The following is a 115,343-nucleotide window of genomic DNA, read 5'->3' as shown; positions in this document are numbered from 1 at the left end:
CTCGAACGCCGCCAGCGGTGTGAGGACCAGTACGGCGAGCACAACGCCTGCGAGCCGCCCGTCGCGGACCGCGGGGACACCGACCAGGATCTCGCCCGTCACGGTACACGCGAGTGCGGCGTTCGCGATCGCCGCGCCGACTCCGGTGGACGACGCCGAGCGCTGCAGGATCCCGGTCAGCCGGGCGTCATGCTGCCGGATCCGTTGCAGCCGCTGGTCGATCGCGCCGTACGCGGTCAGGTCTGCCAGGCCGGTGAGCAGTTCGTGTACGTCGGTGGCGAGAGTGGACCTGACTGGCGCGAATCGGCGTTCGGCCCGGGCGGACAGCAGCAGCGAGGCTGCTGGAGCGCCGATTCCCGCGACAGCCAGCCCGATCAGCAGGACGGCCCCGGCAGCGGGCAGGAGCGCGGTCAACAGCGCGACGGTGGCGATGCCGGTGAGCAGGCTGACCGCGATCGGGAGCAGGGCGCGGACGAGCAGGTCCTGGATGGCGTCGACATCACGGGTGACCCGGGTGAGGAGATCGCCGGCGCGGGTTCCGCCGAGGCCGGCGGGTGCGGCTCGATCGAGCTCGATCCAGGCCTGGACGCGGGTGCGGCCGAGGACCCGGAACGCGGCATCGTGACCGACGAGCCGTTCGGCGTACCGAAGAACGCCGCGCCCGATACCGAAGGCGCGGACCGCGACGATCGCGACGGTCAGATACAGCACCGGCGGATGCTCCGCGGCTCGCGAGATCAGCCACGCAGAGGTTGCCATCAGCCCGATCGAGCAGCTCATCGCCAGTACGCCGAGCACCGCGGCGGCGGTCAGGCGTTTGAGTTCTGGTCTGATGAGTCCTGCCAGCCAACGCATCGTCATGCCTTCATCGCCGTACGGTCGAGGTGGACGATGTGGTCGCAGAGGTCGAGCAGGGCCGGGCGGTGGGTGACGAGGACGACGGTGCGGCCCGCGAAGGCGGCTGGGAGCGACTCGAGCAGGGCCCGCTCGGTGTCGGGGTCGACACTTTCGGTCGGTTCGTCGAGGAGCAGCAGGGGAGCGTCGCGGAGGATCGCCCGGGCGAGCGCGATCCGGCGCCGCTGGCCGGCCGAGACTCCGTCGCCCCGTTCACCGAGCACAAGGTCGAGCGGTACGTCGACCCGCGCGGTGCCAGCCGCCCGCCGTACGGCGAGTTCGTCGGCGCGGGTGCCGAGGCTGATGTTGTCCGCCACCGTCCCGGCGAACAGGACCGGGGCCTGGCCCATCCAGGCGACGTCACGCCGCCAGCGCTCCAGATCGGCCTTGGCGAGGTCGACCCCGCCGGCAAGGACCTGACCGCGGTCGGGGCTGATCGTGCCGAGCAGCAACCCGAGCAGTGTGGACTTCCCGCAGCCACTGGGACCGACAACTCCGGTGACCCGCCCAGGTGGGATGACTACTGAGACATCGTCGAGGGGGCGCGCTTCCCGACTCCGTACGGTGACGTCTCGTAGGACAATCTCGCCGATGGGGTCGGCGACCTGGTTGCCCTTCGCCGGCGTGTCCTGCTCGATGACCTCGAACAGCTCGTCGGCTGCGGCGAGGCCCTCGGCGCTGGCGTGGTAATGCGTGCCGAGCAGACGCAGTGGCAGGTATGCCTCCGGCGCCAGGATCAGGACCAGCAGCGCGGTCTTCAGATCGAGGCGGCCCTCGACCAGCCGGAGGCCTACGGACACGGCGACGAGCGCGACCGACAGCGTGGCGACCAGTTCGAGGACGAGCGACGAGAGGAAGGCGATCCGCAGCGTGGCGAGCGTCGTACGCCGTTGGCGGTCAGCGAGCCGCCGGATTGTCTCGACCTGCGCGCGGGAACGGCCGAACACCTTGAGCGTTCCGATCCCCGCGAGTACATCCAGGAAGTGATGGGCCAGAGCCTGCAAGGTCGCCCATTGACGTGCGGTAGCTGCCTTGGTCGTGAGCCCGACGAGAACCATGAAGATCGGAATCAGCGGCAGGGTGACGACGACGATCACGGCACTGAGCCAGTCCGCGGTGAGCATCCGGGCGGCCACCACGAGGGGTACGACGCCGACCAGAACGAGCTGCGGCAGGTACTTGGAGAAGTAGTCGTCGAGGGCGTCGATCCCGCGGGTCGCCAACGTCGTGAGCTCGCCGCTGCGCTCACCGGTCAGCCAGCGCGGGCCCAGGGCAACGATCTTGTCCAGGAACCGCATCCGCAGCTCGGACTTGACCGCGGCGGAGCACCGCTGCGCGACGATCTCGGCAACCCAGAAGAGCGCCGCCCGTCCGATCAACGTGGTTGCTAGCGCTGCTAGCGGACCGCGGAGCCGGGTCAGATCGAGTCCGCCGAGGAAGGCGTCGGCGATGAGCCCCGCGAGCAGCCAGGCCTGGAGCAGGATGAGCACGGCCTGCGCGGTGCCGATCACGGCCGACAGCACCAGAAAGGTCCTGGTGCTGCGGGTGTGGCGGAGCAGTCGCCGGTCGACGGCCGGCATCAGGCCACCTTGACCTGACTGATGTCGTCCCGCGTGAGCCGCTTGCGGAAGACCCAGTAGGTGTAGGTCTGATAAGCCAGCACGATCGGTGTGAAGATCACCGCGACCCAGGTCATGATCTTGAGCGTGTACGGCGTCGATGCCGCATTCGTCGTGGTGAGGCTGAAGGCCGCGTCGGTCGTCGAGGGCAGCACGTTCGGGTACAGCGTGACGAACAGCGTCGCCGCGGCGAGCACGATCGTGGCCGCCGTACCGAGGAATCCGAGACCGTCGCGGCCGGCCCGTGAGGCGAGGATCCCGCCGACCAGGCACACCACCGCTAGCAGTGCTAGCACCCAGGTGAGCCACGAGCCGTCGTACGCCTGGGTCCAGATCAGGAACGCGGCCGCCAACGGGACGGTTGTGGCACCCAGCGGCAGGACGAGCGCGCGGGCACGGTCGCGAACCGCGCCGTGCGTCTTCAGCGCGAGGAAGATCGCTCCGTGCAGTGCGAAGAGGACCAGCGTGGTCAGACCGCCGAGCAGGGCGTACGGGTTCAGGAGGGTGAAGAAGTTGCCGGTGAAGTCGTGGTTGGCGTCCAGCGGTACGCCGCGGACGATGTTGGCCAGTGCGACGCCCCAGAGGAGAGCCGGTACGGCGCTGCCGATGACGATCGCGAGGTCCCAGCGCCGGTGCCAGGCCGCGTCCTGCAGCTTGTTGCGGTACTCCAGGGCGAGACCGCGCACGATCAGGGCGACCAGGATCACCAGCAGTGCCAGGTAGAAGCCGGAGAACAGGCTGGCGTACCAGAACGGGAACGCTGCGAACGTCGCACCGCCGGCGACCAGGAGCCAGACCTCGTTGCCGTCCCAGACCGGCCCGATGGTGCGGAGCGTGACCTGGCGGTCGACGGCGTCCTTGGCGACCGCGGGCAGCAGCATGCCGACGCCGAAGTCGAAACCTTCGAGGACGAGGTAGCCGGTCCACAGGACCGCGATCAGCAGGAACCAGATGTCGGTGAGTTCCATCGAGACTCCTCAGTACAAGAAGGCGGCGTCGGGCACATCGGTGTCCGGCGCGGCTGGGTCGGGTTCGGCCGGCACGGTCCGGGCGAACCGGAGCAGCAGGAGTACCTCGATCACGGCGAGTACGCCGTACAGCACTGTGAAGGTGATCATCGAGGCGAGGACCGATCCGGCGCCGACGGTCGGCGAGACGCCGTCCCGGGTCTGCATCAGGCCGAAGACGATCCAGGGCTGCCGGCCCATCTCGGTGAAGATCCAGCCGAAGCTGTTCGCGGCGAGCGGCAGTAGCGGCAGCGCGATCGCGGCTCGGACGAGCCACTTCGACGGGGATGGATCCCGCCGGCGGATGTACCACAGCGCCAGCAGCGCTATCAGGGCCGAGAGGGCGCCGAACAGGATCATCAGCCGGAACGTCCAGTAGGTGACCGGGATGTTCGGCTTGTAGCTGCCCGGTCCGAAGCGCTGTTCGTAGGCCTGCTGGAGGTCGTTGATGCCTTGGACCTTGCCGTTCCACGTACCGGTGGCCAGGAACGACAGGCCGTGCGGCACGGTCACCGACCACACCTCGCGCTGGCCGTCGAGCGACCCGATCGTGAGCAGTGAGAAGCCGGCCGGTTCCGAGGTCTCGTAGAGGGCTTCGGCCGCGGCCATCTTCATCGGCTGCGTCTCGGTCATGATCTTGCCCTGGATGTCGCCGGTCACGAAGACCGCGACGGCGGCGACGAGGACAGTGATCGCGCCGAGCTTGACCGAGGGACGGAACAACTCGGTCCGTCCCTTGCCTCCGCGCAGCAGGTGCCACAGGGCGATACCGAGCATGAAGGCGCCGCCGGTCAGGAAGCAGGCGGCGATCGTGTGCGGGAAGGTCGCCAATGCGACCTTGTTGGTCAGGACCGCGCCGAAGTCGTGCAGCTCTGCCCGTCCGCTCGCCTGGTTGTAGGTGTAGCCGACCGGCCACTGCATCCAGGAGTTCGCGGCCAGGATGAAGTACGCCGACAGCTGGGTGCCGATGGCAACCAGCCAGATCGAGGCCAGGTGCACCTTCTTCGGGAGCCGGTCCCAGCCGAAGATCCACAGTCCGAGGAAGGTGGACTCGAGGAAGAAGGCGAGCAGGCCCTCGATCGCCAGCGGAGCGCCGAAGATGTCGCCGACGAACTTCGAGTAGTCGCTCCAGTTCATCCCGAACTGGAACTCCTGGACGATGCCGGTGACGACACCGATCGCGAAGTTGATCAGGAACAGCTTGCCCCAGAACTGGGTGAGCTGCCGATACTTCTGCTTCCCGGTCCGGTACCAGGCCGTGTGCAGGCCGGCGACGAGCGCCGACAGGCCGATGGTGATCGGCACGAACAAGAAGTGGTACACGGTGGTGATCCCGAACTGCCACCGTGCAAGGTCGATCGCATCCATGGTCCTCAGCGTCGCGGTTGCCGCCGCTGACGTCCTAGGGGCAAAGGTCCCGATGGCCCGGGACCCAACGGCACTGGCCCGGACGGGCCTCGCCGCGGTGAGCTGGTGGGGTGTCGGAAGGAGCTGTCATGACCGCGATCGAGCAGCCGGACGCCCGGCCGGGAGCAGGCTGGGACGTGCTGGCAGCGGACGGGTCCGTCGTACGGATCCGTCCGGTGCGTGAGGACGACGAGCAGGCGCTTGAGGCCATGAACCAACGGGTGTCCGACGAATCGATCTATCTGCGCTTCTTCGGGATCAGCCGGCACATGGCCGACGAGTACACCCATCACTTGGCCGCTGACCACGGCGATCACGTGGCGCTGGTCGCGGAGTACGGCGACGACGTGGTCGGCATCGCGAGCTACGAGACTCTGCGGGCCGGCGAGGCCGAGATGGCCTTCCTGCTGCAAGACTCGGTCCACGGCCGGGGAATCGGGACATTGCTGCTCGAGCAGCTGGCTGCCACCGCCCGCGAGAACGGCATCGAGCGGTTGCGGGCCGACACGCTCGGCGAGAACGCCAAGATGCTGCGGGTGCTCGTCGACTCGGGGTTCGAGCAGGTCCGCAAGCTCGGTGGCGGCGTGGTGGAGCTGGTGCTCGACACGGCGTACCACCCGATGACGCTGGAGAAGATGGCCAATCGTGAGCGGGCGGCCGAGAACCGCTCGTTACAACGACTTTTCTCGCCGCGGACGGTCGCGGTGATCGGCGCCGGCCGCCGGCCTGGCGGCATCGGCCATGAGCTCCTGCACAACATCGTCAGGGGCGGCTTCACCGGTTCTGTGTACGCCGTGAATCCGCACGCCGCCGAGGTTGCCGACGTACCGGCGTACCCCTCGATCTCGGCAGTGCCGTCCGCAGTCGATCTCGCGGTCATCGCTGTTCCGGCGGAGCAGGTGCTGGACGTGCTCACGGAGTGTGGCAAGTGCGGGGTCGGTGGCGCGGTCGTGCTGACGTCAGGGTTCTCGGAGCTCGGAGCGACCGGCCGCGAGCTGCAGCGCGAGCTGCTGGAGATCGCCCGGCGACACAGCATCCGGCTGATCGGGCCGAACTGTCTCGGCCTGGTGAACACGTCACCGGACGTGCGCCTGAACGCGACCTTCGCCGAGGTCTCGCCGACGCCCGGAGCGCTTGCCATCGCGGCACAGTCCGGTGCTGTCGGCATCGCCGTACTGGAGCATGCCGGCCGGACCGGACTGGGGATCTCCGAGTTCGTTTCCCTCGGCAACAAGGTCGATGTCAGCGGCAACGACGTACTGCTGCACTGGTGGGACGACCCGCGGACCGCGGTGATCGGGCTGTATCTGGAGTCGTTCGGGAACCCGCGCAAGTTCGGCGGCCTGGCCCGGATGATCGGCCGGACGAAGCCGATCCTGGTCGTCAAGGGTGGCCGGTCGACCGGTGGCCGCCGCGCCGGTGCGTCGCACACGGCGGCCGCCGCGACTCCGGAGACCGCCGTCGACGCGCTGTTCGCGCAGTCCGGCGTACTGCGGATGGACACCGTCGAGGAACTGGTGGAAACCGCTCGCGTACTCGCTGTGCCGCCGTTGCCGCGTGGTCGGCGGGTCGCGGTCGTGGGCAACGCAGGTGGCGCGGGAATCCTCGCGGCCGATGCTGCCGCGCGTCTCGGTCTCGAACTACCGGAGCTGAGCACGGCCGTCCAGGAGCAGCTCGCAGCGGTCGGGGCCGTGGGTACGGCGAACCCCGTCGACCTCGGCGCGGCGGCATCACCCTCCAGCCTGCAGCAGGCATTGCGGGCGCTGCTGGGAAGCGGGGAGATCGACTGCATGGTGGTGAACTACGCCGTGACCCGGGCCGGTAACGTCGACGAGATCTACGAGGCAATCGCCGCGGCCGGTGCGGCGGCCGAGTTGCCGATCGTGGTGAACTGCGTCGGATCGGTGCACGCTGCTCCGGAGATCGCGCTGGCGGACGGACGGCGGCTGCCGGTGTTCCCGTTCCCGGAGAGTGCGGTCCGCGCCTTGGCCCATGCCGTTCGGTACGCCGAGTGGCGCGCGCGGCCGCAGGGCGTCGTACCAGAGCTGGCTCGCGTGGACGCGGCAGGAGCTCGCGGAGTGGTCGAGCGGTTCTTCCGGCGGTCGCCCGAGGGCGGATGGCTGGACCCGCTGCAGGCGAGTCAGCTGCTGCGCCGCGCCGGGGTCTCCGTGATTCCGGTCGTGACAGCGGCATCCCGCGCGGAGGCGATCGCGGCGGCCGGTTATCCGGTCGTGCTGAAGACCGCTGCGCCCGGCGTACTGCACAAGACCGACATCGGTGGCGTGCGGGTCGGGCTGGCGAACGCGATCGAGCTCGGCAAGGCCTACGAAGAGATCACGTCGGCTGCCGGGGATCCACGGGTCCTGGTTCAGGCAATGGCGCCGAAGGGGACCGAGTTGGCGATCGGTGTCGTGCGGGATCGGCTGTTCGGGCCGCTGCTGATGGCCGGCAGCGGTGGGGTGCTGACCGACGTACTGGCTGATCGGCAGTGGCGTGGTTTGCCTCTGACCGATCTGGATGCGCTCGACATGCTGCACTCGCTGCGCTGCGCTCCGGTGCTGGCCGGGTACCGCGGAGCGCAAGCCGCTGACCAGGAGGCCGTGCTCAGTGTCATCCACCGGATCGCGTGGCTGGCGACTGTGGTGCCCGAGCTCGCCGAACTGGACATCAACCCGCTGGTAGCCGCTCCGTCCGGAGCCTTCGCTGTCGACGTGCGGATCCGCCTGACACCGTCCGCACCCGAGCCCGACTGGTACGGCCGACACCTGCGTGGTGACGATTCCTGATCAGAACCGGACCCGCTCGAGGTGGCTCGGCGTGACCGCGGTCCACTCGAGCTCGTCCTGGATCCGCCGGGCCAGCTCGGCGCGGGCGTGGTCCTCGCCGTGGACGACGTACACGGTCTCCGGCGCGCTCGGCGCCGCTGAAAGCCAGTCGATCAGTTCGTCGGAGTCGGCGTGAGCGGAGAACTCGGACAGTCCGACGACCTGCGCGCGGACCGGGATGTAGCGGCCATGGATCTTGATCGAACGAGCGCCGTCCAGCAGCGCTCGGCCACGAGTGCCGGGAACCTGGAAGCCGGGGAGGATCACGGTGTTGCGCTTGCCCGGCAGGAGCCGGGCCAGGTGGTAGAGGACGCGTCCGCCGGTTGCCATGCCGGACGCCGAGATGACGATCGCCGGGCGTCCGGGATCGCTGATCCGCATCGATTCCTCGACGGAGTGGACCAGGCGCAGGGTGCCGGGGTCGAACGGGTCCGGCCCGCCGAGGATCTCAGGACGGAGCTCGGGCGACTTGTTCGTGACGGCCGCGCGGTAGACGTTCAGGGCGGCCAGGGCCATCGGGCTGTTCACGTAGACGGGCAGCCGCGGGATCAGATCGGTGCGCATCAGTCCGGCGAGCTCGTGCAGCAGGACCGCCGTACGGTCGATCGCGAAGGCCGGCATCAGGACGACTCCGCCTCGCTCCGCGGTCGTGCTGATCAGGCGGCCGAGCTGGGCGTGGTCGAGCGGCTGGTGGTGCCGGTCGCCGTACGTCGACTCGACCAGGACCGTGTCGACGGCCGGCGGAGGCTCCGGCGGACGGAGCAAGGGGTGCTCCTGCCGCCCGAGGTCACCGCTGACCAGGAGGCGTCGCCCGTCGATCTCCAGTTCGGCGAACGCCGAGCCGAGGATGTGGCCGGCGCGGTGCAGAGTCACCGCCGCGGCACCCAGCTCGGTGCGGCCGTCGGCCGGGCGGAACAGCCTGATGGCCCGTTCCGCGTCCTCGGTGTCGAAGAGCGGTTGCGGGGGATCGTGCCGGGAGTAGCCGCCGGCGCGGGCGTGCTGGGCGTCCTCCATCTGGAGGTGGGCGGCGTCGCGGAGCACGATCGCCGCGACGTCCGCCGTACCGGGGGTGCAGATCACCGGGCCGTGGAACCCTTGCCGGACCAGGCTGGGCAGATAGCCGCAGTGGTCGAGGTGCGCGTGCGTGAGGACGACGGCGTCCAGTGACGCCGGGTCGACCGGGAACGGGTCCCAGTTGCGGCGGCGCCACCGTGCCTCGCCCTGGAACAGACCGCAGTCGAGCAGGATCCGCTGCTGGTCGTGCTCCAGCAGGAACTTGCTGCCGGTCACCGTTCCGGCCGCGCCGAGAAAGGTGAGCACTCTCATGAGGCGCTTTCGAGAGTCTGCTCGAAGCGGAGGGCCACCCGGGTGAGGGCGCGGAGCGCGGCGACCGTCTCGGCGATCTCCCGATGGGAACTCGTCGGGTGGACCGTCCGGAAGAGGTCGTTGCGGAGATCCTCGAGACCGTCGAGGAGATGCTCGATCTCGTCGACGACGATCACGTCGTACGGCCGCTGGGCGGCGAGCAACGGAAGGATGCGACCGCGGAAGGCGACGAGCGTGTGCTGCGCCTCGGCCAGCCGGCGCTCTTCGAGGAACCAGTTGCCGGACACACTGGTCTCGGCGAGTTCGTCGAGGTCGGCCTCCCAGCGATCGATCTCCTGACGCAAGGTACTCATGACTGCTCCTCCCACGGGTGTCACTTTCAGGTTCGCCCTCGGGAGGCAGACGGCGCTGCGGGCAACAGTCCCGACCTGGCAGGCCGTTCGGCCGTCAGCCGATCGCGGCGAGTAGTGGCGACGGGGGAGCGGCTCGGGTACGGGCCGGTGGTGTACCTGTTGAGCTCGACGACGTTGCCGTCGACGTCGCGGATGATGTGGCACAGGCCGTTCCAGCGGGCGACCTCGACGCCGATGGCGATCAGTCGGACCCGGCTGGGGCCGGAGGCGAACGGCTCGGGGGAGTCGCAACGGCGCGTGTGCCACGCCCCGTCCTGGTAATAGGTTTCGATGTCGGCGTGCAGTGAGACGTCGTCGTCACCCAGGCCGGTGTCGTCACGCGTTGTCATCGAGGCCGCCTCCCATCGTCCGCGGCGGCTAGCCCCAGAATCTGGCCACACGAAATCGGCAAGTTCTTGTCCAGACTGTGCCCGACGCCGGGGCCGAGCGGTCGTGCCAAAGGTCCCGAGTTCGCCGGGACATCCGTCCTTACGCCGCCTGTCCCTGCCCGCCGTGGAGTGGTAGCGTTCAGGCATCGAGGTGGCCCGGGACCCTGGCACCCAGCGATCGCGCTTGGGGGCTTGTGGTGGTGGTTTCGGATGGTTGTTCTTCCTTCGGCGGGATGTCCGCGTGCGTGTTGTCATCGCCTGATCCCAGCCCCGGCCACGGGGCGGGCCTGAGGTCGCGACGATGATCACCGGGTATCTGGATCGTCTGGCACATTCCTCGCACTTCGACTCCTGGCAGACCGAAGAGCTGAAGGACGCCCTGGTGACCGTCGACGACGCGATCCTGGACAGTGCGCGGCCGACCGGTCACGGACCCGGAGCGGTCAGCATTCGGTTCGAGATCTACCGGCAACGGCTGCAGCGCGAATTGGACCACCGCGCTGCGGCAAGTGACCTGTAGGAACGCTGACCTGAGATCTACACTCGAGGTGGAGTGTGAGGTCCCATGTCCGGCGTCAGCAATTGGGAACCGTTCACCCCGCCGGCCGCGCTGCGACGCCGCGAGGTGCTCGGCTGGCTCGGCTACGTCCAGGCAGTCGGGCCGCGAGTTCCGGCCGTGGATGCTCGCCGGTCCCGGCCCGTGCCCGTGCTGACGGTTCCCGGGTTCCTCACCGGGGACTGGTCGATGATCCCGCTGGCGCGATACCTGCGACGCTCCGGGCACGCGACCTTCACAAGCGGGATGGCGCTGAACTCCGGCTGCACGGAGATGCACCTCGAAGGGCTCGAACGACGCCTTCAACAGGTCGCCGACGAGGCGGGCAGGCCGGTGGCGCTGGTGGGGCAGAGCCGTGGCGGCACGCTGTGCCGGATGCTGGCTGTACGACGACCTGACCTGATCGCCGGCGTGGTGACCCTGGCCTCCCCACTGCTGCACCAGCTCCCCACCACCCCGGCCATCGTCGCGCAGGTCAAGTTCATGGCCGGCCTGAACGTCGCTGCCTGGCCGTGGTTGCTGACCACGGACTGCCTGACCGGCGCGTGCGCGGAGCGGACGAGTGCCTTGCTCGAGTCGCCGTGGCCACCCGGCATGCCGTTCGTATCGGTGTACTCGCGGCTGGACGGCGTGGTCGACTGGCGCGCGTGCCTCGACCCCGCCGCCGAGCAGGTGGAGGTCGGCAGCACGCACAACGGGATGGGCACGGACAGGCACGTTCAGCGCCTGGTCGCCACCAAGCTCGAGACGTTCAGCGAGCACCGAAGCTGACCAGCAAGGTCAGTTCCGCGACCATCCAGTCGGCGATGCGCTGCACGTCGGGCACCTGGCCGCGGTCGGCGACGATGCCGATCGAGAGGTTGTCGCGGTAGCTCATCACGGTGAGGTTCAGCCCGAGCCCATCGGTGATGCCGGCCAGCGGCACCATGGACTCCACCGCTGCGCCGGCGAGGTACAGCGTCTGCTGCGGTCCACGGACGTTCGAGATGTTCACGTTCATCGCCGGTGTCAACGGTGCCCAGGCGTTGAGGCGGGTGAGCAACTGGACGGTCCGGACGAGGAACGGAGCCGGAACCATGCGGATCGTGTCGGTCAACGCGTCGGGCGCGGTCGTGCCGAGGTCACGCAGGGCCGACAGCATCGCGCGGTGCGCGACGCCCAGCCGGGCAGCCGGATCGTCGACATCGGTCGGGATCGGTACGACGACGGCGCTGAGCTGGTTGCCGACGGACGTGGAGCTGGGGTCGCGGAGGGAAACGGGAACCACTGCGGTGAGGGCCCGTTCCGGCAGCTCGGCATGATCGAGCAGCCAGCGACGCAGTGCACCGGCCGCGATCGCCAGCACCACGTCGTTGACGCTCACCGCGAAGTGCCGTTTCACCGCCCTGACGTCGTCGAGAGCCACACTGGCGAAGCCGATCCGGCGATGCGGGGAGATCTGCCGGTTGAACGAGGTTCGCGGCGCGCGTGCGATCGGTGTGTGCCGGCGACGGCGTGCCAGGAGCGCGGTGGTGGCACCGATCAGTCGCGCCCCGGGCATGCTGCCGAAGACCGGCAGCTCGTCAACTCCGGACAACGCCGCGGGCAAGCGGGTCATTGCACGGACCGGTTGGCGCACGACGCCACCCAAGCTGCGCAGGAACATCGACGCGGCGGCCGGCGGCGGCGCGAACGGATCTGGCGACGGTACCGGACGACCGCGCGGGTTCGCTTCGGCGTCGGTCAACGCGGTCAGGATCTGCAGTCCCGCCTGGGCGTCGGCGATCGCGTGGTGGACCTTGGTCAGCACGGCGGCCCGGCCTCCGGTCAGACCTTGAACCAGGTACATCTCCCAGAGCGGGCGCGACCGATCCAGCGGGCGCGAGAAGATCCGTGCCACCTGCTCCCGGAGCAGCTCGGCGTCACCTGGTTCGGGAAGCGCCACCTCCCGGATGTGGTAGTCCAGGTCGACATCGCCCTCGACCCAGTACGGCCGGTCCAGCCCGAACGGAACGCCTGCCAGTCGTCGGCGGAACGCCGGTACCAGATCCAGGCGCTCGCGCAGGAGTTCCCGCAGCCGCTGGACCGTGAGCCTGCCCCCGCCAAGTGCGGCCGGATCGACCGTGAGCAGCACTGCTGTGTGCGTCCGGACGCGGTCGTTCTCCGCGGCGAGATAGACCGCACCGAGGTCGTCGACCTGTTGGATCGTCATGTCGCCTGCCGCGTCCCGGTACGGCCGCACTCACGCCGTACGGCGTCCTCCGGCAGTCCGAAGGACCGGACCGGTTCCTCCAACCGGCTGCGGAGCAGCTCCGCGGACCGCGCGGCGTACAAGCCGTCCTCGATCCTTTCGTCGAACGTCCAGCGCAGCGGCAGCATCGGCCGCACCAGGATCTGGCCGTCGTCGTCGGCGACCGGAGTCGGCCGAACTCTCCCGACGACCAGGAACAGCGGGCAGTTGCCGTGCTCGTACAGATGGTGGAAGGCCGCGTCGGTCTTGAGGCTGCCCAGATTCGACACGACGGCCGACGAGTACAGCGGATCCGAGCGGGTCAGGGCGGACGGCAGCACGCCGCGTGCGTCGAGCCAGTGGAACAGCGAGACCGCGACGTCGAGCAGCGGCGCGGGCAGGGCAAGAAAGAGTTTCAGTTCCTTGTCGACCTCGGCCACGCCGCCGGCGCGTGCTTCGTGGATCGCGGTGTCGAGGTCCCGAATGACCGTGGCCAGGCTCTCGCCCGGCTCGAAGCGTCGCTTGATCATCTCCAACGGCGCGTTGTCGGCGAATTCCTTCATGGCGCCGAAGGAGAGGTGGACGCCGTCCCGCTGGTACAGCCGGCGGCCGCTGACGAACCGGTTCATCCGCGGCCGGGTGTGCAGCATCCCGGCGAGTTCGTGCAGCACCAGGACGAACAGGCTCAGCCGCGGTCCACCCGCTGCGTTCCAGCGCCCGACCCAGTCCTGCGCCGCGCCGACGTCGACGAGTTGCTCGAAGTAGACCGTCGACTCGGTCCGACGGCGCATGATGAACGGCATGACGGCCCGTTCGTCAGGACTGTCGGTGACAAGCTGGCCGTCGTTGCGTCGCGGTCTGGTCCGCATGGCGTCCTCCCTCACTCTCGATGGTGAACACCCGCGAGGTTCCCGAGTAGGGTCGAAGTACCCGGTGAGCCGTCCCGTGGCAACGGATCCGATACGTACCGGCCGCGTCCTGCGGCACTGTCCAGGTCACGACGGCGATCTGCGCGAAACGCGTTCGGCGCCAGCGGAACGTCGTGGACCAGTCGCCGTCGTCAGCCACGGTCAGCCAGTCGTCGGCAGCCCGGCGCTGGATCTCCAGGTAGGTCCGGTTGCGCTGCAGATCGTTGTTCGGGTACGCCGCCGCGAAGATCGCGGTAACCGTTTCACCAGGTCGATAGGTGCGGCGCGGCTCGAGCAGGACGTCGCCGAAGTCGAGACCGGCCGGCGCCTCGTCCCGTGGGATCCGCAGGCGGGCCGGGCGTAGCCGATCGGAGAAGTCCGGTTCCGCGTCGCCGTACCGCACCGGTACGCCGTCGCGCATTGCCGAGGCGAGCTCGCTCGCGACCTGTTGCAGAGCGGGTAACGTCCATCGGCCGAACAAGGTGCTGCCACCTTCGTATTGCTGGGTGTCGTACTCCTCCGGTGTCGTGACGTAGTGGAGATAGCCGTTGCTGTAGCCGGCGACCAGGACGTTCGCCAGTTCCGCGCCTGTGATCGAGGCTACGGTGCGACGCAGCCGGAGGCCGGCGACGATCGTGACTTCGGCGGGAACACCGAGGAGGTACAGCTGCCCGATGCGCAGCAGTTGCACGGGCGCGCGCCGCGCCACGTAGTGCCCACGCAGGCCGCCGACGACCAGCGCCTTCGGTGCCTGAACGTCGCGCAGTCCGGGGCGCAGGCGGTAGATCAGGCGGGAGATCCGGTCCCAGAAGGGGTTCCGGCCCTCGTGGAAACCGCGGAACGCCGGACCGTCCTCCTCGCTGCCGGCGAGGGCGGAAGCGCCGCCGACCGGCGGTCCGGTCCGATGGTCCCGGCCGTCACCGCTGAACTCGGGCCGGACGACGACGCCGCTCAGATCCACGTGCGTCAGCCGATGGTCGATGCCGCCGTGCAGCACCGAACCCGGCGCGGTCAGCAGCCGTGCAGCAGCCTCGTACTGGCGCAGCCCGATGATGCGGGTGTTCTCGACCTCGTCGGCTGTCGGACCGTGGCCGGGCCGCAGGTCGAGATTCGGCGTGAGATCGCCGGCATTCGTCTGTGCGAAGGCTCCGACGAAGTCACCCGCCCGGTGCGCCCGATAGTCGACGCCGGCTACCAGACGTTCCCAGTGGTAGGCGGCGTACCCCTTGTTGTCCCCGCTGATCAAGGTGTTCCTGTTCGTCATGCTGGTGTTGTGCACTCCGAACCAGTTGATCGCGCCGACCGGTGTGCCGCCGCGCTCGATCCGCAGCAACGTCGTCTGTGCGTCGACGGCGTCCGGGAAGCACCGCCGGTCCGACGGCGGATTGTTGTCGAAGGCCACTTTCGATCGATTGGCACTCGCGTCGCGCAGCTCACCGTGCGACAGCGTGAGTACGGCGGGTGCGAGGTCGGCGTGCGCCCGCGCGGCGGCCTCGGTCATTCCGTCGACGATCGCCGCGAACGTCTTCGGCCGGAAGCCACCGGTGTTCGAGTGATAGAGGCGGTGGTGCGAGTAGCCACCCGGCCCGCAGTGCGTGTGCGTCGCGGTGACCATCGTGTTGTTCTCGTTGTACAGCGTTCCGTAAGAGGCCTGCAGCCGGTCGAGCAGTGCGCGGCAGACGCTGTCGAACACCATGGGCAGGTCGTTCACGACGATCAGCACTCGTCGTCCGTCGGCGTCCGCGAACACGAAGGCACGGGATCGCAGTCGCAGGTGGATGCCGTCGCTGCGTTGCCTGGACTTGCCGTAGCCGAGCATGCCGGTGTCCGCGGGTTCGCCGGTGATGTCGGCGATCCCGCGACCACAAAGATACTCGGTGGACATCAGCGGGCGACCCCGTCGTCAATCACCCTTCCACCGTCAGGCCTCGTCCGCGGTCAGGGTTTTCAGGCTCTGCCAGAGGAGTTCTTCGCGGTCGGCGATCTCGTACATGGGCCTGGTGGCGGGGCCCAGAAGGTCGGCAGGGTTGTCGAGTTCGGCGGCCGCGGAGAAGGTAGCGGCGACGTCTTCCCAGAGATCGCCGATCGCGTTCAGTTCACTGCCGAGTTCGTCGAGCCGGGCCTCGCCGGTGATGCTGGCGGCTTCGCCTAGGAAGCGTGCGTACATGTAGCGGAAGATGCCACCGCCGGTGCCACCGCGGGCGTCGATGAACAGCGCGGTGTTGAAACAGGTACGGCGGAGCGCGTCGGTGCCGAGCGCATCGGGCCAGCGCAGCGTCTCCTGGATCGCTTTGCGTATCCCGCGTACACCGAGGTTGCCGATCGGTGGCGTCAGCATGCCGTCGCACACCTCGGTGATCGCGGCGCGAACGTCGGACGGGCGTGGCTCGCGCGCGTTGCTGAAATCGAAGGTGTACCAGCTGTGCCGGGGCGGGAACGGCCGGAAAGCGGATCCGCGCGCCTGCTCCAGCACGTCCCAGTCGACCGAATGAAGTTGCTGATCCCGGTCCGCGATCAGCACCTGCCCGGTCTGAGGGTCGTAGCCTGCCACGACGACGACGTGTCCCCCGAAGTGATAGCCGGCCGGCAGGTCGAAGTACGGCAGGAATCCCATGTCGACGTACACGAGTGTGGGCTCGCCGGCCTCCAGGAGCTGCCGCAGTTCCGCTTGAGCGACGCGGGCACTGGACGTGGCGTGAGACGCGACGGCGACGCCCGTACGTCGGCCCGCTGTCTTCTCCAGGCCTTCCGCCCTCGGACTCGCGTGGTTGGCGCGGCCACCGTAGAAGGGATCAGTGCCCTTGAAGTGGAAGTACACGAAACCGAGCCCTGAACCGAGGCCCAGCAGGAGCTCTTCGCTGATCGGGTACCCGTGGAAGTCGTACACGTGCTTCAGCGACCCAGTCACGCAATGGTGCGTCGGACTGCTGCTGAACCCAGGGAAGGGCCGAAACACTGCAGGCCCGCTGACCGTGGTTGCCATCTCACTGCCTCCTGATCACCCGACTTCGTGCCCAGCCTGCTGCGGCCCGACGCACGGCCACAGTGCCGAAAGTCCCGTCGTCGGATCCGCTCAAGACTCCTTCGGCCGACGCAGGGACGTCGTACCCCCAATTGATGGGTCTTCAGGCCCTGGCCGCGGCCAGAGGTTTCTGCCGAAGGTGGAAGATGACGCGACCGGTCGTCCGGTCAGCGGGGGGATCAGCGTGGGGTGGGGGTCGGCTATGGGAGCAGATTGCTTCTCGTTCGGCCCCAAGGGGGAGATAGGGCCGCGACTGACGGTCTACCGAGCCATTTGGCGGGCGTTCTGCGGTGCTTCTGTCGCGCTCGGCGTCGTTGCCGCCGTGCTGGTACTGCCGACAGAAATCGTGGGACTGGCACTCCTGGCCATTCTCCTGGCCGGCGCGACCGCTTTGGGCCTGTACGGCGGCGTTGGCACGCCCCGTTGGACGAGACGACAAGTCGTGACCGGCGCCGCGGTAGCGGCTGCGGTGACAACCCTCGTCCTCGGCCTCACCATCGTGCTCGGTCCGAGCGTGTTCTGGCTGACCGTACTCTTGGCGGCCGCTTCGCCTCCCGCGGTGCATTGGTGCGGCGTGAGACTAGGCCTCGGTACGGCGATCACGCAGGTCGAGGTACCGAAACGCAGTACCGCGGACCTTTGCCGGCAATGGCGTGAGAGTTGCGAAGCACTGCGGCACGCGAGGACCGACAACCAGCGACTCCGCATCGTCATGGAGCGCCAGCGATGCCTCGACGAACTCGACCGGCGCGACCCTGAGGGCCTACAGGCCTGGCTGGCGTCCGCGGCCAGCGCCGCCGGCGATCCAGCCAGATTCCTCAAGAGCCAGTAGTCACCGAGTCAGGGTCGGGATTCGGCGTCTGTGATGGGGGAGGGTTTGAGGCCTTTGATCGCGAGACAGAGGCCCAGCGAGAGCACCCACACGGCGATCCATTGTGACCGGACCGCCGCCTACCGAACAGCCTGCGCGGGACCCGACCCGTTTTCGAGGCCGACGACGCGGGCACCCGGCAAAGACGGGCGAAACGCTGATCGGAACCGGGACCGGAGGGGCGAAAGTGAAAGCGCTGACCTGGCAAGGCAAGCGGGACGTCGCGTACGGCGAGGTGCCCGACCCGATCATCCAGCAGCCGACCGATGCGATCATCAAGGTCACGTCGACCGGGATCTGCGGGTCCGATCTGCACCTGTACGAGGTGATGGCGCCGTACCTGGACGAAGGCGATGTGCTCGGCCACGAGCCGATCGGGATCGTCGCCGAGGTCGGTGCGGAAGTGACCGGCCTCGCGCCGGGGGACCGCGTCGTCGTACCGTTCCAGATCGCCTGCGGGCACTGCTTCATGTGTGATCAAGGCCTGCAGACGCAGTGCGAGACCACTCAGGTCCGCGATCAGGGGATGGGCGCGGCGCTCTTCGGCTACACCAAGCTCTACGGGCAGGTCCCGGGCGCGCAGGCGGAGTACCTACGCGTCCCGCAGGCGCAGTACGGGCCGATCAAGGTGCCGGAGGGGCCGCCGGACGACCGGTTCGTCTACCTGTCCGACGTACTGCCGACGGCCTGGCAGGCGGTCGAGTACGCCGACGTGGCGCCGGGCGGGACCGTCGTGGTGATCGGGCTCGGTCCGATCGGCGACATGGCTGCCCGGATCGCGATGCACCGCAGCTGTCGGGTGATCGGCATCGACCTGGTCGCGGAGCGGCTCGAACGCGCCCGGCGGAGCGGCGTCGAGACACTGGAGTACGCCGACGACGTGGCCGAGGTGGTCCGCGAGCTGACCGGCGGGCGCGGGGCCGACTCGGTGATCGATGCGGTGGGGATGGAGGCGCACGGATCGCCGGTCGCGAAATTCGGGCAGCAGTTGGCCGGGTTGCTGCCTGACAAGGTCCAGCAGAGGTTCATGGAGACGGCGGGAGTGGACCGGCTGGCAGCGCTGTACCTGGCGATCGACGTGGTCCGTCGCGGCGGCACGATCTCGTTGATCGGTGTCTACGGCGGGATGGCGGATCCGCTGCCGATGCTGACGATCTTCGACAAGCAGATCCAGTTGCGGATGGGGCAGGCCAACGTTCGCCGCTGGGTGGACCAGATTCTTCCGCTCCTCGGGAACGACGATCCGCTCGGCGTCGACGACTTCGCCACCCATCGCCTGCCGTTGTCGGACGGACCTGCGGCGTACGAGATGTTCCAGAAGAAGCAGGACGGCGCGGTCAAGATCCTTTTGGCTCCGTAGCCGGGTGGGTACCGGTAGCGGGATGTTGGCAGCAGGACGATACAGACTGGGCTCCGTCATCGGGCGGGGCGGAATGGGCGAGGTCTTCCGCGCGACCGATGAACAGCTGGGACGTCCGGTTGCGGTCAAGGTGCTGTTACCGTCCGATCGGGATCCGTGCGCGGCGGAGAGGTTCCACCGCGAGGCGCGCGCCGCGGCGAGGCTGAACGATCCGCATGTCGTGTCCGTGTACGACTTCGGCCATCACGACGACGGCTTCTTCCTGGTGATGGAACTGGTCGAAGGTCGTACGGTCGCCGACGAGTTGGCCGAGCACGGAGCGCTGCCGAAGGAGCGGGCGATCGACATCGTCGAGCAGGCGGCCGCGGGACTGGCCGCGGCACATCGTGAGTCCGTCGTGCATCGCGACGTGAAGCCGGGCAATCTTCTGCTGGCGGCGGACGGGACCGTCAAGGTCGCGGACTTCGGTATCGCTCAGCTTCCAGGAGATGGCGCGGCGACGCTGACGGCGTCCGGGCAGATCATCGGTAGCGCGCCGTACCTCGCGCCCGAGCGAGCCAGCGGCGGTCAGGCCGGCGAGCCGTCCGATGTGTACGCCTTGGGCTGTGTGCTTTACCAGTTGGTCACGGGGCAGCCACCGTTCACAGGGGAACATCCAGCGGCGATCCTCTACCAGCACGTCGACGCCGATCCCGAGCCGCCGAGTCTGCTCCGCCCCGAACTCGACGGACAGTTCGAGAACGTTCTGCTCGGCATGCTCGCCAAGGATCCCGGCGGCCGTCCGTCCGCTTCCGAGATCGCCGCCGGCGCGCTGCGTGCCGCGCCAGTCAGTACGTCAGTCGCCACACCTGTTGGTGCGCCTGTCGGCTCGCGGCTGAAGGTCTTGCTGGCCGCGGGAATCGCGGTCCTCGCCACCACCGGTGCCGTGCTCGCCGGACTCGTCCTGGACGACAGCGAGAAGAGATTGCCTCCGACAACCGACGTCGGTCCGCAACCGATCGTGACATCTGGTACGCCGGGAGCGCGCCCGACCGTGACCAGAACGTCAACCTCCACGACGCGACGTACCCCGTCAGGGGCGACGGGATCAGCTCCGGTGAGACAACAGGTGTCGCCGAGCACGTCTGCGGCCGCCACGACCTCGACCGAGCAGTCGCCGTCGAGCGCACCCACTCAAAGCAGCACGACACGAACGCCGCAAACGCCTGCGACCAGCGCATCCTCCTCGGCCCCGCCGACGACATCCGAGAGCCCGACACCTGACAGCCCGACATCTGGAAGCCCGACATCCGGCGGCCCGACATCTGGCTCCCCGACATCCGGCACACCGTCGCCGAGCTCCCAGGCCAACGCCACGCCATCGCCGACCGCAGCTGCTCAAGACTGAGCCCGCGGGAAATTCGCTCGATCGCACCGAACCAACTGCCTGCTGACGCGTAGCGTGGGTACCTGGCTTACCGAGAGACGATGCCGGACGGAGGAAATCGACGCCATGGCTGAGGCGGAGGCCGCAGACGAGGCCGTGACGATCGCGGACCGGGTAGCTCGTGCCGCTCGGGACCAGGGGCTGACGATCGCGGTCGCGGAGTCGTTGACGAGTGGTGCCATCGCCAGCCGTCTCGGAGCGGCGCCCGACGCCAGTTCCTGGTTCGCCGGCGGTGTTGTGGCGTACGCGTCGGAGGTCAAGTTCAAGGTGCTGGACGTCGTCCCAGGGCCCGTCGTGTCCGCGCGGTGCGCTGCGCAGATGGCGCGTGGTGCCGCACGGTTGATGGCTGCGGATCTTGCCGTCGCGGTGACGGGAGTCGGTGGCCCGGGGCCGGAGGAGGGCCGTCCTGCCGGGACAGTCTTTCTCGCCGTCAGCTCCGGCTCGGAAGAGCAAGTCCTCGAGCATCGTTTCGACGGCAGTCCGCGACGCGTGGTGGAGCTCGCGACGCTTGCCGCCCTACAGGCCCTGCTGACCGCACTGGAAGACGCCGGCTGACGCCCGCGAGCGGGTTTGCAGCTGGCCAAGGCTGGCTACCGGCCGGGAATGATGAAGCTGGGTTTCAAGTTGATCGCCGAGGCGTACGGACCGCGGGAGATCGTCGCGCAGGCGGTGCGGGCCGAGGAGGCCGGGTTCGACTTCGTCGAGGTGAGTGATCACTTTCATCCGTGGGTGAGCGAGCACGAGCATTCGGGTTTCGCGTTCTCGATGCTGGCGGCGATCGCTGCCCGTACGTCGTCTCTCGGTCTGGCGACCGGTGTGACGTGTCCGTTCATCCGGTATCACCCGGCGATCGTCGCGCAGGCCGCGGCGACCATCGCGATCCTGTCCGACGGGCGCTTCACGTTGGGAGTCGGCGCGGGAGAGCGGCTCAACGAGCACGTCGTCGGCGCCGGTTGGCCGGCGGCCGCCACGCGGCACGAGATGCTGCGTGAGTCGCTCGAGATCATCCGGCTGCTGTGGAGCGGCGGATATCACTCGTACGACGGGAAGCATCTGCGACTGGAGGACGCGCGTGTCTTCGACCTCCCCGATGAGCGGCCGGATATCGCGGTTGCGGCGGGTGGCCCGGAGGCGGCTCGGCTTGCCGGTGAGCTCGGTGACGCGTTGTTCGTGACCGAACCGCGTGCGGACCTGGTTGCGGCGTACGAAGAAGTCGGTGGGCGCGGCGCTCGTTATGCCGAGGTCCCGTTGGCGTGGGCGGAGTCGGACGATGACGCGGCGGAGTCGGCGCGGCGGTTGTTCCGGTTCGGTGTGACGGGCTGGAAGGTGCAGGCCGAGCTGCCGAATCCGGTGAACTTCGATGCCGCGACGGAGCTCGTTACCGCGGATCACATGCGTGACCAGTTCGGCTGCGGGCCTGACGTGGAGCGCCACCTGGAGATCGCGCGTCCGTTCGCCGACGCGGGTTATGACCGTCTGGCGCTGATCAACGCCGGACCGGACATGGACGGCTTCTTCGACTTCTTCACCAAGGAGCTCGGCCCCGCACTCCGCGCCCTCTGACAGCGCCCTCTGACAGCGCCCTCTGACACGGCCCGACGGACGGCATGGATCGGCGGGTCGGAGGGTACCGGTAGGGGACCGTCCAGCAGCGGGCGGGTGCTGACGGATCGCAGCGCTGGAGGCGGTTGTGATCACAGTTGGTGACGTGGACACGTACTACGACTACGACGAGCGTCAATGGAAGTATCGCCGCTTGGGCGGCGGCCCCGTTCGTTCGAAGCCGGTGTGTCCGCAGGCGAGAGAACAGATGACGGGAGAGATCGATGGGTCTCGGAGACAAGGCGAAGCACACCGCGGAAGCGGCGAAGGGCAAGATGAAGGAGAAGACCGGCGACGCGACTGACAATCGCGATCTGCAGGCCGAAGGGCAGGCGGAGAAGACCAAAGCCGACCTGAAGCAGGCCGGCGAGAAGGCAAAGGACGCCTTCAAGGACTGACCCCCGCAAGAACCCCCGGATCCCCACTCCCACGAGTGGGGATCCGCCGTGTGGCGTTCGACGTCCCCGAGCGTTCGTTGTCAGGGTCAGCGCGTGTCGCTGACGACCGAGTCCGTAGCCGCGGCGGCCCGGCCGGCTTCCAGCCGGGCGACGGGGATGCGGAACGGGGAGCAGGAGACGTAGTCCAGACCGGCTGCCGCGAAGAAGCCGATCGAGTCGGGATCTCCGCCGTGCTCACCGCAGACCCCGATCACCAGGTCCGGGTTCGCCGCCCGGCCTTCTGCCACGGCGAGCTCGACGAGCCGGCCGACGCCGATCCGGTCGATCGACTCGAACGGCGACACCGCGAACACGCCGGCGTCGAGGTAGCGGGGAAAGAACGATGCCTCGACGTCGTCGCGGCTGAACGCCCACGTGAGCTGAGTGAGGTCGTTCGTGCCGAACGAGAAGAAGTCGGCGGCCCGGGCGATCGGCCCGGCGTCGAGGGCAGCCCGCGGCACTTCGATCATCGTTCCGATCCGGGCCGCGACCGCGCTGCCGGTCTCGGCGGCCACCTCGGCCAGTACCTGCTCGAGCTCACGCCGTACGAGCGTCATCTCCTGCTCGCTCGCGACCAGAGGAACCATGATCTCGGGCCGCACCGTCAGGCCCTCCGCCGCCACCAGAGCCGCCGCCTCGGCGATCGCACGAGTCTGCAGGGCGAACAGGCCGGGAATGACGATGCCCAGCCGGACCCCGCGCAGCCCGAGCATCGGGTTGCTCTCGTGCATCCGCCGTACCGCGCCCAGGAGCCGCGCCGTGTCCTCCGCGACCCGGCCTCCCGCCTCGTCGAGGGCTACGCGGACGGACAACTCGGTCAGGTCCGGCAGGAACTCGTGCAGCGGCGGGTCGATCAGCCGGATGGTGACCGGCTGCCCGTCCATGGCCCGGAAGATGCCGGCGAAGTCGTCGCGTTGCAAGGGCAGCAGTCGGTCGAGCGCTGCTTGCTGGGCCTCCGGACCCTCGGCCAGGATCAACTGCTCGATCAGCGCACGCCGCTCACCGAGGAACATGTGCTCGGTGCGGCACAGGCCGATGCCCTCGGCACCGAACCGGCGAGCTCTCGCGGCGTCGTCCGGGGTGTCCGCGTTGGCGTGTACGCCGAGCGCACGGCGCTTGTCGGCGTGGCGCAGCAGTCGGTCCACGGCGTGCACCAGGTCGTCGGCTCCCGCCGGCACGGCGTCGCTTTCGAAGTACTCGACCACCGGGGACGGGACGACCGGGACCTCACCGCGGTAGACGAGGCCGGCCAGGCCGTCGAGGGACAACAGATCGCCTTCCTCGATGACCGTGCCGTCCGGCGCCACCGCGCGCCGTGCGACCGGGTCCACCTCCAGTGCGTCCACGCCACACACGCAGGTCTTACCCATGCCACGGGCCACCACCGCCGCGTGCGAGGTCTTTCCACCGCGAGTGGTGAGGATGCCGATCGAAGCGACCATGCCGGGCAGATCGTCGGGATTGGTCTCGCGTCGGACCAGGATCACCCGCTGACCCGAGCTCGCGAGCCGCTCGGCGGCCACGGAGTCGAAGGCGGCGACACCGACTGCCGCACCGGGCGAGGCAGCCACACCGCGAGCGAGGACCGGTACGTCGTGTCCGCGGTCGAAGCGTGGAAACATCAACTGGCCCAACTGGCTGCCGGTGACCCGCATCAGCGCCTCGTCGAGAGTGATCAGGCCCTCGTCGACAAGTTGGGCGGCGATGGTGAACGCGGCCGCAGGTGTCCGTTTGCCGACGCGAGTCTGGAGGATCCACAGCCGGCCACGTTCGATGGTGAACTCGATGTCGCACAGGTCGCGGTAATGACGTTCGAGCGTGGTCATCGCCGACAGCAGCCCGGCGTAGCTGTCCGGGTCGATCGACTCCAGGGCGGCCAGTGGGAACGTGTTGCGAACCCCTGCCACCACGTCTTCGCCCTGTGCGTCTTGCAGGTAGTCGCCATAGACGCCGACCGCCCCGGACGCGGGGTCACGGGTGAAAGCCACCCCGGTTCCGCTGTCCGCTCCGCGGTTGCCGAACACCATGGCCATCACGTTCACCGCGGTGCCGAGGTCGTCGGGGATGTGCTCCTGGCGCCGGTAGAGCGTGGCGCGAGGCGTCGACCAGGAGCGGAAGACGGCGCGGATCGCGAGGTCGAGCTGTTCACGCGGATCCTGCGGGAACGGGCGGCCGGAGTGCTCGGCGATGACGCCCTGGAGTGCGCCGCAGGCCTGCTCGATCGCGGCGGCCGGCAGTTCTTCGGGTGTGCGGACGTCCCATTCGGCGTACTGCGGCGCGAGTGCGGCCTGCAGCAGTTCGTCCGGGACGTCGAGCACCGTCCGCGCGTACATCTGCAACAGCCGGCGGTAGGAGTCCCACGCGAAATGCTCGTCGCCGGAGTGCTTCGCCAGGCCGTGCACCGACCGGTCGTTCAGGCCGATGTCGAGAATCGTCTCCATCATCCCCGGCATCGAGAACTTCCCACCGGACCGGACCGAGACCAGCAGCGGGTCGTCCGGGTCGCCCAGCGTCCGGCCCATCACCCGTTCGAGCCGGTTCAGGTGTTGGCTGACCTCGTCGTCGAGCCCGGCCGGGACGTCCTCGGTGGCCAGGTACTCGCGACACGCCGTGGTCGCGATCGTGAAGCCGGGCGGAACCGGCAGTGACATCCGGGTCATCTCGGCGAGGTTCGCGCCCTTGCCTCCCAGCAGGTCCTTCAGCTCCTTGTTGCCCTCAGCAAAGTCGAAGACATAGCGGGTGTTATGCGGCATGTCGGTCATGAGCCACCTCCGCTACCACACTCGCGGAGCCCCTGCGCGTCGGGCAGGGCCGAAAGCCTCTGATCAGCCGAGTCCGTTCGTCCCCTGTGCAGCCCGGGACCCGGTTCGGTGTGGCTGCTCAGCGGGGCACAGCGCCGGTTGAGTTACCGGTGAAGTTGGGGGCCCGGCGCTGAGCCGGAGCGCCTAGGGCCGTTGGACCGGCTCGGCGGGACTTTGGCCTGTGCCCGCGCTGAGCACCGGTCGCGACGATCGAGATATGAGAATTGGCCACTGGTTCGCGAGCCGTCGAGGGCGGCTCGTGTCGGGCGCCGTACTCGTCGTCGCCTTGATTGCCGCCGCCGTCGGGTTCGTCGCCTGGCGGGGGGACGGGGAGCCGGGTACGCCGGCCGCGCCGACGCCTACGTCGAAGGGTCCGGCGAGCCGGGGCGGGAGAGCTCCGCTCACGGGCCTGCCGGCCGCAGCGTCGCTGGATCACCCGGCGATCACCGTGAAGGTGTCGAATACACCGGATGCGCATCCGCAGCGTGGGATCGGCGATGCCGACATCGTCTTCGTCGAGCCGATCACCGCAGGGACCACCCGGCTCGCGGCGATCTTCCATTCCAAGCTGCCGGCCCAGGTCGGCCCGGTGCGATCGCTCCGTCCCATGGACGCGGCGTTGATCGGACCGACCAAGGGCATCATCGCCGACACGATGGCGGATCGGTGGGTGATGGAGTACGTCGATCGGGTCGCCGATCTCGACAATCTCGGCACCCTGCGCGTGCCCGCCGGGACCTATCGCCTCGATGACACCAGACCCGCGCCGAACCACGTCTTCGCTCGCCCCGGCAAGCTTCTGGAGCTGAGTGACCGGAAGACTGCGCCGACGCCGTACTTCAGTTATTCGGCAGACCTGGAGCAGTCGACAGCGCAGCGCGCCGGCAGCCCTGCGTCCTCGGTGACGATCGGGTACGGCGGTTCCGCGACCGCGACCTGGACCTACGTCCAGGGGTCGCATCGCTGGGCCCGGGCGGAGAAGTGGTCGCCGCACCTCATGGAGAACGGTACTCAGGTGACGGCCGACAACGTCGTCGTACTGACCGCCGGCCGTGACACCAGCTTCCCGAAAGCCAAGCCCACGATGACGATTCTGGATGTGTTCGACGCCTCCGGAACCCTGAGGCTGTTCACCGGCGACAAGGTCGTGAGCGGACGTTGGGTCAAGGGCGCGGTGAACGAGCCCTTCAAGTTCACCACCTTGGACGGAAGACGGCTCGAGCTCACGCCGGGTACTACCTGGGTGGAGTGCGCCCTCACCAGCATGCCCGTCCAGACGAGGTAGTTCTGTCGTTCCACAGCGGAACGTTCGTCGTATCGAAAGGATCCTTGGATGGCGGAGCGCCGCGGTCCGGCGCAGGCGAAGTGCCCGATCCGGCCCGGAGATCCATGTTCGCTGTGTGTGCCGGGCGCCAGCGGGCCACAGGACTGTCCGCTGGTCTACCTGGTGATGTCCGACCCAGCACTGCGGGCCGAACTCCACGCTTGGAGCAGCAAGCGCCCCCGCTGATCTCGGGCGAGCACAACATGATCTTGCTCGGGCTGGTGAGTATGTTTCAGTTGTTAACGTGTCCATTGATGGGTGAAGATTTTCCCCGGTCCGGTATGAGGGTCTCGGGGATCGGCTGTAATGCCTCCGAGGATCGCGCTGTGCGCGGAATGCCCTTTCCAGGAACGATGTTCGTCGATGCGTCGCCAAGGTCCGGTTGATCGCCGTTACGAGACCGTGACGCGCGGATGTCTGGTTGATGTCTTGACCAACCGGAATGTGAGCGCAAACATGTGAGCGCTAACAATCCGATCGGGCACTGGAGGGGAAGAGTTGTGAAGAAGAGGTTTGTGGCCACTCTGAGCGGGGCCTTGCTGGTGCTCGGTCTCGCGGCGTGCGGCGGACAAGGAGCAGGCGGGACCACCGACACCGCGAGTCAGCAGCCCAAGGACCTGACCATCGGGGTGTCGATGCCGACGCAGACGTCGGAGCGCTGGATCGCCGACGGCAAGGCGGTGAAGGAGAAGCTCGAGGCGAAGGGATACAAGGTCGATCTGCAGTACGCCAACGACGACATCCCGACCCAGTCGCAGCAGGTGGACCAGATGATCACCCAGGGCGCCGACGTGCTGGTGATCGCCGCCATCGACGGCACCGCGCTCAGCAGCCAGTTGCAGGCAGCGGCCGACAAGAAGATCCCGGTGATCGCGTACGACCGGCTCATCCGCGGCAGCCAGAACGTCGACTTCTACGTCAGTTTCGACAACTACAAGGTCGGCGTCGCCCAGGCCAAGTCACTTCTTCGCGGGCTGGGCCTGGAGAACGCGGACGGCTCGAAGGGCACCAAGACCGGGCCGCTCAACATCGAGGTCTTCGCCGGTTCGCTGGACGACAACAACACGCACTTCTTCTTCCAGGGCGCCATGGACACCCTGAAGCCGTACATCGACAACGGCACGCTGGTGGTCAAGTCGAAGCAGACCAAGCTCGAGCAGGTCGCGATCCTGCGCTGGCAGCAGGAGGCCGCGCAGAAGCGGATGGAGAACCTGCTGACCTCGAGCTACAACGACGGCGCCAAGGTGGCCGGCGTGCTCTCGCCGTACGACGGCATTTCGCGCGGCATCATCACCGCGTTGCAGAACGTCGGCTACGGTACGGCGGCCAACCCGATGCCGGCGATCACCGGTCAGGACGCGGAGATCGCGTCGGTCAAGCTGATCAATACCGGTGTCCAGAGCTCCACGATCTTCAAGGACACCCGGTTGCTGGCCGATCAGGCCGTCAACGCGTCGGTGGCGTTCCTGGAGAAGAAGCAGCCGGAGGCGAACGACACCAAGTCGTACGACAACGGCGTGAAGGTGGTCCCGGCGTACCTGCTGCCGATCCAGACCGTCTTCAAGCAGGACATCCAGAAGCAGCTCGTCGACTCCGGTTACTACACGGCCGCCGAGGTCGCCGCCGGTCAGGCGAAGTGAAGCCCGGCCGGGGCCCGGCGGGATGCGAACCGCCGGGCCCCGGCCGTGATCCGACGTGGACGGTGTCGATGGTGTGGACGGTGTGGACGTGAAGGAGGCTGAATGAACGACGTGCTGCTCGAGATGCGGGGAATCACCAAGCGTTTCCCCGGTGTCACGGCTCTCGAGGACGTGTCACTCGCCGTACGGCGTGGGGAGATCCACGCGATCTGTGGCGAGAACGGTGCCGGCAAGTCGACCCTGATGAAAGTGCTGTCCGGCGTCTACCCGACCGGTAGCTACGAGGGCGAGATCAGGTTCGACGGAAAACCCGTGCACTTCGGTGGCATCCGTGACAGCGAGGCGGTCGGGATCGTCATCATCCATCAGGAGCTGGCCCTCGTGCCCTACCTGTCGATCGCGGAGAACATCTTTCTCGGCAACGAACGCCGCGGCCGCGGCGGGCTGATCGACTGGAACCGGGCCAACGCCGAGGCGCGCGAACTGCTGGCGTCGGTCGGGCTGGACGAGAACCCGGTGTCGCCGGTGATCCAGCTCGGAGTCGGCAAGCAGCAGTTGGTCGAGATCGCCAAGGCCCTGTCCAAGGAGGTCCGGCTGCTGATCCTCGACGAGCCGACCGCCGCGCTCAACGACGTGGACTCGGCACATCTGCTCGAGCTGCTCCGCCGGCTCCGGGACCGGGGGATCACCTGCATCATGATCTCCCACAAACTCAGCGAGATCACGGCGATCGCCGACTCCACCACGGTGATCCGGGACGGCCAGACGGTCGAGACCCTCGACATGAGCTCCGGGGACGTGACCCAGCAGCGGATCATCCGCGGCATGGTCGGACGCGACATCGACAGCTTCTATCCGGACCGGGTCTCCGAGCCGGGGCCTGAGGTGCTGCGGATCGAGAACTGGACGGCGTGGCATCCGGTCCAGCAGCGCAAGGTCGTCGACGGAGCCTCCCTCAACGTGCGGGCCGGCGAGGTCGTCGGCATCGCCGGACTGATGGGCGCGGGACGCACCGAACTCGCGATGAGTGTCTTCGGGCGCTCGTACGGACGCAATATCAGCGGCCGGCTGTACCTGCACGGCAAGGAGGTCCGGGCCCGGACCGTGGCCGAGGCGATCTCCAACGGCATCGCCTACGCCACCGAGGACCGCAAGCGGTACGGGCTGAACCTGATCGCCGACGTCCGGGCCAATGTCTCCGCCGCGGCACTCGGCAAGCTGGCCCGGGCCGGCTGGATCAACGGCAACGAGGAGATCAAGGTCGCCGAGCAGGGCCGGCGCGACATGAACATCAAGACGCGCACCGTGCTGGACACCGTCGGCACCCTGTCCGGGGGTAACCAGCAGAAGGTCGTGCTGTCCAAATGGCTCTTCACGGATCCGGACGTGCTCATCCTGGACGAGCCCACGCGCGGTATCGACGTCGGAGCCAAGTTCGAGATCTACACGATCATCAACCGGCTCGTGGCCCAGGGGAAGGCGGTCATCGTCATCTCCTCCGAACTCCCTGAACTGTTGGGGATGTGCGACCGGATCTACACGTTGTCGGCCGGACGGATCACTGGTGAGTTGCCGGTCGGCCAGGCCACTCAGGAAGACCTCATGGCGCTCATGACGATGGAGAAGGAGCTCGCCGGATGACCAGCACCGAACCAACCGCTCGGCCGAAGGACGCACCGGCGGAGAGCGCCCCCGCCGCCGCGCTGCACGTCGGCACCAGCGATCCGCTCACCTTGCTGACGCGCAACCTGCGGCAGAGCGGTATCTACATCGCGTTCGTCGTGATCGTGGCGCTGTTCGCGTTCCTGACCGACGGTGTCCTGCTCAGCCCGGGCAACATCACCAACATCGTGCTCCAGTACTCCTACATCCTGGTGCTCGCGATCGGCATGGTGATCCTGATCATCGCCGGGCATATCGACCTGTCGGTCGGATCGATCGTCGCGTTGACGGGCGCGGTGTCCGCCGTACTGGTCATCCAGCACGGACAACCGTGGTGGGTCGGCGTGGTCGCGGCCGTCGCGGTGGGTGTCGCGGTCGGAGCCTGGCACGGCTTCTGGGTGGCGTACGTCGGTATGCCTGCGTTCATCGTGACGCTGGCCGGCATGTTGCTGTTCCGGGGCCTGACGTTGCAGGTACTGGACAACGTCTCCTTGTCGCCGTTCCCGGCCGACTACCAGAAGGTCGCCAGCGGCTTCCTGAACGGCCTGATGGGCGGGCAGGGGTACGACGCGTTCACGCTGCTCGTCGCCGCGATCGCGGTCGCCGGGTATGCGGTCAGCGTGTTCCGGACCCGGCTGGCGCGGATCCGCTACCAGCAGCCGGTGGAGTCGTTCCCGCTGTTCGTGGCTCGCGTGCTGGTGGTCGCCGCGGTCGTCATGTACTTCGCCTGGCAGCTGGCCCACGCCCGCGGTCTGCCGATCGTCCTGATCATTCTGGCCGTCCTCGTGATCGCCTACGGACTGATGACGAACAACACCGTCTTCGGCCGCCAGGTCTACGCGATCGGTGGCAACCTGTCGGCCGCGATGCTGTCCGGTGTGAAGGTCCGCAAGGTCAACTTCTGGATCTTCGTGAACATGGGATTCCTGGCCGGGATCGCCGGCGTCATCTACTCGTCGCGGTCCAACGGCGCCCAGCCGGCGGCCGGCAACATGTTCGAACTCGACGCCATCGCCGCGGCGTTCATCGGCGGCGCCGCCGTCGCGGGTGGCGTCGGCACCGTGGTCGGGGCGATGGTCGGCGGTCTCATCATGGCGGTGATGAGCAACGGTATGCAGTTGATGGGTGTCGACCAGTCGACGCAGTCGGTCGTCAAGGGCCTGGTGCTGCTGCTGGCCGTTGCCTTCGACATCTACAACAAGCGCCGCGCCGGCGCCTCCCGCTGACGAAGGAGCCCTATGGATCGCCCCGTGGTGGGTTCGGGACCAGCAGATCTCGGGGCGACCCGCTCCCTCGGTATGGCGGACGTCGCCGCCCGCGCCGGGGTTTCGCACCAGACGGTGTCGAGGGTGGTCAACGCGCAGCCGAACGTGTCTGCCGCGACCCGCAAGAAGGTGCTGGACGCGATCGCCGAGCTCGGCTACCGGCCCAACAGCGCGGCCCGGGCCCTGGTGACCGGATCGTCGCGCACGATCGGCCTGGCGATCGCCAACGTGAGCCAGTACGGCCCCGCCCAGACCTTGCTGGGTCTGGAACATGCGGCGCGCGAGGCCGGCTACTTCCTGACCGTGTCGGTGCTCGACGACGACAGCCCCGGCAATCTGATCGAGGCTGTCGGGCGGTTGGCGACGCAGTCCGTCGACGCCATTGTTGCGTTGAGCACCTATGAGGGTGCTGTTCGCGCCTTGCCCGTGGTGAACCCGAGGGTGCCGCTGATCACCGTCCAGGCGGAGCGTGGTGGGCAGGACCTCGGGGTCTGGGTCGACCAGGAGACCGGCGCCGCACTCGCCACCAAGCATCTGCTCGACCTCGGGCACCGCACTGTGCATCACGTGAGAGGGCCGGCCAACGCTCTCGAGGCCGATGCCCGGCAGCGTCGCTGGCGGATCGAGCTCGAGTCGGTCGGCGCTCCTGTGCCCCCTGTGCTGCACGGTGACTGGTGGCCGCCGACCGGTTACCTGGCTGGCCGCGAGCTGATCGCACGTCGTCGCGGGGGAGAGGAGGTCACAGCCGTCTTCGTCGCCAACGATCAGATGGCCCTGGGGCTGCTCAGCGCGTTCGACGAAGCTGGGATCCGGGTTCCGGACGACATCAGTGTCGTCGGCTTCGACGACGTCCCCGAGGCGCCGTACTACGCTCCGCCCCTGACGACAGTTCGGCAGGACTTCGCCGAACTGGGCCGGCGCGTCGTCCAGACGGTCCTCGCGCGCATCGGCGGTACGTCGGTCCAGCCCGAGCCGGTTCAACCGCGTCTGATGGTCCGCAGTACGACCGCCCCGCCGCAGGACGCTCGGCCGGCCGTCCGGGGATCAGCGGCGCCGCGCACCTAGTATTTCCTCATGGCGAGAGCGAGCGAGGGGCTTGGGCGAGCTCCGAGCATGACCGATGTGGCCGCCGCGGCAGGCGTCTCGCACCAGACGGTCTCCCGGGTGCTGAACGGATCGGAGCTGGTGCGGGACGAGACCCGCACCCGCGTGCTCGCGGCGATCGCCGAGTTGGGCTACCGGCGCAACAACGCGGCCCGGATGCTCGTGACGAACAGGTCGCATCGCATCGGGATGATCTCGGCTCATCTGGTGCTGCACGGGCCGAGCATGATCGCTGTGTCGGTGCAGGATGCCGGGCACAAGGCGGGGTACGACGTCTCGCTCGTCGCGGTCGAGGACTTCACGGCGCAGTCGCTCCGGGAGGCCGTCGATCGCCTGCTCGACGAGGCGGTCGAGGCGATCGTCGTGGCCGTGGCCCATCGCGAGGCGCTCGAGCAGGTGAGGTCCCTCGAGATGCCCGTCCCCCTGGTCGTCGTCCAAGGGGTCAGCGACGGGCAGCGGATGGCGGTGGGAATCGACCAGGAGGCCGGTGCCTGCCTGGCGGTGGAGCATCTGCTCGACCTCGGCCACCGTCACGTCGCCCATGTCACCGGGCCGCTGGAGTGGGTGGAGGCCGGCCAGCGGCGTGCGGGCTGGCGGATCGCGCACGAGCAGCGTCATGTGCTGCCCGGACCGGAGCTCTCCGGCGACTGGTCGGCGGAGAGCGGGTACAAGGCCGGTCTGCGGATCGCGGCGGATCCGGACGTGACGGCGGTCTTCGTGGCCAACGACGGGATGGCCATCGGGCTGACGTACGCCTTGCACGAGAAGGGCCGTGACGTCCCGGGAGAGATCAGCGTCGTCGGCTTCGACAACGTGCCCGAGGCGCGGTACCTCTGGCCGGCTCTCACGACCGTCGACCAGGAGTTCTCCCTGCTCGGCCGGCGCGCCGTCGAGCTGACCCTGCGGGCGCTCGGCGGTGAGGTCGATCCGTCGGCCGAGCTGATCCGCCCGGCACTCGTCGTACGCGACTCCACGGCACCACCGCGGTACTGACCGTTAACGCTAACAGGCGCTGTCCGGATGGTTGTTACCGTTCTTGACAAGCTAGAATGTTAGCGTTCACAATCTCGGCACTGATGCTGTTCCTGCACATCATCAGAGAGGATCTGTGCATGAGCCCCGAAGACCAGTACGTGGTCGGAGTCGACTTCGGTACGTTGTCCGGCCGCGCTGTTGTCGTTCGCGTGAGTGACGGGGCCGAGCTCGGTACCGGCGTCCACGAGTACGCGCACGCGGTGATCGACGACCGGCTGCCGGCGACCGGTCTGCGGTTGCCGCCGGAGTGGGCCCTGCAGGTCCCCGACGACTACCGCGAGGTGCTCAGGACCGCCGTCCCCGCGGCGATCGCCGCGTCCGGGATCGACCCGGCGCGAGTGATCGGAATCGCTACCGACTTCACCGCCTGCACGATGGTTCCGTGCCTCGCCGACGGTACGCCGCTGAACGAGGCAGACGGGTTCGCCGACCGACCGCACGCGTACGTCAAGCTGTGGAAGCACCACGCCGCGCAGTCGCAGGCCGACCGCATCAACGAACTCGCCCGCGAGCGGGGAGAGGACTGGCTGCCGAGGTACGGCGGATTGATCTCGTCGGAGTGGGAGTTCGCCAAAGCGCTGCAGATGTTCGAGGAGGACCGCCCGCTCTACGACCGGATGGATCGGTGGGTCGAGGCGGCCGACTGGATCGTGTGGCAGTTGTGCGGGCGCTACGTCCGCAACGCCTGCACCGCGGGTTACAAGGGCATCCTGCAGGACGGCCGGTATCCGTCGACGGACTTCCTCGAGGGCCTCGCGCCCGGCTTCGGGGCCTTCGTCGCGGACAAACTGGAGCACCCGATCGGGCAGCTCGGCTCCGCGGCCGGACCGTTGACTGCCGAGGCAGCTGCGTGGACCGGGCTTCCTGAAGGTATCGCGGTCGCCGTCGGGAACGTCGATGCGCACGTGACAGCGCCCGCGGCGCAGGCAGTGGACGCGGGGCAGATGGTCGCCATCATGGGTACGTCGACGTGTCACGTGATGAGCGCGGACGCGCTACGTGAGGTGCCCGGCATGTGCGGTGTTGTCGATGGCGGCATCATCGCGGGCAGCTGGGGCTACGAGGCCGGCCAGAGCGGCGTCGGCGACATCTTCGGCTGGTACGTCGACAACGCCGTACCGCCGTCGTACCACGAAGCTGCTGCCGCCGCGGGGGAGTCGTTGCACGAGCACCTGACGAGGCTCGCGGCCGATCAGGCGGTGGCCGAGCACGGGCTCGTCGCGCTCGACTGGCACAGCGGCAACCGGTCGGTGCTCGTCGACCACGAACTCTCCGGACTGGTCGTCGGCCAGACGCTGGCGACCCGCCCCGAGGACGGCTACCGCGCCCTGCTCGAGGCGACCGCGTTCGGTACCCGCGTCATCGTCGAGACGTTCGCGAACAGCGGCGTACCGGTGAAGGAGTTGATCATCGCCGGCGGGCTCGCGAAGAACGCCCTGCTGATGCAGATCTACGCCGACGTCACCAGGCTTCCGCTGTCGATCATCGATTCCGAACAGGGGCCGGCGCTGGGTTCGGCCATCCACGCGGCGGTCGCCGCGGGTGCCTATTCCGACGTCCCGACGGCGGCCAAGAGCATGGGCAAGGTGCGGCGCGGCGTGCACCTCCCGGACGAGGAACGGGCCAAGGCGTACGACGAGCTGTTCGAGCTGTACCTCGAGCTGCACGACCACTTCGGGCGGGACACCAAGTTGATGCGGAAGTTGAAAGCGATCCGGCGCAGGGCGGTGGAGGCCAAGTGAGCGCGATCGCGGATGTAGCCGACACTCTCACCCGGCTGCGGGCCGAGGTGTGTCAGCTGCATGCGCATCTGCCTGCCTACGGGCTGGTGGTGTGGACGGCGGGCAACGTCTCCGCCCGGGTCCCCGGGCACGACCTCATGGTGATCAAGCCGAGCGGGGTCGCCTACGACGAGCTGACACCGCAGAACATGGTCGTCTGCGACCTCGACGGCAAGGTCGTCGACGGTGAGCACGCGCCGTCCTCGGACACCGAGGCCCAGGCCTACGTCTACCGGGAGATGCCGGACGTCGGCGGCGTGGTGCACACCCATTCGCCGTACGCCGTCGCGTGGGCCGCGCGCGGTGAAGCGATCCCGTGCGTCACGACGATGTGCGCCGACGAGTTCGGCGGCTCGATCCCGGTGGGGCCGTTCGCGATCATCGGGGACGACTCGATCGGCCGCGGCATCGTCGAGACGCTCCGCGGCTCGCGCTCGCCCGCCGTCCTGATGCAGAACCACGGTGTCTTCACCATCGGGTCGACCGCCAAGGCCGCGGTCAAGGCGGCTGTCATGTGTGAGGACGTCGCCCGCACGGTGCACCTCGCCCGGCAACTCGGCGAGCCGATCCCCATCGACCAGTCGTACGTCGACCAGCTCTTCGACCGCTACCAGAACGTCTACGGACAACGATGACCGCTGCTCTTTGCTGGTCAGATCCCGGAAGGACCGCATGACTGTGAACACCACTGAGACCGCTCGCGAGGTCTGGTTCCTGACCGGCAGCCAGGGTCTGTACGGCCCTGGCACCCTCGAGCAGGTCGCCGAACAGTCTCAGGCGGTTGCCAAGCGTCTCGCCGACGCCGGCCTGCCCGTGGAGATCGCGTGGAAGCCGGTGCTGCTCGACGCCGATGCGATCCGCCGGCAGATGCTCGCGGCGAACAGCGCGCCGGAGTGCGTCGGCGTCATCGCGTGGATGCACACCTTCTCGCCGGCGAAGATGTGGATCGCCGGACTCGACGCGCTCCGCAAACCGCTGCTGCACCTGCACACGCAGGCCAATGTCGCGTTGCCTTGGTCAACGATCGACATGGACTTCATGAACCTCAACCAGGCTGCGCACGGCGACCGCGAGTTCGGCTACATCCAGTCGAGGCTGCAGGTGCCGCGCAAGACCGTGGCCGGGCATGTCGAGTCTGCTTCCGTCCAGCAGCGGGTCGGGCACTGGGCTCGTGCGGCGCTCGGCGTCGCCGAACTTCGTTCGCTCAAGCTCGCGCGCTTCGGCGACAACATGCGCGACGTCGCCGTGACCGAGGGAGACAAGGTCGAGGCGCAGTTGCGGTTCGGCGTATCGGTCAACACCTACAGCGTCAACGAGCTCGTTGCAGCGGTCGACGGCGTCACCGGTGACGAGGTCTCCACTTTGGTGGACGAGTACGTCGACACGTACGCCGTCGTACCCGAACTGCTGCCTGGCGGCGAGCGGCACGAGTCGCTGCGCTACGGGGCACAGATCGAGCTGGGCCTGCGATCGTTCCTGACCGACGGCGGGTTCGGAGCGTTCACCTCCAACTTCGAGGATCTGGGCGGACTCCGCCAACTGCCTGGTCTGGCCGTGCAGCGGCTGATGGCCGACGGCTACGGGTTCGGCGGTGAAGGGGACTGGAAGACCTCGGTGCTGCTGCGTGCCAGCAAGGCGATGGCCGACGGGCTGCCGGGCGGTACGTCGTTCATGGAGGACTACACGTACCACCTGGTGCCGGGGGAGGAGAAGATCCTCGGCGCCCACATGCTCGAGGTGTGCCCGTCGCTCACGTCGGCCCGCCCGTCGCTGGAGATCCACCCGCTCTCGATCGGCGGCCGCGAGGATCCGGTCCGGCTGCGCTTCACCGCCGACCCGGGAGACGGTGTCGTGGTCGGGATCGCCGACCTGGGCGACCGCTTCCGGCTCACGGCCAACGTCGTACACCTCGTCGAGCCGGACGAGGCGCTCCCGCGGCTCCCTGTCGCCTGCGCGGTCTGGAAGCCCGAGCCGTCCCTGTCCACCTCGGCCGAGTCGTGGTTGGTCGCCGGGGCACCGCATCACACGGTCCTGACGACCGCCCTCGACCGGGAGGTCTACGAAGACTTCGCCGACATGCTTTCCGTCGAGCTGGCCGTCATCGACGCGTCGACCACCGTGCGCGAGTTCCAGCGCGAACTCCACTGGAACGACGTCTACCACCGCCTCAGCAGAGCCGGCACCCGCTGACGCCTGGCTCATCCTGGATCGATGATCTCAAGCAACAAGAGGGGTGCCGATTCAGTCGTCGTGGTGGTGATCCGCCGACAGGACGGGCGGCGGACGGTAGCCGAACGATCCCAGAAGGTCCGACTCGGTCCGGCTGGGCTGCCAGTTGCCGCTTCGCTGAGTGTCGGCGACCCTCTCGAACGCCCTTTGAATCAGGGCCTCGGCCGCAGCGGTGTTACCGGTTGAGAGCTGAGTGGCGGCCTGGTCGAGGTTAGCCGCGGCTGATCGAAGCTCGTCCAGGGCCACGGCTCGCGCGTCGTTTCCTAGAAGGTCGGCGAGGTGATGGAGCTGACTCGCCCGGCTGGTTGCCGCCGCGGTGGGGCGGGCAGGTGTGACCGGAGCAACCGGAAGGCGTGACTTCGCCGCGGTGGTCGTGGGGCGCGGCGTTGCTTGACCACGGCTCGGGCGCCGGGGGGTTGTCTTCGAGATCGGTCGTGTCGGTGGTGCGGCTTTGGGGGCCGTCCGACCAGCTCGCGCCTGCGGTGCTGACAACGCGGTGTTCGACTGGTCGCCGTCCGTGCCGAACAGGACCGCACCTGCGACCGCCACGGCGATTGCACTGAGCACCGTTCCGGCGCCTGTCAGCCGCCGGGCCCGAGCCCGAATCCGTCGCCGGCGAAGTGCCCGTGGAGCGACTGCACTCGATGTCCGGACAGTTGTGCCGTTGCGATCCAGGAGAGCCTGGACGTCGTATCTCCCCGTGAGCTGCTGGTCGCTCACTCATGCCTCCGTCTGTAGGGCACGGAAGTTAGCAGGTCACAGGTTGGTAACGCAAGCCGTCGTGACGGCGCTGACGCGCCTGTTCTGACGGATTCGTAAGGCGTGTGCAAAGCCGGACGAGCTATGGCTTCGCCAGTCGACGCGACGGATCGTGATGTGTACCTTCGTCTCTATTTCATCTGGGGCCCAACCGGTCAGGAGCTGTCACCGGATGTCTTCTCGGTCTGCGCCGATGCGAATGTACGGGTTGGCCGCGAGGTTGCGCTGGTTCGCCGCGTACCTGGCCATCCTGCTGCTTCCGTTCTTTCTGACCTGGCTGGTCCTGCACGACAGCCACATCAGGTCGGGTGAGGGACTGGCCCTGAGTGCGGGCATCGTGGGGTTCTCCGCACTCGCAGTCGCCGTGGTGCTTCCAGCTCGGCTCCATCGACTCGTCGCGACGTTCGGTATCGAGACCGTGCTGCGGATCCATCGCGTGATCGCGATGCTGGCCGGCGGCCTGGTCCTCCTTCACGCGGTCGTCGTGCTGTTCGTGGATCCGCGCGGTCTGCGGATCCTCGAGCTCTGGCATACGACGTGGGCGGCTCGGGCCGCGACGGCATCGACTGTCGCGCTGGTCTTGATGATCGGACTGGCAGTACGCCGGCGCCGTCGCCAGCCGCGCTACGAGGGCTGGCGATTGGTGCACAACGGTCTTGCGGCGTTCGTGCTGACCACGGCATGGCTGCACGTGTGGTGGCTCGCGCACCTCGTCCGCCATCCACTGCTGGGCGGGTGGTTCATCGCAATCGGCGCCCTGGCCGCCGGTCTCGCCGTACGCCGATGGATCTGGCTGCCGCTGCGGGCACGCCGCAACGCGTACAGCGTCGAGATGGTTCGCACGGAGCCCGGCGACGCTGTGACGCTCGTACTGCGTGCCGACCACCACCACGGTATGGAGTTCCATGCCGGGCAGTTCGCGTGGATCAAGATCGGTTCTTCGCCGTTCGTGTTCGAGGAGCATCCGTTCAGCGTGGCGTCGAGCGCTGAACATCCCGAGCGGATCGAGTTCACGATCAAGGCGCTAGGGGATTTCACCGAGTTGGTGAGTGCATTGCGGCCTGGTCGACGGGTCTTCCTCGACGGTCCGTACGGCGGGTTCACGATCGAGGGACACGGCGCCTCCGAGGGATTCGTGATGATAGCCGGCGGGGTGGGTATCACTCCGCTGCTGAGCATGCTGCGTACTCTCGCCGATCGCGGCGACACCCGGCGGCACCGACTGATCGTCGGAGCCCGGACCGAGGATCGGATCCTCCTGGGCCAACAGGTCGACGAGTTGCGCGGCAGAATGAACCTGAAGGTGATCGAGGTCGTGGAGACCCCGGACGCAGGGTGGCACGGTGAGGTCGGACGGATCGACCTCGAGCTGCTGTCCCGGGTTCTGCCACGACGTGCGCGGCACCTGGAGTACTTCCTGTGCGGTCCACCGACGATGGTGGCCGGAATCTGTCAGGACCTGCGGGACCTCGGAGTCCCAGTGCGCCGTATCCACACGGAGCTGTTCAGCTCCGTCTGACCCATGACGAGTTTGTGTCGCCGGTCCGCCGGCGGACGCGGACCTCGGTGAGAGTCGCGTGACAACACTGTCATCCGGGCCCGCCCGCCTGGTCGCTGCCGCACTGTTGCCGCTGACAGCGTGACGTCCGTGGGACGTCCGCCGGGGGACGGCAAGTGGGGGAGGGATCGTGACGTACCAGCAGCGAGTTGTGTCGCGGCGCTGGGTCCGGGCGGTGGCCGGACTGAGCCTGATCGCGATGTTGTCGGCGGGTCAGGCCGTGCGAGGGGCAGCGCCGGCAGCGGCCGCAGGACCGGGGAGTCTGACGCTGCACGTCGCCAGTGCCCGGTCGGTGAACTCGGGTCCCGGATTCGTGCACGAGAACGATCCGGTGCCGCACTACAAGTGGCTCATCAACGTCGACGACACCGGTGACCCGGGCACGCGGGCCAACCAGCTGACCGACCGCTGCCTGCCGGCCACAGCTCCTGGCGGCTCGTCCGATCCGGACTTCGCGGATACCTGCCCGTGGCCGTCGACCCGCCCGACGTCGGGCTTCGCCCCGATCGTTGCCCAGGGCACTGAAGCGGATCTGAACGACGGTACGGCGCTGGGCAACCTGCCGCCGGGCAAATACCTGATCTCCGTCACAGCTGACGGCTTCAAGATCGACGGGCAGCACTTCACCGTCAGCTCGGGCGCGACGACGCACGCCGTGGTGCGGATGAACCCGACGCCGCTGCCGCTGACCACGCTGCGGCTCCAGGTCTTCAACGACAACGTCCCGGTCGACGGCACCTACGAAGCCGACGCCGAAGGCGGACTCGCCGGGTTCACCGCGACCCTCACCGATGTTCTCGGCCTGGTGAGCACCGACTACTACGGCAATGCGCTGTGCACCGTCTACCGGCACGCGAACGCCAACGGCAGCGGACCGATGCTGTTCGACGCCAACAACAAGCCGGTCGTCGACACCACCCGGACCACCGGGCAGTGCGTGAGTGATGCCACCGGTCAGATCGTGATCCCGAACCTCGGCCCGAACCGCTATGCGGCGACCGTCTCCCCGCCGGCAGGACAGAGCGGTCAATGGGTCCAGACGACCACGCTAGAGGGTGGTCACGACCACGACATCTGGCAGCAGGAGGGTGAGACCGGCTACGACACCGAACAGGTCCGTGGCGCGGAACTGGTGTCAGCCGTCCAGTTCGGCTTCGTTCGGGCCAGGGGCATCACACCGCCGGCCGGTACGCCGCCGACGGGTGAGATCAAGGGCGTCGTGATCGCCGGCCTGCCGTACATCGGCGGCCAGAACGGGCAGGTCGTCCCGGAGACCGGTTTCGCCGGCGCGAAGTCCGACGGCCCGATCGCCTATCCATGGGTTGCCTTGTCCGACCTCGACGCGGGCGATGCCGCCGTGTACGTCGGTCGCGGTGCGGCGAACGGCAGCTTCGACATCACCAATGTGCCGGACGGGACGTATCAGTTGACGCTGTGGGACGACGACCAGGACTACATCCTGTGGAGCTTCAACGTCGAGGTGCACAACGGTGATGTGACGGACGTCGGCAACAAGATGCTCGTCGGCTGGTTCACCCACATCAACGGCAGTGTGTTCGTCGATGCCAACGGCAACGGCAAGCGCGACACCGGCGAGCGGGCGGTGCCGAGCTTCGCGCTGACCGTTCGCGAGCGCGACAACTCGCTGATGGACCAGTACACGAACACCGCGGTGACCGACTCCGCCGGCAATTACGACATCAAGGAGACCTACCCGTTGGGCAAGTGGCTCGTGCTGGAGGGCTTCAACACGCGCTACAAGACCACCGGCATCACGTACCAAGGGGCCAACGAGACCAAGCCGACCACCCAGCTGGGCAGCCTGGTCGACATCAACTTCCTGCCGATCATCGGTCTGCGCGGCCGGATCGACTGGGGTGTGCAGCCGTACGACCCCGGTACGAACGGAGGCATCGTCGGCACCGTCACCTACGACACGACCCGGAACGAGCTCGACCCGGCGAAGGCCGCGACCGAGCCCTACCAGCCCGGTATCCCAGGGATCCCGGTCCGGCTCTACCTGCCGAAGGCCTGTACTGACGCAACCCCGACCGAACTCTGCCGGCAGGGCTACGAGACCGAGCCCCAGCAGATCTCGGACGACAACGGCGGCTTGGTGGACAACCCGCGGTACGGCGCTTTCGTCAAGGGTCCCGAGGTCCAGGACGCCTATACCTCGGAGGAGTGGGCTCCACCGCGCGGCTGCACGGCCCGGATGTACAACGGTCAGCCGCTGACCGATCAGCAGGCCCTTCCGGCGTTCGGTACCGCGGAGAACCGGTTGTGTGTCGAGGCCCCGATGATGGGGGTCACGGTCGGAGCCAGCGACAGCGCGGGCGGCGGTCAGACCGTCAACGGCAACTACGGATTCACGAGCTCGAAGATCAATCTGTACCCGCCGACGGACACCGTGCACAACCCGGACGGTCTTGCGCTCTACGCGCCGCTGCCGGCCGGCCAGGAGCAGGACCTGCCTGCCCGCGACTACATCGTGTCGGTCGACATCCCGAACGACCCGGTCGACGGCAAGCCGATGTACAAAGTGACGCGGGAGGAGGACGTCAACGTCTTCGACGGTGACACGTATCTGCCGCAGGAGAACTACCCACCGGCCACGCCCGCCCAGGCCGCCGATCCGGCGGGACCGCCCGACCCGACGCCCACACCGCCGGATCAGCCGCCGTCGCAGCAGGCGGGCATCATCTCGCCGTGCGCCGGACCGCTGCACACGGTCGACGTCACCAATGACGCGTTCAACGCCGGCGGCGGCAGCCCGTTCCAGGGCTACGAGCGCCCGCTGTGCGGCGACAAGCTGGTCGGCCTGCGGGCCAACCAGGCGACCGCACCCAACTTCAACCTGTTCACCGACGTCCCGATCCCGACGCACTTCTGGGGCCTGACGCTGAACGACCTCGGCCTGACGCTCGACAAGCGCAGCGTCAACTACGGCGAGGCGCAGGGCCTGCCGTTCGTGCCGGTCGGTCTGTACGACTGGTCCGGCCGCCTGGTAGACACCGTGCACACCGACTTCAACGGACTCTACGAGGCACTGGAGCCGTCCACGGGCACGTACAACTGTCCGCTGCCTGCCGGTCCGTGCCCCAACATGTACCGGTTCGTCGGCAACGATCCAGGTCAGCCCGGTGCGCTGAACCCGGACTACAACTCCAGGTTCAGAACCATCGCGACCAACTTCCAGGCCTGGCCCGGCCTCTACACGGTGACCGACCAGGCTCCGACGCAAGTAGCAGCCACCGTCCTGGCGCCGGACACGACCACGGTCAACCCGACGATGTGTGACCTCGGGGTATCAGTGCCGCAACTGCTGTCCGTCAGCAGGCCGTACATCCGCCGGGGCGATGCGAACCGGTCCATCACGGTGACCGGTTTCGGCTTCGGAGCCTCCGGTGGTCCGGACCGGCTGACGCTCAACGGTACGACGATGGCCGTGACGAACTGGACCGACAAGAGCATCACGTTCACGGTGCCCGCGTTGTTCCCGCTCGGCGCCGCCGTCCTCGAGATCACCGGGAACAACGGCAGGACGAGTGTGAACGGACTGACGGTTCAGGTGCTCGCGGCGAACGTCCCGCTGCTCGCCGGTGTGACCGCGAGCAACCCGCTGATCGCGGAGGTCGGTCCGACCAAGCAGTACAAGACCGTCCAGGCAGCACTCGAGGCGGCCACGCCGACACGGCTACGCCCGTACTGGCTGGTGGTGGTCTGGCCGAACGCACAGACCAGCACCAACCCCCGTGGTGACTACAACGAGAACGTCATCGTGCATCATCAGGTCCGGATCCAGGGTGTCGGCCCGGGCGGCTTCGACTCGGCCGGCACGTGGATACCGGGCTCGATCCTCGACGGCTCGGGCTTCAATTTGGACAATCCCAACGGCGCCGCCTGGATCAACCTGCTGAGCGGCCTCGTGTACTCCGGAAACCCGGCAGTGCCGGATGCGGCCGTGGTGACCGTGCTGGACGACCCGAGGCGAGCCCGGTTCACGCCGACCAGTTGGCCGGTCACGCTGGACGGCCTCAGCATCACGGGCGGCGCGCAGGCTGACATACCTGGCAACGTCAACGTCCTGACCGGGGCCGTGAGTACGCCGTACGGCGCGGCCGGTGCGCTGGTCACGCAGGGCGGTGGGGTCTACGTGCACTCAAACGTCCGTGGCGCGCAGGTGACCGACAACGTGATCCACGGCAACGGTGGCTCGTACGGCGGTGGCATCCGGATCGGTACGCCGTACGTCGGTGACAACCGCAACTACGACCCCGTGATCGCGCGGAACCAGATCCGTGACAACGGCGGGACCAACCTGGCCGGCGGCGTCGGGCTGTTCACCGGCAGCGACGGCTATCAGGTCACCGACAATGCGCTGTGTGGGAACTTCTCCGCCGAGTACGGCGGTGCCCTGAGCGCCTTCGGCTACATGGCCAACCCCGGTGGCAGCACGGGCGGATCGATCACCCGCAACCGCGTCTGGTTCAACGCGTCGTACGACGAGGGCGGCGGCCTCATGATCGCCGGCGAGCTGCCGGCCACGCCGACGGCACTGTCGCCGGGCTCGGGCCCGGTCAAGATCGACGCCAACGTCATCCAGGCGAATCTGGCCAACGACGACGGCGGCGGCATCCGGTTGCTCCAAGTCAGTGGATCGCACATCTCCCGGTTCGATCCGCAGACCGTCGCGATCACCAACAACACGATCGCGGACAACGTGTCGGCGCACGAGGGCGGCGGCCTGGCGCTGGACGACGCGGCCTTCGTGAACATCGTCAACAACACGATCACGAAGAACCTGACCACGGCCACGGCCGTGACCAGCAACGGCCAGCCGGCTCCGGCCGGTCTGTCCACCGCGGCGAACAGTGACCCGCTGCAGGCGAGGCTGCGCAACACCTCGCTGTTCTCCGGTTCGCAGACCCTGGCGGCCACCGAGTTCAGCAAGCCGACGCTCCTGAACGACGTGTTCTGGGACAACCGGGCCGGCTCCTTCAGCGGCGGGTACGTCTACGGCATCGGCGGGCAACTTCCGGACGGTACGCCGAACTCGGTCAACAACTGGGACCTGGGTGCCGCCGATGTTCCGGGGGCGCTGCTGACACCGACCCACACGGTGCTGCAGGACCTGACGGGGACGGCTCCGGACGCGACGAACTCCACCGTCGACCCGGGCTTCGTGTCGCCGTACGAAGTGTCGGTCAACATCCTGGCCGTCCGGTCCTACCCGGCCTTCCGGGAAGCCGCCATCGTCGCGCAGCTGCTACCACCGGACCTGATGGGCGACTTCCATCTGGCCACCGCCACGCCGGCGTCGTCGGCGCGGGGCCGCGGGGCGGCGAACGTCGTCGTCCGATGGGGCACAGGCACCACGGGCTTCAGCTACACCGTGGCCGCGCCCAGCCCCGACATCGACGGCGATCCCCGGCCGACCGGTACCGGTGTTGCCCGGCGGTACGACGCCGGGTCCGACCAGATGACGCCGTGAGCCGTGCAGCCCGCCGTTCCCCCACCGGCGGGCCGCACTTTCGTCCTACACCGAACCAGCAACGGGAGAACTCCAGTGACTGATATCTCCACGTCGCGTGGATTGACGCGACGTTCGTTTCTCACCGGCGCGGGTGCCGTCGGCGGCGCGGTGCTCGGTGGGCGGCTGCTCACCGGCGGCGCCGTACTGGCCGCACCCGACCGGTCGGCGGCGCTCGCCGCGCACCCTGTCAGGCAGGTCCATCTGGTCGGCACGGACGGGTGGGTCGGGATGCCCGGCGACGCTCCGCCGGACCCGCCGTTCTTCCCCGATCCGCTGGCGCCGAGTCCGTTCAACACCTACGTCTTCGGGTTCCGCGACGTGACCGGGATGACTTCGAACCTGGTCGCCGCGCAGCGGGGCAAGGCGCAGATCAGCGCGCCGATGATGGCGTTCGACGAGGACGACGACATCTATCTGACCCTGACGAACCTCGGCCTGGCACAGCGGCCTGACCTCTTCGACGGGCACACCCTGCACTGGCATGGGTTCGTGAACGCGATCCCGCTGTTCGACGGCGTACCGGAGCTCTCGCTCGCGGTGCCGATCGGGCGGGATCTGACGTACTTCTACCGGCCGCACGATGCGGGCACGTACATGTACCACTGTCACTTCGAGGACGTCGAGCACGTGCAGATGGGCATGACCGGCATGGTGTTCGTCCGGCCGGCTCAGAACCGTACCCCGCTGCACCCGGGGGAGCGGTACGCCTACAACGACGGCGACGGGTCGACGGCGTACGACCGGGAGTTCGCTTTCATGGTCACCGAACTGTGGTCCGCGGCGCACTACCGGGACGCGCACATCCAGGTGAACGACTGGACCGACTACGACCCCAGCTTCTGGCTGCTCAACGGTCGCGCGTACCCCGACACGATCGCCCCGAACGGGGACCCGTTGAGCACAGCGGCGGGCCGCCTGCAGTACCAGCCGATCTCGTCGCTGATCCGCTGCAACGCCGGCGACCGGGTGCTGCTGCGGTTGTCGAACCTCGGCTACCAGAACCACGCGATGACCGTGGACAACCTCGACCTGACCGTGATCGCCAAGGACGCCAGCCTGCTGAAGGGTCGTGACGGTACGACGAACTACCTGACCACGAACATGGTCGAGATCGGGCCGGGTGAGAGTCGCGACGCGATCTTCGTCGCGCCGGGACCGGGGGAGTACCTGCTGTACGACCGCAAGTACTCCTATCTCGACAACGGTGGCGGGGCCGGGTACGGCGGGATGATGACGAAGATCGTCGTCGGCGCCCCCGGCACCTATCCCGCGCAGACCGCGGCGAACGCGTGAGGGGGCGATGATCTGATGAAACGACTCTCGGTTCAACGATGGCTGGCCCTGACGGCGGCCGCTGTACTGGTCTCGGTGCCACTGGTGGTGCGCACCCAGGCGTCCGCTGCGGAGATGTCCGAAGGACTCCTCTGCGACACGGACTCGAACCAGACCTTCTCGCTGACGGCGAGCGACGGGTACGTCGCCACGCCGGACGGCAACTCGATCTTGATGTGGTCCTACGGCAACAGCAAGCGCGGCTTCCAGCTGCCCGGTCCGACGTTGTGTGTCGAGTCCGGCCGCCCGGTCACCGTGATCCTGCACAACAAATTGCCCGAGGCAACGTCAATCGTCTTCCCCGGCCAGCAGTCGGTGAAGGCGAACGGCAACCCGGCCCAGCCACAGTTCGATTCCGGTGGATCGCTGACCTCACTGGTCCAGACTGCCGACGGTGCCGACGGCTCGGTCACGTACACCTTCACCGCCGGTAGCCCGGGCACGTACCTCTACGAGACCGGCACCGACGTCGACAAGCAGCTCCAGATGGGTCTGTACGGCGCGCTGGTCGTCCGGCCGGCCGGTCACCCGAACCAGGTCAACGACCGACCCGACTCGGCCTTTGCCAACGGCAAGGAATACGTGTATCTGCTGTCCGAGATCGACCCGGACGTCCACCTCGCGGTCGAGCGCAACGAGCCGGTGAACGTGAACGCCTCGAAGTCGCGCTACTTCATGATCAACGGCCGCAGCATGCCGGACACCCTGGCGCCGAACAACGCACCCTGGCTCCCGGGCCAGCCGTACGGCGCCCTCGTACACATCAAGCCGTACGACGCGGCCACCAACCCGCTGCCCGCCACGATCCGCTACCTGAACGCGGGCAGCGTGAACTACCCGTTCCATCCGCACGGCAGCGACGAGCGAGTGATCAACCGTGACGGCCACGCCTTGCAGGGCACGGCCGGCGAGGATCTGTCGTACCAGAAGTACGACCTCGATGTCGGACCCGGGCAGACGCTCGACGTCCTGATGGACTGGCGCGACGTCGAGCACTGGAACGCGACCACCAACCCGATCCCGACGCAGCTCCCGGCGATCACCGACCAGTTGTTGGTCGGACCCGATACCTGGTTCTCGGAGAGCGGCTACCTGGGCACCAAGAACCCGGTGCCTTCGAACCTGACCCAGAACAACGAATGTGGCGAGTATTACCACATCGCGCACAGCCACGCGCTGGAGCAGGCGACCAACTACGGGGCAGCTTTCGGCGGCATGATGACGGTCTTCCGCATCGATCCGCCCGCCGGCTGTGCGAGCCAGTGAGGACACCGACGATGACGAACAGATTTCGGGTCGCTGCCATAGGTCTCGCGACCACAGCGCTCGCCGCCGCGATGCTGTCACCGGTCTCCGTCTCCGCGGCACCGGCAGCTCGGCTGATGCCCTCGCGTGCATCGGCCGCGGTCGGCAAGCTCACACCACGTGGATGCAGCTTCGGCACTGCGACGGCCGCCTGCGACCTCTACGCGATGGCAGGATCGGCGAGCGTACTCGGAACCGCCGTGCCGATCTGGGGCTTCTCCTCGACCGGTACCGCGGGCTCGGCTACTGCACCAGGTCCCGTCCTGGTCGTCCACCAAGGCGACCAGGTGACCGTGACCTTGCACAACCAGCTCGCCGGACAGACCGTCTCGCTCGCATTTCCGGGCCAGGCGCTGCCGGCCGGCGGCGAGGACACCGCGGGAATAGCATCGGGCGCTCGCGCCTACACGTTCACGGCCGCCAAGGCGGGAACGTTCCTCTACGAAGCCGGTCACACCAGCGGCGGTGCTCGGCAGGTGGCGATGGGCCTGGCCGGCGCTTTGGTCGTACTGCCGTCCGACGGCACGGCGTACGGGACCCAGCCGGCCGGCTACCCCGACAGCCAGTACGACGACGACGCACTCGTCGTCCTGAGTGAGATCGACCCGGCGTTCAACGCGAATCCGGCCGGGTTCGACCTGCGGAAGTTCACCCCGAAGTACCGGCTGATCAACGGAAAGCCGTTCCCCGCCAGCGATCCCGTCGCGACGGACCAGGGGCACAAGGTACTTCTCCGCTACGTCAACGCGGGGTCGCTGGCCCACCCGATGACGGTGCTCGGCGGCCTGCAGACCGAGATCGCGCAAGGCGGCCATCCGGCCCGTTACAGCACGACGGTGGCCGCCGAGAGTGTCGATCCTGGTCAGACGATGGACGCGCTGGTGACCATGCCGACCGGGCCGGAAGCCAAGTTGACGCTCTACGAGACGGCGCGGCATCTCGACAACAACGCGCAGCACACCGCCGATCCGGCGCAGTTCGCCTTCGGCGGCATGCTGACATTCCTCGACACGAACGCGCCGCGACCGAGCACGGACGGCGTCGGTCCGGTGTCGACCCACCTCCGGCTGACCCCGAACCCAGCCACCGGGGAGCTCCCGGTCACGATCACCGCGGATCTCAGCGATGCGACCACCGGTGGCTCGGTGGTCACCCAGGCGGAGTTCGTCGTCGACGACGCGGTCACGGTCGGCCCTGGATTCGGTACGCCGATGAGCCTGCCGGCCAGTGGTGTCAGCGTCACGGGCGCCACGGGGAGCCTCACCACGGCCATGCTGGCCGCTCTCGACGCCGGCCGTCACACCGTGTTCGTGCGGGCATTGGATGCCGCCGGCAACTGGGGCGTCGTCGGCTCGGTCATCCTCAACCTACCGAAGACCGGGCCGCAGACGATCAACGGTTCGATCGCCGACGTACCCGCCAACGGCACGGTCGCGGTGAGCGTCTCCGCGACCGGAGACGACTCGGACGCCGGTGGCCTGATCACCGCGGCCGAGTACTTCCTGGACACGGCCGGGACCAACGGCACCGGGACGCCGCTCACACTGAACCGCAGCGCGACCGTAGTCTCCGAGGACGTCGACCTGACACCGGCCGTGCTGCAGACCCTCACGGAGGGAATGCATCACGTGTTGGTCCACAGCAAGGATTCGCTGGGTCTGTGGGGTCCGCCGCTGGACATCCCGCTGCCGATCGACGTCACCGGTCCGGCGGTCGACGCCGCCGCGGTCGGTCCGAACCCGACGAACGGCGTGCTGGCCGACAAGAGTCACCCCGGCAGCTTGCTGGTCTCGGCGGAGATCACCGACAAGGACGCCGGTGGCGCTGCGCAGAGTCTGCTGGTCGACGCCGAGGCGTTCCTCGACCCGACGGTTCCGAATCCGCCCGGTGGGACCGGGCTGCAGATGCTGCCGGTCGACGGGAGACTCGACTCCACTGGCGAGGCCTTCTACGGGCTGATCCCGCTCACCCAGGTCAAGGCGCTGGCCGACGGCACCCATCACGTCTACGTGCGTGGTCAGGATGCGGCCGGTAACTGGGGCGCACTGTTCGCGGTGAATCTGGTGGTCGACAAGACGGCGCCGGTGCTGGGTGCACTGACGGCCGCTCCGAACCCGACCGGTGGGGCAGACACCCTGACCCTCACTGCTCCGGTCACCGATGCCTCGCTGATCGCGAAGGCGGAGTACTGGCTCGGTGCCACCGACCCGGGTGTCGGCAAGGGCATCTCGGTTCCGGTGAGCGTGGTGGCGGGCAAGGTCCAGGTAACCGTTCCGCTGGCATCGGTTGTCCCAGGCAACCAGGTGTTCAACCTGCGGGTGCAGGATCTGGCCGGCAACTGGAGCAAGGCGGTCAACACAACCGTCTCGGTCCAGCGGCCGAACCGGATCTTCTCGGACGGGTTCGAGTCCGGTGGGTTCGGCTTCTGGAGCTCGAGCACCGGGGGCGTCGCCAACACGACCACCTCCGCACTCCCGGGACCGCTGGAGCCGGGTAGCCTGCGCGGGCTGCAGGTCACCCTGCCGGGCGCCGGCTATCTGACCGACAACACACCGGCGGCGGAGACGTCCTACCACGCGAGGTTCGTGTTCAACCGGAACACGCTGACGTCGGGAACCAACGCGAACACCGCGCTGAGCCTGTTGCAGACGCGGACCGGCTCGAACGGACAGGCGTTCGCACTGGAGTACCGGTTCACGGCCGGGTCGGCGCAGGTCCGGACTGTGCTCGATCGCAGCGGCGCAGGTGCACTCACGGGTGCGTGGGTGACGCTCACCCCGGGCACTCACACGCTGCAGGTCGATTGGACCTCCGGGCCGGCGACAGGTGGCTCGGCCGGGTCGTTGCGACTGCTGGTGGACGGCGTGAGCCGCTCGCTGCAGACGGGGAACACCAGCACGCTGCGGATCGAGACCACCTGGCTCGGCGTATCGGCCGGGATGAGCGCGACGTCGTCCGGGCAGGCGTACTTCGACACCTTCAACTCGACCAGGTTCACGATGCCGTAGGAGTTCCACGACCGGGGCCTCGATCGCTCGAGGTCCCGGTCCCGTCCATGGGAGGGGACAGACATGCTGGAGACATCAGTTCGTTCGGAGGTGCGGCGGTCGCCGCGCGTCAATCGCCTGGTCGTCCTGTCGGCCGTGCTCGCGATCGCGCTGGTCGCGGGGATTCTGGTGGGGTTGCGGGTGTGGTCGTCGGCCGACGCCGGGACGTTTCCTCAGAGCTCCGCGATCGAGCAGCAGTACGGCGTACGGTTCAGTCGGGTTGCGGTCGTCGGCGACGGCGGCCTGATCACCTTGACGTACGTCGTCCTGGACAGTGAGAAGGCCACCCGGTTCCAGTCGGACGTCGGACATCCGCCTGAGCTCCGGAGTGAGGCCCGCGACGGCGGAACCAAGCGGGTGTCGGTGATGAAACAGGGGCACACACTACGCGCCGGACAGACGTACTACCTCGTTTACCAGAACACCAAGGGCGCCCTGCGACACGGCGAGCAGACGTCGATCCACGTCGGCGATCTTGTCCTGGCACATGCGCCGGTTCTGTGATGCCGGCATCACCCTGCCGCGGAGATCCCTCCTGGCTGCAGCGGCAGGAGAATCTCGAACAGGGCACCGCCTTCGGCGGCGTCCGAGACGATGATCCGGCCCCCGTGCGCACGCACGGCGGCCTGGGCCATCGGCAGCCCGAGCCCACTGCCCATCGGGACGACCGAGGGCGGCGGGCGGTGCCAGAAACGCTCGAACACGTGCGGCAGGTCGACGGCGCGGATACCGGGACCGGCGTCCGCCACACCGATCATGTAGCAGGGGCCGGAGATCGTACCGGACAGCCGGATCCGGTCTCCGGGCGCGGTGAAGTGGACGGCGTTCTCGATCAGCGCGTCGACGGCGAGTTCGAGCCAGTCTGCGTCGGCCGTGATCGTCGCGGCGGCCGGTCGGTCGAGTCGCCAGTCCCGGTCGGCACTCTCGGACCAGTTCGTTCCGATACCGGCGAGCAGGTCGCCGAGGTCGACCTCGAGATGCCGGAGCGCGCGTCCGGAGTCGAGCCTGGCAAGTGCGAGGAGCCGGGTCGACAGTGCCGACAACCGATCCATCTGGCGTACGACCACCGCGTAGTCCACGGCCGAGTCCGGATCATGGGTCAGGACCGGTTCGAGAAGCTCGAGATGCCCGACGGCGATGCTCACCGGCGTCCGCATGGCATGTGACGCGTCGCGGAAGAACTCGCGCTCACGCTCGAAGACGGCAAGCCGCTCCTCTGCCATCAGTTCGACCTGCTGCTGCGCTGCGACGCGGCGACGGGCATGCCAGACCATCGCCAGGAACAGCAGTGGCATCAAGGGGATCTCGGCCCACTCGGCGCGGCTCGTACCGTCCTGCAGTTGGTGACTGACCAAGATCCAGCCGGTGGTCACGGTGACCAGGAGAGTGACCAGCAGAGTCGGCTTGAGCGGCCAGACACGGAAACCGTAGACGAGCGTGAGGCCGAGGAAGAGGAGGTGGTACGGAACGACTTCGCGCTCGATCATCACCTGCATGAGTGCGAGCATCGCGAGTATGAAGACGGCGAGCAGTCCGTCGATCACCCGGTACCACTCCGGCGTCAGCTTGCCGGTTCGGAGCCGGCCGAGCCAGGCCGCTCCGCTGTCACGCGCTCTGAAGCTGATAACCGACATTGCGCACCGTCTGGATCACGTCGCGGGTCATCTTGCCGCGCAACCGGCGCACGTAGACATCCACGACATTGGTCGCGGGATCGAAGTCGTAGCCCCACACCGCCGACAGCAGCTCGCTGCGGGAACAGACCTTGTCCGGTTTTCGCATCAGGTGCTGCATCAGCAGGAACTCGCGCTCCGACAGCGCAGCCTCGCTGCCATCGATCCGCAGCTTCCGCGTCCGGATGTCGAGCAAGATGTGACCGACCCGCAGGACAAGGTCAGGGGTCTCCTTGCCGGCCGCACCGCGGAGCCCGAACCGCACCCTGGCCAGCAGTTCGCGGATCGTGAAGGGCTTGGGCAGGATGTCTACTCCTTGCTCCAGGCAACGGACGCGGGCCTCCGCGTCGGCGACCGCCGAGAGCACCAGGATCCGGGTGTTGGGGCTACTCACCAGCACGGCCGCGATCACCGCCTCGCCGTCGACCTCGGGCATCCGCAGGTCGAGCACCATCAGCTCCGGCTTGCGGGTCAGCGCCATCCGCAAGCCGTCGCCGCCGTCCGTCGCGGTCAGCACCCGGTACCCCTCGGCCTCGAGCCCTCGCCGGACGAAGCGCACCACTTCCGGTTCGTCGTCGACCACCAGAATTGTTGTCATGTTCCCCCCATGCCGGACGCGCTTGTCACGCGACCGTCATCCCGGTCCGCCCCCGAACCCAAGGACATACTGACTCAGGGTGACGCCGGAAGGAAGGCCCACGACACAGCATCTGCGCCGATTCCGTCATGACAGTTCGATGAGAGGGTCGTCATTTCGGCGTTCTTCGGGTCTCCTGCGGTGGATGCTCTCGGACACCACTGCTGGTGTCCGAGGGGGGAGACCGTGGGCACGGTCAGACTGGGTAGGCGGGCCCGTCGATGGGTTGCGGCGGCCACACTGCTGGTGCTCAGCGCGGTGTGGTGGGCCGGGTCCAGTGGAGTCGCCCAGGCGCATCCCGTGCTCCTCCGGTCGACTCCCGAAGACGGTCAGACGCTGCAGACCGCGCCCCGGCAGCTCGACCTGTGGTTCTCCGAGCCCCCGACCGAGGCCGGCATCGAGATCTCGCTGTCGGATCGCGACGGCAAGGCGGTGCCTCTGGGAACCACTCGGATAGCCGACCGCGGGATCCACCTGGTGGTGTCGGGCTTCCCGGCCTTGCCGCGTTCCGTGTACGAGCTGCGGTGGAGCGTCGTGTCGAAGTACGACCTGCACCGGCTGCAGGGCACGCTCGTCTTCGGTGTCGGCCTCGCGGCGACCTCGACCGGCGCCCCGGCACGATCTGCCACCGGCCCCGCTGCCACCGTGGTCGACGTGATTCTCGGCTCGATGGATCTCGCAGCGACCGCGGTCCTGTGCGGCTGGGTATTCCTCGCGGCGAGGCTCGCTCGTCGCCGGTCCACGGCGCTGCTGGAACCGGCAGTCGGTGTGATTCTGCGGCTTGCCGTCGCTTTCGGATTCCTCTCGGTCTTCGTGTCGCTTTCCCGGATCGCGAGGCAGTGGTCAGAGGCCCACAACTCGGACTCGGGACTGGCAGTCCTCAAGGAGTCAGGTCAGCTGAGCCGCTGGACGCTCCGCGAGCTCGCCGTCATCGGCGTCGTCGCGGTGCTGGTCCGGACCGCGCGCGGCTCCCGGCCGGGACCGGCAGGTACGGCGGCGCTGGTAGGACTCGTGCTCGCGGACCTCGTACTCCGGTCCGCGAGCAGCCATGCCCAGAGTGGTCCGGTGTCCCTGATGGTCCTGTCAGCTCATACCGCGGCGGCGCTGACGTGGATCGGAGGACTCATCGTCCTGGGCATCCTCACGGCACAGCTCGGCGGACAGAGAGCGGAGGCCGTGCCGATCTGGAAGGCCTTCGGTCCGGTGGCAGCCGGGTCCGTCGCCGTTCTGTCCGTGACCGGCCTCCTCCTGGCGGGGCGCCAGGTCGCGACCGTGGACGCGGCACTCGGAACGCTGTACGGCGGGGCCTTGCTGGTGAAACTGCTCATCGTCGGGGTTGTGCTGGCCCTTGGGCTCCGGCATGCGCGGCGGTTGCATCCGTGGTTGACGCGGTCGAATGCCCAGCAACCCGCGATGCCAACCCCACGGGGCCTGGTGGTCGCGCCGCTGCTGGGCGTCGCTGTTCTGCTGTTCGCCGTGGTACTCGCCGTGACGCCACCAGCACGGGGCCCGCAGTTCGACAGAACGGCGGCGGCTACACCGCGGGCGAGCTATCAAGTCGACGATCTGCTGATCACGGTGACGCTAGGCCCGAACCAGCCGGGTCGCAGTCTCCTCCTGGTCGACGCCGTGAGCAGCCGGCGCCCGGCCCCCGACCCGATCATCGCTATGACCGTGGACCTCGGCTCAACCACCGGAACAGCTCTCCGGCCCGCGACCGGCAGCCTCCCGGGGAGCATCCGATGGCAGGCCGCCGTCGACGTCGAGGCGACCGGGCAGCTGCCGCTGCGAATAGTGGCCGTCCGCGACCATCCCGGTCCCGTCACGCTCACCGGAACCTGGGTCGTCCCGAGCGGCCTGCCGCCACGCGCGGTCCTCGTCTCGAACAGCCCGCTGGCGCCCTGGACCAACGTCGGCGCGACGGCTGTCGCCGTACTGTCTCTGGTCGTCGCGACCGTTCTCGGTGCCCGGGAGCGTCGCCGTACCACGGACCCTGAGCTACCTTCCGAGCCAAAGGACTTCGCCGGTGCCGGGACGCGATCCTGACTCGGCGTCGGCCGGCAGTAGTTCCCGGGCGTAGGGGATCGTGGGCGGGGACGCACCGGCGCGGACCGTCGCACCGAAGCGTCCGAGGCGTCCGAGGCGTCCGAGGCGTACAGTCGCGCCGCCGAACATGGTGCATGGTGGTGGGGAGGACGGGGTAGGAGGTGCGATGCGACTGGGTGGGAAGGTTGCGCTGGTCACCGGCGGGTCGGCGGGGATCGGGGCTGCTGTGGTGGAGTGCCTCGCCTCCGCAGGGTCCGAGGTGGTCGTGCATGGACGTGACGCCGAGCGGAGCGCTGCGGTTGCCGAGAGGGTGGGCGGCGCCGTTGTGCTGGGAGATCTGGCTGTGCCCGGCGTGGCAGTCGAGGTCGCCGAAGCGGCGATCGCCGTCCACGGGCGTGTCGACGTCCTGGTCGCGAATGCCGGCGCCGGCTGGTCCGGGCCGTTCACGAAACTGAACGGCGACGAGCTCGAACGGCTGGTCAGGCTCGACCTGCTCGCGCCGCTCCACCTGGTTCGTTGCCTCCTGCCCCCGATGATCGAGCGGCAGAGCGGTCACATCGCGCTCGTCGGGTCGGTCGCCGGGCGTACGGCGGTCGCCGGCGAGGCCGTCTACACCGCCACCAAGGCCGCTCTGGACATCTTCGCGGAGAGCCTCCGCCTGGAACTTCGTGATACCGGTGTCGGTGTGAGCCTCATCGTCCCCGGCGTCGTGGACACCGCGTTCTTCACCGCCCGCGGCCGGCCGTACGAGCGGAAGCGCCCCCGGCCGGTGTCCGCCGCCACAGTCGCGCAGGCACTGGTCGATGGCATTGCCAACGACCGCGCCGAGGTCTGGGTGCCGGGCTGGCTCCGCGTCGCGCCGGCCGTGCGTGCGCTGGCGCCCGGCCTCTACCGACGACTGTCGGCTCGGTTCGGCGATCAGGTCCCGGGGAGATGAACGGCACGGTTGTCGCGTCCGCTGACGCGTTCTTCCTGCACATCGAGCGTATGGGCGCGGCGCAACACGTCGGCGGTGTCGTCGTCCTCGAACCCACAGATCAGCGACCCACGCTGGACGAGGTCCGGGCTCTGGTGGCCAGGGACTTCGCGCGACTGCCACGAATGCATCAGCGCCTCGCACTGCCGACGCGCTGGCGCCGTCCGCGCTGGGTCGAGGCGGAACACGTCGACCTCGATTGGCACGTAATCGAGCACCGGTCGACTGCTGGGTACGCCGGCCTGCTACGGCTCATCGGCGATCTGGCGGAACAGCCGATGCCGCGGGACCGTCCGCTGTGGCGGATCGTGCTTGTTCGCGACGTCGGTCCCGACGGCGCCGACGCCCTTGTCGTGCTCGTTCACCACGCGATTGCCGACGGCATCGGAACGGTGCTGCACGCCATGAGCCTCTTCGAGCCTCGCGTCTCGATCGCCGTGCCGACCGATCCCGGGCCCCGTCGACCGGCACGTGCGGCGGCCATCGCGGCCGGCCTGGCCCAACTGGCGACCGACGGCACCGCGAAGCCGTTGCCGGGCGGTTCGTTGTGCCGCGACTTCGCGACGGCCGACGTCCGGTTCGACGTCGTACGACGGATCGCGGCAGCCCGGGGCGTGCGGGTCACAGACCTGTTGATCGCACTCCTTGCCGACGGCGTGCACGCTGTGTCGCCGGGGCTCCCGCGGACCATGCGGTTCTCCGTGACGATCATGGTGCGGACGCCGGACAGCGCGGCGGAAGGCAACGCGACCGCGGCGGTCATCGTCGAGGTGCCGGTGGACGGGAGACCGTTCGACGAACTGCTCGCCGAGGTCGCTACGCGGACCGGGCGGCTGCGGCGGCCCACGCGGGCGCTCGCGTCGCGATTCGTGATGGCGATCGGGCTGCGGGTCGTACCGGAGCCGTTCGCGGAGTGGTTCGCGCGCACCGTGTACGGCCCACGGTTTCTGCACGCGGTGGTCTCGAACATGCCCGGTCCGACGGTCCCGATGACGTTCGCCCGGGTCCCGCACCGCACCGCGTACCCGATCCTGCCGCTGGTGCCGGGTACGCCGCTCGCCGTTGGGGCGCTGAGCTGGTCCGGCGTCCTCGGCATCGGCTTGGCGACCGACCCCGCACTGATCGACGGTACGGCGCTGGCCGCTCACGTGCAGCGGACGCTCCGGAAGCTGAGTGCCGGGTCAGGGCCCGGGCCACTCGAGGGCCAGGAAGAGGCGGGCGCGTGAGTCCGGGTCGTCCAAGCGGTCGCCGTACAGGGTTCTGAGCCGGGCCATCCGGTACCGCACGGTCTGGGGGTGGATGCTCAGCTCGTGCGCGATCGCGTGCCGGTCGCCGAAGTGCCGCAGCCAGCTGGCCAACGTCTGTGCGAGCCGTTCGCGGGCCGCAGCGGTCTCACCGGCGAGTGGCGCGAGCATCTCCTCGCGGAGCGCCGCGACCAGGGCCTCGTCGCGCCAAACGATCAACGCGTCCAGGTGCTCATCCGCGAACACCGGGTCGTCGGAGAGTACGCCGGTGCTCCGCAGCCGGACTGCGATCCGGGCGATCTCCAGACTGCGCGGAAGTTGTGCCAGGGCGACGGCGTTGCCGACCACGGCGCCCATCCCGGCGAGCTCGCGACCGAGCTGCAGCCGGCGTCCGGGACCCGACGGTTCCGGAACGATCGCGCCGACCACCAGGCCGTTGCGCCGGATCGGCAGCGCGCCGGGCTCGAGCCGCGCGACCAGCGTGCCCGTGGGCTGGTGGTCGCCGCCGTAGATGACGACTGCGGCGGTCTCCGGGATCCGCCAGGCTGCCTGCCGTGCGGCGGTGCGGATCGCTTCGGTGCTCGCCCGGCCGGACAGCAGCAGGTTGGCCAGTTCCTCGCGACGCCGCTCCCGGGCCACGGCATCGTCGATCTGTTCCTGCAGATAGCCGTTCGCGGCCGAGAAGGACAGCTGGTTGACGAAGACGAACACCGAGTCCGCCAGCGCAGCGAGATTGTCCGGCGCGAACTCCAGCCGGAGCGCAGTGGCCGCGACATGTCGCCACGCGACCCGGGCGCCGAGCTGGAAGGCGGTGAGCAGCCGGGTCAGATCGGTGCCCTCTCGCAGTTGCCGGCGACCGATCTCCTCGAACACCTCGCGGACGGTTGCGTCGGCCCGTTCGGCATGGTCGAGCGTGGTCTGCCCCGGGCTGCTGAGGTTGGCGATCGACATGTCTAGCAGCCGGTGGACGAACAGTTCCGCGGGCCCGAGCACGACGTCCCGGTCGGTGTCCAGGAAGGCCGCGTAGTCCGGCCAGTGCTCGGCCAGCCCTTCGCGGACGTCGTCGAGCAGATCAGGCAGGCCTGTGAGCAGGGCCGCCTCGAGGCCGGCGCGGTCGAAGGTGGCGATGGTCATGCGATGACTCCCACAGAGAAGCTCAGGGAATGCGCATCGAGCCAACTGTAACGCCGTGACAAGTTCCGGTCGCCGGAATGTTCACGATCGGGGCAGAGTTGGCAGGAAACCGCTTCCGATGATGGAAAGGTGCATCCAGACGGGCTGCAGAGAGAACTCGGTAGGAGGGAACAGGGCGAGAATTTCCCTGTCGCGTTGAAGTTCCTCCCCGGCGCACCGCGGGAAGGCCTGCATGCCATCTACGCCTACGCGCGGACGGTCGACGAGCTGGGCGACAGCCTCCCCGGGGACCGTACGGCGGCATTGCACGCCTTCGCGGACGACCTGGACCGCATCTGGACCGACCGGCACCCGGTGCACCCCGTCCTGCGTCGGCTGGACCCGGTTGTCCGCGCCCACAACCTGCCGGCTGATCCGTTCCACCGCCTGATCGAGGCCAACCTGCAGGACCAGACGGTGACGCGCTACCGCACGTTCGACGATCTGGTCGGCTACTGCCGGCTGTCCGCCGATCCGGTCGGCCGGATGGTGCTAGGTGTCTTCCATGTCAATGATCCCGAAACCGAACGGCTGTCCGACCTGGTGTGTACCGCGTTGCAGCTGGTCGAGCACTGGCAGGACGTGGCGGAGGATCGCCGGGCCGGACGGATCTACCTCCCGCAGGAGGACCTGACGTCGTACGGCGTCCCCGAGAGCGACCTCGACCAGCCCGCCGCGTCCGAGGCGCTGCGGCGGTTGATGATGTTCGAGACCGATCGAGCCGGGCGGATGCTCGACGAAGGGTCCGCGATCGTGCGGCGGCTGCACGGGTGGGCGCGGGTGTCGGTCGCCGGGTTCGTGGCCGGCGGGCAGGCCACGGTACGGGCCTTGCGCCGTACGGGCGGCGACGTACTGGCACACGAGGCGCGGCCGTCGAAGGCCGAAACGGTCCGTCTGTTGATCAAGGCGGTGGCGCGATGAAGCCGACGGTTGCCGAGGCCTACGCCGCCTGTCTGGACATCACCAGAGCGGAGGCGCGCAACTTCTACTACGGCATCCGGCTGCTGCCGCCGCCGAAACGCCATGCCTTGTCGGCGCTGTACGCACTCGCCAGGCGGATCGACGACATCGGTGACGGCGACCTGCCGTTGGAGGACAAGCGAAACGCGCTCGCCGCGGTCCGCAAGGATCTCGGCCGGCTCGACGACCTGGACGAGCCGGTGTACGTCGCGGTGGCCGACGCCGCCCGTCGGTACCCGGTCCCGCTCGGTGCGTTCGAGGAACTCGTCGCGGGGGTCGAGACGGATCTGTGCGACGTACGCATCGCGGACTTCGATGAGCTCGTCGTGTACTGCCGCAGGGTCGCGGGATCCGTCGGCCGCCTCTGCTTGTCCATCTTCGGTCCCAGCACCGGGGGCACCGATTTCGAGACCCTCGCGCTGTACGCCGACCAGCTCGGGATCGCTCTGCAGCAGACCAACATCCTGCGCGACATCCGCGAAGACTTCATCAACGGCCGGATCTACCTTCCGTCCGACGAGCTGGAGCACTTCGGCGCCCGGATCGCCCTCGACGAGCACGGCGCGCTCGATGACCCGCAGGGCCGGCTGGCCGGGTACATCCGGTACGCGGCCAGTCGGGCACAGGACTGGTACTCGCTCGGCTGGCGGCTGCTGCCGTACCTCGACCGGCGCAGCGGTGCGTCCTGCCGCGCGATGTCGGGCATCTATCACCACCTCCTGCGCCGGATCGGCGCGAACCCTGTCCTTGTCTATGACCAGCGGTTGTCGCTGTCGGCGGGGGAGAAGGCCCAAGTCGCTCTCGCATCGTTGGCCGGACCACGGAAGCGGGTGCCGTCATGAAGCGGGTGGCTGTCATCGGCGGCGGTCTCGCGGGGATCACCGCTGCGCTCGAGCTGGCCGATGCGGGCTGTGCGGTTGCGCTGTTCGAGGCGCGGCCGAAGCTCGGCGGGCTGACACACTCGTTCGAACGGCACGGTCGGTGGATCGACAACGGCCAGCACGTGTTCCTTCGGTGCTGTACGTCGTACCTGCGGCTGCTCGACCGTTTAGGGGTGCGGGATCAAGTGCACCTGCAGCGGCGGCTCGACGTACCAGTGCGAAGCGGCCTGCACCGCGGGGTAGGGCGGATCCGGCGGAACGGGATGCCGGCGCCGCTGCACCTTGGGCCCGCATTGGCGTCGTACCGCTGGTTGGGGGTCGCGGAGCGGATCGCGGCGATGCGAGCGGCGCTGGCGATCGCACGGGTGGACCGGACGACTGCAGAAGCGGATGCACAGTCGTTCGGGGAGTGGCTGGCGGCGCACGGTCAGAGCCCGCGTGCGGTGGAGGCCTTGTGGGAGCTGATCGGGATCGCGACACTCAACGCCCGGGCTGACGATGCGTCGCTGGCGGTGGCGGCGACGGTGTTCCAGCTCGGACTGCTCGAGCGCAGCGATGCCGCGGACATCGGGTGGTCGTTGGTGCCGTTGCAACGGTTGCACGGTGATGCCGCCGCGCGGGTGTTGATGGCTGCGGGCGTCGCGGTGCGGTTGCGGGCACGAATTCGGGCCCTGGAGGAACGCGACGGTGCTTGGACGATCGAGGGAGAGCAGTACGACGACGTCGTACTGGCGGTCCCGCCGGCTGAGGCGACAGGACTGCTGCCAGACGGTGCGGTGGAGCTGCCTGCCGGGTGGGCGGAGGCACTCGGCAGTTCGCCGATAGTCAACGCGCACGTGATTTTCGATCGGACTGTGCTGGACGAGCCGTTCGTCGCCGGCGTCGACAGCCCGCTGCAGTGGGTGTTCGACCGGACGGTGCAGAGCTGCGGGGGAGTTCATGGCGACAGGGATGAGCAGTACATCGCCGTGTCTCTGTCGGCGGCGGACGAGCTGATCGACACTCCGGTCGCCGACCTGCGTGAGCTGTTGGTGCCTGCTCTCCGGCAGTTGCTTCCCGCGGCTGCCGACGCGCGTGTGAAGGAGTTCTTCGTGACCCGAGAACGACATGCCACCTTCCGGGCGGCACCCGACTCCGGCCGGCTCCGTCCGGGTGCGACCACGGCCCGGGCGGGCCTGCACCTCGCAGGTGCCTGGACCGCGACCGGCTGGCCCGCCACGATGGAAGGCGCCGTACGCAGCGGCGAGGCCGCGGCAGCCTCGGTGCTACAGACCTCAGCACTGCCGGTAGCGTCATGACCGCCGTCGATCCGATGCCGTCGGCAACCAAGGTACCGGATCTCTTGGCCCGTGCGCGGGATCTGGTTGACCCCGCGCTGCGGCAGGCCGTGACGCGGCTCGACGACCAGACCCGGCTGGTCGCCTCCTACCACCTCGGATGGTGTGACGAGGACGGCCGGCCGACGACCGGCAGTTCTGGCAAGGCGATCCGGCCGGGGCTGACGTTGCTCGTCACCGAGGCGGTCTGCGGTACGCCGGATCCGGGTGTGCCCGGCGGTGTCGCAGTCGAGTTGGTGCACAACTTCTCGCTGATCCACGACGACCTGATGGACCGCGACAGTCGGCGCCGGCACCGCCGGACCGTGTGGGCTGTCTGGGGCGACGCCACCGCGATCCTGGTCGGGGACGCGCTGGCCTGTCTGGCCGACGAGGTGCTCGCGGAATGCGGCTCGCCGTACGCTGCCCGAGCCGGTCATGCACTGGCGGTCGCGACGCGGGAGCTGATTCGCGGACAGGTTCTCGACGTGGCCTTCGAGCAACGCGACGACGTCGGCCTGGCGGAATGCGTGGACATGGCTGTCGGCAAGACCGGCTCGTTGCTCGGGGCATCGGCCGAGCTCGGCGCGATCCTGGCCGGTGCTGACCCTGCGACATGCGAGGCGTTCCGCAGATACGGGCGGGAGCTGGGGCTGGCGTTCCAGCTCGTCGACGACCTGCTGGGCATCTGGGGTACGCCGGAGCAGACCGGCAAACCGGTGTTCTCCGATCTGCGGGCGCACAAGAAGACGCTGCCGGTCGTGTGGTCGCTGGAGTACGGCGGGACGCCTGGGCAGGAACTGACGGCGTGGCTCGCGGAGACCGGGGATCCGTCCGAGGACGACCTGCAGCACGCCGCCGTACTCGTGGAACGCGCAGGCGGACGCGAGTGGGCGATGGCCGAGGCCGCGGAGCGGGTGCGCAGGGCTGGCAGGGCCTTGTACGTCGGGGGTGTCCAGCCGGCCAACCGTGAGCAGCTCGATCAGTTGGCCCAGTTTGTCGCGGAGCGTCAGTTGTGACCGCTGAACGGGTGGCCGAGGAGTCGCGGGCCGACGTACAGGTGCAGGAATGCCTGGACGCGGCGGTGTCGTACCTGCGGTCGTTGCAGCACGAGGACGGATGGTGGAAGGGCGACCTGGCGACGAACGTGACGATGGACGCCGAGGACCTGATGCTGCGGCACTTCCTCGGAGTGGCGACGGCGCGGACGGACGCGGAGACGGCGCGATGGATCCGGTCGCAGCAGCGTGACGACGGGACGTGGGCGACGTTCCCCGGCGGGCCCGGGGACCTGTCGACGACGGTGGAGTCGTGGGTCGCGCTGCGGATGGCGGGGGGCGATCCGGAGGCGCCGCACCTGACGAAGGCGGCCGAGTTCGTCCGATCGGCGGGCGGGGTGGAGAAGGCCCGGGTGTTCACGCACATCTGGCTCGCGTTGTTCGGGCTGTGGCGGTGGGACGACTGCCCGGACCTTCCACCGGAGCTGATTTTCCTGCCGCGCTGGGCGCCGTTGAACGTCTACAACTGGGCGTGCTGGGCCCGTCAGACCATCGTGCCGCTGACCATCGTGAGTGCCCATCGCCCGGTCCGGCCGGTCGGGTTCACGATTGACGAGCTGCTGTCAGGTGGCGCAGCGTCGGCGCAAGCTCGGCTGTGGAGCCTCGAAGGGGCGTTCCAACGGTTGGACGTCGTACTGAACGCATACACGCGATGGGGGCCGCGCGGGCCGTTGAAGGCAGTGCGCCGGTTGGCGATGCGGCGGGCGACCGAGTGGATCGTGGCTCGCCAGGAGGCGGACGGCGGTTGGGGCGGCATCCAGCCCCCGTGGGTCTATTCGCTGATCGCGCTGCAGTTGATGGGCTACCCGATCGACCATCCTGTGATGGCCGCGGGGCTGCATGGACTGGATGGGTTCACGGTGCACGCAGAGACGGCCGACGGGCCAGTGCGCTGGTTGGAGGCCTGCCAGTCACCGGTATGGGACACCGGGCTCGCGGTGGCCGCACTGCTCGACGCCGGCGTACCCGAAGACGACCAGACGGTGCTCAAGGCAACTGATTGGCTGCTGACCGAGCAGATCGACGCGCCGGGTGACTGGCAGGTCCGGAGGCCGGGACTGGTGTCGGGCGGGTGGGCGTTCGAGTTCGCGAACGACGGTTACCCCGACACCGACGACACCGCGGAGATCGTCCTCGCACTCCGTCGGGTCGAGCATCCCGAGCCGGAGCGACTGCGGTACGCGCTGGACAACGCGGTCGCGTGGACGACCGGCATGCAGTCGGCCGACGGGGGATGGGCTGCGTTCGACGCAGACAACACGGACACAACTGCCCTGAAGTTGCCGTTCTGCGACTTCGGTGCGGTGATCGACCCGCCGTCGGCCGACGTCACCGCGCACGTGGTTGAGATGCTGGCGGCGGAAGGGAAGGCCGACACTGACGAGTGCCGGCGCGGAGTCCAGTGGTTGCTGGCTGCGCAGGAGGACGACGGGTCATGGTTCGGCCGCTGGGGGACGAACCACGTGTACGGCACGGGGGCGGTGGTCCCCGCTCTGCTCGCGGTCGGGATGGGGACGGACGACCCGGTCATCCGGCGTGCGGTGCGATGGGTGGAAGAGCACCAGAACCCGGACGGTGGCTGGGGCGAGGACCTGCGCTCGTACGTCGACCCGTCCTGGATCGGCCGAGGTGACTCCACGCCGTCGCAGACCGCGTGGGCCCTGCTGACATTGCTGGCCGCCGACTCGCGTGGCGAGGCCGTGCAGAGTGGACTCGCGTACCTCGTCGACACGCAGCGACCGGACGGTGGCTGGGACGAGCACCGGTACACCGGCACAGGGTTCCCCGGCGACTTCTACATCGGCTACCACCTGTACCGCTTGGTCTTTCCGATCTGGGCCTTGGGCCGCTACCTGAGGAGCACGCGATGAGCGGCGTCGTCTGCACGCCGCTCTACGCCGAGTGGCTGGCGCTCCGAGCGGCACACCCCGTTCACACCGGCCGTTCTCGCGGATCCCGGCACGAAGGCCCGGTCCTCGTTGCAGGGGTTGCCGGCGCGCTGGTCGACGGAATCGCCCCGGGAGACCTGGTCGTTGCAACCGAGATCCAACGCGACCACCGAACAGTGAGCTGTGATGCCGCTCCTCTTGTCGTGGGGGAGTTGCGACGGCAGGGGTTCACCGTGCATGCCGGGCCTGTCGTGACCACTGATCACGTTGTCGACTCACCGGCGGAGCGGGCCGCGTTGGCGGCGCAGGGGGCCGTTGCCGTTGACACCGAGTCGGCGCTGCTGGCCGGCGTCGACGGGCGGACCGTGGTGGTTCGGGCGGTGGTGGATACGCCGGGGCGGCCCCTTCGGGCGTGGGGGATGCCTGCGCGCGGAGTGCGTGCACTGCGAGAGTTGCGGCGTACGGCGGGAGTGATCAACGCGTGGAGCGCGGCCACGGGTGAGCGGGAGGTGCTGCTTGCCGGGCCGCGGTCGTTCTGCGCGGGTGTCGAGCGGGCGATCGAGACGGTCGAGCGAGCCCTGGAGCAATTCGGTGCGCCGGTGTATGTACGCCGGCAGATCGTCCACAACCGGCACGTCGTCGACGACCTCGAACGCCGCGGCGCGGTATTCGTCGAGGAGGTCGACGCGGTCCCGGAAGGCAGCCTGCTCGTGCTCGCGGCGCACGGTGTCGCTCCGGCGGTCCGCGCCCAGGCAGCCGAGCGTCAGCTCCGCGTCGTCGACGCCACCTGCCCACTGGTCGCCAAGGTCCACCAAGAAGTACGACGGTACGCCGACCACGACGACACCGTCGTACTCATCGGGCACGCCGACCACGAGGAGGTCGTCGGGACGACGGGCGAGGCACCCGGCCACGTGCTCGTCGTCGCCGGACCCGCCGAGGCCGAAACGATCCAGGTGCCGGACCCGACCAGAGTCGCCTACGCGATGCAGACCACCCTCGCCGTCGAGGAAGCGTCCGAAACCGCTGCCGTGCTGCGTCGTCGATTCCCGGCGCTCAAAGGTCCGCGGACCGACGACATCTGCTACGCCACCAGCAACCGCCAAGCCGGCGTCCGCGCCATCGCCCGGCAGTCCGACCTGGTGATTGTGCTCGGTTCCCAGAACTCGTCGAACTCCCGCCGGCTTGCCGAGGTCGCCGAGGCCGCAGGAGCCCCCGCAGTTCTCATCGACGACGCCACCGAGCTGGAGCTCGGCCGGCTGGCCGGTGCGACCAGGATCGGCATCACAGCAGGCGCGTCCGCCCCGCCAACACTCGTCGACGAACTTGTCCGCTGCCTGTCGGGCCTGGGACCGGTCACGGTGACCGAGACCGGCGAGCTGACCGAGGACATCCGTTTCGCGCTACCGAAAGAGGTGAGTCAGGCGTGACCATGCCGCTGCGGCAGTCCATCCGCCTGGGCAGCTACCTGATGAAACAGAAGCTCCGGCGCCGGGAGAAGTTCCCGATCCTGCTCGAGCTCGAGCCGCTGTACGCGTGCAACCTGAAGTGCGCCGGCTGCGGCAAGATCCAGCAGACCCACGACTGGCTGAAGCAGCGAATGCCCGTCGAGCAGGCCGTCGCTGCGGTCGAGGAGTGCGGCGCGCCGATGGTGTCGATCGCCGGCGGCGAACCGCTGATGCACAAGGAGATCGACGAGATCGTCCGGCAACTGCTGGCGCGGAACAAGATCGTGTTCCTGTGCACCAACGCCGTACTGTTGCCGAAACACCTGCACAAGTTCACGCCGCACCGGAACTTCGCCTGGATGGTGCACATCGACGGCCTGCGGGACCGGCACGACCAGTCGGTGTGCAAGGACGGCGTGTTCGACCAGGCGGTCGACGCGATCAAGCAGGCGCAGGCGGCGGGCTTCCGGGTGATGACCAACACGACCTTCTTCGACACCGACAGTCCGCAGGACGTGATCGACGTCCTCGACTACCTGAACGACGACCTGCACGTGGACAACATGCAGATCTCCCCGGGGTTCGCGTACGAGAAGGCGCCCGACCAGGAGCACTGGCTCGGCCCGGACGAGACCCGGCAGCTGTTCCGGAAGGCGTTCGGCGACGGGCGCCGGAAGCGCTGGCGGCTGAACCACTCGCCGCTGTTCCTCGACTTCCTGGAGGGCAAGGTCGACTTCGACTGTACGGCGTGGGCGATCCCGCTGTACTCGCTGAAGGGCTGGCAGCGGCCCTGCTACCTGATGGACGACGGGTACGTCGAGACCTACCAGCAACTCCTCGACGAAACCGACTGGTCCAAGTACGGCCGAGGCCGCGACCCACGCTGCGCCAACTGCATGGCCCACTGCGGCTACGAACCAACCGCCGTAGTAGCAACCCTAGGCTCCCTCCGAGAATCGATCCGCGCCGCCATCAGTTAGTCCAGGCCCTTCCGCTGTAGTGAGTGCGGGCGCACGATGAGTCATGAAGACCATCGCTCCACTACCCGACGGTTACACCGTTCGTCCGGCTGAGCCGGCCGATGCCGAGGCGCTGTTCGACATGCTCGCGGCCTACAACACGGCGGTGGTCGGGTACGCCGACACCACATTGCAGGAAGTCGCCTACTGCATTGACAGGCCCGGCTTCGACCGGACGAGCGACGGCTGGCTCGTGCTCGCCGCAAACGGCCTGCCGGCCGGGTATGCGACCACGCTCGGCACAGGTGACCGCCAGCTGATCGACATCGAAGTGGCGGCGAAGGACCCAGAGGTCACCGGCTGGCTGGTCGATCGGACCATGCAGCGTGCCCAGGAGATGGGACGCGAGCGTGGCCATGCCGAGGTCACCGTCGACGCGTTCGTCTGCCGGACCGACGAACCGCTGCGGGCGCAGCTGTCCGACCACGGCTTCGCCACCGGTACGTCGTACCACCGGATGCGGATCGACCACACCGGACCGGCTGCTTCCAGGGCGGTCTCCCCGGACGGGCCCGTCGGCGTCGTGGTCCGCCGTGGGGCCTTTGACGACGCCACCCGCTGGACTGCACACGAGGTCATCAACGAGTGCTTCCGCGGCCAGTTCGGCTGGGTCGAAACTCCCCACGAGGCGTGGCTCGAGGCGAACGACGACGTACCCATCTTCGAGTGGGCCCAGCTCACCCTGCTCGAGGTTGACGGCCGGGCGGTCGCGGTCCGCGTGTGCACCGACAAGTACGTCGAGACCGAGGACTGTGGTTGCATCAGCATGCTCGGCGTGGTCGAGGAGTTTCGGGGGCGGGGTCTGGCGAAGTTCCTGCTGCACGACGCCTTCGCCCTCGATGCGGCCATCGGCCGGGCCGGCACGATCCTGCATGTCGACACGAACAACCCGACGCCTGCACTCGGCCTTTACCTGTCAGTGGGCATGAAGGCCACCGTCGTCTTCGACGGCTGGCGCCGCGTTGTCCCCGTCGTCTAGCTCGGCGAGGCGGGCACCTTCCGACAGGCTGAGGGGGTTCTGAAAGGGTGGGGGCATGTCTGATCGCCCCCTGCTCCTGCCAGCTGCTGGTTTGCGTGGTGAGGACCTTCGAGTGTGTTATTCCGCGGCCCTGCACAATCTCCTCGACGTCAACACGATCGCCGACGTGGCCGACGGTGCGGCGTACCTGCGGGCCGGGGGAGGGTACTCCGATCCGTGGACGCGGGACGCCGCCATCAACTCGTGGCATGCAGCGAGTCTGCTGTCGCCCGAGGTCGCCAAGCACACGTTGCAGAAGGTCTGCACTGACGGCCTGGTCGCTCAGGACGACCAATGGTGGGATCAGATCATCTGGGTCATCGGCGCACGACACCATCACCTGGTGACCGGCGACGCGGGGTTCGCGGCCGATGCTTTCCGGATCGGCGCGGCGTCGCTGGACATCCTCCGGCGTGATCGCTTCGACAGCCGGTCAGGCCTGTACCGCGGTCCGGCGCTCATGCAGGACGGCATCGCCGGCTACCCGGAACCACCGTACCAGCCGGACAATCCGTCGTCCTTCGTGCTGGACCATCCGGTCAGCCGGGACATCCGCTGCCTGTCGACGAATGCCGTGTACGTGGGAGCACTTGGCTGTCTCGAAGAGCTCGCAGCGGAGGTCGGCGCGGATCCGGAACCGTACGCCACCCAGCGGGCCGAACTCGTTGCCGCCATCAACGACCAGCTCTGGTCGGACGAGGTCGGCACGTACGGCTACTTCCTCGGACCCGACGGGCTTGATCTCCATCAGGAGACCGCAGGGCTCGCGCTGGTGATCGAGTTCGGCATCGCCGGGGCAGAGCGCGCAGCGGGGATCGTCGGGGGCATCCACCGCGAGCCTTTCGGCGTGGTGAACGTGTGGCCGCACTTCGCGCGTTTCAGCTCCGATCGTCCCGGCCGCCACAATGCCATCTGCTGGCCGATGGTCATGGGACTGTGGGGGTACGCGGCGGCCGCGAGTCAGCATCCGGCTGAGTTCGGCCGCTCGCTGGACGACCTCGTCAGTGTCTTCCGCTCGAGTGGTGACGAGCTCTTCGAGGTCTACAACGCGACGACAGGCGAGGTGGACGGTGGCTGGCAGGTGGGCCGTCAGTGGCAGTCGCTCCCGCACCAGACGTGGTCTGCCACCGCGCTCCTCCGACTCGTCCACGAAGGCCTGTTCGGGCTCAGGTTCGGTGCCGACGGCATCACGATCCGGCCGACCGTGCCGACGACGTACGCCGGTGAGTGGTCGCTGGAATCGCTTCGTTACCGAGCAGCGACGCTCGACCTGACGCTGCGGGGCGAAGGCACCCGCGTCCGGTCTGTTCACCTCGATGGTCAAGAGCTGGAAGCACCGTTTGTCCCGGCCACCCTCGCCGGCCACCATCACGTCGAGGTCGTTGTCGGCTGATCGCGACGGTGTGGCAAGAGCAGGAGTCCCAGGGCAACCCCGAGGAGGCAGGGGAGGCCGTGGTTGTCGTGCAGGATCGTGTCGACCACGGCCAGCACTGGTACGGCGAGCGCCGTGATCCGGAGCTGTACTGGCGGTATGACGCCGTACCGGCGCCGGGCCAGGAGGATCGCCGCGGCCAGCCCGCCGATCAGGCCCGCGACGCACATCGAGTTGCCCGCGCCCACAGGATTGAGCCAGATGTAGCTCATGAACTGGCCGAACCATCCGCAGGCGAAGTAGAGAACAAGCCACTGCCATCGGCCGAACACGCGCTCGGCCATGGTGCCGAAAACCGCCAGCAAGAGCAGGTTCGAGACGAGCCCGGACGCCCAGCCGTCCTGGAAGAACATGGCTGTCAGCAGTCGATACCACTGGCCGTGGTCGATGCGATCGGCGTCCCGTACGACGTGCTCGTAAAGCGGCCGGTGCACCAGTTGCGCGATCCCGCACGCCAGCGTCACCAGAAACACGGCTGCAGTCAGCAACGGCCGAGTCGGGCCGACGGCGAGTGCCGCGAGCGGGTTACGAGTAGCGGTGCGAGTGGTCACACCATGACCCTAATATGCCGACGCTGTCGGACCTGCGACGTTTGTCATGGTCGAGGTGGTCAGCTCGAACGTTGACCCACCACCGGTCAAGTGCGCCGGTGGCGGGTCAGGCGCCTACTCGCCCACGAGTGGGTCGATGGACGGTGCCCAGCGGAAGTACGCCGGGTCGTTGAACGTGCCGGGAACCTTGCCGAGGTTCACGATGGCCGTCGCGGTACCGTTGGCGTGTCCGACGGCGTACAGATAGGCCGATCGGGTGTCCTTGTCGATGCCCAGCAGCAGGGTGCCCTGATTGCCGCACTTCTGCGCGATGAGGAATTCGAAGCCCTGCCAGGTACGGGTGCGCACCGGTTTGACCACTGGTTTCATCGGCGACGTCGTCGGGATGTGAATCGTGTAGAGCGCGCCGCCCCGGGTGTTCGCGAGGAACGTGTCGTAGGTCCGGGACTTGCTGATCAACGCCATCGCCTTCACCGACCCGAAGCCCGACGACGTGCCGGTAACTCGCCAGTCCCCGCTGGTGGAGGTCCATCGGAGCAGCACGCCGTCGGCGCGCAAGCCGTAGGCGGTCGTTCGCGGGACGGAGGTTCCCTCCCGATAGCGAGACGCCTCGAACGCGACGATGTCACCGTAGTCGCCGCCGTAGACCTCGCGGACGACCGAGTCCGGGTCGAACTCACGGCCCTTGTCGAGTGTGTAGCCGCTGTAGACCATCTTCGCGCCCATGATCACATGGCCCCCGACGTAGACCCCGGCCGGATTCGGCGTGGTGACCATCGAACTGCTGAGCCGTACCGGATCCTTGAACAGGCCGGGCGCCACCACATGGTCGTCCGTCCTCGTCGGAGGCGAGTTGGCAGTGATGCGCTGCGACCTGTGATCACCTCCGGCCGTGACCGACCCCAGATCCATCGTGCACTTGCCGGCGCTTGCATCGCCGGTCGTTGCCGTCACAGCGTCCGCGGCTCCGGGAAACAAGCCGACGGCCAACAGCGCTGCCGCGCTCAGTACAACCGATCCTCGACGGACAAGCCTTCGCTTACCGTGCATGTCGCAACCTCTCGTACCTGCCCCCAGGCTGCGGGCTCCATGCCAGCAGTAGATCGTTACCCACCTTGATGCAGCCAAGCCGAAGAAAGTTGCGCGCACTCGTGCCGAGCCACGTTACGTCCTATCATCAGCGGCATGGGGGACTCTGAAGCCGGGGAGGGGACCGATCGCAGTCCCGACGAATCAGATCTCAGTCGTTGGCGTGAGCGTCAGCAAAGATTGTCCGAGATCCACACGCGTGGAACAGAGCAAGTCGACGCCCAGTTCGAGTTGCGGCCAATCGCACATGACTTGGCCGAACTGCTGTGGTCCTTTCACGACGACGGTCCGCTCTGGAAGCAACTGAGATCGGAGCATCGAACGCTGGAGCGCCTCGACGAGGGCCAACGAGTGCGGCTCCTTGCCGTCAGCAACCTTGATTGGACGCCGTTCCTGGTCGAGGCGGGATATCGCCCGCCTCCGCAGGTCGAGGTGCTCGCCGACGAATTCCGGCGCGACATGTTTCGCGCCATCGACAACCCACAGGGAATCCACATCGGCGCGCTGCGCGATCGCGTCGCCGATCTCGCCACCCGGCTCGACCAGACCCTGGCGGACGAACGGCCCGGAGCCTTCGCAAAGCTCGGCTCGTATGTGCGACTGACCCTGCCTGTCGTCGCCCGCGCTGCCCTCGTCAACGGAGCCGCCGCAGCCGGCGGCCTCGCTGCCGGCGCCGCGGTAACCGCAACTGTCGCAGGGATCGGGGTAGGTCCGGTCGCTGCCGCTGTTGCCGGAACTGCCCTTCGGGTTGCGTTGGACCGTGCGCTTCCGAAGTGGTCGCCGGAGGATCGGCCGCAGGCCGGACGTACGGCGGATGAAGTCACCTGGACACTCATCCAGCGGATACGGCCGGGCGAGGCGGGCATGACCGAGGCCAACCTCAGGATGCTGGGCACGCTGGCCGCCGAACGTCCGGACGACATGCTGTGGGTCGTCGCTCAGGACGCCGGTATGGAACCCATGGCGCAGGCCGCGATCGAGTGGATCGACCGTAGCCTGGGCGCTCTCTTCATTGCCTGGGAGCAAACTGGCACGGAAGGCAAACTGGGCGAGAATCTGGAGCGCCTCGTCGATCGATTGACCGGCATCCGCAGAATTCTGGCAGACATCGGCCTCGGTGATGGGCCCCTCCTCGGGGAGCTCGCAGACGGCCTGGGCGAAGCCGTCGCCGCCGCCCTGAGCAACCTCCCTCCGGGCCACGGGCAGACAGGTTGACCAGTCACAGACGCCGCGCCGCGGACTTCGAAAGTTGGATCGACGCCCCGCGCCGAGCTATTCGTGCTTCACGAGGACGGCGCGGGTGTAGAGGAGATCGAAACCTCTGCGTTGGGCGTTCTGTTGTGATCTGGATGCCGGTTGCGTCGTGATGACGCCGATGTCGCAGCCCGCGGCCGCTGCATCGGCGAGTCGGGCGGACAGGAGCGCCGACTGGATGCCGTGGTGCCGGTGCGCCTGGGCGGTGGCGGCGCCGGCGAACTGCGCTACGCCCTCGGAGATCCGTAGCCCGGCGCCGCCCGCGGGGATGCCGTCTCGCAGTGCGAGGTAGCGATCGATGTCGGCTGCAGCGGCGTCGCGCTCGGCCGCGATGTAGACGTCCCGCGGGAACTCCTCCCGCCAGGCAACGCCTTGTGTGTCCGGTACGGCGACCGCGTCGGCCATGAGGCCCAGCCAGGTGGTGAACTCGTCGTCATCGCTCGGGCGGATCTCGATTCCGGTCGGCGGCGTCGCGTCGTACTGGTCCTCGATCGCGATACCGAGCACATTCTCGAAGGACTCCAAGCGGTACCCGCGCGTGCTGAGGACCAGAGCGATCTCCGGATCGGCAATGTGCGGAAGCTCGACCTGCACCGGCGCCCCGCAGGCGGCGTACGCGCGCTCGACCTCGGTGAGTTCCGCAGCGGTTGGTACGCCGCCGAAGCCGAGCCCGACGACCTTGTTGAACGGCGAGTCGTCGTCGGCGAAGGTCGCCGCTCCGCCGGCGATCGGGATCACGAAGCCTTTCGCGTCATCGGTACGGCGATGGGCCGCGCGGGCTGCTGCCTCGATGAGTTCAGTCTCGACGCGTTCGATCCGCTCGGCCATGGCGACATCGCAGAACAAGGGCGATCGCGTGGCACTCATGGTTCTTGGGTACTGCCGGATCGAACCGCGAGTTCCTGGTCGAGCCAGACACGGTCGCGTAACGGGATGCCGTCGATGTCGATCCCGTTGGCGTATCCCGCCGCGGCGCCGAACGCGTCGCGCTCGATGGTCAGCATCCGGAACCCTCTACGTTGGTAGAAGCGCAGGTTGTCGATGTCGGCGGCGGCTGTCGCAACAACAAGCCGCGTCGCACCGTGCGCTCGGCAAGCTTCGATGGCCTCCTCGACGAGCGCGCGGCCGATCCCGGTTCCGCGCCGCCCGTCGACGACCGCCAAGCTCTTCAACTCCAAGGTCGACGCCTCGGCTGTTTCCACCAGCTGCAGATGGCCGACGACCTCACCCTCGTCATCGGCCACGAGTATGTCGCCGAGGCCGAGGTACGCGTCGATCTGCTGTTCCGAATCGTCAGCGAGCCGCAAGAGCGGACGCAGCACCTCACGATCCCCGTCGTACAGCCGTATCTCCATGCCCTCACGATGCCACCCACACAACACGCCCCGCCTGCCAATAACGCCGAGGTCAGCAAGCCGTAAGGCCCACGAGCCGAAGAGAGCCGGCTGTCACACGGGGTCGACTCGGCGACGTACCAGATGTCTCGTGGTACGAGCGCCGCGCTGGATCCGCAGTCGCCGTTGCGGTCGGGTACGCCGGCCGATCTACTGCACGCGGCCGGGATCGACGCCGAGCACACCGCCGCAGCCGCCCGGAAGCTGATCGACAACCAACCGGTCACGCCGAGACGTCGGCCAAGGTAGTGGGCAGCTCGCGGCGCGACTTGATGCCGAGCTTCGAGTAGACCTTGCGCAAATGCCAGTCGACCGTATGCGGGCTGATGAACAACCGGGCTCCGATCTGCGGGTTCGTGAGCCCGTCGGCCGCGAGCCGCGCGACGTGGGCTTCCTGGGTGGTCAGCGGTTCGCGCATTGCCGTACTGCGCCGGTGCACGGTGAAGCCGGTGGCCTCGAGTTCGACGCGAGCACGTTCCGCGAACGCTGCGGCCCCGGTGCGGCTGAACAGCTCGTGTGCGCGGCCAAGCTGCGCTCGTGCGTCCATACGGCGGCCCTGCCGGTGCAGCCACTCGCCGTAGTTCAGCTGGACACGGGCAAGTTCCATCCGTACGCCGGCACGATCGAGTCGGTCGATCGCCTCGCGGTAGAAGTCGTCCGCAGCGCTACCGCCGGTCACCAGCGCCCGGACACGGGCCGCGGTGCCGATCGCCCAGTCGGTGCCGGCCGTCCGCGCCATGTCGCTGATCGATCGTACGGCGCCGGCCGCGTCGGCGCTCCGACCGAGATGCGCCGACGCCTCCACGAGCTCGACCATGGCCTGCGTGGACAGACCAAGCTCATCCGGGTGCTCGCTTCCGCGTCTCGCTGCTTCGTAGGCCTCGCGGTACCGGCCGAGCCCGTTGTAGAGCACGGCTGCCGCCCAGTACGTGTCCGTCAGTACCTTCGGCTGTCCACGGAGGAAGAGGTCGTTCCGGAGCGCATCGATGGCACGACGAGTGGCCGCCTCGTTGCCTCTCCACGGCTCGAGAAACAGTTCGACGTACGGCGAGAGGATGCCGGCACCGGTTGCTTCGCCAACGGCCACGGCTTCCGCGCCGAGTGAGTCGGCGTCGGGCAGATCACCCGTGAAGGACCGGTTGGACAGCCGGAGGAGAAGGGCCAGGGGGAGCACGGACAGCGCGCCGCTCTCGCGGGCCGCGTCGACCAGGCGGGCCGACAAGACCGACCAGCTCTCGAAGTCCCAGGTCTCGTGGGCCGCTCGGCAGGCGATCGGCAGCCAGCCCAACTCCTCGTCCGTGGATCGCACACCGTCGGTACGGAAGTCGGCGAGCGCCGCCAGCACGATCGGAGCGCCCGCGTCGTACCCTTCGGCGACCGTGCGCGCCACTCCGTCAAGAAGCCGCGCGCCCGGAACTGTGCCGGCGGGACCGGGCGCGGCCAGCACAGCCTCGGCGAGTTCCGGCTCGACCGCCGTCAGTCCACCGGCGGTCACAGCCGCATGGATCGCGTCTCGAAACGTGTCTCTGGCCAGACCGGGATCGAGTGGTTGGAGGCGCCTGGCCGCGTCCAGCAGGAACGGCAGTCCGGCGCTGGAACTCCGGGCGACCGACATGATCCGGCCACGGAGCAGCGTCAGTCTCGCCGAGTCCAGGTCATCCAGTGCGACGAGCTCCGCCGCGCCCGCCAGTTCGAGTGCCTCGTCGAATGCCCCGGCCTGGAACTTGGCCTCGGCCGCAGCGAGTGCCCGGACTGCGCGCTGCGCGGGATCCGGTGTCAGCTCTGCGGCACGGGTGAGGAAGGCCGCCGCCGCCGCGACGCCACCACGTGCCTGAGCCCGGCCGGCCGAAACCACCAGCTCGGCAGCCACCGATTCGTCGGGACCTGTGCTGGCGTGGGCCAGATGCCATGCGCGGCTGTCCGGATTCAGCCGGGCGTCCGTCGCGTCCGCGAGGGCCTGGTGAATGAGGCGCCGCTCGTGCAGTTCGGTCGCCCGGTACGCCGCTGAGCGCACGAGGGGATGGCGGAAACGGACATGGGTGTCGATGCCGATCAGACCGGACGACTCGGCGATCGAAGCGGTCGGGTCCATCGCGATGCCGAGGCGCTCGGCAGCCCGTCTCAGCACGGAGAGGTCGCCCACCGCCTCGGCCGCGGCTGTGAACAGGAAGCGTTGCGCGTCGGCGGGAAGAGCGTGGATACGGCGGCGGAAACCCTCCTCGATCTGGCTCGGCAGCGGGTTCGCATCCGGGGTCACGAAGCCGCCGGCGAGTTCGGCCGGCGTCAGCCCTCGAGGCAGCTCCAGCAGTGCCAGCGGGTTGCCTCTCGCCTCGGCGATGACGCGGTCGCGGATGCTGCGGTCGAGGCGTCCGGGCATGATCGAGTCAAGCAGCGTACGGGAGTCGGCGTCGGCGAGCGCTCCGACGTGAAGCTCGGCGATCCCGGTGAGCAGGGGGCCCGGGGTGGGCTCGCGAACGGCGAAGACGAGCAGGACCGACTCGGCCAGCAGGCGCCGGGCAACGAACTCCAGAGTTTGTGCCGAAGCGCGATCGAGCCACTGGACATCGTCCACCAGGCAGATCAACGGCTGGCTTGCGGCCGCATCGGCGAGGAGGCCGAGCGTGGCCAGGCCGACGTGGAACCGGCTCGGCATTTCGCCGTCGGACAGCCCGAAGGCGGCGGACAGAGCGTTGCGCTGGGGTTCGGGCAGCCGGCCGATCCCGCCCAGCAGCGGCGCGATGAGCTGGTGCAGACCGGCGTACGAGAGCTCCATCTCGGACTCGATGCCTGTCGCCCTGACGACGCGGCATCCTGGGGATCGGCCGGCCAGATACTTCAGCAGTTCGGTCTTGCCGATGCCTGCCTCGCCGCGAAGGGCCAAGGCCGTGCCTCGGCCGGCTCGGAGACCCGCCAACAGGTCGTCCAAAGCCTGGCACTCGGTACGCCGGCCCAGCAGTCCGGTCCGGGATCTCCCCGTCCCCGCAGCCACGCGACGGACGATACCTGAGCACTCGCGGCCGACATAGCACTACGATGCGGCGTCCACTCGCTCGTGGCGGCTGTCGCCTGCTTGAACGGCGCTGATCACCGCGTCACGGATCTGCGTCATTGTCGCCGCATCCGGTGCCTCGACGTTGAGCCGGAGCAGCGGCTCGGTGTTCGAGGGGCGGAGGTTGAACCATGCGCCACCGGGGTGTGTAATCGTCAGGCCGTCGAGGTGGTCGGCAGTTGCGCCACGGGCCGTGTAGTTCGCTTCGATCCGAGCGAGCGTTCCCGGTATGTCGCTGACGGTGAGGTTGAGCTCGCCGCTGGCGACGTACCTCACGTATCTGCCTGTGAGCGCCGACAAAGGCTGGTCCGTGTTCCCGAGCGATTCGAGGACGTGCAGCGCGGCGAGCATGCCACTGTCGGCGTTCCAGAAGTCGCGGAAGTAGTAGTGGCCAGAGTGCTCCCCGCCGAAGACCGCGTTGTTGTCGGCCATCACCTGCTTGATGAACGAGTGCCCGACCCGCGTGCGGATCGGCCGGCCGCCGTTCTCGGTGATGAGTTCGGCGACCGCCCTGCTCGTGATGGCGTTGTAGATGACGGCGGACCCGGGATGGAGAGCCAGTTCCTTCGTCGCGATCAAGCCGATGACGGCGCTGGGGGAGACCGCCTCGCCTGCTTCGTCGACGAAGAAGCACCGGTCCGCGTCCCCGTCGAAGGCGAGGCCGGCGTCCGCACCCTCACGCCGTACGGCTGCCTTGAGGTCGCTGAGGTTCGCCGGGTTCATCGGGTTGGCCTCGTGATGCGGGAAGGTCCCGTCGAGCTCGAAGTACAGCGGGACGATCTCGAAGGCGGGATGCCGCAGTACCACCGGCGCGGTCCGGCCGGCCATGCCGTTGCCGGCGTCCACCACGAGCTTCAGTCGCCGGCTCGCGGTGAGGTCGACCAGGCCGCGGAGATGAGCGGCGTACGCCGGGAGCAGGTCCTGGTAGCCGATCTGGCCGAGTTCCCCGTCGTACTCCGGCAGGCCGTTCTCGAGCAACGCCCTGATCTGGGTGAGTCCGGTGTCCTGTCCGACCGGTGCGGCTCCGGCGCGGCACAACTTGATGCCGTTGTACGCCGGCGGATTGTGGCTGGCGGTGATCATCGCACCCGGTACGTCCCCGACGCCCGAGGCGAAGTACAGCAGGTCGGTGGAGACCAGGCCGATCGCCAGTACGTCGGTACCGCGGCTTGCCGCCCCGGCAGCGAATGCCTCGGCCAGCGCCGGCGAGGACACGCGCATGTCGTGTCCGACCGCGATCAGGTCCGCGCCGAGGTGATGGGCGAACGCCGCGCCGACCTGGTACGCGAGCTCGTCGTCGAGCTGGCCGGGGACGATGCCGCGGATGTCGTACGCCTTGATCAGATTGTCGAGCTTGTCCGGGTCTCGCATGATCACACCCTGTCCAGTCGTGCCACGCCGATCTTGGCGTCGGCCATCCCGTAGAACACGTAGCGGACCTCGCCGACCCGCTCGACCGCCGTCGGGAAGACGACGTTCGCGACGGTCCCGATCCGCTCGTCGTCGGTCTCGGGCACGAGCAGCGGTTCGGACGTCCGGTCGAGGACTTTGGTGACGTTGTCGAGGTCGAGCAGCAGCGCCCCAGCGGAGTAGATGACCCGCTGTGTGGTCGGGTCGAAGCCCTTCGGCTGCTCACCGGTGACGCCGTGATGAATCACCAGCCAGCCTTCGGGCGTCCACACCGGAGCTGGTCCGGCGCCGATCTTGAGTTTCTCGAAGGGGTACTCCGGCATCGCCACGAGCCGGTGATGGCGCAGATGCGTCAGGTTGCGGACGTCCTTCTCGACGGCGTGGACGGGCGTGAAGGACACCCAGATGCCAGGGCGGTCGTCGGTGACGCCGGCCGGCAGGTGCACCCCTTCGCCTTCGCGGAACCAGCCGAGGTCCCACATCGGCCGGTGGAGCATCGCGTACGACGGCGCGCCGTCCGGCCCTGATACGGGTCTCGGGAAGAACACCGCGTCCTTGTTCGGGAACAGGTTGAGATCCGTGTCCAGCAGCGGCTGGTACTCGAAGTGCAGCGGCCCCAGGCGGCGCCACTCGCGCAGATTCGACGAGATCGCCAGCGCCGGTTTCGGTCCGAGCGGACCGTAGGCGACGTACGTCATCACGTGCAGGCCGAGCGAGGGGACGAACGTGACCCGCGGGTCCTCCACGCCCGCGTTGTTCTTGCCGCGCTCCCAGCCTTCGTCGGGTGCGAGCACGACACCTTCGCGCTCGACGCCGACCGGTACGCCGTCCTGCAGCTCCACCCATGCCAGGCCGACCCGCGATACGTTGCCCGCGGCGACCAGGCGGGGCAGCAGGTAGAGCTCTCCGTCCGGGGTGTGGCCGCTGGCCGGATTGAGTACTCCCTCGGCTTCGAGTTCGTTGCCCGGCTGGGGGCTCATCAGGACGCCGACACGGGTCAAGGTGTAGCGGATGGTCATGGAGATCAGCCTTTGATTCCGGACTCGAGGCCCTGTGAGATGAACTGGCGCTGGAAGATGATGAAGAGACCGACGGCCGGTGCGGCGAGTACGCAGGCGCCGGCGAGCACGGCACCGAACGGGTTCGCGGCCCGCGCCGAGACCGTGGTGAGGTAGTTGGACAGCGAGACCGCGAGCGGCTGCAGATCCTGCTGCTTGGTGATCAGGAACGGCCACAGAAACTCGTTCCACGGCCCGATGAACGTGAGCAGAACGCCGGTCAGCAGAGCCGGCCGCACCAGCGGTACGGCGATCCGCCACAGGATGCTCAGCTCCGACGCCCCGTCGATGCGGGCCGCGTCGAACAACTCGGCCGGCAACTGCAGGAAATACTGCCGGAAAACGAAGACCGCGGTCGAGTTGATCAGGAACGGCAGGATCATCCCGAGGTAGCTGTCGGCGAGCCCGTAGCTGCGCACGATCAGCACATACAGCGGGATCGTCAGCAACTGGAACGGCACGACCTGGATCAGCAGCATCAGGTTGAACACCAGCCCGCGCCCGCGGAACTGCAACCGTGCCAGCGCGTACCCGGCGAGCACCCCGAACACGAGCGTCCCGAGGATCACGCCGCCGGTGAAGATCCCGGAGTTGAGCAACGACCGGCCGAGATGGATCGACTGGTTGATCTCGGCGTAGTTGTGGCCGGTGAGGTTCCCCGGCGACGGAAACGCGCCGCCGACCGACGGATCGGGCTCGGCCTGCAGCGAGCCGATCAGCATGTAGTAGAAGGGAAACAGGAAAACGAACGCGCCGATCAGGAGCGCGACGAACTTGAGCTTCATGAGTCCTCCTCAGTCCTCTTCGCGGCCGACGAAGCGTCGCTCGATCAGGGCGAGCAACAACACCCCGATGACCAGCAGCACACCGATCGCCGAGCCGACGTCGGGATTACCTTGCTCGATCCCGCGCTGGTACATGATCAGAACCGGAGACGCGGAGGCGCCGTCCGGACCACCACCGCCGGTGAGCAGGTAGGGCTCGGTGAACAGGTTCGCGCCGGTCACCGTCGCCACCAGCACCACTAGCGTGGTGGCCGGCCGCACGCCCGGCACGGTGACGTTGAGGAACGATTTCCACCGACCGGCGCCGTCCATCGCGGCCGCCTCGTACAAGTCCTTGGAGACGTTCTGCAGTGCGGCCAGGTAGAGCAGGATGAAGAACCCGAGCTGTTTCCAGGTCACGTAGATCGCGACCGTCGGCATGGCCAGCGTCGAGTTCACCAGCCACGACGGGTCCGGCGCCAGCGGGCCGAGCACCGAGTTGACCAGTCCGTTGGAGTTGAACAGGAACAGCCACACCCCGACCACCGCGACCGAGGCGGTCACGTAGGGGACGTAGTAGGAGACCCGGAAGAACGTCCGCCACCGGATCGCCGCGTTCAGCGCGTTCGCCAGCCCCAGCGACAACACCACGGTCAGCGGGACGTTGATCACCAGGAAGACCAGAACGTTTCCGAACGCCCGCCGGACCGCCGGGTCCGACAGCACTGCGGCATAGTTGTCGAACCCGACGAACGGCCGCTCCACGATCGCCCCAGGCGCGGCGAAGAAGTAGTCATGGAACGAGATGTAGACGGCGAAGCCCAGGGGGTACGCGAAGACGGCGAGTAGGAAAACGACGTACGGCGCGGCGAGGGCGGTCCCGATCGGTTGCTTCCCCGCGAGCTGACCGAGCATTGTGCCGCGGTCCCCGCGACGCTCGTGGCTGCCGGGTTGATGTGGAGTCGCGGCGGGCATGGTCGCCCGGGTGCTGACGGTCATGGCTGGGACGCCAGTTGGTCGACCTTGTGCGCGGCGCCGTCGAGGGCTGTGCCGATGTCTTCCTGGCCGAAGATCACCGACTTGGAGTAGGCGTCGCGGAAGGTCTGCCAGATCGTGATCGAGTTCGGAACGTTCGGAACCTCGACGGTCCGCGACGACTGGTCCGCGAACGTCTTGTACTCCGAGTTCTTCGCGAAGTAGTCGGCGTACGTCGACGCGACGTCCTTGCGCAACGGCATCTGCCCGGTCGCGGCCAGGAACTTTCCGTCCTGTTCCTTGCTGGTCGCGAACTTCAGCACGTCGGACGCGGTGCCGCGGTTCTTGCACGCGGAGTACATCGCGACGTTCTTCGCGTCGCTGAAGGTGTGGATCTCCTCGGGAGCCTTCCCCGACGACGTCGGCACCGGTACGACGCCCCAGTCGACCTTGCCCTTGTACGTCGCGATCGCCCACGGACCGACCACGGCCATCGCCGCCGTGCCGTCCACGAACGCGTCCCCGGTGTACTTCTCCGGCGAGGCGAGCTTGTCGGCGTACATCGTCCGCCAGAACTGCGCGACCTTCTTGCCCTCGTCGGACGCGAACGTCGCCTTGCCATCGGCAACCAGCTGCTTGCCGCCGGTCTCGGCCGCGTACAACGGGTAGAAGTCGAACCAGGACTGGTAGAACTCGTTGCTCGGCGCCGGGTAGATCGCGAACTTCGCCGCCTTCGACGCCACCACCTTGCGCGATGCGGCGAGGAACTCGTCGTACGTCTTCAGCGAGGGATCGGTGATGCCGGCCTTCGCGAAGATCTTCTTGTTGTAGAAGATCATCACCGGGTTCGACTTCCACGGCAGCTGGTAGTACTTGCCGTCCGCCGACTTGTACTGCTGTGCGACGTCGCCGGACCGCTCCTCGATGTAGGACGCGTCCAGCGGCACCAGACCGCCCTGCTTCTGGAACTGCGAGACCGACGCCGGCGACGTGTTGAAGATCAGGCAGGGTGCGTTCCCCGCGGTGATCGCCGCGCCGATGACCTCCTCCGACGACTTCCCGGTCGGGATCTCCTGGGCGGTGACCTTCTGGTCTGCGTGCTCGGCGTTCCAGGCCGCGACCATCTGCTTGCCCCAGGCCACTTCCTCGGCGTTGTTCGAGTACCAGATCGTGATCGGTCCGCGCGTGGCGGCGTCCGAACCTTCGAAGCCCGCCGTCCCACAGGCTGCGGTAGCGGCCAGGGAGATGGTGAGCACGGCGGCGGTGACGATTCGCCTCATGGTTCCTCCAACCGGAATCTGCGGATGGCCGACATCGTGGAATGACCGCACAGCACGGATGCGTGTGACAGCAACCCTCATCAGCCGGCCAGGTCCTCGGCGAGAACCTGCTCGAGGGTGGCGAGATCGCCGCCCCGTGCTGCGCCGAGGAAGGCCTGCACGAAACGCTCGTGCGGCTCCGGACTTCCGACCACCTGGCGGTCGGTGTTGAGCCGTCTGCGGGCGCGACTGACCAATTGCCTGGTGTTCGCCGCGCGGAGGTGAAGGAAGTCGGCGAGTTGTCCGTACGGATAGCCGAACGCCTCCCGGAGGATCAGCGCGGCACGTTCGCGCGGTGTCAGCCGCTGCATCATCAGCAGCACTGCGTGCTCCACGGCGTCTCGGCGCTCGACGCGAGTCGCGGGATCGTCGCCGAGATCGGCCCGGTCCGGTGGAGACGTGCCGACAGCGGTCTCGCGACGCCTGCGGGCGGAGTTCCTGACGTTGATCGCGAGTCGCGCTGTCATGGTCACCAGGAGTGCCTGGGGGGCAAGAACGATCGTGCGATCCATGTTCTGCCAGCGAACCCAGATCTCCTGCACCACGTCCTCGGCCTCGCTGGCGCTGCCGAGCATCCGATAGGCAATGGCCGTCAATTGCGGCCGCACTCCGATGAAGATCGCAACAGCGTCTTCGAGGTCACCGTTGAGGTGATCGGCATCCGCCGCAGTGCCAGAGCCGCGGTCGCGCTCGACTGTTTCGGTATACATGCTCCAGCCTCCTTCCACGGTGGGCGTTGCGGGTTCGCAGGCCCGGCTTTCACCGTGCGACTGCGGACGCCCGAGCGGGGCCCCTGATGTCCGTGGTGTGACTGCGTGGTCCTCGCGCATCACGTGGTCTTCCGGACACGGATCGCCCGGCCTGACGCCTGCGTCGTCACAAACCGGTTGGCTGACCGGTCGATGTCATGCATCGAGAATTCCGTCGACCGAGGAGGCCGTCATGGCCACGACTCACCGACGCGCGATCCAGTTGCGGGTGCTGATGCGTCTTCGACGACTCAGCTTCGGGCGCAATCCGTTACGACGAACGACGGACAGGCTGGAGGCCGCGCTGCTGTGGACTGCGTTGGTGGCGGCTGTGCTGGTGATTCCAGCATCGGCAGCGCTGGGAGGCGCCGTCGGAGCAGTCGCCGGGATCACGTCGGCCCTGGTCGCCTGGCCGTCGTTGTTCGCGATGTTCCGGCTGGCCCGCCGGCCGTTGGATCGTGCCCGGTTTCGGGCCTGGACACGCGAGTGGGAGCAGGTGTCAGCACGATGGACCCGACCATGACATGGCTGGTGAGGGGTGCCTGCCGGACCGAGGATCCCGACCTGTTCTTCCCGGTCGGTACGACGGGGCCCGCACTACGGCAGATCGAGGACGCCAAGTCGGTCTGCCGGCAATGTGAGGTGGCCGATGCCTGCCTGGACTGGGCCCTCCGGACCGGCGAGGACGCAGGCGTGTGGGGCGGCCTGTCCGAGGAGGAGCGCCGTACCTTGCGACTTCGGCGCGACAACCCTTCTCGCGCGCGCCTACGCGTTGCGGTTGTCGAGGAGAAGGACGTGGAGCTGTCGTCGTGAGCTGATGCCCAGCTTCGTGAAGACCTTGCGGAGGTGCCACTCGACGGTATGCCGGCTCAGGAACATCTGGGCCCCGATCTCGGCGTTGGTCAGGCCCTGTCCGGCCAACTCGGCGATTCGCGCCTCCTGAGCGGTCAACGCGTAGGTCGCTCGCCGCGTCGGTTCCTGGACAGGTTCGCCGGTCGCCGCGAGTTCGCGGCGCGATCGATCGGCGAACCCTTCGGCGCCGGCGGTGGAGAACACCTCGTACGCCGCCCGCAACTGCTCGCGTGCGTCGCTGGGTCGTCCTTCGCGCCGCAGCCATTCGCCATAGACGAGCCGTGCCCGTCCGAGCTCCAGCCGGAGCTGGGTCCGGCCGAAGTGCTCGATGGCGTCCTGGTAGCACGACTCGGCCGTGCCACCGGTTGATGTCAGGGCGCGGGCCCGCGACAGGATTCCGAGCGCCCACGGCGTACCGCTGGCCTGCGTCATCAAGCTCAGCGGTTCCATGGCCTCGAACGCCAGCTCCGGCCGCCCGCTGTAGACAGCGGCCTCGACGAGTTCGGGCAGGGCCCAGTTCGCGACGCCGAGCTCGACGGGATACTCGGTCGCGATTCGAGCCGCGGCCAGGGCGTCCTCGTACCTGCCGCGGCTGTTCATCAGCACAGCGCGGGCCCATTGATGGGAGCTGACCGCGCCACCTTCGCCGCGGATCTCCGCGGCTTGCAGACTGGCCGTGACGAGCTCCTCGGTCCGCTCCACCTGACCACGCCAAGCGGCCAGCGTGACCGCCTGGTACGGCGTGGTGGTAATGCCGGTCGCCTCCCAAATCGTCTCGATCTCGCGAATGACCGACTCGGCTGCGGTGAACTCGCCGGCGAAGATCGTCAGGATGACCCTGGTACCCAGGACCGACGGAATCTCGGTCAGGTCACCCGCAGTACGAGCAATCCGGACGTGCCGTGCGGTCAGGATGTCCCAGTTCTCGGAGTCCCAGAGATCGACGGCGAGCAGTCCCGCCAGCCACAGCCATCGCAAGTCATCGGCATCACTCGTGTCATCGGCTCCGGAGTAGGCCGCCATCACGTCACGGGCCACCGGAACCGCAGCGGCGTACTCGCCGGTCAGGAACCGGGCCAAGGCGTCCAGCAGCAGATCCCGCTTGTCCCGGACGGCGGGCATCGGCGCGTCGCGGGCCGCGCGAGCGACGACCGGCAGCCCGGCATCGGCGCCGAAGCGACCGGCGTACATCGCTGCCGCGATGGAGTCGAGGTAGGTGTCCCGGGCCAACCCGGGATCGAGCGGTTCCAGGCGGCGCGCGACGTCGAGCATCATGCGGGCCGCGTCCCGCCCGTGGCCGGTGGCGAAGGCGATCCCTGCTCGCAGCAGCTCCGCCAGGGCTCGTCGCAACTCCGCTGTCGGATCCTCGTCAGCGGTGACCAGCAGCTTCAGGGCGGTGTCGAAGGCGCCGGCGCGGAACGAGGCCCGCGCGGCGGCCAGAGCCCGATCGGCGCGCTGCGCGGGATCCGGCGTCAGCTCGGTGGCCCGGCGCAGGAAGGCGGCCATCGCCGCGACACCACCCCGGCGCCCGGCGCGGTCCGCGGAGGCGATCAGGTCGCCGGCGATGTCCTCGTCGGGTTCGAGCGTTCCGTTCGCGCGGTGCCACGCGCGCCGGTCGGGATCCGTCGCGATGTCAGTGGCTTCAGCGAGGGCTTGATGCACCGCCCGGCGATCGGCCGGCGTGGCAGCTCGGTACGCCGCCGAGCGCACCAGCGGGTGCCGGAACCGGACCTGCGCACCCAGCTCGATCAAGCCTGCCTCCTCAGCCGCACCGGCGGCGCTCATCGGCACCTGGAGAATGGTGAGCGCCCGACGCAGCAGCGGCAGATCCCCGACCGCGTCCGCGGCGGCCGTGAGCAACAGGCGCTGAGTCTGCGGCGGCAGCGCCTGCATCCGGCGGCCGAAGTTCTGCTCGATCTGACTTGCCAACGGCCGCAGGTCGGGGCGCTCGAACCCACCGGCGAGCTCGGCAGTGCTCAGCCCGCGGGGGAGCTCGATCAGCGCGAGCGGGTTGCCGCGGGTCTCGGCCACGATCCGATCTCGGACATGCGCGTCGATCCGGCCCGGGATCACCGCACCGAGCAGGGCCTCGGCGTCGTGCCGGCCAAGGCCGCCGATCACCAACTCGTCGAGCCCTCGCCACTCGGCTCTGGTCACCGGATCGCGGACCGCGAAGACGAGCCCGATCCGGTCGGCGAACAGGCGGCGGCCGGCGAACGTCAGCGCCTGCGCCGAGGCCTGATCCAGCCACTGTCCGTCATCGACGACGCACAGCAGCGGTTCGGCGGACGAGGCCTCGGACAACAGTGTCAGCGTCGCGGCACCGACCACGAACCTGTCCGGCGGTGGGCCGAGGCGCAGGCCGAAGGCCACCTCCAGTGCCTCGCGCTGCAGCGTCGGCAGCCGCTCCGCGAACTCGAGCATCGGCGCGCAGAGCTGGTGCAGACCGGCGAACGGAAGCTCCATCTCCGACTCGACGCCCGAGGCGCGGGCAACGCGGCAACCAGGGGCGTTCTCGGCCAGGTGATCGAGGAGGGCGGACTTCCCGATTCCCGGCTCGCCACGGACGACCAGTATTCGGCCCTGACCGGCGCGAACATCAGCGATCAACCGCTCCAACCGTGCCAGCTCGGCTCGCCGCCCACGAATCCCGTACGCCGCCCCATCCGCCATGTCCCCAACCTCCCTCGACAAAGGCTAGAGGCTTCGCGCCCTCGTCCGCGACCGTCTTCTGCGATGCCCTGTCACAGGACGGGGCGGTCGTCGGACGTACCAACGAGTCCGCCAAGAGGCGGCTTCTCTCGTACGGACAGGACAAATCATGAGTAGTCACCGAACGTCCCCGGCTCGCCACCGATCACGCGCGGCAGCGATCGTGCTCGCCACCGTAGCCCTCGTCGTCGCCGGGCTCGGCCCGGCAGCCGTCGCACAGGGGAGCGGCTACGGGGCGCGAAAGCCGACAGTCGTGCTCGTGCACGGTGCCTGGGCCGACGCCTCGAGCTGGAACGCAGTCATCAAGCAGCTGCAGAACGACGGCTATCCGGTCGCGGCGGTCGCGAACCCGCTCAGATCACTCTCGGGTGACGCCGCCTCCGTCAGAGCATTCCTGGAGACCCTGGACGGCCCGGCCGTCGTGGTGGGCCACTCGTACGGCGGGGCGGTGGTCACGAACGCGGCTGCCGGGGTCCCGAACGTGAAGGCGCTGGTCTACGTGAACGCCTTTGCGCCGGACAGCGGCGAATCCGCGACCGGCCTGGCAGGCCCTGACTCCGCGCTGTCGGCCGACCCGACGACCATCTTCAACTTCGTGCCGGCCACCCTCCCGCCGACGGGGTCCACCGACCTGTACCTGAAGAGGTCAACCGTCTTCACGTCGTTCGCGACCGGCCTGAGCTCCGAGGACAAGGGGTTGGTGGTGGCCACGCAACGTCCGGCCACCCTCGGGGCCCTCAGCGAGCCGTCCGGTACGCCGGCCTGGCGCACGATCCCGTCCTGGTACCTGATCGGAACGCGTGACCAGATCATCCCGCCGACGGTGCAACGGGCCATGGCCACCCGAGCCGGCTCGGTGACCCGTCCTTCGACGCCGGCCACCTCGGCCTGATGACCGATCCGAGAACGGTCACCCAAGTCATCGAGAAGGCCGCCAAGGCCACCGCCCAGCAGTAGCCGTGTCCCACGTCCTGGCCTGCACCTCCCTTGGAGCCAGGCCAGGACGAGCCGTGAAGTGTACGAGCGGCGCGACTGACATCCGGGGAGGTCAGGCAAGGTAGCTGGTGATCTCCGAAGGGATCGTGAAGTGGCTAGGCCTCGGAGGCTTCGCCGTTGGTCGAGTCGACTACGCCGGGCACGTCGAGGGGAGGAGTTGGCGTGTGGTCGGGCGGCCTTCCTGGTCGAGGCGTACGACTATGTGGTTGTCCCATCGTTCGTCGGGGTGCGGATGGTCGGAACGCCAGTGGCAGCCGCGGCTGTCTTGTCGTGCGGTTGCCGCGGCGACGACGGCCCGTGCCACCGTCGCGAGCGGCCCGGTGCCTACGGTGTCGAGCTCGTCCGCGGCGGCGTTCAGACCGGCGCCGTCGCGGCGAATACCGGCGTACCTGCTGAGAATCGTGCGAATCCGCTCCGGCTCACGATCATCGCCGAGCATGAGCTCACGGACGCGGCCGACGTCTTTCGCGGGGAGGTCGAGGATCAGGGCCGTTGCGACGCGCCGACCGAAGACGAGTCCTTCCAGCAGGCTGTTCGAGGCGAGCCGGTTGGCTCCGTGTACGCCGGTCGCGGCGACTTCGCCGACTGCGTACAGGCCGGGTACGTCGGTTGCGCCGTTCCGATCGGTCCGAACGCCGCCGCACAAGAAGTGTTCGGCCGGCGCGACCGGGATCTGCTCGGACAACAGGTCGACGCCGATGCGTGCGCACGAGGCCAGTACGGTCGGGAACCGCTTCCGGAGTACGTCCGGCGCGACAGCTGTCGCGTCCAGCCAGACATGGTCCGATCCGTCGCGGCGCATCGTCGCCTCGATCGCCCGAGCGACGATGTCTCGCGGCGCCAGGTCGGCTCGCGGATGCCGTCCGGCCATGATCCGGCGGCCGTGGACGTCGCGCAGTACGGCGCCTTCACCTCGGACAGCCTCGGTGACCAGGGGCAACTGACCGCTGGTCTCACCGGTGTGGAGCGCGGTCGGGTGGAACTGGACGAACTCCATGTCCACCAGCGACGCGCCGGCTTGCAGCGCCAAGGCGATCCCGTCACCGCGCACCGTCGCGGGATTGGTGCTGGCCAGGTACGCGTTGCCGATACCGCCGGTGGCCAGTACGACGGCGCGCGCCTCGATCGGCCTGAGTTCGGTGCCCGTCTCTACGAGCACCCCGACCACGCTTCCGGACTCCGACTGGAGCAGACCGACGGTACGCCCGGTCACCGTCTGAACGCTGCTTCGCTGCAGGGCGCTGAGGAGCGCGCGATGAACCTCGGCACCGGTGGCGTCACCGCCCGCGTGGACGATCCGAGGACGACTGTGGCCGCCTTCCAGCGTCCGCAACAGCGAGCCGGCGCCGTCACGGTCGAAGCGCGCCCCGTGAGCGATTAGTTCGGCAACCCGCTGCGGTCCCTCCTCGACCAGCGCGCGGACGTTCCGGGGATCGCAGAATCCCGCGCCCGCGACCTCGGTGTCGTGCCAGTGGTCGAGTGGATCGTCCTCGCCGTACGCGGCCGAGATGCCACCCTGCGCCCAGGGCGTGCTGCCGTCGCCGGCACTGAGCAGGATCACCTGACGGGTCGCCGCGAGACCGAGTGCGGTCGACACGCCCGCCACGCCGGAGCCGATGACAACGACATCGGCCACGCTCGTCATCGAGCACCCGCAGGCTTGCCGATGGCAACCATCCGCTCGACCGAACGCCGTGCCCGCTCGACGACCTCAGGCGGTAGCTGGATCTCGTCGCGTCCCTCCCGCAGGCACCGCACCAGCAGTTCCGGGGTGATCATCTTCATGAACCGGCACGAGGCCTTCGGATTCACTGGCAGGAACGTCGTCTGCTGGTTGACCTTGCGAAGCTGATGGAGCATGCCGATCTCCGTCGCGACCAGAGCCGTCTTCGCGGTCATGCCGCGAGCTGTGTCCAACATGCCGGCGGTGGACAGGATGTGGGTCCGCTCGGCCGGAAGATCACCCACGCCGGCGAGCCAGACGGCCGATGACGCGCAGCCGCACTCGGGGTGCACGAGAACTTCGGCCGCGGGATCGGCGGCTACCTGAGCGCGCAGGTCGGCTGCGGTGATGCCGGCATGTACGTGACACTCGCCCATCCACACCTCGATGTTGTCCCGGCCGGTCTGTCGCCGGACGTGCGCGCCGAGGAACTGATCGGGCAGGAACAAGACCGGCTGATCCGCCGGAATCGAGTTCACCACCTCCACCGCGTTGGACGACGTACAGCAGATATCGGCCTCGGCCTTCACCGCCGCGCTGGTGTTGACATAGGCAACAACCACCGCATCGGGATGGTCAGCCTTCCAGGCCCGTAACTGGTCGGCGTCGATGGTGTCCGCCAGCGAGCAGCCCGCCTGGGCCGTCGGGATCAACACGGTCTTGTCAGGGCTGAGAAGTTTGGCCGTCTCGGCCATGAAGTGCACGCCGCAGAACACGATCGTGGACGCCTCGGTCCTGGCCGCGATGCGCGACAGTGCGAGTGAGTCGCCGACATGGTCGGCTACGTCCTGGATCGCCGGTTCCTGGTAGTTGTGGGCGAGAATCACCGCATCCCGCTCCTGGGCGAGGCGCCGTACCTCTTCCTGCCAGCTGATTTCCGTGCGCTGACCAATGGTCACAACAGATCCTTCTTTCGACAAGTTTTCGCTTAGGAGGCGATAACTGGGCATGGCGATCCCTGGTTCAGCCGTGGCTGCGGGTCACCAGCAGACTGATGTCAAGTGCGGTAGGGGAGTGGGTCAGGGCGCCGACCGAAATGGCATCGACGCCGGTGGCGGCGACATCCGCAATGGTGTCCACGGTGATGTTGCCGGAGGCCTCGAGCTTGGTGGCGGATCCGGAGGTGTTGCGCCGCTCGACGATCCGAGCCATCTGCTCGACCGGCATGTTGTCCAGCAGGATCCACTCGACCTGGCAGTCCAGCGCTTCGCGGGCCTCCTCGGCAGTGGTGACTTCGACCTCGATTGCCATCCTTTTGTTTTCGGCGGCCATGCCGTCCCGGACCCGGCGAACCGCCGGGAGGACGCCGCCGGCCGCGGCGAGATGGTTCTCCTTGAGCAGCACCATGGCCGACAGGTCGAGCCGGTGGTTGGTCCCGCCGCCGCAACTCACGGCGTACTTGTCCATGGCCCGGAGGCCGGGTGCGGTCTTTCGGGTGTCGAGGAGCGCGACCGGGCGCCCGTCGATCGCTGCGACGAACGCCGACGTGAGGGTTGCGATGCCCGACATCCGTTGCGCGAAGTTCAGCGCCACCCGCTCGCCGGTGATGACCGACCGCGCTGGGCCGCTGATCCACGCCAGCGGCTGCCCCGGGACAACCGGATCACCGTCGGCAACAGCCGTCCGCACCGTCACGGTGGGATCGACGGCGGCGTACACCTCCTGCACAGCAGTCAGACCGGCCACGCGACCGGACTGCTTGGCGATCATCGTCGCCTCGACCTCCAGCGCCTCCGGGACGCTCCATCGGGTGGTGACATCGTCTGCCGCCTGGTCCTCGAACAGTGCGGCCGCCACCGCGGTCCGGACCGTCTCCGTCATCAGTTGCATCTGCTGCCCTGCTCTCCGTGATGTTTTCGCTTCCGAGGCGATAACTAGATGCACGCTACCATCGGCCTCGTGCCCACAGCCAAGAAAGGTGATCCGGTTAACTTCCCCAGTTACCCGCACGAGGCGCTCGCCGTGGTCCTGTCCGTTCGCGACGGCAGGCTGTGCGTGCTGCTGTGGAAACGCGCACGGAGCCCGTATCGCGGCCGCTGGGCGCTTCCCGGCGGCGGTGTCGAGCCCACCGAGCGGCTGCGGGACGCCATCACCGGGCACCTTGCGACGAAGGTCGACGTTCGCGACGTCGCGCACCTCGAACAGTTGGCCACGCACAGTGCGATCGATCGCGATCCGCGGGCCCGCGTGCTGGCGACGGGCTACCTGGGCCTTGTCCCGTCCGACGTACAGCCGAAGCTTCCTTCCGACACGCAGTGGCACCCGGTCGACGAGCTGCCGCGGACCGCGTTCGATCATCACTACTTCATCGATGCCGCGGTCGCGCGGTTGCGCGCGAAACTGTCGTACACGAACATCGGGTTCGCGCTGGCTCCGCTGGAGTTCACCATTGCGGAGCTACGTGATCTGTTCGGTGCCGCACTCGGCTATGAGCTCGGCGCCACCAATCTCACCCGCGTCCTGACCCGCAGGCACGTGATCGACCCCACCGAACGGCGAGCCAGCCCTGGCCAGAGCGGCGGCCGTCCCGCGACCGTCTACAAGTTCGTGGCCCGCGAGCTGACCGTCACCGACCCGTTCGCCGTACTCCGCCCACCCCGCTGACGCCTCCTTCTCGACATGACGCTCCCTGGAGGCGCCGGGTGGGGTTCTGCGGTGTTGGTCGGTTAGCGTCGGGGCGTGTTGCTGCCTGAACTGTCGGTGCCGGGGGCGGATCTGCCTGTCCGGGCGGTTTTGCCTGCCACGGTCGATGCGGTGCGTTCGCGCGGTACGGCGGTGTTGGTTGCGCCGCCTGGATCGGGGAAGACCTCGCTGTTGCCGCTCGCACTGGGCGACGCGCTCGAGGGCACGATCATCGTCGCCGAGCCGCGAAGGATGGCAACCCGCGCGGCTGCGGCCCGGCTGGCGATGCTGGTCGGCGAACCGCTCGGGCAGCGGATCGGCTACGCGATGCGCGGTGAACGCAGCGGCAGCAAGGGGCTCCGTGTCGAGGTGGTGACGACAGGGCTCCTCGTACGGCGACTGCAGCAGAACCCGGAGCTGCCGGGAGTCGCGGCGATTGTGATCGACGAGTGCCACGAGCGGCACCTCGATGCCGATCTGCTGCTCGCGTTCTGCGTCGACATCCGGGCGAATCTTCGCGAAGACCTGGCGCTCGTCGCGACCTCGGCCACGGCGGACACGACCAGGCTGAGCCGTGCGCTGGGCACCGACGTTCCGGCGCCCGTGATCACCGCGTCTGCGGAGCTGTTCGACGTGGCGATCGAGTGGGCGCCACCACCGGTGCCCGTGCCGCTGCTTCCGGGTGGGCGGGTCGACCCGCGACTGCTGGATCACGTCGCGGCCGTCGTCCGGCGTGCACTGACCGAGAACGACGGCGACATCCTCGTGTTCGTCCCGGGGGAGGCCGAGATCAACGGTGTGACTCGCCGGTTGGCCGGTCAGAACGTCCTGCCGTTGTACGGTCGCCAATCCAGGGCCGAACAGGACCGCGCATTGACGCCCGCGGCCACTCGTCGGATCGTGGTGACGACGTCGGTCGCTGAGAGTTCGCTGACTGTGCCCGCGGTCAGAGTTGTGGTCGACTCAGGTCTTGCCCGGGAGCCGCGGACCGATCAGTCCCGTGGCCTCGGTGCGTTGGTCACCTGCCGGGTGTCGAAGTCGTCGGCCGACCAGCGAGCGGGCCGTGCCGGGCGGGAGGCGCCCGGCCGGGTCTATCGGTGCTGGTCCGCCACCGACCACGCGCATCTCGACGATCATGCGGCGCCGGAGATCGCGATCGCCGATCTGGCAGCTTTCGCCCTCGATCTCGCGGCGTGGGGTGCGCCGGCCGGCGACGGTCTGACCTTGCTCGACGCGCCGCCCGTGCCGGCGATGGCCGCGGCCACCGAACTGCTGCGCCGCCTCGACGCCATTGACGACAACGGCCGGATCACTGAGCGAGGACGGCAGATGGCGGCGATCGGGGCGCATCCTCGGCTGGCTCGTGCGTTGCTGGACGGGACGCCGCGGGTCGGCGCCGACCGGGCACGCGAGATCGTCGCGATGCTCTCGGACGACTCCGGGCGCGACTTCGGCGATGACCTACCGGCCCGCTGGCGAGCCCTCCGCCGCGGCGAGGACCGCGGAGCCACGGCCCGCTGGCGAGAAGAGACCAAGCGTCTCGGCCGAGGCGACCCGTTGGGCGGAGACGGAGTACGGCGGGGGACAAGCGCCGTACCGGATGATCTTGCGGTGGGGGTTGTGGTCGGGTTGGCGTATCCGGATCGGATTGCGCGGGTCCGGGGGGCCGAGTCGGCGACGTACCAGATGTCTGGTGGGACTGGCGCCGCGCTGGACCCGCAGTCGCCGTTGCGGACCACGACCTGGCTGGCGATCGCGGCTGCCGACCGAGCGCCCGGTCGCGCCGACGCCAGGATCCGTTCCGCGGCGCCGATCGACGAGCAGACCGCGCGAGACATCGCAGGCGACCTCGTCTCGACCACCGACCAGATCCGCTGGGACAACGGCCGGATCGTGACGCGTCGCGTCGAGGTACTCGGCGCGATCGTGCTCAATGACGTCCCGCTGGCAAAGCCCGACCGGCTTCTCGTCCAAGCTGCCGTCCGCGACGGTATCCGGCGCAGCGGTTTGTCAGTACTGCGCTGGTCGGAGGCTGCTCTCGCCTTGCGGGAGCGGCTGGCGTTCTGCCACGCCCACCTCGGCGCCCCGTGGCCTGCGGTCGACGACGAAGCGCTGCTGGCCGATCTCGACGAATGGCTGGGGACCGAGCTCGCCTCGGTGCGAGGTGCGCGCGATCTTGCCAACATCGACGTGGCTTCGGCGCTCCGGCGACTATTGCCGTGGCCCGCAGCAACCCGGTTCGGTGAGCTCGCACCGGAACGGCTCCAGGTCCCATCGGGCTCCGAGGTCCGACTCGCGTACGACGGTGTCGAGCCACCGGTGCTCGCGGTGAAGCTGCAGGAGGTATTCGGCTGGACTGCCACTCCGGTCGTCGCGGACGGTCGTGTCCCGGTCGTTCTGCACCTCTTGTCGCCCGCACGGCGGACGGTCGCGATCACAAGCGATCTCGCCTCGTTCTGGAAGCAGGGCTATCCCCAGGTCCGAGCCGACCTGCGAGCCCGCTACCCCCGCCATCCCTGGCCGGAAGACCCACTCACCGCCATCCCGACCAAGCGACCAAAACCTCGCCAGTGAACCGAGCTGGCGAGGTTTTGGGCGCCGCCCCTCGACAGTCAGCTGTAGGGACCCTGATGAGCACTAGGCACCTACCCACGTCGGTACGCCGTTGGGGTGGTTCGGGTCAGCCGCTTGAACGCGGTGGCGAAGTACTGCGTGCTGGCGAAGCCGAGGGAGTGCGCGATCTCGGTGACCGGCAGATCGGTCTCGCCGAGCAAGGTGCGGGCGTGCTCGATCTTGCTGCGGAGTATGAACTCGCCCGGCGGCAGGCCGAGCTCCTGGCGGAACTGTGCGTGCAGGCGGGCCGGTGACAGGCCGACGGCGCGGCTGAGCATCGGCACGGTGATCGTCTCGCCGAGATGTTCTGCGACGTACTGCCGACTCCGCTCTACCACCGCCGACACCGGCCGCGCCTGGTCGGCGGCGCTCGCCGTCACTGTCCGGACCAGGAACTGCGCGAGGGACATCGCCGCCTGCAGTCGGGCGAGCTCGCTCGCCGGGCCGCTGAGCTGCGCGATCGCGTCGTCCAACAGGAACCCTGCCTCGGGGTGTGCTCGGAACTGCCGGGTCGGGATGCCCAGTAGCGCCTGGGTCAGCTGTCGTCGGCGGGTGCTGTCCAGATAGAGCAGCGGCGAGTCACGGACGCGGAGGATCAGCCAGTACAGCACGCCCTTGTCCTCGGGCGCGCCGGCACTGTCGTGCTGCTCGTCCGGGAGGGTGACGAACTGGTCGCCGCCGCTGAGCTGATAGACCCGGTCGCCCAGCCGGTAGCGCTGCCGTCCCCGGGCGAGGAAGCAGACCTCGACGCAGCCGGGGTGGGAGTGCGCGCCGAGTACGTCGTGCGCATACGAGTACCGATAGCGGCCGAGAGTGACGACTCCGGGCAGGTCGGGATCCTGTAGCTCGAGTCGGTGGGCCATGTTCGATCTTGTCTCTCGTTCGATTCCGGACGCAAGCAGTCGGCGCCGTCCCTAGCGTTGTGGTCATGCTGACAACAGACGATGTGGTCCGGTACCACGACCAGGGTTTCCTCGCGCTCGAGTCTTTCATCTCGGGCGAGGAGGTCGAGCGGATGCGTACGATCTATGACCGTCTGTTCGCCGAGCGGGCCGGACGTTCGGCCGGCGATCAGTTCGACCTGGCCGGTGCGGACGACGAGGAGAGCGAGGCCAACCTCCCGCAGATCCTCAACCCGTCGCGGTACGCGCCGGAGCTTCTGCGCAGCGAGACGCTCGATCGCGCGAAGGAGGTGCTGGCCGAGCTGCTCGGTCCGGAGGCGACGTTCGGAGGCGACCATGCGATCAACAAGCCGCCCCGGAACGGGGTCGAGACGCCTTGGCACCAGGACGAGGCGTACTGGAACCCGGCGGTCAGCTACCACGCGCTGAGCATCTGGATTCCGTTGCAGGAGGCAACGGTTGACAACGGGTGCATGCATTTCGTCCCCGGCTCGCACCGCGGCGACGTGGTCCCGCACCGGCCGATCGGCGGCGACCCACGGGTGCACGGCCTCGAAGTGGAGCCCGGATCCGTCGATGTCTCCACCGCCGTGGCCTGCCCGATCCCGGCCGGCGGGGCGACGATCCACGCCAGCCGCACCCTGCACTACACATCGCCGAACCGCTCTGCCGACCACCGGCGCGCGTACATCATCAGCGGCGGAACCCCGGAGCAGCCGGCTGCCGCGCCACGCGACTTCCCATGGCAGGCCGCCCGCCACACCGCCCGAGAACAACGAGCCAACACCACCCACCCCACAAACAACTGACCGCCAGCGGAGCCTGCGCCAGGCATCATTCGCGCCTCGACGAGTGTGGTTCACATGTGTGTCCGAGAGGGGACATATGGCCGAGAAGAAGGCCGAGAGCTATCGCGATTATCTTCCGGACGGAACCTACTGGACTGTTCGAAAGCGGCGGGGGCACCTTCTGGGTGCTGCGGCTAACGAGCGGATCGCAGGAACAGTGCGAGGTTTGGGGAGGCTACTCCAGTCCGGGGGCTGCGGCGAGCGCGGCCGCTCAACTGGCGTACGGTCAGGCAGTTGACGAAGTGAGGGACCGTCTGCGCGCGACTCTGCATGACGCCCTCGAAGAGATCGGGCTCGGCGCTGGTCCGCAGAAGGCACCGGTCTCCGCCGACGCCGCCCCCGCGAACTTGGCAGTTGGCGCGGAAGAGTGATGGGTCGACGCTGTCATGGGGGGCAGTAGACCGCTCGGCTGCCGTCATAGTGCAGTCGCTGGTGTGACGCACGGTGGGCCGTTAGCTCACAGCTGCTCACCGATGTGGGAGAGCGGCACGCGCCGATGTAGGAGCATCGTCATTAAAGGGGGCCAATATGGCAGCAAAGGCAGCTATGCCTGCGCGGGTCTGGTGGCAGGATTCTTGCGCGGGTGATGGACCGGTAGGACATCACGGCCGGTCGGGCTGGTGGGGCAGCGGCGACGGCCTTGGTATCGTGGTCGGACGCTGGGCCTGCGGGAGGGCAGATGCATAGCGGCGTGCCGTGCTGGCGTGGTGGAGGATGGGTTGATCGCGGGGCTTCGGTTGCCGTCTCCGGTTGTCGAGATTGATGACGACCGGCTGAGGGCCGCGGGGGTGCGGGTTCTGCTGAAGCGGGACGATCTGGTTCATCCGGAAGTGCCGGGGAACAAGTGGCGGAAGTTGAAGTACAACGTCGCGACTGCTCGGGAGTTGGGATTCGAGACTCTGCTGACGTTTGGTGGTGCCTATTCGAATCACATCCGGGCCACTGCTGCGGTCGGGTCGTACTGCGGCTTCGGCACGATCGGCGTGATCCGGGGTGAGGAGCATCTGCCGCTCAACTCGTCGCTTAGGTACGCCGTGTCGCGCGGCATGCGGCTGATGTACGTCGACCGGACGACGTACCGGACCAAGGCATCGGACGCTGTGATCGAGGCGCTACATCAGGAGTTCGTGACATCTACCTCATCCCTGAGGGTGGTAGCAATGTCGTCGCCGTCCGGGGACGTGCAGAGTTGCCGACGGAGCTGGATTCGTCCGTCGACGTCGTGTTCCGTGCGGTCGGTACCGGAGGGACGCTCGCAGGTGTGGCTGGCGGTATGCGGCCGGACCGGCTAGTGATTGGGGTTCCGGTGGTCAAGGGCGGGGCGTTCCTTGAGGGCGACATCGTTGGGCTGCAGGAGCAGGTGTACGGCGCGCGTACCGGGGTGTGGCGGCTTGAGTGTGATTACCACTTCGGCGGCTACGCGAAGCGGACGTCAGAGCTCGGCGAGTTCATCGACGACTTCGAGGCGCGGCACGGTGTGCGCTTGGACTGGGTGTACGAGGCGAAGATGATGTACGCACTGTTCGACCAGGTGGCTCGCAACGCGTTTCCGAGAGGTACGACGATCGTTGCCCTGATCAGTGGGTCCGGCGAAGTTCCAGAGACCTGACGGTCAGGCTTCTAGCCACTCGAGGTGCCAGTCGCCCGAGTTGACGATGAAGTTCTTGCCGAAGCCGAGCCAGCGGCCGTTCATGCCGCGGGCGTGCGGGCTGACGACTAGCTGGATGGTGCCGTAGTAGACCGCGCCGCGGTAGTAGCCGGTGGGGCTGTTCGCTCTTTCCAGGTTCCGGTGGCGATGGCTCCGCTGACGGACAGATCGAGCGTCAGCCGTGATTCGCTGTCGGCGGGATCGGCGACCTGGGCTGCGATTCCCATGATCGACAAGACGAAGACGGCGACGCGTTGGGCGAGGATCAGCCCGATCGCGGCAATCCCCGCAGCGGTAACCACCAGGGAAGGCTGTGATCGTCTGTTCCGACCTGGTCCCTACCGGAGCCCCGAGATCCATCAACGTCCATGTCGCCGCCAGCAGGGCGAGCTACACACCGACTAGGGGACCCGTCGCCGACCGGGACGCGAGCTGTGCTTTTCGGGGCCGGAACCGCACGCCGAGCGATAATCCAGTAGATGCCTACCAGGACCAGGAGCGCATAACAGAGGGCATCGCGGCCAGGATGAGACTCATCGTGAGCCCTGAGGTGTCGCACAGTCGGGGCGTGACTCGCGTAGCGTGAGCCGGACCGAGCGATTCTTCACGGCTGCGAGTGGATCGAGCTTCCCTTCCGGTGTGTGGTCCTGGATGTAGCCGGGGAAGTGGCTGCCGGCTCCGTGGGTGGTGATCTGGGCGGGCCGTACGCCGTGGTCGACGAGTTTCGTCGCGACGGTTCGGGCCCGCTCCTGCGCGCGCCGCACTTGGTTCGTGTCGGTGTCTACACGAGCTGTCGTGCCAGTGATGAGCACGCTGCGGCCTGATCCTCCCAGGAGCCACCGTGCGATATCGCGGATGACAATCTCTGCTGCGTCGGTCTCGCGGAAGGCGTTCGATTTGGGCTTGAAACCGACCGGCGATGCGTCGTCGTAGATCAGTGTGGTTGTGGTGCAGGGCCGAACTCTTGGTGGCTGAGGCGGCTTGGTCAGGACTACCGGCCGGGTCGTGAAAGGTGTGGTGGGTGGCTTGCCGGTCCTCGGGCTCGACGTGGATTCCACTGTGGCGCCGCCGGTCCTGAGCACGCTCTGCCAGAAGGTGGACATGGCGTCCGACTGGGCCGATGTGAGTGGTAGCTGCGGGCTGGAGGTGTATCCGATGCCGACGAGTGTGACGTTCAGGCCTTTGAGGTGGAGCCCGCGCAGCTCGGCGTCGATCGACTTGGCGAACTCAGCGGGGTCGGTGGCGAGCATGCCGGGTCGGGTCATGTCGATGACCCCAGTGTCTGGGAGGCCGGCGTCGATGACCGCGATGTAGCCGTCGACGGTCGAGCGGGTCGTGGCACGGACGTAGTCGGACGCGATCTTGATTCCGGCGAACAGGTCGGAGCCGTTGCTGTCGGCCGCGGCTGCCTGGACGGCCTTTCGGATCGAGCCGAGAGCGCGCTTCATGTCGTCGTTGCGTCTGCCGTCGTTGTCGGTGTCGAGGGTGAAACGTCCCAGCCGGGTGATGGTGGGGGAGCCGTCGACGATGACCACAGCGACCGCCGCTTGGTTCTCGACCGCGCTGGTCAGCAGACATGCCAACTCGCTGGGAATGTCTGGCGCGGGTTGGTTTTGGTGGACGCCGATGACCAGAGCCAGGGCGGCTGGGTGAACTGATGGGCATTGCGGGCCGGGCCCGCCTGTCCGGCTGGACGTCGCGCCGGCGGTGTTGTCCTGGTCTTGCGGTCCGCTGCAAGCGGTCAGGCCGATGAGCAGTGCAGCGAGTACGGCTGCGGCTGCAGTGACCGTTGACCAGGTCGGCAGGTGCAGGGAGAGGCGGAGTGCCGGCCGGTGGACGGGCGGTGTGCGTTTGTGGGGCATGGTTTGTGTCTCCATCGGTGCGAGTGTGGCTGGAAGGTGGTGAGCTTTCGGTCGCATCAGGTACGGGTCCAGCGACGTGCGTGGGTGGAGCAGATCAGTCCCCATGAGCAGTGCTGGCAGGTGGCCGGGTCGAGAGGGTCGGAGCCCTTGCAGCGGTCTCCGAGCGGGCACCGCAGGAGGGTTGCCTTGCAGTGCCCGCATCGGTGGTGATCGAGGGGTGTGGTCATCAGGCGCCGGCTGCCGTGTTGCGTCCGCGACTTGGACGCAGGCGTGTGATGCCGGTGGCGGCGGGATCGGCGAGGTGGTGGGCGGCCTGCACTCGGGCGTGGGCCTTGAGGTGCTCGATGAGCCCGTCGACGGCTTTGTGGGCCGTGCGTTCGGCGTCGGCGAGGGTCTTGAGTTCCTGCCGGTGAGCGGTTGCGGTCTGCGCGAGGCGGGTCAGCTTCGCCTCGGATTCGGCTCGCTTGCTGGTGAGTTTTCTGGCGCTGCGGCCGGCGGCCCGCCGTGTTGCAGCGGCGTCGTTGGTGAGCAGGTAGCCCTCCGCCCAGGCGAGTGCTCCGGTGGCTACGTACACCGCGGCGAGCACGATGGCCACCAGGCGATCCGTCCCGGCCTCGCTGGGGTCCGCTGGCTGACCTTCGAAGCTGACCTGGCCGGGCAGTATCGCGGCGGCGTACCACCGCATCACCAGCAGGGATGCGCCGATGAGGAACCAGGCCACGAGCAGAACGGATTGGATCGGGGTGGTGGAGTGTCCGGTGGCCTTGCTGCGCCGATACAGCTTGCCGGCGATCAGCGGCAGATTCAGTGCAGCGACGGTCAGCCCGACGGCGATCAGCCAGGACCACCGCGGGGGCAGGCCGAGCAACCGATCGATCGTGCTCTTGATCATGCCCATGTCGGCTGCGGCCACGAGCACAACCGCGGCGGCCGCGGCGCCCAGGTAGACGAGGTGCCGCGTCAGTGACTCGTACGCTGCTTGCGGTTTGTGCCATCCGCTCGCCCTGCCGCCGGAGGCCCGGATCTCCGCGGGTTGCTGAGCCGGAGCGGAACGTGGAGCGGTGTCGCCGGCCAGCTCGGACTGGTCGGCTGGCGCGGTTGGTGAGTCGTGATCGACAGTGCTCGGTGAGAGCAGGGCGTCGAGGTCGGTCGACGGCGGCCCGGCAACCGCCGCTATTGGTTGGCCGCCGGTACTTGTTGTTGTCGGGTGGTTCTGACCGAGGAGCTGGCCGGTGGCGTGCCGCTCGACCTCGATCGCCGCGATCTCTTGGTCGCGTAGGCGCGAAAGTGTGTGGGCTTCTTCGACGTAGTGCTGCGTGGCGACGGCGTACAGCTGCGCCCCCCGGCGCCGACGGGCGTCGGCCTCTTGGCTGACGTGCGCGTGCCACATCGGGCCCTGGGTGTCGATGAGGTCGTCGAGCACGTCATGGGTGCCGGCGTCGAGTGCGCCGCGCTCGGCGAGCTGGCTGATGAGCTGGGTGCACTCGAGCTCGCAGTCGCGCTGAAGAGGCGCCGGTCCGGCGAGTGAGTGATCCAGCGGCGACACGGAGTCGATGCGGCGGATGTCGCTGAGCACGTCGCCGCCGGCGTTCCAGCCGGGCAGGTCGATGATCAGGCTGTCGTGATTCTCGATGCGTCGTGGCTTGTGGCCGGGCACCATCTTCCGAACAACCCTTCCCAGGGCGGCTCGCAGTTTCCTGCTCATCGGATGCTCCTTACGGTGACCGTGGTTGCTTCGTTGTGCTGCTCGTCGGGCAGCCAGGGGCAGGGCTCGGATGCCCATTGCGGGATCCGCAGTGGCGGGGTGGTCGTGAGGGGGTGGCCGGGTTCGGCGGCCGGCTCCGCGCGTCTCAAGGTCCGCCGATAGGCCGCGCGGTAGTGGGCGGCTCGTTGCTCGTGCAACTCGAGCAGTTCTCGGGACAGGTCGGTCGCGTTGGCGAATCGCGCGACGATCCGCGTGGTGCAGCTGGCGGCGGTGGTCTCCGCCGTGTTGACGCGGGCACGCGCCTGCTCGCAAGCCGTCTCAAGGGCCGCGAGTCGTCGCAGGTGCTCCGCGCGGCGCCGGTCGGCGATCGTCTCAGGGGAGTCGCCGAGTTCTGCTGGACCACGACGTTGGAGCGCCTCGAGAGGCGGCTCGTCGAGATTTGCCTGCCAGCGGAGGGTGGCTTCGGTGAGTTCGGCTCGTGCTTGGGTGGCGTCGGCGCGAGCGGTGGCCAGTTGTTCGAGAAGTCCTTCGGCGTCTCGGTGAGCAGAGGTGTACTCGTACTGGCAGCCGGCGAGCAGCTGATGCTGGTTTCGGGCCAGCCAGTCGGTCGGCTGGCCGTCCGGGTGAGGACTGCGGTAGGCCGGCACGGCAGCGTCTCGTCTGCCGTCGCGGCGGCCGGCGTGGCCGTCGCGGAGCCGGTCGAGCAGGCGATACCGCGTGGGCCTATCGCCGCGGGGTTCCTTCGGCATGGTCTTTTGCCCTTCCAAACGTTCGGCAGACGGAGTGGCGGTCATGCGATGCCCGATCCCATGAGCGGGGCCACCGTCAGGGGGGTGGGCCTGCGCACGGTCGTCCAGGTCGGCTTCGGTCGGCTCGTCAGGTGGTAGCCACCGCAGGCGTCGCAGTCGTAGCCGGAAACGACGGTCCAGGTCGGGTCGGCGTCGCTGAGCGCCGCCGTGCCCCGGGACGACCTGGCCGCGTGCAGCTCTGCTTTGACGTCCTTCAGTTCATCGAGGCGCCGCTTGCCGGTGGCGCGGCATACTGGCCAGTGGCGGCGGCTTCGCGTCCTGTTCTTCATCCCGCACCCCTTCGACGTTTAGTCCTTGAGAGAGATTGGACAGGCTGGCTACCCGACGCTGGGGCAATTCCCGGCAGCGTCTGGCGGTCGGCTTCCGGGTCGTGCGACGCTACGCAGAAGGGCAGTGGGGTGAGTTCGGGGAACCGTCGGCTGACGGATTCCGAAAGTGGGGGCACTTCTGGGAAAACACCTCCTGCCGGGGGAATCGGCAGACAGGATCAACTCATGGCGTGGATCGACGAGTTCAGAACCAAACTGGACCCGCGTGCTCGTGACACTCGCATCGCCTTCTACGAAGCAGCCGACCGCTGGACCGCGGACCGGGACCCGCGCCTGCAGGACTTAGTAGCCGCCTCAGGCAAGGCCCAGAACGCCTTCTACGATCACTTCGGAGGAGCAGGCTCTACCGGCCCGCTGAAGGTCACCATCAATCCCGAGCGCAAAGGCGTTGAGGCGGTCTTCGAGCAAGCCAAGGCATGGCTTTTTCAGCCGTGGCTGGACGGATGGGCCGAGCAGGCCCGGCGGCTGCGGCTCGGTCCGCGCAAACGATTGGAAACACTGGTCCAGATCACGGCACGGTGGGCCGAGGAGCATCGGTGTCTGGCGTCACGAGACGACTGCGCGCTACCGGCCCAGCTGCATGAGGCCGTGCAATGGTGCGGTCTACGAAGCCACAGCCGGCCGCTCACAGCGACACAGCTCGAGCGCACCGCTGAGGCCATCGTGCGTGACGCCGTCCGGTTCGTCGTCAACGAGAACGCCCCGGGCTCCGTGGTCGGTGCACTCGGATCGGTTCGCGCCGCGATCGCGGCACTCGATCTCGACGAACACGGCCTCGAGGCACAGACCTGGAAGGTCATCAGGGCAATCGTGGATCTGATGCAGATGCTGTCCGCGGCCGATGAGCAGCCGTCGCCGCGACTGCAAGGAGTCCTATCCCGGGCATCTCGGGCCATCACCAGACTCCGAGACGACGGTCCGGCAGCCACACCCAGGCTGCGGGCCAGTCTCGAAATTCCAGCCACCACCATGGAATCAGACGACTCAGAACGATCCGAGGAACCAGCATGACGACTCCCGCACGCAAATCCGTCCCCGGCGCGCGGCTACTCACGCCAGCCGAAAAATCACTACTGGCTCGCCTTGAAGAGCTGCGGATCGTCCCTCCAGCCAACCTATTGCAGGCGCTCTACAGCGACGACAAGGAAGAGCATGCGAAAGCGGTGCAGGACTTGCGCCGATCCCTGGACACGGCCACCGCGCTGCGTGCCAGGCTGGAGGCCTTGAGGGTCGTCCTTCCCGTGGACCCGGCATCCGCGGTCCCGGAGCTCAACAACATCGTGACAAGGGCAGAGAAGGAGTTCGGCGACACCTCGGTCGTCAGCCTCGAGGGCAGGTACATGCTGATATACCACGAGGCCCGCAGAGTCAACGCGGCAGTGACCGCGAAGAAGATGTCTGAGCTCCTGGCGACCTGTGAGAACGCACTGGGTCACGAGGCCTACCTCACCCGCCGGTGCTCGATGGTGCGGGCCCAGTTCACCCGCAAGGCCGGAGACCCCAACGGCATCCAGCTCTACGAAGATGAACTTGCGCTACGCAAGAACTCCGATGGCCCCGACGCGTGGCGTACTCGGCTGGCAAGGATGAATCTCGCCGTCGCCTTGCGCGAGAGCGGCGAGTACAACAACCTCAACCGCGCAGACCAGATCGCTGAGAAGGAACTGGCCGAGCGTTCCGTCGAATACGGCCCGGAGCACCCCCGCACTATCGTTGCCATGGCCAACAAAGCGCTCATCCTGCTGTCACTAGTCGAAGCCGGGTCAAAGACTGCCGATGCCGAAAAGGCGCTCGAGCTCGCATCGGAAGTTGTGCGCGTGCGGCAGACAGTCCTCGGCCCCCTCCACGACAGCACCCTCAGCGGCCAAATGATCCGCGCTCAAGCTCTCATCGCGCTCAAGCGATGCGACGAGGCGGTTTGGCTGCTATACGGCGTACTCGCCGACCAGGCTGCCGCCGGAGCCAAAGACCCGGGCAGGGCAGAGGAACTGCTAGCCCGCGCGCTGGCCGGCACCGAGCTCAGAAGTGACCTCGAGGAAGCCCGCCAGTTCGCCTCCGAGGCGACCCAACTGCGGACCCGGCAGTACGGGCCCGACACAGCCCAAGTGCGACGCGCACAAGAACTCGAAGCAAGCATCATTACGCAGTTGGCCGCGGCGCAAGACCGAGACGTCGTTCGAGTACTCGACCACACGAGCGGGCCGAGGTCAGAGGCGATCTGACGGCCAATGACCCGGCAGACAATCGCGGTCAACGCAGACAGGAGCATGCTGTGAAGAACACGGTGTCCGCCGACGGTATCCAGGCCGCAGCGACCAACGGCTGCGCCGGCAAGCTGGTCGCGGGCGCAACCAGATCGTGCGGCAGTGAGCAGGGCCGGAAGAAGTGTGTCGACCGAGCGCGGTGGCTTTCCGAAACCTGCCGCCGGACACTCAACATGTCGCCGTCAACCATCGGCGCCACCTGTGCGGGATGCCATTTCCCCAATTCGTGCCAGGCCGCGACCAAAGTGGAAAGGCTCATCGACACGCTCGCGGTCCACAACCGGACGGTGCGAGTCGAGTTCGTCCCCCGAGGGGAGGTGAAGACATGGCTCCCACGTGCCCGCACTGCAATGTGCAGATGTGGCTCTACGAGACCGTCCAGAAACACGACGGACCCTACGGCCGCTACGAGTGCCGCACCCAGCACTGCCCTCGATGCAACGGACGGTGCCGCGAAACCCGCGGCCAAACCATCAGTCGCTGATCCCACCAGTTGCCGCAAGCCCTCGTCCGCTAGCCACCGGCGCGTCGCAGGCCATCTACCGCAAGCGGGCGTGGACTGGCGGCCCGCTGGCAGTGTCGTCGACAGGATCGCCGACCGACCAGCAAGCCTCATAAGCGGCTCGATGAGGACAGGGGTGCCGAAGAACGCCGTCCAAGACCTAAGGCGACATTGCATCCCCGGACCCTGATCGCCAAGGCTGCAAAGGTCGCTCTCCGGGTAGCCTGCCCCGCTTGATGTTCCACAACTCGAGGAAAGCTTGGCCGCGCACCTGCATCCAGTCGCAACTGAGCGAGGGCCAGCGCTGTGTCGCTGTAACGCTGATGCGCTGGCGGCGATGTAGGTCATGGGGAGTGACAACGACAATGGGGGGAAGCCATGCCTGATTTGCCACCGCCGCAGCCGAGTGCGAGCGAGGTTCGGCAGGCCGAAGAGCGTTCACAGCAAGCGAAGTACGCTGACGAGCAGGCCAAAAGGCGTAAGAAGGAAGAAGAGGAGCGTCAGAAGGCGCTGATTGCGGAATCACGTCGCAGAGCCGGCGAGACCCGCCAAGGGCGATAGACGACTGCCGTGCCAGGCGGCGACACGCTTTCGTCGTCGCGCAGTTTCCGCAAATTGCTCGGTGCATCGCCGCAAGCGTCAGCGCTGGACATCAAACTAGCGCTGGCGCGGCCTTGATGAGGCTGGAGATGACGGCATCGCCGGTTGACGATCACGCCGGCTATCCATCGGGGAAACCCCGGAACGGTTGTCGGCGCGAAGCCGCGCGGTAGCGTGCGCAACGCTCCTGTGCCGCGGATCGCACCGGTGAGAACAGGAGAGCAACGATGGGACTCTTTGGCAAGAAGGGCCAGCCAGAGCAGCAGCAACGCTCGTCATCGGTCGGCGGAGACGACAAGGTTCCGGTGCGCGATCCAGGACTGGATCCCCAGGATCCTCGGCAACTTCTTTTCGGGCTCCTTCACGGATCAGGGATCAGCTTCGTCTTGAATGCCCGGGTAGACGTGGGGAGGACCCTCCAAGAGGCGGTCAGGCTGGCGCCGATTCTCGCGCGGTCAAGCCACCTCGGGCGTGGGTTTCTCCGGATGGATGCCGATCCGCAAACGGTCTGGACGGCGGTCGAAGGTCCAAGCGGCTCCGCCGTGATTGTGTTCGGCTCGCCGGAGTCGAACACAGATCTGTTGTTTCAGACTGTCTTCAAGCCTTTCGAACAGGCCCAGCATCCGTTCTCCTGCGACATGGTGTTCTCAGGATCAACGAGCCCCAACCTCGCTGCCATCATCAACGGTGCCGACGTCGCGCCAGCGTGGGAAGTTGATCCACTTCATCACATTGCCGACCCTGCGGAGTTTCCAACCCTGCCGGCTTCGATTCGCCGCGCCGCGTGCGGATGGGAACGCATCGGACTCGATCTGTACAAGCGGCAGCTTCAAGATATCGACGGGGACACGGTCGACGTGTTTCTCGGCTTGAACGAAGGCCGGCCAGATCTGATCACCACCATTGGCGGAATCGCCCCCGACGGCGACCTTGACCGCTTCGAGCCGCTGACGGCACGCGGTCCCTACAGCCTCGAACGCTGGGATGCCGCTGTTGTCTTCGTTCGCTCGGTTCCGCTGGGCATCGAGGAATCCCAACTGATGCAGTTGAGCCAACGACTGGTAGACGACCTCGCCGCCGGGCTCGCCGAGTTGGGAAAGGTGAACGCGCCCAGCCTGCCGGTGAAGACCACGGTGACATCGCTATGGGACCGATTAGAGACAGTGCCCGCGGGAGCAGCGCCCACGCGCCAGATTGACTGGCCGTCGTCGACAGCGGACTACACCGTTATTGAACGAGTGCGCGAGTCAGTTCCCGAAGGGACGTCCACTTTCGAGTCTCTGGACCTGTTGGCACAGCAGTTGCGCGCCCAGCGAGGGTCGGGATTCGAGCACGCCTGGCGTGGAGCGGGGGACGCACTTCTGTCCCCGAGTTGGCTCACTTTCCAGTCGGCAGCATTCGACCCGGAGTCCGGGCGCATCGTCGCAACCGGACACCTCAACCACGAAGTCTGGGATCTGTCGCCGGCACACGACCTAGGTGCGATCGATGGGCGGAATGGATTCAGCTTCTCCGAACAGGGCCACGCGGGCGGCGTCGTTTGGCCGTCGTCGTCGCTGTACGTCGGATCGACCCGCACCGGCATCCTCGTGCCTCTGGACGCAACGCTGAACGTTCTTACAGTCGACCTGCACGCAGTCACCGGAACCATCGCAGCACTGGCGCACCTCGGCGGCTCCACGGCCGCGGTATTTCTATTCGACCCTTCGGGTGAACGCCACCTGCTGACCGTCGTCGAAGACATCAGCGGAAACGAGCCCATCCGCTTCAGCGGTGATGGCGAGTGGCTATTGATCAGCGGGAGCCAAGCCTCGACGCTGGTCGAGGTTGCGACCGGTCGCTGGCTGCGACTCGACGTCGGCAACGCTGCCTGGTGGCCTCTGGGCGACTCCAGCCTTCTGACGGTGACCCACGACAACGGAACTGCGACCCCGCAGATCTTCAGCCTGGAGTCCAACTCCTACACCCGGACGTACCCGCAGATTACGCTCGACGTCCCTCTCCTATCGTCATTCCCCTACACCTGGTTCCCCGCCGTCTCGCCTGATGGCCGCGAGATCCTTGTGCAGACTCCAGCCGGCGTGACCACCGAGTACCAGAGCGAACATGGCGTAGGAGGTCACCTCGCACGGGTGACGCTCGATGACGGCCAAGGGCGCCTCGTCGGAGAGGTGTTCTTGAACAGTGAAAGGACACTCGAACGCGACGTTCGCGAAGCGCGATGGACTGGCCGGCCGCCCAGTCACCACATCCGGCTGGTTCCAACGCTGGAACTCAATCCGCCGGTGACCGAGCACGCCTACCTGGATCCAGGCCGATGGGCCGACGAAGCCGAGAGAGTCCTGGTGCTGACCCTCAACAAGGCCATCGAACTGACGAAGGAGGGCAAGGACATCTCGCACCTGGTCCCTGAGATCCTCGCCGCCTTGATCCCCATCGGATGCAACGGCGATATCTGGGAACGCCAGTCCGAATGGCTGGTCGGTCTCCAGCAGTCGACCAACAACCTTGTAGCCAACGGCACGATCACCGGCAACGCCGCTACGGCCTGGAGGCGCTACGGATCAGCCATCGCTGCAATCCAGGCTGGACGACTCGAGCTGATCGACCCAGTTACAGCGGCGTGGTCATGACCCCACCGGCGGCGGGCCCGGAGAACTCCGAGTTGCTCTAAGCAAGGTCATCGCTCCGGAATGGCTATTCGCTACCCGTGTTGAACTACGCTCGCCATTTCCTGATGGAATCGATCACCATTCCATTGGTGATCTTTCCTTGCCATTCGTAGTAGCCGGTGCCCAGCAAGTGATTGAGACCGTCAAGACGTGGTCCGCGCACGCCCGTCGACGCCCAGGAGAGAATCGTCCAGGTGGCGGCCACCGGGATTCCATATTGACTGACGATGGACATGACGCGCCCCCTTACCTCATTCTTCTGCTTCCCGCGCAGAACCCCGACATGTTCAGCCCAGACCTGGACGGCGATGTAGTCCCCGGAAGTGATCCAGCTCAGCAGGAAGAGAGGCCCGGATCGCTTGTGGTGCTTCACACCGGACAGGTCATAGCCACCCTTTGGCCTCCGAACTCGATCGAGTTCGGCCTGCACTGACCTGATCACGCTCGGGTCTGTACCTTCGTACAGCTCCAACAGAAGGTCACCAGGATCGATCAGACCATTCCGTACCTCGTCGCTGACCTCGATCCGGCCAGGATCCGGAAACTCGAACGCCACGCTGCTGGACAATAAGCCCACTGATCTCATCCCCCACCCAAGAGTGCCGATAGAAGCTCGGCCCGGTGCTTGACCTATCGGCAGAGAGACAAGCCGCGTTACATCGGGTCGGGACTGTCAACACGAGCAGTCTCGCAGGCAGGTGTTGTAATGGATCGATCCTCAATACCCAGGACTATGACATCGACGCCCAGCGACAACGTCGCAGAAGACGAGCGTGTGGCGGGGCACCCGAACTGCGTATCGCCACACGCCTTCGGTCCTTGCGCTCCGAGGGTGGCAGCGAGGCGGGACGACTGCGGGAAGTCGGAGGTGTCCACCGAACGATCGATGCATTCCGACTGGCCAGCTCGTCGATGACAGCGTCGGCCGTCAGGTCGTCGCGGCCGGTCAGCACCAGGACGGTGCTCATGGTCAGCAGTTGTCGGTCGATGTGTCAGATCCTGGCCGCTGGCCGTCGGGGATCGGCGTCTCGGTGTTCGTTTCCGGCAGAGCCGCTGCGATCGCGTGGGAAGGATTGCCGGTCGCGGACACGTTCAACTGGAGGTTTGCGCTGTAGGTCATCGCGATACCGCGCAACGACATTTTGATCGCGCGGCAGGCCTGGCCACGATGTCAGGCGATCCAGCGATCCAATTCAGGATCTGGTCCCATGCTGGCAGCCTCTACCGCCACATGGCCAGGCCCGTCGACGCGTTGGCCGCGAACGACGTCGCGCGTCGGTTGCCGATTGCGAGACGAGATCCGATGTTCGCGTCACTCGGCCACGCAAGACATGCCGCGATCCTGGGGCAGACTGGCGATCACCGCCGTACGCCAGGCCGTTGCCCATGCCGAAGATGCTTTGGTCAGATCTGAACCCAGCGATGAGCGGCCGCTCTGGCTGAACGCGTTCTACGACCAGGCAGAGCTGGAGAATCTTGCATTGGCCGGCTACCTGGCGCTCGGGGACTACGAGGTGGCCGAAGGCCACACTCATCGGAGCCTCGCTGTTCTGCGGCCTGGCATGCGGCGTACGCGATCGATCACCACCGCGCGACTGGCCAAGGCGCAGCTCGGGCAAGGCGATCTGGAGGAAGCGGTCGCGACCGCGATGTCGATCCCGATCGAACCGACCGGCGTGCATCCGCGGATCAACTCGATGCTCCAAGACTTCGGCAGCACACTGCGGATCGCTGCACCATCCAGCGACCCGGCAAACGCCTGGAACCAATATGCACACGACTCACTGAGGAAGCATCTGTGACCCCTGACGGTATTGCGCTGCGCCACTCCACGGTGATCGACGAGGTGTGGAGCACGTTGATCGAGGTGTATGCCGACGTACGTGCGGATCAACTTCATCTTCCGCATTACTCGGTCGAGCGTTTCGGGGAGCAGCTTGCCCGGCATGCTTCCGATCCCGGGTGGGAAGTTGTCATCGGCTACGACACGGCCGAGCCGGTCGGGTTCGCGTACGTCAATACCCTCACTCCCGACGATCGCTGGTGGCGCCGGATGGCCACCCCGCTTCCCGGCGGATGCGCTGAAAGGTCGACCGTGGCGGTGAAAGAGATCATGCTGCGTAAGCCGTGGCGGGGTCAGGGGATCGCTCGGCTGATTCATGACGAGCTACTCCGGGGTCGTTCTGAGGCGCAGGTCTCGTTGCTGGTGAACGGTGATGGGAAGGTCAAGGCGCTCTACGAATCGTGGGGTTACGAGCCGATCAGTACGCAGCAGCCGTCCGTTGACGGCCCGGTCCTCACCGCGATGCTCTGGCTAACTCGTCCGGCATCACGGTCTGCAGACTGAGTCGGCATAGTCCGAGGGTAGGAGGAGGATGCTTCAGGAGTTGGGTGAAAAGCCGTAAGGCCCCGCTTTGCGGGGCCTTGGGGTTGGTGTCCGAGGAGGAACAAGAACCTTAACCACACGCTTGGAGCTCGACGCGGATCCAGCAGGCCGAACCCCATAAGCGCTGATTTCACCGAAGACTGATCGACGATTGCTGGGCTGCAAATGTTGCCGGTGACCTGCGGATTCTCGAACTCGAAGTGCGCAACGACTCGCGTGCCTGCGCGGTGCTGATTCAGTGCGTAAAAGGGTGCGTAGCCCGGCGCGTTGGTCAGGTCCATCGAGGTTCTCAGGATCCCAGTCCCTGCCACGAGCTCGCTGCTGATCAGTGGGTCCGCGAAGCTGTGATCACCGCGACCGCATCCGAGAAGCTGGTTGGGTAGCCGGGAGCGGCTGGGCCCTGACGGCGCAGCCATGCGGAGCAGGAGGGCTGTCGCTGCTGGGGGAGATCGGAAGTGCTCGAGCTGAGTCTTCGCAAAGTGATCCGCCGGCGCGCTGCTGTGGCGTCGAGAGCGGTGGATACTTCGTTGGCGCGGAGGGTGATGGCACGTAGCAGGCGGTAGAGATCGCCGTAGCCACGGTCGCGGGTGTTGAGGTCGCCGAGTTCGACGGCGGTGGGGTTTCTCGGCGATGACGGGGGCGAGTGGGTGCGATTGATACAGGCTGCCTCGAGCCTTCGCCTCGAGATCGGCCGAGGCCCGCGTGGTCAATCACGTCTCCAGGGCGACTCCGGCCCCGGTGAGGGCGAGAGTGCCTCCGGAGCAGATCGCTTTGGGCGCTGCTGACAGTGGCCAAGCTGCGAAATGCCCGTTCAGACTGCGATCGGTTTGACGCCGCTCGCCAATGAACAGTTGTTGTCAGCGAACAAACGGCCCTCGCGCCCATGTTGCGAGGGAGATGTGAGGACCGATGCCACCAAACACGCCAGCGGACCTGCATACGCCGCCACCGCTCCTGGATGGTGAGCTCAGCTTCGACGAGGTGAGGTGCCACCGGCGGGCTGACGACTACTGAACTGACGGGCTCCACAGATTGCCTGTCGCGCGTAACGTAGCGTTCGCCGGGGTGGGCGAGAAAGCCAAAACCGGCTCTTCGCAGTTGAGGGTGTAGAGGCTGGCGGCGCGTCGGTGTCCGGGTAGGGGTCGAGGTCTTCCGATGATGGGAGTTCTCACACCGCCCATCCAGAAGACCTCGACGTGCCTGACGCTACCTTCGCTTGCCCTGATCTGACCACGTTCACACGCCTTGACGAGCTCGGTCTTGAAGTCGTCGGGCAGCGGGTCGAGCCGGGCCGTGCTGTGCTGGCCTGCCGGGTGGTCGAGCCCGACGGTGGATCCGGAGGCTGGTGCCTGCGGTGCGGCTGCGAAGGTGTCGCTCGTGACACCGTGGTCCGGCGGCTGGCGCACGAGCCGCTGGGCTGGCGTCCCACGACGTTGGAGGTTATCGTGCGTCGTTATCGGTGTACCGGGTGCAGGCATGTGTGGCGCCAGGACACCAGTCGCGCGGCTGAGCGACGCGCGAAGATCTCCCGCCGTGGTCTGCGGTGGGCGCTGGAAGGTCTTGTGGTCCAGCACCTCACGGTCGCCAGGGTCGCTGAAGGGCTCGGGGTGTCGTGGAACACTGCGAACGATGCGGTTCTTGCCGAGGGCAAGCGTGTCCTGATCGATGATCCCAGCCGGTTCGACGGCGTGCGCGTGATCGGTGTCGACGAGCACGTGTGGCGCCACACGCGCCGGGGCGACAAGTACGTCACCGTCATCATCGACCTGACCGGCGTCCGAGACGGCACCGGCCCAGCACGCCTGCTGGACATGGTCGAGGGCCGCTCCAAGCAGGCGTTCAAGCAGTGGCTCGCCGAGCGCCCTCAGCAGTGGCGCGACGCGGTGGAGGTCGTCGCGATGGACGGCTTCACCGGCTTCAAGACAGCGACTGCCGAGGAACTGCCCGACGCGACCGCGGTCATGGATCCCTTCCACGTCGTCCGACTGGCCGGCGACGCCCTCGACCAGTGCCGGCGCCGCGTCCAGCAAGCCGTCCACGGCCACCGCGGCCGCAAACACGACCCGCTCTACTCGGCACGCCGCACGTTGCACACCGGCGCCGGGCTACTCACCGGCAAGCAGAAGAACCGCCTCCACACCCTGTTCGCCGATGACAACCACGTCGAGGTCGAGGCGACCTGGGGGATCTACCAACGGATGATCGCCGCCTACCGCGAACCCGACCGCAGCCGCGGCAGGAAACTGATGCAACAGCTCATCAACTCGGTCAGCCACGGCGTTCCCGCCGCGCTCGTCGAGCTCATCACACTCGGACGGACGCTGAACAAGCGCGCCACCGACGTACTGGCCTACTTCGACCGCCCAGGAACGTCCAACGGACCGACCGAGGCCATCAACGGCCGCCTCGAACACCTCCGAGGATCCGCACTCGGCTTCCGGAACCTCACCAACTACATCGCCAGATCCCTACTCGAGACCGGCGGCTTCAGACCCCAACTACACCCTCAACTGTGAAGAGCCCCAAAACCTCTTGCTGGCAAAGGGTTTCGTGCTGACGACGATCGGCTCTGGACCCAAGGCCTTGGACATTCTGTGCTTGCCCAGGTCCTATTGAGTTATGCCTGGACGACACGCTTCGAGGGGGCATCATAGTGGGAACAATCACGACCAGCGATGGCACCGAAATCTTCTACAAGGACTGGGGAAGCGGTCAGCCGATCGTGTTCAGTCACGGGTGGCCGCTGTCAGCCGACGACTGGGACAACCAGATGCTGTTCTTCTTGCAGCAGGGGTACCGCGTCATCGCCCATGACCGCCGCGGACACGGGCGCTCCACGCAGACCGGCGACGGTCACGACATGGACCACTACGCGGACGACCTGAAGGCAGTCGTCGAACATCTCGACCTGCACGACGCCATTCACGTCGGTCACTCGACCGGCGGCGGCGAGGTCGCGCACTACCTGGGCCGGCACGGCGAGGACCGGGCTGCCAAGGCCGCGCTGCTCTGCGCGGTCCCGCCGCTGATGGTGCAGACCGATGCGAACCCGGACGGCCTGCCGAAGGCGGTCTTCGACGACCTCCAGGCGCAGCTCGCGGCCAACCGGTCGGCCTTCTACCGCGCGCTCCCGGAAGGACCGTTCTACGGCTTCAATCGTCCGGGCGCCGTGCCCGACGAAGCGATCATCGCGAACTGGTGGCGCCAGGGCATGATGGGCGGCGCGAAGGCGCACTACGACGGCATCGTCGCGTTCTCCCAGACCGACTTCACCGAGGACCTGAAGGAGATCACCATCCCGGTCCTGGTGATGCACAGCGAGGACGACCAGATCGTGCCGTACGTCGCGGCCGGCCCGAAGTCGGCCGAGTTGCTGAAGAACGGTGTCCTGAAGACCTACAAGGACTACCCGCACGGCATGCCGACCACTCAGGCCGACGTCACCAACGCCGACCTACTGGAATTCCTGCAGGCGTAGATGTCCGACCCTCACATCAGGTCCGAGCCTCTCCGCCGCTAGACCGTTCGCTGGCCTACGCCAGCTGGGTTCGCCGCTGCTGCACGGGCTCGATCGCCTTCCCGCGCAACAGCGTCAGTTGCTTGGCACGGCCCTCGGCTTGGAGCAGGCCCTGCGCCGGGCAGATTCTTGATGGGTCTGGCTGTGTGGGGCCTGCTGGCTACCGCCCCGGCGGAGCGTTCCTTGGTGCGTGTGGTCGACGACGCACAGTGGCTGGATCGTAGCGTCACCGCTGCGTGCGGGTGATGATCAGCCATTCGGCGGCCTCGATCAGGGATGAGCCGTCGGCGTGGCCGAGGTCGGTCGGCAGTTGCGCGGCTGTCGTCGGTCGCTAGTGCCTCGTCAAGCAACGTTGGGTAGGTAATCGGGTCGGCGGATTTTGGAGTCGACGGCGTAGTGGCGTTTGGGCTGGGCGTGTCTGTTGTTCCAGCGGACGTAGCCGGCGATGGCTGCCTCTTGGGCGGTATGGCTGGGATAGTCGCTGCCGTCGAGGGTGAAGTAGCGCAGTGCGGTGAACTCGCACTCGATCCAGTTCAGCCAGGATGCGTTGCTTGGGGTGAACACCAACTCGATGTCGTTGGTCTGGCACCAGGCGACGACTTCGGCCTTCTTGTGGGGCGAGAAGTTGTCGCAGATCACGTGCAGTTTCCCGCTGGGGAACCGGGCTCGGAGTTGTTTGAGGAAGGCGAGGAATTCCTGCCAGCGTTTGCGATCGCGGAATCGGTAGAACATCTGGCCGGTGGCCAGGTCCAGCGCGGCGAACATCTGCCG

The 115,343-nt window shown here is 67.8% G+C and carries 92 protein-coding genes (1 of these 92 running past the window's edge); 54 read left to right on the top strand and 38 right to left on the bottom strand.

Annotation, left to right across the window (positions count from 1 at the left end; translation table 11 throughout):
- The 4 genes in view from cydC to EV651_RS36940 are tightly spaced (at most 9 nt apart) and all read right to left on the bottom strand, a layout consistent with a single transcriptional unit that may run on beyond the window.
- On the bottom strand, positions 1-861 hold the beginning of the coding sequence (gene cydC / locus EV651_RS42765) for a thiol reductant ABC exporter subunit CydC (RefSeq protein ID WP_133790085.1). 924 nt of this gene lie to the left of the window's left edge; the window shows 861 of its 1,785 coding nt (coding positions 1-861); it begins with the start codon at positions 859-861; its stop codon lies beyond the left edge, outside the window.
- Positions 858-2,474: a thiol reductant ABC exporter subunit CydD gene (cydD, locus tag EV651_RS36950; RefSeq protein ID WP_133790083.1), complete on the bottom strand. Its 1,617-nt coding sequence runs from the start codon at positions 2,472-2,474 to the stop codon at positions 858-860. Before cydD ends, cydC begins: the two co-directional genes overlap by 4 nt.
- Positions 2,474-3,481 carry a cytochrome d ubiquinol oxidase subunit II gene (cydB, locus tag EV651_RS36945; RefSeq protein WP_133790081.1) on the bottom strand — a complete coding sequence of 336 codons (1,008 nt, stop codon included), beginning with the start codon at positions 3,479-3,481 and terminating at the stop codon, positions 2,474-2,476. Before cydB ends, cydD begins: the two co-directional genes overlap by 1 nt.
- A gap of 9 nt (positions 3,482-3,490) precedes the next feature.
- A complete protein-coding gene (locus EV651_RS36940; RefSeq protein WP_133790080.1) occupies positions 3,491-4,888 on the bottom strand; it encodes a cytochrome ubiquinol oxidase subunit I in 1,398 nt (465 codons plus the stop codon).
- A gap of 128 nt (positions 4,889-5,016) precedes the next feature.
- Here EV651_RS36940 and EV651_RS36935 point away from each other — a divergent pair, with 128 nt between their 5' ends.
- Positions 5,017-7,713, top strand: coding sequence for a bifunctional GNAT family N-acetyltransferase/acetate--CoA ligase family protein (locus tag EV651_RS36935; protein WP_133790078.1), 2,697 nt, complete (start codon positions 5,017-5,019; stop codon positions 7,711-7,713).
- On the opposite strand, the gene EV651_RS36930 is transcribed toward EV651_RS36935, so the two are convergent.
- From EV651_RS36930 to EV651_RS36920, 3 genes are read right to left on the bottom strand one after another with little or no spacing between them, the layout of a single operon-like run.
- Positions 7,714-9,078, bottom strand: coding sequence for an MBL fold metallo-hydrolase RNA specificity domain-containing protein (locus EV651_RS36930; RefSeq protein ID WP_133790076.1), 1,365 nt, complete (start codon positions 9,076-9,078; stop codon positions 7,714-7,716). It abuts the gene before it with no gap.
- A complete protein-coding gene (locus tag EV651_RS36925) occupies positions 9,075-9,431 on the bottom strand; it encodes a hypothetical protein (RefSeq protein WP_133790074.1) in 357 nt (118 codons plus the stop codon). Before EV651_RS36925 ends, EV651_RS36930 begins: the two co-directional genes overlap by 4 nt.
- Before the next feature lie 26 nt (positions 9,432-9,457).
- Positions 9,458-9,820 (bottom strand): hypothetical protein, encoded by a 363-nt coding sequence (locus EV651_RS36920; protein WP_133790072.1) that lies wholly within the window; start codon positions 9,818-9,820, stop codon positions 9,458-9,460.
- A 340-nt stretch (positions 9,821-10,160) separates the two neighbouring features.
- Here EV651_RS36920 and EV651_RS36915 point away from each other — a divergent pair, with 340 nt between their 5' ends.
- Positions 10,161-10,379: a hypothetical protein gene (locus EV651_RS36915; RefSeq protein WP_133790070.1), complete on the top strand. Its 219-nt coding sequence runs from the start codon at positions 10,161-10,163 to the stop codon at positions 10,377-10,379.
- A gap of 45 nt (positions 10,380-10,424) precedes the next feature.
- A complete protein-coding gene (locus tag EV651_RS36910) occupies positions 10,425-11,186 on the top strand; it encodes a triacylglycerol lipase (protein WP_133790068.1) in 762 nt (253 codons plus the stop codon).
- Here EV651_RS36910 and EV651_RS36905 read toward each other — a convergent pair.
- The 4 genes from EV651_RS36905 to EV651_RS36890 are packed head-to-tail and all read right to left on the bottom strand — an operon-like array spanning position 11,167 to position 16,440.
- Positions 11,167-12,606, bottom strand: coding sequence for a wax ester/triacylglycerol synthase family O-acyltransferase (locus EV651_RS36905; RefSeq protein WP_133790066.1), 1,440 nt, complete (start codon positions 12,604-12,606; stop codon positions 11,167-11,169). The two genes, EV651_RS36910 and EV651_RS36905, sit on opposite strands and share 20 nt — an antisense overlap.
- Complete coding sequence (locus EV651_RS36900) at positions 12,603-13,493, bottom strand: 2-oxo acid dehydrogenase subunit E2 (RefSeq protein ID WP_133790064.1); 891 nt, start codon at positions 13,491-13,493, stop codon at positions 12,603-12,605. The genes EV651_RS36905 and EV651_RS36900 overlap by 4 nt, the downstream gene beginning before the upstream one ends.
- Positions 13,441-15,417: a neutral/alkaline non-lysosomal ceramidase N-terminal domain-containing protein gene (locus EV651_RS36895; protein ID WP_133790062.1), complete on the bottom strand. Its 1,977-nt coding sequence runs from the start codon at positions 15,415-15,417 to the stop codon at positions 13,441-13,443. The genes EV651_RS36900 and EV651_RS36895 overlap by 53 nt, the downstream gene beginning before the upstream one ends.
- Positions 15,418-15,453: 36 nt before the next feature.
- A complete protein-coding gene (locus EV651_RS36890; RefSeq protein WP_166658914.1) occupies positions 15,454-16,440 on the bottom strand; it encodes a BtrH N-terminal domain-containing protein in 987 nt (328 codons plus the stop codon).
- 316 nt (positions 16,441-16,756) lie between these two features.
- On the opposite strand from EV651_RS36890, the gene EV651_RS36885 reads away from it, so the two are divergent.
- The 6 genes from EV651_RS36885 (at position 16,757) to EV651_RS36855 (ending at position 22,211) form a co-directional block, all read left to right on the top strand.
- Positions 16,757-17,386 (top strand): hypothetical protein, encoded by a 630-nt coding sequence (locus tag EV651_RS36885; protein WP_133790058.1) that lies wholly within the window; start codon positions 16,757-16,759, stop codon positions 17,384-17,386.
- 226 nt (positions 17,387-17,612) lie between these two features.
- Positions 17,613-18,785, top strand: coding sequence for a zinc-dependent alcohol dehydrogenase (locus tag EV651_RS36880; RefSeq protein WP_133790056.1), 1,173 nt, complete (start codon positions 17,613-17,615; stop codon positions 18,783-18,785).
- Between the two features lie 22 nt (positions 18,786-18,807).
- Complete coding sequence (locus EV651_RS36875) at positions 18,808-20,172, top strand: serine/threonine protein kinase (protein WP_133790055.1); 1,365 nt, start codon at positions 18,808-18,810, stop codon at positions 20,170-20,172.
- Positions 20,173-20,277: 105 nt separating this feature from the next.
- Complete coding sequence (locus EV651_RS36870; RefSeq protein WP_133790053.1) at positions 20,278-20,766, top strand: CinA family protein; 489 nt, start codon at positions 20,278-20,280, stop codon at positions 20,764-20,766.
- 48 nt (positions 20,767-20,814) lie between these two features.
- Positions 20,815-21,774: a TIGR03557 family F420-dependent LLM class oxidoreductase gene (locus tag EV651_RS36865; RefSeq protein WP_238157435.1), complete on the top strand. Its 960-nt coding sequence runs from the start codon at positions 20,815-20,817 to the stop codon at positions 21,772-21,774.
- 263 nt (positions 21,775-22,037) lie between these two features.
- The gene (locus EV651_RS36855; RefSeq protein WP_133790049.1) at positions 22,038-22,211 is read left to right on the top strand and encodes a CsbD family protein; all 174 of its coding nucleotides are present in this window, start codon (positions 22,038-22,040) and stop codon (positions 22,209-22,211) included.
- Positions 22,212-22,297: 86 nt separating this feature from the next.
- Here the strand turns inward: EV651_RS36855 and ppdK are convergent, their stop codons facing one another.
- Positions 22,298-25,012 carry a pyruvate, phosphate dikinase gene (gene ppdK / locus EV651_RS36850; RefSeq protein ID WP_238157434.1) on the bottom strand — a complete coding sequence of 905 codons (2,715 nt, stop codon included), beginning with the start codon at positions 25,010-25,012 and terminating at the stop codon, positions 22,298-22,300.
- A 256-nt stretch (positions 25,013-25,268) separates the two neighbouring features.
- Here ppdK and EV651_RS36845 point away from each other — a divergent pair, with 256 nt between their 5' ends.
- The 16 genes from EV651_RS36845 to EV651_RS36775 all read left to right on the top strand — a co-directional run bounded on the left by EV651_RS36845 (position 25,269) and on the right by EV651_RS36775 (position 51,132).
- Positions 25,269-26,336 carry a DUF3048 domain-containing protein gene (locus tag EV651_RS36845; protein ID WP_133790047.1) on the top strand — a complete coding sequence of 356 codons (1,068 nt, stop codon included), beginning with the start codon at positions 25,269-25,271 and terminating at the stop codon, positions 26,334-26,336.
- A 48-nt stretch (positions 26,337-26,384) separates the two neighbouring features.
- Positions 26,385-26,561 carry a DUF6767 domain-containing protein gene (locus EV651_RS41675; protein ID WP_166658913.1) on the top strand — a complete coding sequence of 59 codons (177 nt, stop codon included), beginning with the start codon at positions 26,385-26,387 and terminating at the stop codon, positions 26,559-26,561.
- Between the two features lie 329 nt (positions 26,562-26,890).
- Positions 26,891-28,015: a multiple monosaccharide ABC transporter substrate-binding protein gene (gene chvE / locus EV651_RS36840; RefSeq protein ID WP_238157433.1), complete on the top strand. Its 1,125-nt coding sequence runs from the start codon at positions 26,891-26,893 to the stop codon at positions 28,013-28,015.
- A gap of 102 nt (positions 28,016-28,117) precedes the next feature.
- Positions 28,118-29,656 (top strand): multiple monosaccharide ABC transporter ATP-binding protein, encoded by a 1,539-nt coding sequence (mmsA, locus tag EV651_RS36835; protein WP_133790043.1) that lies wholly within the window; start codon positions 28,118-28,120, stop codon positions 29,654-29,656.
- Complete coding sequence (mmsB, locus tag EV651_RS36830) at positions 29,653-30,903, top strand: multiple monosaccharide ABC transporter permease (protein ID WP_133790041.1); 1,251 nt, start codon at positions 29,653-29,655, stop codon at positions 30,901-30,903. The genes mmsA and mmsB overlap by 4 nt, the downstream gene beginning before the upstream one ends.
- 12 nt (positions 30,904-30,915) lie before the next feature.
- Positions 30,916-32,007: a LacI family DNA-binding transcriptional regulator gene (locus EV651_RS36825; RefSeq protein ID WP_133790039.1), complete on the top strand. Its 1,092-nt coding sequence runs from the start codon at positions 30,916-30,918 to the stop codon at positions 32,005-32,007.
- Between the two features lie 48 nt (positions 32,008-32,055).
- Complete coding sequence (locus EV651_RS36820) at positions 32,056-33,039, top strand: LacI family DNA-binding transcriptional regulator (RefSeq protein WP_202870683.1); 984 nt, start codon at positions 32,056-32,058, stop codon at positions 33,037-33,039.
- A 119-nt stretch (positions 33,040-33,158) separates the two neighbouring features.
- Positions 33,159-34,823, top strand: coding sequence for a ribulokinase (gene araB, locus EV651_RS36815; protein ID WP_202870682.1), 1,665 nt, complete (start codon positions 33,159-33,161; stop codon positions 34,821-34,823).
- Positions 34,820-35,497, top strand: a complete 678-nt coding sequence (locus tag EV651_RS36810) for an L-ribulose-5-phosphate 4-epimerase (RefSeq protein WP_133790035.1) — start codon at positions 34,820-34,822, stop codon at positions 35,495-35,497. Before araB ends, EV651_RS36810 begins: the two co-directional genes overlap by 4 nt.
- A gap of 43 nt (positions 35,498-35,540) precedes the next feature.
- Positions 35,541-37,052 carry an L-arabinose isomerase gene (araA, locus tag EV651_RS36805; RefSeq protein ID WP_370353983.1) on the top strand — a complete coding sequence of 504 codons (1,512 nt, stop codon included), beginning with the start codon at positions 35,541-35,543 and terminating at the stop codon, positions 37,050-37,052.
- A gap of 970 nt (positions 37,053-38,022) precedes the next feature.
- Positions 38,023-39,369 (top strand): ferric reductase-like transmembrane domain-containing protein, encoded by a 1,347-nt coding sequence (locus EV651_RS36800; RefSeq protein ID WP_166658912.1) that lies wholly within the window; start codon positions 38,023-38,025, stop codon positions 39,367-39,369.
- Positions 39,370-39,538: 169 nt separating this feature from the next.
- Positions 39,539-44,902 (top strand): hypothetical protein, encoded by a 5,364-nt coding sequence (locus tag EV651_RS36795; RefSeq protein WP_133790029.1) that lies wholly within the window; start codon positions 39,539-39,541, stop codon positions 44,900-44,902.
- Positions 44,903-44,977: 75 nt separating this feature from the next.
- A complete protein-coding gene (locus EV651_RS36790; protein WP_133790027.1) occupies positions 44,978-46,237 on the top strand; it encodes a multicopper oxidase domain-containing protein in 1,260 nt (419 codons plus the stop codon).
- Positions 46,238-46,252: 15 nt separating this feature from the next.
- Entirely contained in the window at positions 46,253-47,542 is a 1,290-nt protein-coding gene (locus EV651_RS42075; protein WP_133790026.1) for a multicopper oxidase domain-containing protein, read from the top strand.
- 11 nt (positions 47,543-47,553) lie between these two features.
- On the top strand, positions 47,554-50,589 hold the full coding sequence (locus tag EV651_RS42070; RefSeq protein WP_202870680.1) for a multicopper oxidase domain-containing protein: 3,036 nt from the start codon (positions 47,554-47,556) through the stop codon (positions 50,587-50,589).
- A gap of 63 nt (positions 50,590-50,652) precedes the next feature.
- Positions 50,653-51,132 carry a hypothetical protein gene (locus EV651_RS36775; protein ID WP_133790023.1) on the top strand — a complete coding sequence of 160 codons (480 nt, stop codon included), beginning with the start codon at positions 50,653-50,655 and terminating at the stop codon, positions 51,130-51,132.
- A gap of 8 nt (positions 51,133-51,140) precedes the next feature.
- Here the strand turns inward: EV651_RS36775 and EV651_RS36770 are convergent, their stop codons facing one another.
- Positions 51,141-52,262, bottom strand: coding sequence for a HAMP domain-containing sensor histidine kinase (locus tag EV651_RS36770; protein ID WP_133790021.1), 1,122 nt, complete (start codon positions 52,260-52,262; stop codon positions 51,141-51,143).
- The gene (locus EV651_RS36765) at positions 52,234-52,899 is read right to left on the bottom strand and encodes a response regulator transcription factor (RefSeq protein WP_133790018.1); all 666 of its coding nucleotides are present in this window, start codon (positions 52,897-52,899) and stop codon (positions 52,234-52,236) included. The genes EV651_RS36770 and EV651_RS36765 overlap by 29 nt, the downstream gene beginning before the upstream one ends.
- A gap of 225 nt (positions 52,900-53,124) precedes the next feature.
- Here EV651_RS36765 and EV651_RS36760 point away from each other — a divergent pair, with 225 nt between their 5' ends.
- The 3 genes from EV651_RS36760 (at position 53,125) to EV651_RS36750 (ending at position 57,186) form a co-directional block, all read left to right on the top strand.
- A complete protein-coding gene (locus EV651_RS36760) occupies positions 53,125-54,984 on the top strand; it encodes a copper resistance CopC/CopD family protein (RefSeq protein ID WP_133790016.1) in 1,860 nt (619 codons plus the stop codon).
- A 166-nt stretch (positions 54,985-55,150) separates the two neighbouring features.
- On the top strand, positions 55,151-55,921 hold the full coding sequence (locus tag EV651_RS36755; RefSeq protein WP_133790014.1) for an SDR family oxidoreductase: 771 nt from the start codon (positions 55,151-55,153) through the stop codon (positions 55,919-55,921).
- On the top strand, positions 55,918-57,186 hold the full coding sequence (locus EV651_RS36750; RefSeq protein WP_133790012.1) for a wax ester/triacylglycerol synthase domain-containing protein: 1,269 nt from the start codon (positions 55,918-55,920) through the stop codon (positions 57,184-57,186). Before EV651_RS36755 ends, EV651_RS36750 begins: the two co-directional genes overlap by 4 nt.
- Here the strand turns inward: EV651_RS36750 and EV651_RS36745 are convergent.
- Positions 57,142-58,338, bottom strand: a complete 1,197-nt coding sequence (locus EV651_RS36745) for a CdaR family transcriptional regulator (RefSeq protein WP_133790010.1) — start codon at positions 58,336-58,338, stop codon at positions 57,142-57,144. The genes EV651_RS36750 and EV651_RS36745 overlap by 45 nt on opposite strands.
- A gap of 129 nt (positions 58,339-58,467) precedes the next feature.
- Between EV651_RS36745 and hpnC the strand changes: the two genes are divergently transcribed.
- The 9 genes from hpnC to EV651_RS36700 are packed head-to-tail and all read left to right on the top strand — an operon-like array spanning position 58,468 to position 69,359.
- Complete coding sequence (hpnC, locus tag EV651_RS36740) at positions 58,468-59,298, top strand: squalene synthase HpnC (RefSeq protein ID WP_133790008.1); 831 nt, start codon at positions 58,468-58,470, stop codon at positions 59,296-59,298.
- Positions 59,295-60,179: a squalene/phytoene synthase family protein gene (locus tag EV651_RS36735; RefSeq protein ID WP_133790006.1), complete on the top strand. Its 885-nt coding sequence runs from the start codon at positions 59,295-59,297 to the stop codon at positions 60,177-60,179. The genes hpnC and EV651_RS36735 overlap by 4 nt, the downstream gene beginning before the upstream one ends.
- Positions 60,176-61,516 carry a hydroxysqualene dehydroxylase HpnE gene (gene hpnE, locus EV651_RS36730; RefSeq protein ID WP_133790004.1) on the top strand — a complete coding sequence of 447 codons (1,341 nt, stop codon included), beginning with the start codon at positions 60,176-60,178 and terminating at the stop codon, positions 61,514-61,516. The genes EV651_RS36735 and hpnE overlap by 4 nt, the downstream gene beginning before the upstream one ends.
- The gene (locus EV651_RS36725; RefSeq protein ID WP_133790002.1) at positions 61,513-62,553 is read left to right on the top strand and encodes a polyprenyl synthetase family protein; all 1,041 of its coding nucleotides are present in this window, start codon (positions 61,513-61,515) and stop codon (positions 62,551-62,553) included. The genes hpnE and EV651_RS36725 overlap by 4 nt, the downstream gene beginning before the upstream one ends.
- Positions 62,550-64,463 carry a squalene--hopene cyclase gene (shc, locus tag EV651_RS36720; RefSeq protein ID WP_202870679.1) on the top strand — a complete coding sequence of 638 codons (1,914 nt, stop codon included), beginning with the start codon at positions 62,550-62,552 and terminating at the stop codon, positions 64,461-64,463. The genes EV651_RS36725 and shc overlap by 4 nt, the downstream gene beginning before the upstream one ends.
- Positions 64,460-65,911, top strand: coding sequence for a 4-hydroxy-3-methylbut-2-enyl diphosphate reductase (gene ispH / locus EV651_RS36715; protein WP_133790000.1), 1,452 nt, complete (start codon positions 64,460-64,462; stop codon positions 65,909-65,911). The genes shc and ispH overlap by 4 nt, the downstream gene beginning before the upstream one ends.
- Before the next feature lie 2 nt (positions 65,912-65,913).
- Positions 65,914-66,909 (top strand): adenosyl-hopene transferase HpnH, encoded by a 996-nt coding sequence (gene hpnH, locus EV651_RS36710; RefSeq protein ID WP_238157439.1) that lies wholly within the window; start codon positions 65,914-65,916, stop codon positions 66,907-66,909.
- Between the two features lie 43 nt (positions 66,910-66,952).
- Positions 66,953-67,927, top strand: a complete 975-nt coding sequence (locus tag EV651_RS36705; RefSeq protein ID WP_133789995.1) for an N-acetyltransferase — start codon at positions 66,953-66,955, stop codon at positions 67,925-67,927.
- Positions 67,928-67,982: 55 nt separating this feature from the next.
- Positions 67,983-69,359 carry a hypothetical protein gene (locus EV651_RS36700; RefSeq protein ID WP_133789993.1) on the top strand — a complete coding sequence of 459 codons (1,377 nt, stop codon included), beginning with the start codon at positions 67,983-67,985 and terminating at the stop codon, positions 69,357-69,359.
- On the opposite strand, the gene EV651_RS36695 is transcribed toward EV651_RS36700, so the two are convergent.
- Together EV651_RS36695 and EV651_RS36690 are read right to left on the bottom strand one after the other, a co-directional pair.
- A complete protein-coding gene (locus EV651_RS36695) occupies positions 69,335-69,949 on the bottom strand; it encodes a rhomboid family intramembrane serine protease (protein ID WP_133789992.1) in 615 nt (204 codons plus the stop codon). The genes EV651_RS36700 and EV651_RS36695 overlap by 25 nt on opposite strands.
- A 114-nt stretch (positions 69,950-70,063) precedes the next feature.
- Positions 70,064-70,774, bottom strand: coding sequence for a hypothetical protein (locus EV651_RS36690; RefSeq protein WP_238157431.1), 711 nt, complete (start codon positions 70,772-70,774; stop codon positions 70,064-70,066).
- A gap of 360 nt (positions 70,775-71,134) precedes the next feature.
- On the opposite strand from EV651_RS36690, the gene EV651_RS36685 reads away from it, so the two are divergent.
- Positions 71,135-72,253, top strand: coding sequence for a hypothetical protein (locus tag EV651_RS36685; RefSeq protein ID WP_133789990.1), 1,119 nt, complete (start codon positions 71,135-71,137; stop codon positions 72,251-72,253).
- A 57-nt stretch (positions 72,254-72,310) separates the two neighbouring features.
- Here the strand turns inward: EV651_RS36685 and EV651_RS36680 are convergent, their stop codons facing one another.
- Positions 72,311-73,159, bottom strand: coding sequence for a GNAT family N-acetyltransferase (locus EV651_RS36680; RefSeq protein ID WP_133789988.1), 849 nt, complete (start codon positions 73,157-73,159; stop codon positions 72,311-72,313).
- Positions 73,156-73,647, bottom strand: a complete 492-nt coding sequence (locus EV651_RS36675) for a GNAT family N-acetyltransferase (protein WP_133789986.1) — start codon at positions 73,645-73,647, stop codon at positions 73,156-73,158. Before EV651_RS36675 ends, EV651_RS36680 begins: the two co-directional genes overlap by 4 nt.
- 123 nt (positions 73,648-73,770) lie before the next feature.
- Between EV651_RS36675 and EV651_RS41670 the strand changes: the two genes are divergently transcribed.
- Positions 73,771-73,935, top strand: coding sequence for a hypothetical protein (locus EV651_RS41670; protein WP_166658911.1), 165 nt, complete (start codon positions 73,771-73,773; stop codon positions 73,933-73,935).
- Here EV651_RS41670 and EV651_RS36670 read toward each other — a convergent pair.
- From EV651_RS36670 to EV651_RS36640, 7 genes are all read right to left on the bottom strand, one after another.
- On the bottom strand, positions 73,910-76,675 hold the full coding sequence (locus tag EV651_RS36670; protein WP_133789984.1) for a LuxR family transcriptional regulator: 2,766 nt from the start codon (positions 76,673-76,675) through the stop codon (positions 73,910-73,912). The two genes, EV651_RS41670 and EV651_RS36670, sit on opposite strands and share 26 nt — an antisense overlap.
- A gap of 39 nt (positions 76,676-76,714) precedes the next feature.
- Positions 76,715-78,106, bottom strand: coding sequence for a phosphomannomutase/phosphoglucomutase (locus tag EV651_RS36665; RefSeq protein ID WP_133789982.1), 1,392 nt, complete (start codon positions 78,104-78,106; stop codon positions 76,715-76,717).
- A 2-nt stretch (positions 78,107-78,108) separates the two neighbouring features.
- Complete coding sequence (locus tag EV651_RS36660) at positions 78,109-79,164, bottom strand: glycosidase (RefSeq protein ID WP_133789980.1); 1,056 nt, start codon at positions 79,162-79,164, stop codon at positions 78,109-78,111.
- 5 nt (positions 79,165-79,169) lie between these two features.
- Positions 79,170-79,988, bottom strand: coding sequence for a carbohydrate ABC transporter permease (locus EV651_RS36655; protein WP_133789978.1), 819 nt, complete (start codon positions 79,986-79,988; stop codon positions 79,170-79,172).
- A gap of 9 nt (positions 79,989-79,997) precedes the next feature.
- Positions 79,998-80,966, bottom strand: a complete 969-nt coding sequence (locus EV651_RS36650) for a carbohydrate ABC transporter permease (RefSeq protein ID WP_166658910.1) — start codon at positions 80,964-80,966, stop codon at positions 79,998-80,000.
- Positions 80,963-82,222: an extracellular solute-binding protein gene (locus EV651_RS36645; protein WP_133789976.1), complete on the bottom strand. Its 1,260-nt coding sequence runs from the start codon at positions 82,220-82,222 to the stop codon at positions 80,963-80,965. The genes EV651_RS36650 and EV651_RS36645 overlap by 4 nt, the downstream gene beginning before the upstream one ends.
- Positions 82,223-82,302: 80 nt before the next feature.
- On the bottom strand, positions 82,303-82,971 hold the full coding sequence (locus tag EV651_RS36640; RefSeq protein WP_166658909.1) for a sigma-70 family RNA polymerase sigma factor: 669 nt from the start codon (positions 82,969-82,971) through the stop codon (positions 82,303-82,305).
- A gap of 232 nt (positions 82,972-83,203) precedes the next feature.
- On the opposite strand from EV651_RS36640, the gene EV651_RS36635 reads away from it, so the two are divergent.
- Together EV651_RS36635 and EV651_RS36630 are read left to right on the top strand one after the other, a co-directional pair.
- Positions 83,204-83,533: a hypothetical protein gene (locus EV651_RS36635; protein ID WP_133789972.1), complete on the top strand. Its 330-nt coding sequence runs from the start codon at positions 83,204-83,206 to the stop codon at positions 83,531-83,533.
- Complete coding sequence (locus EV651_RS36630) at positions 83,530-83,823, top strand: WhiB family transcriptional regulator (RefSeq protein ID WP_133789970.1); 294 nt, start codon at positions 83,530-83,532, stop codon at positions 83,821-83,823. The genes EV651_RS36635 and EV651_RS36630 overlap by 4 nt, the downstream gene beginning before the upstream one ends.
- On the opposite strand, the gene EV651_RS36625 is transcribed toward EV651_RS36630, so the two are convergent.
- Positions 83,776-86,535: an AAA family ATPase gene (locus tag EV651_RS36625; protein ID WP_133789968.1), complete on the bottom strand. Its 2,760-nt coding sequence runs from the start codon at positions 86,533-86,535 to the stop codon at positions 83,776-83,778. The genes EV651_RS36630 and EV651_RS36625 overlap by 48 nt on opposite strands.
- A 148-nt stretch (positions 86,536-86,683) precedes the next feature.
- Between EV651_RS36625 and EV651_RS36620 the strand changes: the two genes are divergently transcribed.
- On the top strand, positions 86,684-87,466 hold the full coding sequence (locus tag EV651_RS36620; protein ID WP_202870678.1) for an alpha/beta fold hydrolase: 783 nt from the start codon (positions 86,684-86,686) through the stop codon (positions 87,464-87,466).
- Between the two features lie 234 nt (positions 87,467-87,700).
- On the opposite strand, the gene nadB is transcribed toward EV651_RS36620, so the two are convergent.
- The 3 genes from nadB to nadC form a co-directional block, all read right to left on the bottom strand.
- Positions 87,701-89,215 carry an L-aspartate oxidase gene (gene nadB, locus EV651_RS36615; protein WP_133789967.1) on the bottom strand — a complete coding sequence of 505 codons (1,515 nt, stop codon included), beginning with the start codon at positions 89,213-89,215 and terminating at the stop codon, positions 87,701-87,703.
- Complete coding sequence (gene nadA, locus EV651_RS36610; protein WP_238157430.1) at positions 89,212-90,192, bottom strand: quinolinate synthase NadA; 981 nt, start codon at positions 90,190-90,192, stop codon at positions 89,212-89,214. Before nadA ends, nadB begins: the two co-directional genes overlap by 4 nt.
- Positions 90,193-90,256: 64 nt before the next feature.
- On the bottom strand, positions 90,257-91,114 hold the full coding sequence (gene nadC / locus EV651_RS36605) for a carboxylating nicotinate-nucleotide diphosphorylase (protein WP_202870677.1): 858 nt from the start codon (positions 91,112-91,114) through the stop codon (positions 90,257-90,259).
- Positions 91,115-91,192: 78 nt separating this feature from the next.
- Here nadC and EV651_RS36600 point away from each other — a divergent pair, with 78 nt between their 5' ends.
- Together EV651_RS36600 and hrpB are read left to right on the top strand one after the other, a co-directional pair.
- The gene (locus EV651_RS36600; protein WP_238157429.1) at positions 91,193-91,897 is read left to right on the top strand and encodes an NUDIX domain-containing protein; all 705 of its coding nucleotides are present in this window, start codon (positions 91,193-91,195) and stop codon (positions 91,895-91,897) included.
- A gap of 75 nt (positions 91,898-91,972) precedes the next feature.
- The gene (gene hrpB, locus EV651_RS36595) at positions 91,973-94,489 is read left to right on the top strand and encodes an ATP-dependent helicase HrpB (protein WP_238157428.1); all 2,517 of its coding nucleotides are present in this window, start codon (positions 91,973-91,975) and stop codon (positions 94,487-94,489) included.
- Between the two features lie 71 nt (positions 94,490-94,560).
- On the opposite strand, the gene EV651_RS36590 is transcribed toward hrpB, so the two are convergent.
- Positions 94,561-95,391 (bottom strand): AraC family transcriptional regulator, encoded by an 831-nt coding sequence (locus EV651_RS36590; RefSeq protein ID WP_133789958.1) that lies wholly within the window; start codon positions 95,389-95,391, stop codon positions 94,561-94,563.
- Between the two features lie 65 nt (positions 95,392-95,456).
- On the opposite strand from EV651_RS36590, the gene EV651_RS36585 reads away from it, so the two are divergent.
- The 3 genes from EV651_RS36585 to EV651_RS42755 all read left to right on the top strand — a co-directional run bounded on the left by EV651_RS36585 (position 95,457) and on the right by EV651_RS42755 (position 97,887).
- A complete protein-coding gene (locus EV651_RS36585) occupies positions 95,457-96,239 on the top strand; it encodes a phytanoyl-CoA dioxygenase family protein (RefSeq protein ID WP_133789956.1) in 783 nt (260 codons plus the stop codon).
- Positions 96,240-96,982: 743 nt separating this feature from the next.
- Positions 96,983-97,570 carry a hypothetical protein gene (locus EV651_RS42760; protein WP_238157427.1) on the top strand — a complete coding sequence of 196 codons (588 nt, stop codon included), beginning with the start codon at positions 96,983-96,985 and terminating at the stop codon, positions 97,568-97,570.
- Positions 97,570-97,887 carry a hypothetical protein gene (locus EV651_RS42755; RefSeq protein WP_238157426.1) on the top strand — a complete coding sequence of 106 codons (318 nt, stop codon included), beginning with the start codon at positions 97,570-97,572 and terminating at the stop codon, positions 97,885-97,887. Before EV651_RS42760 ends, EV651_RS42755 begins: the two co-directional genes overlap by 1 nt.
- A 107-nt stretch (positions 97,888-97,994) precedes the next feature.
- Here the strand turns inward: EV651_RS42755 and EV651_RS36575 are convergent, their stop codons facing one another.
- From EV651_RS36575 to EV651_RS36555, 5 genes are all read right to left on the bottom strand, one after another.
- Complete coding sequence (locus EV651_RS36575) at positions 97,995-98,228, bottom strand: hypothetical protein (protein WP_133789954.1); 234 nt, start codon at positions 98,226-98,228, stop codon at positions 97,995-97,997.
- 231 nt (positions 98,229-98,459) lie between these two features.
- On the bottom strand, positions 98,460-99,803 hold the full coding sequence (locus tag EV651_RS36570; RefSeq protein ID WP_166658908.1) for an OmpA family protein: 1,344 nt from the start codon (positions 99,801-99,803) through the stop codon (positions 98,460-98,462).
- 211 nt (positions 99,804-100,014) lie between these two features.
- The gene (locus tag EV651_RS36565; protein WP_133789950.1) at positions 100,015-101,493 is read right to left on the bottom strand and encodes a hypothetical protein; all 1,479 of its coding nucleotides are present in this window, start codon (positions 101,491-101,493) and stop codon (positions 100,015-100,017) included.
- On the bottom strand, positions 101,490-102,242 hold the full coding sequence (locus tag EV651_RS36560; RefSeq protein WP_133789948.1) for a hypothetical protein: 753 nt from the start codon (positions 102,240-102,242) through the stop codon (positions 101,490-101,492). The genes EV651_RS36565 and EV651_RS36560 overlap by 4 nt, the downstream gene beginning before the upstream one ends.
- 41 nt (positions 102,243-102,283) lie before the next feature.
- Positions 102,284-102,571 (bottom strand): hypothetical protein, encoded by a 288-nt coding sequence (locus EV651_RS36555; RefSeq protein ID WP_202870676.1) that lies wholly within the window; start codon positions 102,569-102,571, stop codon positions 102,284-102,286.
- Between the two features lie 225 nt (positions 102,572-102,796).
- Here EV651_RS36555 and EV651_RS36550 point away from each other — a divergent pair, with 225 nt between their 5' ends.
- The 3 genes from EV651_RS36550 (at position 102,797) to EV651_RS36540 (ending at position 108,630) form a co-directional block, all read left to right on the top strand.
- Positions 102,797-103,642 carry a hypothetical protein gene (locus EV651_RS36550; protein WP_133789946.1) on the top strand — a complete coding sequence of 282 codons (846 nt, stop codon included), beginning with the start codon at positions 102,797-102,799 and terminating at the stop codon, positions 103,640-103,642.
- Positions 103,639-104,853 carry a hypothetical protein gene (locus tag EV651_RS36545; protein WP_133789944.1) on the top strand — a complete coding sequence of 405 codons (1,215 nt, stop codon included), beginning with the start codon at positions 103,639-103,641 and terminating at the stop codon, positions 104,851-104,853. The genes EV651_RS36550 and EV651_RS36545 overlap by 4 nt, the downstream gene beginning before the upstream one ends.
- 1,371 nt (positions 104,854-106,224) lie before the next feature.
- Positions 106,225-108,630 (top strand): hypothetical protein, encoded by a 2,406-nt coding sequence (locus tag EV651_RS36540; protein WP_133789942.1) that lies wholly within the window; start codon positions 106,225-106,227, stop codon positions 108,628-108,630.
- Between the two features lie 85 nt (positions 108,631-108,715).
- Here EV651_RS36540 and EV651_RS36535 read toward each other — a convergent pair whose 3' ends face one another.
- On the bottom strand, positions 108,716-109,225 hold the full coding sequence (locus EV651_RS36535; protein WP_133789940.1) for a hypothetical protein: 510 nt from the start codon (positions 109,223-109,225) through the stop codon (positions 108,716-108,718).
- Between the two features lie 775 nt (positions 109,226-110,000).
- On the opposite strand from EV651_RS36535, the gene EV651_RS36530 reads away from it, so the two are divergent.
- From EV651_RS36530 to EV651_RS36515, 4 genes are all read left to right on the top strand, one after another.
- Positions 110,001-110,471, top strand: a complete 471-nt coding sequence (locus EV651_RS36530) for a hypothetical protein (protein ID WP_133789938.1) — start codon at positions 110,001-110,003, stop codon at positions 110,469-110,471.
- Positions 110,468-111,016 carry a GNAT family N-acetyltransferase gene (locus EV651_RS36525; RefSeq protein ID WP_133789936.1) on the top strand — a complete coding sequence of 183 codons (549 nt, stop codon included), beginning with the start codon at positions 110,468-110,470 and terminating at the stop codon, positions 111,014-111,016. Before EV651_RS36530 ends, EV651_RS36525 begins: the two co-directional genes overlap by 4 nt.
- A 1,235-nt stretch (positions 111,017-112,251) precedes the next feature.
- Positions 112,252-113,571, top strand: coding sequence for an ISL3 family transposase (locus EV651_RS36520; RefSeq protein WP_133789934.1), 1,320 nt, complete (start codon positions 112,252-112,254; stop codon positions 113,569-113,571).
- A gap of 137 nt (positions 113,572-113,708) precedes the next feature.
- Positions 113,709-114,533: an alpha/beta fold hydrolase gene (locus tag EV651_RS36515; RefSeq protein WP_133789932.1), complete on the top strand. Its 825-nt coding sequence runs from the start codon at positions 113,709-113,711 to the stop codon at positions 114,531-114,533.
- Between the two features lie 381 nt (positions 114,534-114,914).
- Here the strand turns inward: EV651_RS36515 and EV651_RS36510 are convergent.
- Positions 114,915-115,343, bottom strand: a 429-nt coding sequence (locus EV651_RS36510) for a transposase (protein ID WP_202870675.1), incomplete at its 5' end; no start/stop codon positions are given.

This window comes from Kribbella sp. VKM Ac-2571 (assembly GCF_004362255.1).
Classification (GTDB): domain Bacteria; phylum Actinomycetota; class Actinomycetes; order Propionibacteriales; family Kribbellaceae; genus Kribbella; species Kribbella pratensis.
This window is presented reverse-complemented; position numbering and strand designations above follow the sequence as displayed.

What these genes read in the sequence shown, in the direction of transcription:
- cydD (WP_133790083.1), bottom strand. Translation starts at nt 2,474, where the DNA reads ATGCCGGCCGTCGACCGGCGACTGCTCCGCCACACCCGCAGCACCAGG.
- cydB (WP_133790081.1), bottom strand. Translation starts at nt 3,481, where the DNA reads ATGGAACTCACCGACATCTGGTTCCTGCTGATCGCGGTCCTGTGGACC.
- EV651_RS36940 (WP_133790080.1), bottom strand. Translation starts at nt 4,888, where the DNA reads ATGGATGCGATCGACCTTGCACGGTGGCAGTTCGGGATCACCACCGTG.
- EV651_RS36935 (WP_133790078.1), top strand. Translation starts at nt 5,017, where the DNA reads ATGACCGCGATCGAGCAGCCGGACGCCCGGCCGGGAGCAGGCTGGGAC.
- EV651_RS36930 (WP_133790076.1), bottom strand. Translation starts at nt 9,078, where the DNA reads ATGAGAGTGCTCACCTTTCTCGGCGCGGCCGGAACGGTGACCGGCAGC.
- EV651_RS36925 (WP_133790074.1), bottom strand. Translation starts at nt 9,431, where the DNA reads ATGAGTACCTTGCGTCAGGAGATCGATCGCTGGGAGGCCGACCTCGAC.
- EV651_RS36920 (WP_133790072.1), bottom strand. Translation starts at nt 9,820, where the DNA reads ATGACAACGCGTGACGACACCGGCCTGGGTGACGACGACGTCTCACTG.
- EV651_RS36915 (WP_133790070.1), top strand. Translation starts at nt 10,161, where the DNA reads ATGATCACCGGGTATCTGGATCGTCTGGCACATTCCTCGCACTTCGAC.
- EV651_RS36910 (WP_133790068.1), top strand. Translation starts at nt 10,425, where the DNA reads ATGTCCGGCGTCAGCAATTGGGAACCGTTCACCCCGCCGGCCGCGCTG.
- EV651_RS36905 (WP_133790066.1), bottom strand. Translation starts at nt 12,606, where the DNA reads ATGACGATCCAACAGGTCGACGACCTCGGTGCGGTCTATCTCGCCGCG.
- EV651_RS36900 (WP_133790064.1), bottom strand. Translation starts at nt 13,493, where the DNA reads ATGCGGACCAGACCGCGACGCAACGACGGCCAGCTTGTCACCGACAGT.
- EV651_RS36895 (WP_133790062.1), bottom strand. Translation starts at nt 15,417, where the DNA reads ATGTCCACCGAGTATCTTTGTGGTCGCGGGATCGCCGACATCACCGGC.
- EV651_RS36885 (WP_133790058.1), top strand. Translation starts at nt 16,757, where the DNA reads ATGGGAGCAGATTGCTTCTCGTTCGGCCCCAAGGGGGAGATAGGGCCG.
- EV651_RS36875 (WP_133790055.1), top strand. Translation starts at nt 18,808, where the DNA reads ATGTTGGCAGCAGGACGATACAGACTGGGCTCCGTCATCGGGCGGGGC.
- EV651_RS36870 (WP_133790053.1), top strand. Translation starts at nt 20,278, where the DNA reads ATGGCTGAGGCGGAGGCCGCAGACGAGGCCGTGACGATCGCGGACCGG.
- EV651_RS36865 (WP_238157435.1), top strand. Translation starts at nt 20,815, where the DNA reads ATGATGAAGCTGGGTTTCAAGTTGATCGCCGAGGCGTACGGACCGCGG.
- EV651_RS36855 (WP_133790049.1), top strand. Translation starts at nt 22,038, where the DNA reads ATGGGTCTCGGAGACAAGGCGAAGCACACCGCGGAAGCGGCGAAGGGC.
- ppdK (WP_238157434.1), bottom strand. Translation starts at nt 25,012, where the DNA reads ATGACCGACATGCCGCATAACACCCGCTATGTCTTCGACTTTGCTGAG.
- EV651_RS36845 (WP_133790047.1), top strand. Translation starts at nt 25,269, where the DNA reads ATGAGAATTGGCCACTGGTTCGCGAGCCGTCGAGGGCGGCTCGTGTCG.
- EV651_RS41675 (WP_166658913.1), top strand. Translation starts at nt 26,385, where the DNA reads ATGGCGGAGCGCCGCGGTCCGGCGCAGGCGAAGTGCCCGATCCGGCCC.
- mmsA (WP_133790043.1), top strand. Translation starts at nt 28,118, where the DNA reads ATGAACGACGTGCTGCTCGAGATGCGGGGAATCACCAAGCGTTTCCCC.
- mmsB (WP_133790041.1), top strand. Translation starts at nt 29,653, where the DNA reads ATGACCAGCACCGAACCAACCGCTCGGCCGAAGGACGCACCGGCGGAG.
- EV651_RS36825 (WP_133790039.1), top strand. Translation starts at nt 30,916, where the DNA reads ATGGATCGCCCCGTGGTGGGTTCGGGACCAGCAGATCTCGGGGCGACC.
- EV651_RS36820 (WP_202870683.1), top strand. Translation starts at nt 32,056, where the DNA reads ATGACCGATGTGGCCGCCGCGGCAGGCGTCTCGCACCAGACGGTCTCC.
- araB (WP_202870682.1), top strand. Translation starts at nt 33,159, where the DNA reads ATGAGCCCCGAAGACCAGTACGTGGTCGGAGTCGACTTCGGTACGTTG.
- EV651_RS36800 (WP_166658912.1), top strand. Translation starts at nt 38,023, where the DNA reads ATGTCTTCTCGGTCTGCGCCGATGCGAATGTACGGGTTGGCCGCGAGG.
- EV651_RS42075 (WP_133790026.1), top strand. Translation starts at nt 46,253, where the DNA reads ATGAAACGACTCTCGGTTCAACGATGGCTGGCCCTGACGGCGGCCGCT.
- EV651_RS42070 (WP_202870680.1), top strand. Translation starts at nt 47,554, where the DNA reads ATGACGAACAGATTTCGGGTCGCTGCCATAGGTCTCGCGACCACAGCG.
- EV651_RS36775 (WP_133790023.1), top strand. Translation starts at nt 50,653, where the DNA reads ATGCTGGAGACATCAGTTCGTTCGGAGGTGCGGCGGTCGCCGCGCGTC.
- EV651_RS36770 (WP_133790021.1), bottom strand. Translation starts at nt 52,262, where the DNA reads ATGTCGGTTATCAGCTTCAGAGCGCGTGACAGCGGAGCGGCCTGGCTC.
- EV651_RS36765 (WP_133790018.1), bottom strand. Translation starts at nt 52,899, where the DNA reads ATGACAACAATTCTGGTGGTCGACGACGAACCGGAAGTGGTGCGCTTC.
- EV651_RS36755 (WP_133790014.1), top strand. Translation starts at nt 55,151, where the DNA reads ATGCGACTGGGTGGGAAGGTTGCGCTGGTCACCGGCGGGTCGGCGGGG.
- EV651_RS36750 (WP_133790012.1), top strand. Translation starts at nt 55,918, where the DNA reads ATGAACGGCACGGTTGTCGCGTCCGCTGACGCGTTCTTCCTGCACATC.
- EV651_RS36745 (WP_133790010.1), bottom strand. Translation starts at nt 58,338, where the DNA reads ATGACCATCGCCACCTTCGACCGCGCCGGCCTCGAGGCGGCCCTGCTC.
- EV651_RS36735 (WP_133790006.1), top strand. Translation starts at nt 59,295, where the DNA reads ATGAAGCCGACGGTTGCCGAGGCCTACGCCGCCTGTCTGGACATCACC.
- hpnE (WP_133790004.1), top strand. Translation starts at nt 60,176, where the DNA reads ATGAAGCGGGTGGCTGTCATCGGCGGCGGTCTCGCGGGGATCACCGCT.
- EV651_RS36725 (WP_133790002.1), top strand. Translation starts at nt 61,513, where the DNA reads ATGACCGCCGTCGATCCGATGCCGTCGGCAACCAAGGTACCGGATCTC.
- ispH (WP_133790000.1), top strand. Translation starts at nt 64,460, where the DNA reads ATGAGCGGCGTCGTCTGCACGCCGCTCTACGCCGAGTGGCTGGCGCTC.
- hpnH (WP_238157439.1), top strand. Translation starts at nt 65,914, where the DNA reads ATGCCGCTGCGGCAGTCCATCCGCCTGGGCAGCTACCTGATGAAACAG.
- EV651_RS36705 (WP_133789995.1), top strand. Translation starts at nt 66,953, where the DNA reads ATGAAGACCATCGCTCCACTACCCGACGGTTACACCGTTCGTCCGGCT.
- EV651_RS36700 (WP_133789993.1), top strand. Translation starts at nt 67,983, where the DNA reads ATGTCTGATCGCCCCCTGCTCCTGCCAGCTGCTGGTTTGCGTGGTGAG.
- EV651_RS36685 (WP_133789990.1), top strand. Translation starts at nt 71,135, where the DNA reads ATGGGGGACTCTGAAGCCGGGGAGGGGACCGATCGCAGTCCCGACGAA.
- EV651_RS36680 (WP_133789988.1), bottom strand. Translation starts at nt 73,159, where the DNA reads ATGAGTGCCACGCGATCGCCCTTGTTCTGCGATGTCGCCATGGCCGAG.
- EV651_RS36675 (WP_133789986.1), bottom strand. Translation starts at nt 73,647, where the DNA reads ATGGAGATACGGCTGTACGACGGGGATCGTGAGGTGCTGCGTCCGCTC.
- EV651_RS41670 (WP_166658911.1), top strand. Translation starts at nt 73,771, where the DNA reads ATGTCTCGTGGTACGAGCGCCGCGCTGGATCCGCAGTCGCCGTTGCGG.
- EV651_RS36665 (WP_133789982.1), bottom strand. Translation starts at nt 78,106, where the DNA reads ATGCGAGACCCGGACAAGCTCGACAATCTGATCAAGGCGTACGACATC.
- EV651_RS36660 (WP_133789980.1), bottom strand. Translation starts at nt 79,164, where the DNA reads ATGACCATCCGCTACACCTTGACCCGTGTCGGCGTCCTGATGAGCCCC.
- EV651_RS36655 (WP_133789978.1), bottom strand. Translation starts at nt 79,988, where the DNA reads ATGAAGCTCAAGTTCGTCGCGCTCCTGATCGGCGCGTTCGTTTTCCTG.
- EV651_RS36650 (WP_166658910.1), bottom strand. Translation starts at nt 80,966, where the DNA reads ATGACCGTCAGCACCCGGGCGACCATGCCCGCCGCGACTCCACATCAA.
- EV651_RS36645 (WP_133789976.1), bottom strand. Translation starts at nt 82,222, where the DNA reads ATGAGGCGAATCGTCACCGCCGCCGTGCTCACCATCTCCCTGGCCGCT.
- EV651_RS36640 (WP_166658909.1), bottom strand. Translation starts at nt 82,971, where the DNA reads ATGTATACCGAAACAGTCGAGCGCGACCGCGGCTCTGGCACTGCGGCG.
- EV651_RS36635 (WP_133789972.1), top strand. Translation starts at nt 83,204, where the DNA reads ATGGCCACGACTCACCGACGCGCGATCCAGTTGCGGGTGCTGATGCGT.
- EV651_RS36630 (WP_133789970.1), top strand. Translation starts at nt 83,530, where the DNA reads ATGACATGGCTGGTGAGGGGTGCCTGCCGGACCGAGGATCCCGACCTG.
- EV651_RS36625 (WP_133789968.1), bottom strand. Translation starts at nt 86,535, where the DNA reads ATGGCGGATGGGGCGGCGTACGGGATTCGTGGGCGGCGAGCCGAGCTG.
- EV651_RS36620 (WP_202870678.1), top strand. Translation starts at nt 86,684, where the DNA reads ATGAGTAGTCACCGAACGTCCCCGGCTCGCCACCGATCACGCGCGGCA.
- nadB (WP_133789967.1), bottom strand. Translation starts at nt 89,215, where the DNA reads ATGACGAGCGTGGCCGATGTCGTTGTCATCGGCTCCGGCGTGGCGGGC.
- nadC (WP_202870677.1), bottom strand. Translation starts at nt 91,114, where the DNA reads ATGACGGAGACGGTCCGGACCGCGGTGGCGGCCGCACTGTTCGAGGAC.
- EV651_RS36590 (WP_133789958.1), bottom strand. Translation starts at nt 95,391, where the DNA reads ATGGCCCACCGACTCGAGCTACAGGATCCCGACCTGCCCGGAGTCGTC.
- EV651_RS36585 (WP_133789956.1), top strand. Translation starts at nt 95,457, where the DNA reads ATGCTGACAACAGACGATGTGGTCCGGTACCACGACCAGGGTTTCCTC.
- EV651_RS36570 (WP_166658908.1), bottom strand. Translation starts at nt 99,803, where the DNA reads ATGGAGACACAAACCATGCCCCACAAACGCACACCGCCCGTCCACCGG.
- EV651_RS36565 (WP_133789950.1), bottom strand. Translation starts at nt 101,493, where the DNA reads ATGAGCAGGAAACTGCGAGCCGCCCTGGGAAGGGTTGTTCGGAAGATG.
- EV651_RS36560 (WP_133789948.1), bottom strand. Translation starts at nt 102,242, where the DNA reads ATGCCGAAGGAACCCCGCGGCGATAGGCCCACGCGGTATCGCCTGCTC.
- EV651_RS36555 (WP_202870676.1), bottom strand. Translation starts at nt 102,571, where the DNA reads ATGAAGAACAGGACGCGAAGCCGCCGCCACTGGCCAGTATGCCGCGCC.
- EV651_RS36550 (WP_133789946.1), top strand. Translation starts at nt 102,797, where the DNA reads ATGGCGTGGATCGACGAGTTCAGAACCAAACTGGACCCGCGTGCTCGT.
- EV651_RS36545 (WP_133789944.1), top strand. Translation starts at nt 103,639, where the DNA reads ATGACGACTCCCGCACGCAAATCCGTCCCCGGCGCGCGGCTACTCACG.
- EV651_RS36540 (WP_133789942.1), top strand. Translation starts at nt 106,225, where the DNA reads ATGGGACTCTTTGGCAAGAAGGGCCAGCCAGAGCAGCAGCAACGCTCG.
- EV651_RS36530 (WP_133789938.1), top strand. Translation starts at nt 110,001, where the DNA reads ATGCCGCGATCCTGGGGCAGACTGGCGATCACCGCCGTACGCCAGGCC.